Source organism: Knoellia sp. B-D-2 (assembly GCF_057714695.1).
The window spans coordinates 2,998,448-3,110,824 of sequence record NZ_CM173189.1 but is presented as its reverse complement, the minus strand read 5'-3'; the positions used below and the strand labels follow the sequence as shown (position 1 = coordinate 3,110,824).

109 protein-coding genes, 3 tRNA genes and 1 other RNA gene (2 of these 113 only partly in view) are annotated in these 112,377 nt (G+C 72.0%); 39 read left to right on the top strand and 74 right to left on the bottom strand.

Going from position 1 to position 112,377, the window contains the following annotated elements:
* The 5 genes from AC3EU2_RS14725 to AC3EU2_RS14705 all read right to left on the bottom strand — a co-directional run.
* Nucleotides 1–322, bottom strand: the 5' portion of a protein-coding gene (locus AC3EU2_RS14725) for a histidinol-phosphate transaminase (protein ID WP_488177036.1). The gene continues 809 nt to the left of window position 1, outside the view; the window shows 322 of its 1,131 coding nt (coding positions 1–322); the start codon lies at nt 320–322; its stop codon lies off the left edge, out of view.
* Nucleotides 319–1,626, bottom strand: a complete 1,308-nt coding sequence (hisD, locus tag AC3EU2_RS14720; protein WP_488177035.1) for a histidinol dehydrogenase — start codon at nt 1,624–1,626, stop codon at nt 319–321. Before hisD ends, AC3EU2_RS14725 begins: the two co-directional genes overlap by 4 nt.
* Before the next feature lie 50 nt (nt 1,627–1,676).
* Nucleotides 1,677–4,682, bottom strand: a complete 3,006-nt coding sequence (locus tag AC3EU2_RS14715) for a bifunctional [glutamine synthetase] adenylyltransferase/[glutamine synthetase]-adenylyl-L-tyrosine phosphorylase (RefSeq protein WP_488177034.1) — start codon at nt 4,680–4,682, stop codon at nt 1,677–1,679.
* A gap of 10 nt (nt 4,683–4,692) precedes the next feature.
* On the bottom strand, nt 4,693–6,030 hold the full coding sequence (gene glnA, locus AC3EU2_RS14710) for a type I glutamate--ammonia ligase (RefSeq protein WP_488177033.1): 1,338 nt from the start codon (nt 6,028–6,030) through the stop codon (nt 4,693–4,695).
* Between the two features lie 90 nt (nt 6,031–6,120).
* Nucleotides 6,121–8,355 (bottom strand): immune inhibitor A domain-containing protein, encoded by a 2,235-nt coding sequence (locus AC3EU2_RS14705; RefSeq protein ID WP_488177032.1) that lies wholly within the window; start codon nt 8,353–8,355, stop codon nt 6,121–6,123.
* 227 nt (nt 8,356–8,582) lie between these two features.
* Between AC3EU2_RS14705 and panB the strand changes: the two genes are divergently transcribed.
* Nucleotides 8,583–9,452 (top strand): 3-methyl-2-oxobutanoate hydroxymethyltransferase, encoded by an 870-nt coding sequence (gene panB / locus AC3EU2_RS14700; RefSeq protein ID WP_488177031.1) that lies wholly within the window; start codon nt 8,583–8,585, stop codon nt 9,450–9,452.
* A 10-nt stretch (nt 9,453–9,462) separates the two neighbouring features.
* Here the strand turns inward: panB and AC3EU2_RS14695 are convergent, their stop codons facing one another.
* A complete protein-coding gene (locus AC3EU2_RS14695; RefSeq protein WP_488177030.1) occupies nt 9,463–9,651 on the bottom strand; it encodes a methionine aminopeptidase in 189 nt (62 codons plus the stop codon).
* Between the two features lie 48 nt (nt 9,652–9,699).
* Here AC3EU2_RS14695 and map point away from each other — a divergent pair, with 48 nt between their 5' ends.
* Together map and ppgK are read left to right on the top strand one after the other, a co-directional pair.
* A complete protein-coding gene (map, locus tag AC3EU2_RS14690) occupies nt 9,700–10,563 on the top strand; it encodes a type I methionyl aminopeptidase (RefSeq protein ID WP_488177029.1) in 864 nt (287 codons plus the stop codon).
* A 41-nt stretch (nt 10,564–10,604) separates the two neighbouring features.
* Nucleotides 10,605–11,375 (top strand): polyphosphate--glucose phosphotransferase, encoded by a 771-nt coding sequence (ppgK, locus tag AC3EU2_RS14685; protein ID WP_488177028.1) that lies wholly within the window; start codon nt 10,605–10,607, stop codon nt 11,373–11,375.
* Nucleotides 11,376–11,480: 105 nt separating this feature from the next.
* Here the strand turns inward: ppgK and AC3EU2_RS14680 are convergent, their stop codons facing one another.
* From AC3EU2_RS14680 to AC3EU2_RS14670, 3 genes are all read right to left on the bottom strand, one after another.
* Nucleotides 11,481–12,134 carry an MBL fold metallo-hydrolase gene (locus AC3EU2_RS14680; RefSeq protein ID WP_488177027.1) on the bottom strand — a complete coding sequence of 218 codons (654 nt, stop codon included), beginning with the start codon at nt 12,132–12,134 and terminating at the stop codon, nt 11,481–11,483.
* Between the two features lie 34 nt (nt 12,135–12,168).
* Nucleotides 12,169–12,543: RNase P RNA component class A (gene rnpB / locus AC3EU2_RS14675), an RNA gene on the bottom strand.
* Nucleotides 12,544–12,576: 33 nt separating this feature from the next.
* Complete coding sequence (locus AC3EU2_RS14670; RefSeq protein WP_488177026.1) at nt 12,577–14,022, bottom strand: RNB domain-containing ribonuclease; 1,446 nt, start codon at nt 14,020–14,022, stop codon at nt 12,577–12,579.
* 36 nt (nt 14,023–14,058) lie between these two features.
* Here AC3EU2_RS14670 and AC3EU2_RS14665 point away from each other — a divergent pair, with 36 nt between their 5' ends.
* Nucleotides 14,059–14,811: a YaaA family protein gene (locus tag AC3EU2_RS14665; protein ID WP_488177025.1), complete on the top strand. Its 753-nt coding sequence runs from the start codon at nt 14,059–14,061 to the stop codon at nt 14,809–14,811.
* Here the strand turns inward: AC3EU2_RS14665 and AC3EU2_RS14660 are convergent.
* From AC3EU2_RS14660 to AC3EU2_RS14620, 9 genes are all read right to left on the bottom strand, one after another.
* Nucleotides 14,802–16,007, bottom strand: coding sequence for an O-succinylhomoserine sulfhydrylase (locus AC3EU2_RS14660; RefSeq protein WP_488177024.1), 1,206 nt, complete (start codon nt 16,005–16,007; stop codon nt 14,802–14,804). The two genes, AC3EU2_RS14665 and AC3EU2_RS14660, sit on opposite strands and share 10 nt — an antisense overlap.
* Entirely contained in the window at nt 16,004–16,414 is a 411-nt protein-coding gene (locus AC3EU2_RS14655; RefSeq protein ID WP_488177023.1) for a rhodanese-like domain-containing protein, read from the bottom strand. Before AC3EU2_RS14655 ends, AC3EU2_RS14660 begins: the two co-directional genes overlap by 4 nt.
* A gap of 42 nt (nt 16,415–16,456) precedes the next feature.
* Nucleotides 16,457–17,194 (bottom strand): zinc ribbon domain-containing protein, encoded by a 738-nt coding sequence (locus AC3EU2_RS14650; protein WP_488177022.1) that lies wholly within the window; start codon nt 17,192–17,194, stop codon nt 16,457–16,459.
* Nucleotides 17,191–18,018, bottom strand: coding sequence for a Nif3-like dinuclear metal center hexameric protein (locus AC3EU2_RS14645; RefSeq protein WP_488177021.1), 828 nt, complete (start codon nt 18,016–18,018; stop codon nt 17,191–17,193). Before AC3EU2_RS14645 ends, AC3EU2_RS14650 begins: the two co-directional genes overlap by 4 nt.
* A 1-nt stretch (nt 18,019) precedes the next feature.
* Nucleotides 18,020–18,092 (bottom strand) — tRNA-Val (locus tag AC3EU2_RS14640).
* Between the two features lie 47 nt (nt 18,093–18,139).
* Nucleotides 18,140–18,613 carry a peroxiredoxin gene (locus tag AC3EU2_RS14635; RefSeq protein ID WP_488177020.1) on the bottom strand — a complete coding sequence of 158 codons (474 nt, stop codon included), beginning with the start codon at nt 18,611–18,613 and terminating at the stop codon, nt 18,140–18,142.
* Between the two features lie 26 nt (nt 18,614–18,639).
* Complete coding sequence (locus AC3EU2_RS14630) at nt 18,640–19,080, bottom strand: DUF3052 domain-containing protein (RefSeq protein WP_488177019.1); 441 nt, start codon at nt 19,078–19,080, stop codon at nt 18,640–18,642.
* Between the two features lie 7 nt (nt 19,081–19,087).
* Nucleotides 19,088–20,707: a PH domain-containing protein gene (locus tag AC3EU2_RS14625; RefSeq protein ID WP_488177018.1), complete on the bottom strand. Its 1,620-nt coding sequence runs from the start codon at nt 20,705–20,707 to the stop codon at nt 19,088–19,090.
* Nucleotides 20,704–21,228: a PH domain-containing protein gene (locus tag AC3EU2_RS14620; RefSeq protein ID WP_488177017.1), complete on the bottom strand. Its 525-nt coding sequence runs from the start codon at nt 21,226–21,228 to the stop codon at nt 20,704–20,706. Before AC3EU2_RS14620 ends, AC3EU2_RS14625 begins: the two co-directional genes overlap by 4 nt.
* A 107-nt stretch (nt 21,229–21,335) precedes the next feature.
* Here AC3EU2_RS14620 and aceE point away from each other — a divergent pair, with 107 nt between their 5' ends.
* Complete coding sequence (aceE, locus tag AC3EU2_RS14615) at nt 21,336–24,101, top strand: pyruvate dehydrogenase (acetyl-transferring), homodimeric type (protein WP_488177016.1); 2,766 nt, start codon at nt 21,336–21,338, stop codon at nt 24,099–24,101.
* A 122-nt stretch (nt 24,102–24,223) separates the two neighbouring features.
* On the opposite strand, the gene AC3EU2_RS14610 is transcribed toward aceE, so the two are convergent.
* The 6 genes from AC3EU2_RS14610 to AC3EU2_RS14585 all read right to left on the bottom strand — a co-directional run bounded on the left by AC3EU2_RS14610 (nt 24,224) and on the right by AC3EU2_RS14585 (nt 29,455).
* Entirely contained in the window at nt 24,224–24,829 is a 606-nt protein-coding gene (locus tag AC3EU2_RS14610) for a response regulator (RefSeq protein ID WP_488177015.1), read from the bottom strand.
* Nucleotides 24,826–25,719 carry a sensor histidine kinase gene (locus AC3EU2_RS14605; protein WP_488177014.1) on the bottom strand — a complete coding sequence of 298 codons (894 nt, stop codon included), beginning with the start codon at nt 25,717–25,719 and terminating at the stop codon, nt 24,826–24,828. Before AC3EU2_RS14605 ends, AC3EU2_RS14610 begins: the two co-directional genes overlap by 4 nt.
* Before the next feature lie 205 nt (nt 25,720–25,924).
* A complete protein-coding gene (locus AC3EU2_RS14600) occupies nt 25,925–26,794 on the bottom strand; it encodes an ABC transporter permease (RefSeq protein WP_488177013.1) in 870 nt (289 codons plus the stop codon).
* Complete coding sequence (locus AC3EU2_RS14595) at nt 26,791–27,735, bottom strand: ABC transporter ATP-binding protein (protein WP_488177012.1); 945 nt, start codon at nt 27,733–27,735, stop codon at nt 26,791–26,793. Before AC3EU2_RS14595 ends, AC3EU2_RS14600 begins: the two co-directional genes overlap by 4 nt.
* A gap of 69 nt (nt 27,736–27,804) precedes the next feature.
* The gene (locus AC3EU2_RS14590) at nt 27,805–28,251 is read right to left on the bottom strand and encodes a hypothetical protein (RefSeq protein ID WP_488177011.1); all 447 of its coding nucleotides are present in this window, start codon (nt 28,249–28,251) and stop codon (nt 27,805–27,807) included.
* A gap of 76 nt (nt 28,252–28,327) precedes the next feature.
* The gene (locus AC3EU2_RS14585) at nt 28,328–29,455 is read right to left on the bottom strand and encodes a glycerophosphodiester phosphodiesterase family protein (protein WP_488177010.1); all 1,128 of its coding nucleotides are present in this window, start codon (nt 29,453–29,455) and stop codon (nt 28,328–28,330) included.
* 135 nt (nt 29,456–29,590) lie between these two features.
* On the opposite strand from AC3EU2_RS14585, the gene argG reads away from it, so the two are divergent.
* The 8 genes from argG to AC3EU2_RS14545 all read left to right on the top strand — a co-directional run bounded on the left by argG (nt 29,591) and on the right by AC3EU2_RS14545 (nt 38,111).
* Nucleotides 29,591–31,018 carry an argininosuccinate synthase gene (gene argG, locus AC3EU2_RS14580; RefSeq protein WP_488177009.1) on the top strand — a complete coding sequence of 476 codons (1,428 nt, stop codon included), beginning with the start codon at nt 29,591–29,593 and terminating at the stop codon, nt 31,016–31,018.
* Between the two features lie 170 nt (nt 31,019–31,188).
* The gene (locus AC3EU2_RS14575; RefSeq protein ID WP_488177008.1) at nt 31,189–31,458 is read left to right on the top strand and encodes a hypothetical protein; all 270 of its coding nucleotides are present in this window, start codon (nt 31,189–31,191) and stop codon (nt 31,456–31,458) included.
* 62 nt (nt 31,459–31,520) lie between these two features.
* The gene (locus tag AC3EU2_RS14570) at nt 31,521–32,726 is read left to right on the top strand and encodes a PucR family transcriptional regulator (RefSeq protein ID WP_488177007.1); all 1,206 of its coding nucleotides are present in this window, start codon (nt 31,521–31,523) and stop codon (nt 32,724–32,726) included.
* A 78-nt stretch (nt 32,727–32,804) separates the two neighbouring features.
* A complete protein-coding gene (locus AC3EU2_RS14565; RefSeq protein ID WP_488177006.1) occupies nt 32,805–33,983 on the top strand; it encodes an acyltransferase domain-containing protein in 1,179 nt (392 codons plus the stop codon).
* Between the two features lie 4 nt (nt 33,984–33,987).
* Nucleotides 33,988–34,989, top strand: a complete 1,002-nt coding sequence (locus AC3EU2_RS14560; RefSeq protein WP_488177005.1) for a beta-ketoacyl-ACP synthase III — start codon at nt 33,988–33,990, stop codon at nt 34,987–34,989.
* Nucleotides 34,990–35,086: 97 nt separating this feature from the next.
* The gene (locus AC3EU2_RS14555) at nt 35,087–35,335 is read left to right on the top strand and encodes an acyl carrier protein (protein ID WP_488177004.1); all 249 of its coding nucleotides are present in this window, start codon (nt 35,087–35,089) and stop codon (nt 35,333–35,335) included.
* Between the two features lie 83 nt (nt 35,336–35,418).
* The gene (fabF, locus tag AC3EU2_RS14550) at nt 35,419–36,663 is read left to right on the top strand and encodes a beta-ketoacyl-ACP synthase II (RefSeq protein ID WP_488177003.1); all 1,245 of its coding nucleotides are present in this window, start codon (nt 35,419–35,421) and stop codon (nt 36,661–36,663) included.
* On the top strand, nt 36,663–38,111 hold the full coding sequence (locus AC3EU2_RS14545; RefSeq protein WP_488177002.1) for an acyl-CoA carboxylase subunit beta: 1,449 nt from the start codon (nt 36,663–36,665) through the stop codon (nt 38,109–38,111). The genes fabF and AC3EU2_RS14545 overlap by 1 nt, the downstream gene beginning before the upstream one ends.
* Before the next feature lie 182 nt (nt 38,112–38,293).
* Here AC3EU2_RS14545 and AC3EU2_RS14540 read toward each other — a convergent pair whose 3' ends face one another.
* On the bottom strand, nt 38,294–38,809 hold the full coding sequence (locus AC3EU2_RS14540; protein ID WP_488177001.1) for a DUF3145 domain-containing protein: 516 nt from the start codon (nt 38,807–38,809) through the stop codon (nt 38,294–38,296).
* A 257-nt stretch (nt 38,810–39,066) separates the two neighbouring features.
* Nucleotides 39,067–39,143: transfer RNA gene (locus AC3EU2_RS14535), tRNA-Ile, on the bottom strand.
* Between the two features lie 123 nt (nt 39,144–39,266).
* Between AC3EU2_RS14535 and AC3EU2_RS14530 the strand changes: the two genes are divergently transcribed.
* The 4 genes from AC3EU2_RS14530 (at nt 39,267) to AC3EU2_RS14515 (ending at nt 42,575) form a co-directional block, all read left to right on the top strand.
* On the top strand, nt 39,267–40,007 hold the full coding sequence (locus AC3EU2_RS14530; protein ID WP_488177000.1) for an amino acid ABC transporter ATP-binding protein: 741 nt from the start codon (nt 39,267–39,269) through the stop codon (nt 40,005–40,007).
* A 67-nt stretch (nt 40,008–40,074) separates the two neighbouring features.
* A complete protein-coding gene (locus AC3EU2_RS14525; protein ID WP_488176999.1) occupies nt 40,075–40,929 on the top strand; it encodes a glutamate ABC transporter substrate-binding protein in 855 nt (284 codons plus the stop codon).
* A gap of 96 nt (nt 40,930–41,025) precedes the next feature.
* Nucleotides 41,026–41,703 (top strand): amino acid ABC transporter permease, encoded by a 678-nt coding sequence (locus AC3EU2_RS14520; RefSeq protein WP_488176998.1) that lies wholly within the window; start codon nt 41,026–41,028, stop codon nt 41,701–41,703.
* Nucleotides 41,700–42,575, top strand: a complete 876-nt coding sequence (locus AC3EU2_RS14515) for an amino acid ABC transporter permease (protein WP_488176997.1) — start codon at nt 41,700–41,702, stop codon at nt 42,573–42,575. Before AC3EU2_RS14520 ends, AC3EU2_RS14515 begins: the two co-directional genes overlap by 4 nt.
* Before the next feature lie 56 nt (nt 42,576–42,631).
* On the opposite strand, the gene AC3EU2_RS14510 is transcribed toward AC3EU2_RS14515, so the two are convergent.
* The 3 genes from AC3EU2_RS14510 to dnaG form a co-directional block, all read right to left on the bottom strand.
* Nucleotides 42,632–42,704 (bottom strand) — tRNA-Asn (locus AC3EU2_RS14510).
* Nucleotides 42,705–42,978: 274 nt separating this feature from the next.
* Nucleotides 42,979–43,515: a hypothetical protein gene (locus tag AC3EU2_RS14505; protein WP_488176996.1), complete on the bottom strand. Its 537-nt coding sequence runs from the start codon at nt 43,513–43,515 to the stop codon at nt 42,979–42,981.
* On the bottom strand, nt 43,512–45,461 hold the full coding sequence (gene dnaG, locus AC3EU2_RS14500; RefSeq protein WP_488176995.1) for a DNA primase: 1,950 nt from the start codon (nt 45,459–45,461) through the stop codon (nt 43,512–43,514). The genes AC3EU2_RS14505 and dnaG overlap by 4 nt, the downstream gene beginning before the upstream one ends.
* Nucleotides 45,462–45,563: 102 nt before the next feature.
* On the opposite strand from dnaG, the gene AC3EU2_RS14495 reads away from it, so the two are divergent.
* Nucleotides 45,564–45,695, top strand: a complete 132-nt coding sequence (locus AC3EU2_RS14495; protein ID WP_488176994.1) for a hypothetical protein — start codon at nt 45,564–45,566, stop codon at nt 45,693–45,695.
* Between the two features lie 76 nt (nt 45,696–45,771).
* Here the strand turns inward: AC3EU2_RS14495 and AC3EU2_RS14490 are convergent, their stop codons facing one another.
* Entirely contained in the window at nt 45,772–46,998 is a 1,227-nt protein-coding gene (locus AC3EU2_RS14490) for a deoxyguanosinetriphosphate triphosphohydrolase (RefSeq protein ID WP_488176993.1), read from the bottom strand.
* Nucleotides 46,999–47,097: 99 nt separating this feature from the next.
* On the opposite strand from AC3EU2_RS14490, the gene AC3EU2_RS14485 reads away from it, so the two are divergent.
* Nucleotides 47,098–47,898 (top strand): hypothetical protein, encoded by an 801-nt coding sequence (locus AC3EU2_RS14485; RefSeq protein WP_488176992.1) that lies wholly within the window; start codon nt 47,098–47,100, stop codon nt 47,896–47,898.
* Here the strand turns inward: AC3EU2_RS14485 and AC3EU2_RS14480 are convergent, their stop codons facing one another.
* Both AC3EU2_RS14480 and dusB read right to left on the bottom strand, forming a co-directional pair.
* The gene (locus tag AC3EU2_RS14480) at nt 47,899–48,591 is read right to left on the bottom strand and encodes a YdeI/OmpD-associated family protein (protein ID WP_488176991.1); all 693 of its coding nucleotides are present in this window, start codon (nt 48,589–48,591) and stop codon (nt 47,899–47,901) included.
* A gap of 12 nt (nt 48,592–48,603) precedes the next feature.
* Complete coding sequence (gene dusB, locus AC3EU2_RS14475) at nt 48,604–49,818, bottom strand: tRNA dihydrouridine synthase DusB (RefSeq protein WP_488176990.1); 1,215 nt, start codon at nt 49,816–49,818, stop codon at nt 48,604–48,606.
* Nucleotides 49,819–49,852: 34 nt separating this feature from the next.
* On the opposite strand from dusB, the gene AC3EU2_RS14470 reads away from it, so the two are divergent.
* A complete protein-coding gene (locus tag AC3EU2_RS14470; protein WP_488176989.1) occupies nt 49,853–50,689 on the top strand; it encodes a sulfurtransferase in 837 nt (278 codons plus the stop codon).
* On the opposite strand, the gene AC3EU2_RS14465 is transcribed toward AC3EU2_RS14470, so the two are convergent.
* From AC3EU2_RS14465 to AC3EU2_RS14440, 6 genes are all read right to left on the bottom strand, one after another.
* Nucleotides 50,669–52,438, bottom strand: coding sequence for a sigma factor-like helix-turn-helix DNA-binding protein (locus AC3EU2_RS14465; RefSeq protein ID WP_488176988.1), 1,770 nt, complete (start codon nt 52,436–52,438; stop codon nt 50,669–50,671). The genes AC3EU2_RS14470 and AC3EU2_RS14465 overlap by 21 nt on opposite strands.
* 129 nt (nt 52,439–52,567) lie before the next feature.
* On the bottom strand, nt 52,568–52,771 hold the full coding sequence (locus AC3EU2_RS14460; RefSeq protein ID WP_035934215.1) for a cold-shock protein: 204 nt from the start codon (nt 52,769–52,771) through the stop codon (nt 52,568–52,570).
* A gap of 218 nt (nt 52,772–52,989) precedes the next feature.
* Nucleotides 52,990–53,649 (bottom strand): FMN reductase, encoded by a 660-nt coding sequence (locus tag AC3EU2_RS14455; protein WP_488176987.1) that lies wholly within the window; start codon nt 53,647–53,649, stop codon nt 52,990–52,992.
* 1 nt (nt 53,650) lies between these two features.
* Nucleotides 53,651–54,742 carry a CE1758 family FMN-dependent luciferase-like monooxygenase gene (locus AC3EU2_RS14450; RefSeq protein WP_488176986.1) on the bottom strand — a complete coding sequence of 364 codons (1,092 nt, stop codon included), beginning with the start codon at nt 54,740–54,742 and terminating at the stop codon, nt 53,651–53,653.
* A gap of 139 nt (nt 54,743–54,881) precedes the next feature.
* Entirely contained in the window at nt 54,882–55,808 is a 927-nt protein-coding gene (locus AC3EU2_RS14445; protein ID WP_488176985.1) for a hypothetical protein, read from the bottom strand.
* A 140-nt stretch (nt 55,809–55,948) separates the two neighbouring features.
* Nucleotides 55,949–57,373: a glycine--tRNA ligase gene (locus tag AC3EU2_RS14440; protein ID WP_488176984.1), complete on the bottom strand. Its 1,425-nt coding sequence runs from the start codon at nt 57,371–57,373 to the stop codon at nt 55,949–55,951.
* A 66-nt stretch (nt 57,374–57,439) separates the two neighbouring features.
* Here AC3EU2_RS14440 and AC3EU2_RS14435 point away from each other — a divergent pair, with 66 nt between their 5' ends.
* Genes AC3EU2_RS14435 through AC3EU2_RS14410 form a run of 6 tightly spaced genes read left to right on the top strand, consistent with a single transcriptional unit; the run spans nt 57,440 to nt 61,455 of the window.
* Nucleotides 57,440–57,721 (top strand): DUF6703 family protein, encoded by a 282-nt coding sequence (locus tag AC3EU2_RS14435; protein WP_488176983.1) that lies wholly within the window; start codon nt 57,440–57,442, stop codon nt 57,719–57,721.
* A gap of 43 nt (nt 57,722–57,764) precedes the next feature.
* Nucleotides 57,765–58,700 carry a metal ABC transporter substrate-binding protein gene (locus tag AC3EU2_RS14430; RefSeq protein WP_488176982.1) on the top strand — a complete coding sequence of 312 codons (936 nt, stop codon included), beginning with the start codon at nt 57,765–57,767 and terminating at the stop codon, nt 58,698–58,700.
* Complete coding sequence (locus tag AC3EU2_RS14425; protein WP_488176981.1) at nt 58,697–59,518, top strand: metal ABC transporter ATP-binding protein; 822 nt, start codon at nt 58,697–58,699, stop codon at nt 59,516–59,518. Before AC3EU2_RS14430 ends, AC3EU2_RS14425 begins: the two co-directional genes overlap by 4 nt.
* Complete coding sequence (locus AC3EU2_RS14420; RefSeq protein WP_488176980.1) at nt 59,511–60,566, top strand: metal ABC transporter permease; 1,056 nt, start codon at nt 59,511–59,513, stop codon at nt 60,564–60,566. The genes AC3EU2_RS14425 and AC3EU2_RS14420 overlap by 8 nt, the downstream gene beginning before the upstream one ends.
* Nucleotides 60,563–61,006 (top strand): Fur family transcriptional regulator, encoded by a 444-nt coding sequence (locus tag AC3EU2_RS14415; RefSeq protein ID WP_488176979.1) that lies wholly within the window; start codon nt 60,563–60,565, stop codon nt 61,004–61,006. The genes AC3EU2_RS14420 and AC3EU2_RS14415 overlap by 4 nt, the downstream gene beginning before the upstream one ends.
* A 44-nt stretch (nt 61,007–61,050) precedes the next feature.
* Entirely contained in the window at nt 61,051–61,455 is a 405-nt protein-coding gene (locus AC3EU2_RS14410; protein ID WP_488176978.1) for a hypothetical protein, read from the top strand.
* On the opposite strand, the gene AC3EU2_RS14405 is transcribed toward AC3EU2_RS14410, so the two are convergent.
* Together AC3EU2_RS14405 and recO are read right to left on the bottom strand one after the other, a co-directional pair.
* Nucleotides 61,430–62,245: an isoprenyl transferase gene (locus tag AC3EU2_RS14405; protein WP_488176977.1), complete on the bottom strand. Its 816-nt coding sequence runs from the start codon at nt 62,243–62,245 to the stop codon at nt 61,430–61,432. The genes AC3EU2_RS14410 and AC3EU2_RS14405 overlap by 26 nt on opposite strands.
* Nucleotides 62,242–62,967, bottom strand: a complete 726-nt coding sequence (recO, locus tag AC3EU2_RS14400; protein ID WP_420184642.1) for a DNA repair protein RecO — start codon at nt 62,965–62,967, stop codon at nt 62,242–62,244. The genes AC3EU2_RS14405 and recO overlap by 4 nt, the downstream gene beginning before the upstream one ends.
* A gap of 112 nt (nt 62,968–63,079) precedes the next feature.
* On the opposite strand from recO, the gene AC3EU2_RS14395 reads away from it, so the two are divergent.
* Nucleotides 63,080–63,979 carry a GNAT family N-acetyltransferase gene (locus tag AC3EU2_RS14395; protein WP_488176976.1) on the top strand — a complete coding sequence of 300 codons (900 nt, stop codon included), beginning with the start codon at nt 63,080–63,082 and terminating at the stop codon, nt 63,977–63,979.
* A 145-nt stretch (nt 63,980–64,124) separates the two neighbouring features.
* Nucleotides 64,125–64,748, top strand: coding sequence for an alpha-ketoglutarate-dependent dioxygenase AlkB (locus AC3EU2_RS14390; protein ID WP_488176975.1), 624 nt, complete (start codon nt 64,125–64,127; stop codon nt 64,746–64,748).
* A 15-nt stretch (nt 64,749–64,763) separates the two neighbouring features.
* Here AC3EU2_RS14390 and AC3EU2_RS14385 read toward each other — a convergent pair whose 3' ends face one another.
* The 12 genes from AC3EU2_RS14385 to AC3EU2_RS14330 all read right to left on the bottom strand — a co-directional run bounded on the left by AC3EU2_RS14385 (nt 64,764) and on the right by AC3EU2_RS14330 (nt 78,286).
* Nucleotides 64,764–66,200, bottom strand: coding sequence for a WS/DGAT/MGAT family O-acyltransferase (locus AC3EU2_RS14385; protein WP_488176974.1), 1,437 nt, complete (start codon nt 66,198–66,200; stop codon nt 64,764–64,766).
* Nucleotide 66,201: 1 nt separating this feature from the next.
* The gene (locus AC3EU2_RS14380; protein WP_488176973.1) at nt 66,202–67,176 is read right to left on the bottom strand and encodes an alpha/beta fold hydrolase; all 975 of its coding nucleotides are present in this window, start codon (nt 67,174–67,176) and stop codon (nt 66,202–66,204) included.
* Entirely contained in the window at nt 67,173–67,982 is an 810-nt protein-coding gene (locus AC3EU2_RS14375) for an alpha/beta fold hydrolase (protein WP_488176972.1), read from the bottom strand. Before AC3EU2_RS14375 ends, AC3EU2_RS14380 begins: the two co-directional genes overlap by 4 nt.
* Before the next feature lie 154 nt (nt 67,983–68,136).
* On the bottom strand, nt 68,137–69,888 hold the full coding sequence (gene leuA, locus AC3EU2_RS14370) for a 2-isopropylmalate synthase (protein WP_488176971.1): 1,752 nt from the start codon (nt 69,886–69,888) through the stop codon (nt 68,137–68,139).
* 264 nt (nt 69,889–70,152) lie between these two features.
* Nucleotides 70,153–70,941: a dimethylargininase gene (gene ddaH, locus AC3EU2_RS14365; protein ID WP_488176970.1), complete on the bottom strand. Its 789-nt coding sequence runs from the start codon at nt 70,939–70,941 to the stop codon at nt 70,153–70,155.
* Nucleotides 70,934–71,971 (bottom strand): aspartate-semialdehyde dehydrogenase, encoded by a 1,038-nt coding sequence (locus AC3EU2_RS14360; protein ID WP_488176969.1) that lies wholly within the window; start codon nt 71,969–71,971, stop codon nt 70,934–70,936. Before AC3EU2_RS14360 ends, ddaH begins: the two co-directional genes overlap by 8 nt.
* A 42-nt stretch (nt 71,972–72,013) precedes the next feature.
* Entirely contained in the window at nt 72,014–73,849 is a 1,836-nt protein-coding gene (locus AC3EU2_RS14355) for a BCCT family transporter (RefSeq protein ID WP_488176968.1), read from the bottom strand.
* A gap of 176 nt (nt 73,850–74,025) precedes the next feature.
* Entirely contained in the window at nt 74,026–74,988 is a 963-nt protein-coding gene (gene era, locus AC3EU2_RS14350) for a GTPase Era (RefSeq protein WP_488176967.1), read from the bottom strand.
* A complete protein-coding gene (locus tag AC3EU2_RS14345; protein WP_488176966.1) occupies nt 74,981–76,282 on the bottom strand; it encodes a hemolysin family protein in 1,302 nt (433 codons plus the stop codon). The genes era and AC3EU2_RS14345 overlap by 8 nt, the downstream gene beginning before the upstream one ends.
* 51 nt (nt 76,283–76,333) lie before the next feature.
* Nucleotides 76,334–76,801: an rRNA maturation RNase YbeY gene (gene ybeY, locus AC3EU2_RS14340; protein ID WP_488176965.1), complete on the bottom strand. Its 468-nt coding sequence runs from the start codon at nt 76,799–76,801 to the stop codon at nt 76,334–76,336.
* Nucleotides 76,798–77,913, bottom strand: a complete 1,116-nt coding sequence (locus tag AC3EU2_RS14335) for a PhoH family protein (protein WP_488176964.1) — start codon at nt 77,911–77,913, stop codon at nt 76,798–76,800. The genes ybeY and AC3EU2_RS14335 overlap by 4 nt, the downstream gene beginning before the upstream one ends.
* Before the next feature lie 25 nt (nt 77,914–77,938).
* Complete coding sequence (locus AC3EU2_RS14330) at nt 77,939–78,286, bottom strand: HIT domain-containing protein (RefSeq protein ID WP_488176963.1); 348 nt, start codon at nt 78,284–78,286, stop codon at nt 77,939–77,941.
* 50 nt (nt 78,287–78,336) lie between these two features.
* Here AC3EU2_RS14330 and AC3EU2_RS14325 point away from each other — a divergent pair, with 50 nt between their 5' ends.
* A complete protein-coding gene (locus AC3EU2_RS14325; RefSeq protein ID WP_488179495.1) occupies nt 78,337–78,876 on the top strand; it encodes a SigE family RNA polymerase sigma factor in 540 nt (179 codons plus the stop codon).
* The gene (locus tag AC3EU2_RS14320; RefSeq protein ID WP_488176962.1) at nt 78,873–79,922 is read left to right on the top strand and encodes a Gmad2 immunoglobulin-like domain-containing protein; all 1,050 of its coding nucleotides are present in this window, start codon (nt 78,873–78,875) and stop codon (nt 79,920–79,922) included. The genes AC3EU2_RS14325 and AC3EU2_RS14320 overlap by 4 nt, the downstream gene beginning before the upstream one ends.
* Here the strand turns inward: AC3EU2_RS14320 and AC3EU2_RS14315 are convergent.
* The 3 genes from AC3EU2_RS14315 to hrcA all read right to left on the bottom strand — a co-directional run bounded on the left by AC3EU2_RS14315 (nt 79,919) and on the right by hrcA (nt 82,896).
* Entirely contained in the window at nt 79,919–80,662 is a 744-nt protein-coding gene (locus AC3EU2_RS14315; protein ID WP_488176961.1) for a 16S rRNA (uracil(1498)-N(3))-methyltransferase, read from the bottom strand. The genes AC3EU2_RS14320 and AC3EU2_RS14315 overlap by 4 nt on opposite strands.
* A 2-nt stretch (nt 80,663–80,664) precedes the next feature.
* A complete protein-coding gene (dnaJ, locus tag AC3EU2_RS14310; RefSeq protein WP_488176960.1) occupies nt 80,665–81,798 on the bottom strand; it encodes a molecular chaperone DnaJ in 1,134 nt (377 codons plus the stop codon).
* A gap of 66 nt (nt 81,799–81,864) precedes the next feature.
* Entirely contained in the window at nt 81,865–82,896 is a 1,032-nt protein-coding gene (gene hrcA, locus AC3EU2_RS14305; RefSeq protein WP_488176959.1) for a heat-inducible transcriptional repressor HrcA, read from the bottom strand.
* 69 nt (nt 82,897–82,965) lie between these two features.
* Here hrcA and AC3EU2_RS14300 point away from each other — a divergent pair, with 69 nt between their 5' ends.
* Both AC3EU2_RS14300 and AC3EU2_RS14295 read left to right on the top strand, forming a co-directional pair.
* Nucleotides 82,966–83,838 (top strand): DUF3097 domain-containing protein, encoded by an 873-nt coding sequence (locus tag AC3EU2_RS14300; protein ID WP_488176958.1) that lies wholly within the window; start codon nt 82,966–82,968, stop codon nt 83,836–83,838.
* A gap of 339 nt (nt 83,839–84,177) precedes the next feature.
* Nucleotides 84,178–84,693, top strand: coding sequence for a DUF4870 domain-containing protein (locus AC3EU2_RS14295; protein ID WP_488176957.1), 516 nt, complete (start codon nt 84,178–84,180; stop codon nt 84,691–84,693).
* A gap of 81 nt (nt 84,694–84,774) precedes the next feature.
* On the opposite strand, the gene AC3EU2_RS14290 is transcribed toward AC3EU2_RS14295, so the two are convergent.
* Nucleotides 84,775–85,542: an SDR family oxidoreductase gene (locus AC3EU2_RS14290; protein ID WP_488176956.1), complete on the bottom strand. Its 768-nt coding sequence runs from the start codon at nt 85,540–85,542 to the stop codon at nt 84,775–84,777.
* A 37-nt stretch (nt 85,543–85,579) separates the two neighbouring features.
* On the bottom strand, nt 85,580–86,806 hold the full coding sequence (hemW, locus tag AC3EU2_RS14285) for a radical SAM family heme chaperone HemW (protein WP_488176955.1): 1,227 nt from the start codon (nt 86,804–86,806) through the stop codon (nt 85,580–85,582).
* A 295-nt stretch (nt 86,807–87,101) separates the two neighbouring features.
* Between hemW and AC3EU2_RS14280 the strand changes: the two genes are divergently transcribed.
* The 3 genes from AC3EU2_RS14280 to AC3EU2_RS14270 are packed head-to-tail and all read left to right on the top strand — an operon-like array spanning nt 87,102 to nt 89,413.
* Nucleotides 87,102–88,037, top strand: a complete 936-nt coding sequence (locus AC3EU2_RS14280; protein WP_488176954.1) for an ornithine cyclodeaminase family protein — start codon at nt 87,102–87,104, stop codon at nt 88,035–88,037.
* A gap of 18 nt (nt 88,038–88,055) precedes the next feature.
* Nucleotides 88,056–88,856, top strand: coding sequence for a tyrosine-protein phosphatase (locus AC3EU2_RS14275; protein WP_488176953.1), 801 nt, complete (start codon nt 88,056–88,058; stop codon nt 88,854–88,856).
* The gene (locus AC3EU2_RS14270; protein ID WP_488176952.1) at nt 88,853–89,413 is read left to right on the top strand and encodes an NUDIX hydrolase; all 561 of its coding nucleotides are present in this window, start codon (nt 88,853–88,855) and stop codon (nt 89,411–89,413) included. Before AC3EU2_RS14275 ends, AC3EU2_RS14270 begins: the two co-directional genes overlap by 4 nt.
* Nucleotides 89,414–89,460: 47 nt before the next feature.
* On the opposite strand, the gene AC3EU2_RS14265 is transcribed toward AC3EU2_RS14270, so the two are convergent.
* The 3 genes from AC3EU2_RS14265 to lepA all read right to left on the bottom strand — a co-directional run bounded on the left by AC3EU2_RS14265 (nt 89,461) and on the right by lepA (nt 92,399).
* Nucleotides 89,461–89,910 carry a nitroreductase family deazaflavin-dependent oxidoreductase gene (locus AC3EU2_RS14265; RefSeq protein WP_488176951.1) on the bottom strand — a complete coding sequence of 150 codons (450 nt, stop codon included), beginning with the start codon at nt 89,908–89,910 and terminating at the stop codon, nt 89,461–89,463.
* Nucleotides 89,907–90,371, bottom strand: coding sequence for a hotdog fold domain-containing protein (locus AC3EU2_RS14260; protein ID WP_488176950.1), 465 nt, complete (start codon nt 90,369–90,371; stop codon nt 89,907–89,909). Before AC3EU2_RS14260 ends, AC3EU2_RS14265 begins: the two co-directional genes overlap by 4 nt.
* Nucleotides 90,372–90,530: 159 nt before the next feature.
* A complete protein-coding gene (gene lepA / locus AC3EU2_RS14255; RefSeq protein ID WP_488176949.1) occupies nt 90,531–92,399 on the bottom strand; it encodes a translation elongation factor 4 in 1,869 nt (622 codons plus the stop codon).
* 175 nt (nt 92,400–92,574) lie between these two features.
* On the opposite strand from lepA, the gene AC3EU2_RS14250 reads away from it, so the two are divergent.
* Nucleotides 92,575–93,003, top strand: coding sequence for a type II toxin-antitoxin system PemK/MazF family toxin (locus AC3EU2_RS14250; RefSeq protein WP_488176948.1), 429 nt, complete (start codon nt 92,575–92,577; stop codon nt 93,001–93,003).
* An 86-nt stretch (nt 93,004–93,089) separates the two neighbouring features.
* On the opposite strand, the gene rpsT is transcribed toward AC3EU2_RS14250, so the two are convergent.
* The 6 genes from rpsT to AC3EU2_RS14220 all read right to left on the bottom strand — a co-directional run bounded on the left by rpsT (nt 93,090) and on the right by AC3EU2_RS14220 (nt 100,794).
* On the bottom strand, nt 93,090–93,350 hold the full coding sequence (gene rpsT / locus AC3EU2_RS14245; protein WP_488176947.1) for a 30S ribosomal protein S20: 261 nt from the start codon (nt 93,348–93,350) through the stop codon (nt 93,090–93,092).
* Between the two features lie 225 nt (nt 93,351–93,575).
* The gene (gene holA / locus AC3EU2_RS14240; protein WP_488176946.1) at nt 93,576–94,571 is read right to left on the bottom strand and encodes a DNA polymerase III subunit delta; all 996 of its coding nucleotides are present in this window, start codon (nt 94,569–94,571) and stop codon (nt 93,576–93,578) included.
* Nucleotides 94,555–94,803, bottom strand: coding sequence for a hypothetical protein (locus AC3EU2_RS14235; protein WP_488176945.1), 249 nt, complete (start codon nt 94,801–94,803; stop codon nt 94,555–94,557). Before AC3EU2_RS14235 ends, holA begins: the two co-directional genes overlap by 17 nt.
* A 1-nt stretch (nt 94,804) precedes the next feature.
* A complete protein-coding gene (locus AC3EU2_RS14230; protein WP_488176944.1) occupies nt 94,805–97,081 on the bottom strand; it encodes an ATP-dependent DNA helicase in 2,277 nt (758 codons plus the stop codon).
* Between the two features lie 204 nt (nt 97,082–97,285).
* Nucleotides 97,286–98,077 (bottom strand): SDR family NAD(P)-dependent oxidoreductase, encoded by a 792-nt coding sequence (locus AC3EU2_RS14225; RefSeq protein WP_488176943.1) that lies wholly within the window; start codon nt 98,075–98,077, stop codon nt 97,286–97,288.
* Nucleotides 98,074–100,794, bottom strand: coding sequence for an MGH1-like glycoside hydrolase domain-containing protein (locus AC3EU2_RS14220; protein WP_488176942.1), 2,721 nt, complete (start codon nt 100,792–100,794; stop codon nt 98,074–98,076). Before AC3EU2_RS14220 ends, AC3EU2_RS14225 begins: the two co-directional genes overlap by 4 nt.
* Before the next feature lie 50 nt (nt 100,795–100,844).
* Between AC3EU2_RS14220 and AC3EU2_RS14215 the strand changes: the two genes are divergently transcribed.
* On the top strand, nt 100,845–103,439 hold the full coding sequence (locus AC3EU2_RS14215) for a DEAD/DEAH box helicase (protein ID WP_488176941.1): 2,595 nt from the start codon (nt 100,845–100,847) through the stop codon (nt 103,437–103,439).
* A gap of 201 nt (nt 103,440–103,640) precedes the next feature.
* On the opposite strand, the gene AC3EU2_RS14210 is transcribed toward AC3EU2_RS14215, so the two are convergent.
* Together AC3EU2_RS14210 and hflX are read right to left on the bottom strand one after the other, a co-directional pair.
* A complete protein-coding gene (locus AC3EU2_RS14210) occupies nt 103,641–104,702 on the bottom strand; it encodes a GNAT family N-acetyltransferase (RefSeq protein WP_488176940.1) in 1,062 nt (353 codons plus the stop codon).
* Between the two features lie 33 nt (nt 104,703–104,735).
* Nucleotides 104,736–106,217, bottom strand: a complete 1,482-nt coding sequence (gene hflX / locus AC3EU2_RS14205) for a GTPase HflX (RefSeq protein ID WP_488176939.1) — start codon at nt 106,215–106,217, stop codon at nt 104,736–104,738.
* 21 nt (nt 106,218–106,238) lie between these two features.
* Between hflX and AC3EU2_RS14200 the strand changes: the two genes are divergently transcribed.
* A complete protein-coding gene (locus AC3EU2_RS14200) occupies nt 106,239–106,868 on the top strand; it encodes a class I SAM-dependent methyltransferase (RefSeq protein WP_488176938.1) in 630 nt (209 codons plus the stop codon).
* Nucleotides 106,869–106,974: 106 nt separating this feature from the next.
* Here the strand turns inward: AC3EU2_RS14200 and dapF are convergent, their stop codons facing one another.
* From dapF to def, 3 genes are read right to left on the bottom strand one after another with little or no spacing between them, the layout of a single operon-like run.
* Nucleotides 106,975–107,856, bottom strand: a complete 882-nt coding sequence (dapF, locus tag AC3EU2_RS14195; RefSeq protein WP_488176937.1) for a diaminopimelate epimerase — start codon at nt 107,854–107,856, stop codon at nt 106,975–106,977.
* The gene (gene miaA / locus AC3EU2_RS14190; protein ID WP_488176936.1) at nt 107,849–108,778 is read right to left on the bottom strand and encodes a tRNA (adenosine(37)-N6)-dimethylallyltransferase MiaA; all 930 of its coding nucleotides are present in this window, start codon (nt 108,776–108,778) and stop codon (nt 107,849–107,851) included. Before miaA ends, dapF begins: the two co-directional genes overlap by 8 nt.
* Nucleotides 108,768–109,418 carry a peptide deformylase gene (gene def / locus AC3EU2_RS14185; protein ID WP_488176935.1) on the bottom strand — a complete coding sequence of 217 codons (651 nt, stop codon included), beginning with the start codon at nt 109,416–109,418 and terminating at the stop codon, nt 108,768–108,770. The genes miaA and def overlap by 11 nt, the downstream gene beginning before the upstream one ends.
* A 127-nt stretch (nt 109,419–109,545) precedes the next feature.
* Between def and AC3EU2_RS14180 the strand changes: the two genes are divergently transcribed.
* Nucleotides 109,546–109,761, top strand: coding sequence for an antitoxin (locus AC3EU2_RS14180; protein WP_488176934.1), 216 nt, complete (start codon nt 109,546–109,548; stop codon nt 109,759–109,761).
* Between the two features lie 118 nt (nt 109,762–109,879).
* Here the strand turns inward: AC3EU2_RS14180 and miaB are convergent, their stop codons facing one another.
* The 3 genes from miaB to AC3EU2_RS14165 form a co-directional block, all read right to left on the bottom strand.
* Nucleotides 109,880–111,397 carry a tRNA (N6-isopentenyl adenosine(37)-C2)-methylthiotransferase MiaB gene (gene miaB, locus AC3EU2_RS14175; protein WP_488176933.1) on the bottom strand — a complete coding sequence of 506 codons (1,518 nt, stop codon included), beginning with the start codon at nt 111,395–111,397 and terminating at the stop codon, nt 109,880–109,882.
* Nucleotides 111,398–111,419: 22 nt separating this feature from the next.
* Complete coding sequence (locus AC3EU2_RS14170) at nt 111,420–112,154, bottom strand: YoaK family protein (protein ID WP_488176932.1); 735 nt, start codon at nt 112,152–112,154, stop codon at nt 111,420–111,422.
* Between the two features lie 102 nt (nt 112,155–112,256).
* Nucleotides 112,257–112,377: the 3' end of a homocysteine S-methyltransferase family protein gene (locus tag AC3EU2_RS14165; protein WP_488176931.1), read on the bottom strand. It continues 863 nt past the right edge of the window; the window shows 121 of its 984 coding nt (coding positions 864–984); its start codon lies beyond the right edge, outside the window; the stop codon is at nt 112,257–112,259.

The following is a 112,377-nucleotide window of genomic DNA, read 5'->3' as shown; positions in this document are numbered from 1 at the left end:
CCTGCAGCAGGTGCAGGAGCACCTCGTTGGAGCCGTTGCCGGCCCAGACCTGCTCCGGGCCCACCGTCGTCCCGCTGCGCGAGAGGTATGCCGCGAGGTCACCTCGCAGGTCCGTGAACTCCCGGTCGGGGTACCGGTTCAGACCGGAGGCCACGGCCGCGACGGCGGCGACGATGTCGTCGACGACCGCCGGCGGGACGGCATACGAGTTCTCGTTGGTGTTGAGCGCCACGGGCACGTCGAGCTGGGGTGCGCCGTACGGCGTGCGGCCACGCAGGTCCTCGCGCAGCAGCTGCTGGATCTGGCTCGAGGGGGTGCTCATGCGAGCTCGGGGAGCCGCGCGATGACCGCCTCGCCGTGCGCGGGCAGGTCCTCGGCGCGCGCCAGGGTCACGACGTGGGCGCCGACCTCGCGCAGGGCGGCCTCGGAGTACTCGACGACGTGGATGCCCCGCAGGAAGCTCTGCACGGACAGGCCGCTGGAGTGCGAGGCGCAGCCGCCGGTGGGCAGGACGTGGTTGGACCCGGCGCAGTAGTCGCCCAGGCTCACCGGCGACCAGGTGCCGACGAAGACCGCTCCCCCGTTGCGCACCCGTGCGGCCACGGCGGCCGCGTCGGCGGTCTGGATCTCGAGGTGCTCGGCGGCGTAGGCGTTGACGACGTCGAGTCCCACGTCGACGTTGTCGACGAGGACGACGGCCGACTGGCGCCCGGTGAGAGCGGTCGCGACGCGCTCCGAGTGCTTGGTGGCCGCCACCCGCCGCTCGACCGCGGCGGCGACGGCGGCGGCGAGCTCGGGGCTGTCGGTGACGAGCACGGCGGCGGCGAGGGGGTCGTGCTCGGCCTGGCTGACAAGGTCGGCGGCGACGTGCTCAGGGTCGGCGGTGGCGTCGGCGAGGATCGCGATCTCGGTGGGACCGGCCTCGGCGTCGATACCGATGAGGCCCTTGAGCAGGCGCTTGGCCGCAGCGACGTAGACGTTGCCCGGACCGGTCACGAGGTTGACCGGGTCGAGGTCGTCGAGCCCGTGGGCGAACGCGGCGACCGCCTGGGCCCCACCCATCGCCCAGACCTCCTCGACGCCGAGCAGTGCGCACGCGGCGAGGATGGTCGGGTGCGGCCAGCCGCCGAAGTCCTTCTGCGGCGGGCTGGCCACGGCGATCGACCCGACCCCGGCGATGAGGGCGGGCACGACGTTCATGACGACGCTGCTGGGGTAGACCGCCACTCCGCCGGGGACGTAGAGACCGACCCGGTCGACCGGCACCCAGCGCTCGGTCACGGTGCCGCCCTCGGCGACCGTGGTCGTCGTCGTGCTCCGGCGCTGCTCCTCGTGGACGATGCGGGCCCGGCGGATGGACTCCTCGAGGGCGGCGCGCACGTCCGGGTCGAGGTCCGCGAGCGCGGCGGCGAGCACGTCGGCCGGGACGCGCAGCGAGGTCGGGCGCACGCCGTCGAAGCGCTCGGAGGCGTCGAGGACGGCATCGGCGCCGCGGGCGGCCACGTCGTCACAGATCGGGCGCACCGTCGCGACGGCCGCCTCGACGTCGAGCTCGGCTCGCGGGAGGGTCGCGCGGAGCTCGCGCACTCCGGGCGTGCGGCCACGCAGGTCGAGGACGGGGATCATGCGGGCAGTCTATTTCGCCGTGGTCCGCGGTTCGTGACCACGTCCGCGCCTCAGGTGTCGCCGTAGAACACGTGCTCGGCCGCGTGCCGCGCGCGCCGCGCGACGCGGCGGTAGCGGTTGGCGAGCTCCTGGCCGGACTTCGGCGGCAGTCCCATGATCCGGGCCATCCCGTCGGCGTCCCGGAGGTCCGAGGGCACCGAGTCCACCGGGCGGCCGCGGGCGAGGAGCCCGGCGTTGCGCATCGTCGAGGCGAGGCGCCACGCCTCGGCCAGTGCGGTGGCGTCCTCCCCGTCGACGAGGCCGGCCGCCTCGGCCGCCGAGAGGGCGCCGAGCGTCGACGTCGTGCGCAGCCCCTCGTGGTCGTGGGCGTGCTCGAGCTGGATGAGCTGGATGCACCACTCGACGTCGCTGAGGCCGCCGTGGCCGAGCTTGAAGTGGGTCTTGCGGTCCGCGCCGCGCGGCAGGCGCTCGGACTCCATCCGGGCCTTGAGGGTGCGGATCTCACGGACCTGACCGGCGTCGAGGCCGCCGTCGGGCCAGCGCACCGGGTCGATGAGCTCGACGAACGCCTCACCGAGCGTCGGGTCGCCGGCCACCGGTGCCGCGCGCAGCAGCGCCTGGGACTCCCAGACGAGCGACCACCGCTCGTAGTAGGCGCGGTAGGAGTCGAGCGAGCGGGTGAGCGAGCCGTTCTTGCCCTCGGGCCGCAGGCCCGCGTCGACCTCGAGCCGCGGGTCGGGGGCCGCGAGGGCGAGGAGCCGGATGAGCTCCTTGACGACCTCGAGCGCCTGCTCCTGGGCGGCCTGCGGGTCGGCGCCCTCGACGGGGTCGTGGACGAAGAGGACGTCGGCGTCGCTGCCGAACGCGGCCTCGCCGCCGCCGAGCCGGCCCATGCCGACGACGAGGTGACGGCTGAGCGGTGCGGCACCCGTCTGCTCCTCGACCCCGGCCAGGACGACGTCGAGGGTGACGTCGATGAGCGCGCCGCTGAGGTCGGCCAGCGCCGTGCCGAGCTCGTCGAGGGTGACCTGCCCGAGCAGCGACGCGACGGCGAGCCGGAAGAGCTCGGAACGCCGGACCGCTCGGGCGGCGAGGACCGCCGGCTCGGGGGCGTCCTTGCGGCGGGCGGCGGCCCGCATCCGGTTCTGCACCTCGTCGCGCGGGCGCGGCCGCAGCCCGCTCGGGTCGCCGAGGAACTGCACCGACTCCGGCCCCTGCTCGAGCAGCTCGGCCGCATAACGGCTGCGCCCGAGGGTGTGCGCGAGGCGCTCGGCCGCGCTGCCCTCGTCGCGCAGGAGCCGGAGGTACCACGGCGTCGTGCCGAGCTGCTCGCTGATCCGGCGGAAGGCGAGCAGGCCGGCGTCCGGGTCGGCCTCGTCGGCGAACCAGCCGAGCATCACCGGCAGCAGCTGCCGCTGGATCGCTGCGCGCCGGCTCACGCCGTCGATGAGGGCCTGCAGGTGGTTGAGTGCCCCCCGGGGATCGCGGAAGCCGAGGGCCGCGAGGCGCTCGCGTGCCGCCTCCGGCGTGAGGCGCACCTCGTCGGGCCCGAGGCGGGCCACGGCCGACAGCAGCGGACGGTAGAAGATCCGCTGGTGCAGCCGGCGCACCTCGCGCGCGGCGGTGCGCCACTGCGCGGTGACCGAGTCCTCCGGGTCGCGCGTGTGCCCCAGGGCACGTCCGAGCCAGCGGAGGTCCGCGGGCGCCGTCGGCATGAGGTGGGTGCGGCGGAGCCGGTGCAGCTGGATGCGGTGCTCGAGCGTGCGCAGGAGCCGGTATGCCGTGTCGAGGGTCTGGGCGTCGTCCCGCCCGACGTAGCCCCTCTGGGAGAGCGCCGCGAGCGCGGTGAGGGTCGTGCCGGAGCGGAGCGACCGGTCGGCGCGACCGTGGACGAGCTGGAGGAGCTGGACGCTGAACTCGATGTCGCGCAGGCCGCCCGGGCCGAGCTTGAGCTGGCGGTCCGCCTCGCCGTGCGGGACGTTGTCCTCGACCCGCCGGCGCATGGCCTGCACGTCCTCGACGAAGTGCTCGCGGGAGGCGGCCGACCACACGAAGGGTGCGACGGCCTCGACGTAGGCCCGCCCGAGCGCCCGGTCGCCGGCAATGGGGCGCGCCTTGAGCAGGGCCTGGAACTCCCACGTCTTGGCCCACCGCTCGTAGTACGAGAGGTGCGACTGCAGCGTGCGCACGAGCGGGCCGTTCTTGCCCTCGGGGCGCAGCGCCGGGTCGACCTGCCAGAGGGCGCCCGCGGCGGTGGCGCTGGAGCAGATCCGGATGAGCCGGGTGGCGAGCTCGGTGCCGGTCGAGAGCGCCTCGCCCTCGTCGGCGCCCTCCGCGGGCTCGGCCACGAAGATGACGTCGACGTCACTGATGTAGTTGAGCTCCCGTCCCCCGGTCTTGCCCATGCCGATGACGGCGAAGCGGCACTGGTCGGCGGCGGGGCCAACGCCGGCGCGGGCGATGACCAGGGCTGCCTCGAGGGCGGCCTCGGCGAGGTCGGCGAGGGCCGCGGCCGTCTCGGGGAGCCGGGCAGCGGGGTCCGGCCGCGAGACGTCGAGCGCCGCGATGCCGAGCAGCTGGCGCCGGTACTCGATGCGCAGGGCGTCCTCGGGGGTCGTGCCCTCCGGCGGGGCGGTGACGGCGGCGGTCAACAGCTCGACGCGCTCCTCGACCTCGAGCTGGACGGCGTCGACGACCGACGTCCAGTGCTCCGGCCTGGCGACGAGGTGGTCGCCGAGCGCCGTGGACGCGCCGATCACGGCGAAGAGCCGGTCGCGGGCCCTGCCCGGCTCGCGCAGGGCGGGGACGACAGCCTCCCGCAGGTCGGCGTGCCCCGTCGCTCCCAGGGCCTCCATGAGCCGCACGAGGGTCAGCAGCGCCTGGTCGGGGTCGGCCACCCGCGCGAGGGTGACCGCCAGCCCGTCGGTCTCGACCCGGGAGCGGTCCTTGACGAGCGGCTCCAGCACCGGGTCGGAGAGGAGGCCGATGGCCCGGCGGGGGTCGGCGAACCCCAGCCGGGTCAGGTCGCCGGGGACGGTGGGGATGCGGGCGCTCATCGTGCGCCGGTCACAGGCGCGGGAGGTACCGCTCGAGCTCGAACGCGGTCACCTGGCCGCGGTAGTCGGCCCACTCGGCGCGCTTGTTGCGCAGGAAGAAGTCGAAGGTGTGCTCGCCGAGGGTCTCGGCGACGAGCTCGCTCTCCTCCATGACCTCGATGGCCTCGTTGAGCGAGGCGGGCAGCGGCTTGATGCCCATGGCCTTGCGCTCGGCGTCGGTGAGGCCCCACACGTCGTCCTCCGTCTCCGGAGCGAGCTCGTAGCCCTCCTCGATCCCCTTGAGCCCGGCGGCGAGCAGCACCGCGAACGCGAGGTAGGGGTTGCAGGCGGAGTCGATGGACCGGACCTCGACGCGGCTGCTCTGCCCCTTGTTGGGCTTGTACATGGGGACCCGGACGAGGGCGGAGCGGTTGTTGTGCCCCCACGTGAGGTGGGCCGGGGCCTCTCCCCCGCCCCAGAGGCGCTTGTAGCTGTTGACCCACTGGTTCGTGACGGCGGTGATCTCCGCCCCGTGGTGGAGCAGCCCGGCGATGAACTGCCGCCCCGTCCTGGACAGCGAGTACGGCGCCCCCGCCTCGTAGAAGGCGTTGCTGTCACCGTCGAACAGCGACATGTGCGTGTGCATCCCCGAGCCCGGGTGCTCGGCGAGGGGCTTGGGCATGAAGGAGGCGTAGATGCCCTGCTCGAGCGCGACCTCCTTGATGACCGTGCGGAAGGTCATGATGTTGTCGGCCGTCGAGAGGGCGTCGGCGTACCGCAGGTCGATCTCGTTCTGGCCCGGTGCACCCTCGTGGTGGCTGAACTCGACGCTGATGCCCATCGACTCCAGCATGGTGATCGCCGCACGGCGGAAGTCCTGCGCGGACCCGTTCGGGACGTGGTCGAAGTATCCTGCCTGGTCGATCGGCGTCGGCTGCTCCCCCGGCTTGAAGCCCTTCTCGAAGAGGAAGAACTCGATCTCGGGGTGGGTGTAGAAGGTGAAGCCCTGGTCGGCGGCGCGGGCCAGGGTCCGCTGCAGGACGTGGCGCGGGTCGGCCATACTCGGCGCGCCGTCGGGGAGGGTGATGTCGCAGAACATGCGGGCCGTACCCGGGCTCTCCCCACGCCACGGGAGCACCTGGAACGTCGCCGGGTCGGGCTTGGCGAGCATGTCGGCCTCGTAGACCCGCGCGAAGCCCTCGATCACGGACCCGTCGAAGCCGATCCCCTCGGCGAAGGCTCCCTCCAGCTCGGCCGGGGCGACGGCCACGGACTTGAGCGCACCGAGCACGTCGGTGAACCAGAGGCGGACGAAGCGGATGTCCCGCTCCTCGATGGTGCGGAGCACGAACTCCTGCTGACGATCCATGTCGGCATCCTAGGGGGAGGCAGGGCGAAGGCCCCGGAGCACCGCTCCGGGGCCTTCCCCCTCCTTGGGGCTACTCAGCTCAGTACTGGGTCACTTGGAGCCGAGGTTGACCGTGAGCTGCATCGTGGTTCCGCCACCAGACGTGTTCGACACGGTGATCCTCGTGCCGAGGCCAGCGACCTTCACCGAGTTCCACGGGTTGTCCGCGGTCCAGTAGCGGTTCGGGTCGGTGTCGTCGAACGACGGGATCTCGCGCTGCGGGGCGATCGTCACCGGCACGCCGTTGCGGTGGAAGGTGACCCTGTCGGTCTTTTCCTGGCCGAACGTGGCGTCCCACGGCTGACGCCGGTTGCCGAGCAGCTGACCGCCGGGGAACTTCACGGGTGCCGGACGAGCGTCGACCGGCAGTGACATGCCGCCACCGGGGTGGGTGCTGGTGTTGTTGTCAGCGAACGAGGTGTCGACGTACCAGACGAGCATGCCGTTCTGGTACGGGAAGCGCTCGACCCAGTCGGGCTTGGTGCTGGCCCAGCCGAAGTTGTACGGCCCGGTCTTGAGCGTCGTGTCGTACCCCGAGTACACGCGGTTCTCGACGAGGTACATGCGCGGGTACATCTTGTCGGTCGTGCCGCTCATGATGGTGAAGCCGACGGCCGTCCAGCCGTTCGCGCCGTTCTCGACGGTGTCGTTGAGGACGGAAGCCCCGTCGGCCGTGATGGTGATGTCGTCGACGAACGCACCCTTGAGGGCGAGACCGCCATCGGTGACGTAGTTGAAGCGCACCTTGGCCGGCTTGCCGGCGAACGCGTCCAGGTTCCAGGTCTTCTGGACCCAGCCGTTGCTCGCACCGTCGATGGCGTCGACGTCGGTCCAGTTGGCGCCACCATCGCTGGAGGCCTGGACGTAGAGGTAGTCGTAGCCCTCCTCGATGTCGTGGTCGAGCCAGGCCGACATGCTGGCCGAGGTCTTGCCGGTGAGGTCCACGTCACGGGTGATCGAGTTCTTCAGGTCGTTGCCCGACCCGCTCCACCACTCCGCGTTACCGCTGTGCGGGGTGTTGTACTTCGTCACGACCTTCTTGTCGGGAAGCGGGACGGCGACGGCCTGCGGTGTCGTGGCACCGTCCAGATCTGCCTGACCGAGGGTGTAGCGCCCGCTCTTGTTCGCGACGGTGTAGTCGAGCCATCCGAGCTGGAGCTTCTCGAGCGGGCCCATGTAGCCCGGCTTGGAGCCGATGTCCTCGCCACCGTCGTTAAGCCAGGAACCGCCGGACATCAACGTCCAGAAACCGGTGCCGTTGTCACCACCGGCGGTGTCGTAGTAGTCGGGGATGCCGAGGTCGTGGGCGAACTCGTGCGCGAACACACCCAGGCCGCCGTTCTCGGGCTCGGTGGTGTAGTCACCGATCCAGATGCCGGAGTTGCCCAGGGGCACGCCACCGGCCTTGTTGATCGCGGGTCCGGTCCTGCCGGCGTCGTTGTAGTACGCGAACCAGCGGTGCGACCAGATGGCGTCTTCGCCCTGGGCCCCGCCGCCGGCCTCCTCGCCCTCACCGGCGTGGATGGCCTGGAAGTGGTCGATGTAGCCGTCGGCCTCGGCGAAGTTGCCGTCACCGTCGAAGTCGTAGCGGTCGACCTTGTCGAACTGCTGGAGGTAGGTCTTGATCTCGGCGTCGGTCTTGCCGGCGGCCTTCTGCGCGTCGAACCATGCCGTCGCCGAGTCCCTGATGAACGGCCACGCGCCGGCGGCGTCACTGATCTTGTTGCTGCCGTAGCGGGCTGCGTTGTAAGGGACCTTCACCCAGTCGGACACGTCGCCCTTGGCCAGGAAGCGGCCGTTGGACTGCTTGAGGTAGAAGTCCTTGAAGGACTCGCCCTCCCCGAACATGAGCTCCTGGTAGTGGGCGCGGTCGTAGTTCGCGGCCCACTCGGTGCTGTTGTTGTCGGTCGCGTCGCCGTTCCAGTTGCGGTCCGGCTGGGCGATCTCGTTGTGCACCGGGCCGGGCGCGCCGCCCGTGGTGGCATTGGTCTGGGTGCCGAACTCCCCGAGGATGGTGAAGATCGACTCCTCACGGTTCACCGGGTAGGACACGAACCGGTCCCTCGCGGCCCTCGTGCCCGCGGGCGCCTTGGCGTTGCCCTTGAGCTTGATGACCCGCTGGCCACCGCGGGTCTCGGTGGTCGCCTCGCCCTTGATGAGCTTGGTCACGGCCTCCTGGCGCAGGGCCCGCTGGGCCTCGCCGAGGGGGTTGGGCAGGTCGTCCTTCTTCGTCGTGGATGCCTTCGGCTCCACCGGGGGTGCTGCGTCCTTCGCCTGTGCTCCCATGGGCGCCAGGCTCACCACCAACGCAGCTCCGGCCAGTCCGGCCAGAGCGCGAGTGTGTCGTCGTGTCACGGTTCCTCCGAGTGTGATCGCCCGCCAGGGGTCAGGCGCGGCTACTGCAGAGAAACATGTGCATTCGATTTGCACAATGGTTTCTGGCAATTCCTTGACCTGCTTTTTACCTTCCACGCACGCGGGCCCGTCGTCGTGGCCTCTGACAGGATCCCCCCATGAGCCTGCAGCCCCCTCCCCCCGCCGAGACCACCAACCCCTACGGCACCGGTGCCCAGGCGGCTCCGCAGAAGCGCATCCGCGTGCCCCATCTGCAGAAGATGAAGCAGACGGGCGAGAAGTGGGCGATGCTCACGGCCTACGACATGTATGCCGCCGAGATCTTCGACGAGGCCGGCATCCCCTGCCTCCTCGTGGGCGACTCCGCCGGCAACAACGTCTACGGGTTCGAGACCACGGTCCCGGTCACCGTCGACCACCTCGTGCCGCTCTGCCGTGCGGTGACCTCGGCCGCCAAGCACGCGATGGTCGTCGCCGACCTCCCGTTCGGGTCCTACCAGGCGAGCCCGCAGCAGGCGCTCGCCACGGCGACACGGTTCATGAAGGAGGGCATGGCCCACGCAGTCAAGCTTGAGGGCGGCATGGCGATGGTGCCGGAGGTCGAGCTCCTCGTGCGCGCCGGCATCCCCGTCATGGGGCACATCGGCTTCACCCCGCAGAGCGAGCACGTGCTCGGCGGCTACCGGGTGCAGGGGCGCGGAGCCGGGGCCGATCGCCTCCTCGAGGACGCGATCGCGCTGCAGGAGGCCGGGTGCTTCGCGGTCGTCATGGAGATGGTGCCCGCCCCCGCCGCGAAGCGGGTCACCGAGGCGCTGCGCATCCCGACGATCGGAATCGGCGCCGGCCCGGACTGCGACGCCCAGGTGCTCGTGTGGCAGGACATGGCCGGGCTGCGCGGTGGGCGTGCGCCGCGCTTCGTCAAGAAGTACCTCGACATGCGGACCGACCTGGGCAACGCCGCGAGGGCGTATGCCGGCGAGGTCGCCTCAGGCGTCTTCCCCGCCGCCGAGCACAGCTTCGAGGAATGAGGGCCGGGGCTCAGTCCTCGTCGTCCTTGCCCTCCCACGCGCGGTCCTCGGCGTCCCACTGCTCGGTGTTCTCGCGGGCGCTGGCGAGGGCGCCGCGCGCCTCGTCCTCGGTGTCGTACGGTCCCATGACGTCGTCGTTGCGGCTGCGGTTGTCGTCGGTCTCGACCTGCTGGGTCGCGATGTTGTACCAGTACGCCACGCTGTCCTCCTCGTCAACCTGTGCGGCACTCTGCCTAGACTCCACCGTATGCCGATGACCTACGGAAGTGTCGCTCCGGGAGAGGTCTCTCCGAGACGCGTCGTGACCGCGACCATCGAGCGCCCGGAGTACGTCGACAGGCCCACGCCCGACAAGTTCCTCTCCCCGGAGGTCAAGGACGCCGAGACGATCGAGCTCATGCGGGTGGCGGGCCGGATCGCGGCCCGGGCCATGGCCGCCGCAGCCGCCGTCATCGCCCCCGGAGTCACCACCGACGAGGTCGACCGCGTCGGTCACGAGTTCCTCCTCGACCACGGCGCCTACCCCTCCACCCTCGGCTACCGTGGGTTCCCCAAGTCGCTGTGCACGTCGGTCAACGAGGTCGTGTGCCACGGCATACCGGACTCCCGCCGGCTCGAGGACGGCGACATCGTCAACATCGACATCACGGCCTACATCGGCGGCGTGCACGGTGACACGGACGCGACCTACCTCTGCGGCGACGTCGACGAGGAGTCGCGCCTGCTCGTCGAACGGACCCACGAGGCGATGATGCGCGGGATCAGGGCCGCCCTGCCCGGCCGTCGGGTCAACGTCATCGGCCGGGTCATCGAGAGCTACGCCCGCCGGTTCGGCTACGGCGTCGTGCGCGACTTCACCGGCCACGGCATCGGCCGTTCCTTCCACTCGGGGCTCGTCATCCCGCACTACGACGCGGCCCCGTCCTACGACACCGTCATCGAGCCGGGGATGACCTTCACCGTCGAGCCGATGCTCAACCTCGGCACGGAGGCGTGGGAGATGTGGGACGACGACTGGACCGTCGTCACCGCGGACCGCAGGCGCTCGGCACAGTTCGAGCACACCATCCTCATCACCGACAGCGGCAACGAGATCCTCACCCTCGCCTGACCCCGCACGACACCCGCACGACCCCGGACGAAGGAGTCCCCATGAGCAAGAAGACCGGTCTGCCGCTGGGCATCGACGTCGGCGGGAGCGGGATCAAGGGAGCGCCGGTCGACTTGGCCAGGGGTGAGTTCGCGGCCAAGCGCAAGCGCATCGGCACGCCGGCGGAGTCCACGCCCGAGGCCGTCGCTGACGTCATCGACCAGATCGTCGACCACTTCGACGACGTCCGGGGCGACTCCCCCATCGGCATCACCATCCCCGGTGTCGTCACGCGGGGCGTGGTGCGTTCCGCCGCGAACATCGACAAGTCCTGGCTCGACTTCGAGGCCGAGAAGCTCCTCGAGAAGAAGCTCGGCCACGACATCGTCCTCGTCAACGACGCCGACGCGGCCGGGGTCGCCGAGCTGCACTACGGCGCCGCCAAGGGGCAGAAGGGCCTCGTCATCCTCACGACGCTGGGCACCGGCATCGGCACCGCGCTCATCCACGACGGCGTCCTCGTCCCCAACTCCGAGCTGGGTCACCTCGAGCTCGACGGTTTCGACGCGGAGAAGCGCGCGGCCTCCTCGATCAAGGACATCGAGGGGCTGAGCTACCCCGAGTGGACGAAGCGGCTGCAGCGCTACTACAGCCACCTCGAGAACCTCCTCTGGCCCGACCTCATCGTCGTCGGCGGCGGCGTGTCCAAGGATGCGGAGCAGTTCCTGCCGCTGCTCGAGCTCCGCACCAAGATCGTCCCGGCGACGCTCGAGAACAAGGCCGGCATCATCGGGGCCGCGCACCTCGCGCAGGAGTACCACGACTCGCACTGACGGTACCGACCTGCCACGTCGTTCTCGCGTCGGCCTGCCGCCCGGGCGCCGTGCCCGGACGAGAACGACGTGCCGGCGCACGGACGGGAGCGACGGCCCCGGCGGTCAGCGGACCGTGAACCCCACCGCACCGCACGCGGCGAGGTCGCGGACCTCGGTGTCCGCTCCCCCGAGCGTGCGGGCCTGGCCGAGGTAGAGATCGCGCCCGGCCTGGTTGAGCAGCCCGTCGTGGATGGGCACCGCGACCGGCGGGTTGAGCCGGCGCAGGAAGCCGGCCATGTCACGGCTGCGCTGCCACGGGGCGTTGAGCGGGAAGGCGACGACGTCGACCTCGCCCGGCTCGCCGTCAAGGCTGTCGCCGGGGTGGTAGAGGCCGGGTTCGCCCTCGGCCCGCAGCATGACACCGACGTTGGGGATGCGCGCGATGTCGTCGTGGATGAGGGCATGGACCGCGCCGACGGGGGTGAGCGTCACCGAGCCCAGGGTGGTCGCGCCGTCGTGGGCCTGCGCGTCGACGCCGAGCCCCGACAGCACGTCGACGCTGCCGGGATCGGCGAGCACCCGGGCCTGCGGGTTCCGCTGCATGAGCACCGGGAGCCTCGCCCGGTCGAGGTGGTCGGGGTGCTGGTGGGTCACGACGACGGCGGTGAGGTCGCCCACCGCCTCGAAGCCGGGGGTGAACCCGCCGGGGTCGATGAGGACGCGCTGGTCGCCGATCTCGACGAGCAGGCAGGCGTGACCGAGGTGCGTGAGTCGCATGCCTCCACCGTAGGCCGCGTACCCGGCGTGGGTGCGGACGAGTCAGTCATAAGCCGGGTTCTGTCACGTGGCCGGTTGCCCGGGTCACGCTGACGGTCATCCATCTCGGACCGCTGTTGCCAGCGGCCTCCAGCGCCCTACCCGTGTGCTCGGGCGGGCCGCCCTCGAACGCACACTGTCTGAGCTTGCTCCGGGTGGGGTTTACCGAGCCGACTCCGTCACCGGAGCCGCTGGTGGTCTCTTACACCACCGTTTCACCCTCACCGCCCGGTCGAGACCGGGAGGCGGTCTGTTCTCTGTGGCACTGTCCCGCGGGTCACCCCGGGTGGCTGTTGGCCACCACCCTGCCCTGTGGAGCCCGGACTTTCCTCGACGTGGTTGCCCGCGCCGCGACCGTCGGACTGACTCGTCCGCCCCCCCAGCATAGGGGCGGACGGCCGGGTCAGGCGACGACGAACCGCACCTGGCCCGTGGCGACGTCCGCGGACTCCAGCCGGACGGACACCGACGCGCCGAGGTCGCCCTGCCCCTTGGCCCGGGCGAGCACCGGGATCGCGAGGAGCTGCACCTCGAGCCCGCGGTCGTCGCGGTCGACGACGACGGCGTCGAAGGTCTCGCCGACGTGCGCGTGGAGCACGGCCGCCTCGACGGCGTCGGCGCACATCCGGTCGGCCGCGCCGGCCCGGCGGTCGGACTCCTTCATCAGCTCGGGGATCGTCGGCAGGGCCTCGCGGACCCAGGGCGGGACCTCGCGGTCGGCACTGATGGCCTCGCACACGACGAGCCCGAACCGGTCGACGAGGCGGCGCAGGGGGGCGGTGACGTGGGCGTACGCCTCGGCCACCGCGGCGTGCCCGACCTGCTCGGGCACGTCCCCGTCGAACGGCGTGTAGCCGGCACCACGGAAGAGGGCGGTGGCCGCGTGGATGAGCGCGAGGTGCTTGGGGTCGTCGCGGTCGAGGGAGCGCAGGAAGTCGCCGTAGCCCTGCTCGGCCGGCCAGGGAGCGCCCAGGGCCCTGGCCTGGCGCCGGAACCGCGCGACCGCGTCGTGGTCGGCGTCGGGCATCGTGCGCAGGACGCCCACGCCGGCGTGCAGCATGAGGTCGGCGGCGGCCATGCCGGTGAGCAGGGAGATCTGGGCGTTCCAGTCCTCGCAGGTGCGAGGCGGCCGCAGCGCCAGCGTGAAGTTGCCGTCGTCGCCGAGGTGGACCTCCTGCTCGGGCATCGGCAGGCTGGCGCCGCCGCGGAGCTGCTCCTGGCGAATGCGCCGCTCGCCGATCTCGCGGAGCAGGACCCATCGCTCGTCGGTCGTGCCCGCGTCGACGAGCTCCTGCACCCCGGCGTAGTCGAAGCGCTCGACCGAGCGGACGAGCGCGCGGTAGACCTCCGCGCTCGTCCCCTCACCCTCGGCGTCGAGCCGCAGGTCCCAGACGAACGCCGGCCGCACCTCACCCGGGAGCAGGCTGGCCGCCCCCTCGCTGAGCACGGGCGGGTGCAGCGGGACCCGGAGGTCCGGGCAGTAGATCGTCTGGCCACGGCGTCGGGCCTCGGCGTCGATCGCCCCACCGGGCTCGACGAAGGCGGGCACGTCGGCGATGGCGTAGCGCACCCGGTAGCCGTCACCGTCGCGCTCGAGGCACATCGCCTGGTCGAGGTCCATCGACGTCGGCGGGTCGAGGGTGACGAAGGGGACGGCCGTCTCGTCGCGCTCGGGCAGCGCGGGCGGCGTCTGCGCCAGCCGGTCGGCCTCGGCCTGCACGTCCGGGGGGAACACCTCGCTCGCACCGACCTCGGCCCGGATCGCCGCGAACCGGGCGAGCAGCGTCTCCCGGACGGTGTCGGAGGTCGTGGGGTCGACGGGGGCGAGGCGGATCGCGCGATGTGGCATGCCCGCCAACCTACCCACCGCACGTAGGGTGGCCGCGTGCTCATCGTCCTCCCCCCGTCGGAGTCGAAGTCCAACCGTCGGCGCGGACGACCGGCCGACCCGGCCACGTGGTCCTTCCCGGAGCTGGCCACGACGCGCGAGCGGGTGGCCGCCCACCTCACGAGGGCAAGCGCATCGCCCACGGCCGCAACGGTGCTCGGCGTCTCACCGGCCCTTGCCGACGAGGTGGCCCGCAACCTCACGCTCGGCACCGCACCCGCCACCCCCGCGGCCGACGTCTACACCGGGGTCCTCTACGACGCGCTCGACCTCGCGTCCCTGGACCCCGCGGCGCGGCGCCGGGCCAACCGCTGGGTCGTCGTCGTCTCCGCGCTCCACGGTGCGGTCCGGCTCGGGGACCGGATCACGGCCTACCGCCTGTCGATGGACGTGAACCTGCCGGGTCTCGGACCAGTGGCGGCCGCGTGGCGGCCCGTCCTCGACGAGGTGCTGGCACCCGCTGCCGGGCGCGAGGTCGTCGTCGACTGCCGGAGCACGACGTATGCCGCAGCGTGGACTCCCGTCGGCGACGTCGCCGACCGCTGGGTGCAGGTGCGCGTGCCGGGCGCGAGCCACATGGCCAAGCACACCCGGGGGCTCGTGGCCCGCCACCTCTGCGTGGGCGGGCAGCGGGCCCGCACGCCCGAGAAGCTGGCCGCGATCGTCGCCGAGGGCTTCGACGTCAGCCTCACTCCCCCGGCACGCCGCGGGAAGCCGTGGGTCCTGGACGCCCTCCCGCGTCAGCCCTGAAGCGCGCTCACGAGGGCGGCCCCGACGTCCTCGACGAGGTCGTCGACCGACTCCAGCCCCACCGAGATCCGCACCGTCCCGTCGGTGATGCCGACGGCCGCGCGGGCCTCCTCGGTGAGCCGCCGGTGGGTCGTCGTGGCCGGGTGGGTCACGAGCGACTTGGCGTCGCCGAGGTTGTTCGAGATGTCGACGAGGCGCAGGGCGTTCATGAGGCGGAACGCGACGTCCTTGCCCCCGGCGACCTCGAACGTCACGACCGTGCCGCCGCCGCCCATCTGGCGCAGGGCCAGCTCGTGCTGCGGGTGGCTCTCGAGCATGGGGTAGACGACCCTGACGACGCCCTCGCGTCCGTCGAGGTGGCGGGCGAGAGCCAGCGCGTTGTCGGCCATCTGCCGGACCCGCAGCGACATCGTCTCGAGACCCTTGAGGAGCACCCACGCGTTGAACGGGGACATCGCCGGGCCGGTGTGCCGCATGAGGTTCTTGACCGGGCCGTCGATGAACTCGGCCGGCCCGAGGACCGCACCGCCGAGAACCCGCCCCTGCCCGTCGATGTGCTTCGTGGCGGAGTAGACGACGACGTCGGCGCCGTGGTCGAGCGGGCGCGAGAAGACCGGGGTCCCGAAGACGTTGTCGACGACGACGACGGCGCCCGCGGCGTGCGCGAGCCGAGACACCGCCTCGATGTCGACGAGCTCCTGCATCGGGTTGCTGGGCGTCTCGAAGAAGACCGCGGCGGTCGGCACCGAGAGCGCCTCCTCCCACTGCGCCAGGTCCGGGCCGTCGACGACGACGGTCTCGACGCCGAAGCGCGGGAGGATCTCGTCGACGATGACGAAGCACGACCCGAAGAGCGCCCGCGACGACACGACCCGGTCGCCCTGCCCGCACAGGGCGGCCAGGGCCACCCAGACGGCGGCCATGCCCGAGGCGGTCGCGAAGCAGGCCTCCGCGCCCTCGAGCAGGCGCAGCCGCTCCTCGAACATGCGCACGGTGGGGTTGCCGTAGCGGCTGTAGATGAACTTGTCGATCTCGTCCTTGAACGCCGCCTCGGCCTGCTCGGCGGACTCGTAGACGAAGCCCGACGTGAGGAACATCGCCTCGCTGGTCTCGTCGAACCCGGTGCGCGACAGGCCTCCTCGCACGGCCAGGGTCTCGGGCCGGAACGACCGGCCCGGCTCGTCCCCCGCGCTCACCCCTGCGTCCACGGGAGACCGGCAGCCTTCCAGCCGCCGACGGTCCGGTGGCCGTCGGCGCCGTGCGGGCCCTCGAAACCCTCGAGAACGTTGTATGCCGGCCCGAGACCGGCCGCGGTCGCGGCCTCCGCAGCCGCGACCGACCGCACCCCCGAGCGGCAGATGAAGTAGAGGGGCGTGCCCTCCGCGACGCCGGCCGCCCGCAGCTCGTCGACGAACGCGTCGTTGACGCTGCCGTCGGGCCAGCGCTGCCACTCGACGAGGAGCGGCGTCCGTCCGGTCTCCAGCTGCGGGACACCGACGTAGGTCCACTCGGCGCGCGTGCGCACGTCGACGAGGACGGGGTCGTCGGAGTCGGTCACCGCGGCATGCGCCTCGGCGGGAGTGACATCACCGGCATAGCTCATGCGGCCAGCGTAGGCGCGGGCGCCCGGGTCGTCAGGAGCCGTTCAGAGGCCGGACTCGGGCAGGCGCACGAGGATCCGGCGGCACTCCTCGCAGCGGATGACCTCGTCCTCCGGGGCCGCCTTGATCCGGGCCAGCTCGACCGGGTTGAGCTCGAGCTGGCAGCCGCCGCAGCGTCGCTGGCGCAGGGGTGCCGCACCCGTCCCGCTGGTGGCGCGGATCTTGTCGTAGAGGGCCACGAGGTCGTCGCCGACGAGCTCGACGGTCCGGGTCCGGGGCGCCACGATGTTGGCCGCGTCACCGTCGAGCTCGGCGAGCCGGTCGTCGCGCGCGGACTCGAGCGCACTGAGGCGCTCGGTCAGCTCGCCGCGGCCACGCTCGAGCTCGCGCACGTCGTTCTGGATGGCCTCGGCCCGCTCCATCACCTCGAGCTCCACGTCCTCGAGGGCGGACTGCCGCCGACCGAGGGACTCGAGCTCGTGCTGGATCGCGGTGAGGTCCTTGGCGGTGCCGACACCGGAGTCCAGCCGCTGCTGGTCACGGGTCACCCGGTCCCGGACCTGCTGGACGTCCGAGTCCGCCTTGGCGAGCTCGCGCTGCACGTCGCCGAGCTCGGTGCGCGAGCGCACGAGCTGGTCGTCGAGGAGCTGGGCCTTGCCCTCGAGGTCGGCGATCTCGGCGTGCTGCGGGAGGGTCTTGCGGGCGTGCTCGATCTGCGACAGCCGGGTGTCGATGGTCTGGAGGTCGAGCAGCTTGGACTGACGCGCTGGGTCCGCTTTCACGGCATACCTCCGAGGTTCTCCGCCCCGACCGTGAAGGTCCACGGGTCGGTGCGCACTGTGCTGATGTCGATGTCCACCCTAAGCGCACGGGTGAGGGCGTCCCGCACGGTCGGCAGCCACACCGACTCGCTCGACCAGTGGCCGGCGTCGACGAGGAACGGCGGGCCGCCGCGCGCCTCCTCACGGGCCTCGAGCGCGGGGTGGTGGCGCAGGTCCGCGGTGACGTAGACGTCGGCGCCCGAGGTGCGGACGGCCTCGAACTGGTCGCCGCCCGAGCCGCCGAGGACGGCAACGGTCTCGACGGTCGCCTCCGTCGGACCCGCGACGCGCAGGCCACCCGCGGCCCGGGGCAGGGCGGCGTGCAGGGCAGTCGCGAACTCGCCGAGCGTCGTCGGCGCGGCGAGCCGGCCCACGCGGCCGAGCGGCTGGTCCTCGACCAGGACCAACGGCCGGGTGTAGGTGAGGCCGGCAGCGGTGGCGAGTGCCTCGCAGACGCCCTCGGCCGCGACGTCTGCATTGGTGTGGGCGACGTAGAGCGCGATGTCGCCGACGACGAGTCCGGTCACGCTCGCCCCCTTGGCCGTCGTCGTCGCGACCGAGTGCACGCCACGCAGGAGCAGGGGGTGGTGCGTGAGGAGCAGGTCCGCGTGCAGCTCCCGGGCCTCCTCGATCACGGCCAGCGTCGGGTCGAGCGCGAGCAGCACCCGCTCGACCGGCTGCTCGGGGTCGCCCGTGACGAGTCCCACCCGGTCCCAGGACTGGGCGGTCGTCGGTGGGTAGAGGCGTTCGAGGACGTCGACGACGTCCCGCAGGAGAACAGTCATGTGGGCCCGGCCGGCCTCGAACCGACGACACCCGCGGTGTAAACGCGGTGCTCTACCAACTGAGCTACAGGCCCTGACGCGGCGGCGGGCCGCGACGGGGCGCCCATTCTGTCAGGGAGGGTCAGGCGCGGGCGAGGGCGTCGTGGTAGCCGCTGAAGTCGCGTCGCTCACCGATGCCGCTGACGAGGGACCACCGGATCACCCCGTCGGGGTCGATGAGGAACGTGCCGCGTCGGGCGACCCCCGCCTCCTCGTCGAAGACGCCGTAGGCGCGAGCGACCTCGCCGTGGGGCCAGAAGTCGGACAGGAGCGGGAAGAAGTAGCCGTCACGGTCGGCATACGCCCGCAGCGAGAACATCGCGTCGCACGACACCGTGACGACCTGGACGTCCTCCGTCACGAACCGGCCGAGGTCGTCGCGGATCTCGGTGAGCTCCCCGGTGCAGATCCCCGAGAAGGCCCACGGGTAGAAGACGAGCAGCACGTGACGCTGCCCGAGGTGGTCCGCCAGCGCGACCTCGGCACCGTTCTGGTCACGCAGGCTGAACGAGGGCGCGCGCGTCCCCACGTCAAGCCCACCCGAGGTGTCCGTCATGGCGTGCAGTCTGCCCCAACCCCCTGTCAGCGACGAGTCCTGGGGGCGACGAGCTTGGTCGCCCGCCAGCGCGGCGAGGCGTTGAAGGCACCGGCCGCGTGGAGCCCGGCGGTGGTCGACGCCTCGTCGATCTCGGCCGGGTCGACGGCGCCGTCGTCGCGACCCTTCGGGGTGAGCGCGAGGACGAAGCCGGCCTCCCCGAGCACGACGACGAGGTCGACGAGGGCGTCGGTGAGGTCACCGTCCTCGGCTCGCCACCACAGGAGGACGGCGTCGGTCTCGCCGGTGTAGTCCTCGTCCTCGAGGTCGGAGCCGATGACGTCCTCGACGGCGAAGCGGAAGTCGTCGTCGACGTCCTCGGCCCAGCCGAACTCCTGCACGATCTGCTCGGCGGCGAACCCGAGGCGTTCGACGCCGGCCGGGCCCTCCGCCCCCGGGTCGGCGGGCGGTGGTGCAGGGGTGTTCACGGTCGGGTTACCTCTCGTCGGTTCGGGCTGGGGGCACTAGTTGACTAGGAAGGTCGGGTTCGGTGCAAGCGCTTCGCGAGATTGCCCGTGCCGCACGGGCCCGGCTCGCCTCGTCGCGGAGGAGCCGGGCGGCCGTCGCGGACGCGAGGTGGTGGATGCTCACGTCGACCGGACCCGGGGTGGACACGAGGGACACGGTGACGAGGTCGAGCCGGCGTTCGAGCGGCCCCTGGGCCAGGCTGAGCGACTGGACCCGCGCGTGCGGCATGACGGAGACCCGCCGCCACAGCCGGCCGGTGCGGACCATGAGCGAGTGCTCCGACACGGCGAACCCGGAGCGATGCCAGCTCAGCGGGTCGAGCCGCCTGGCCCGCTCGGAGACGAGCGTCCACCCACCCTCGACGCCGTCGCCGAGCGCGGCGCTGCGCAGGTCGGCCTCGGACAGGGCCGGGTCGAGGAGGGTGAGCACCGCGAGCGCCTGCTCGAGCGTCCCCACCGGGAGCACCGTCGTCTCGTTGTCGGTGCTGCCCGAGGCGTCGTGGGCGATCCCCGCGACGTTGACCTTGACCCGCCACCAGCCGAACGGCCGCCACCACATCGGCTGGACCATCCCGACGGCCTGGATGCGGTGCAGCGGGATCGTCGTCGTGCGCTTGTCCGTGAGCCCGTGCTGGATCCGGGCCGCGGTGCCGGTGTCGGCCAGCCGGAAGTTGCCGTGCTTGAGCAGCTCGCCGACCCGGTTGACGGCGAGACCGAAGGCGAGGGGCCCCAGGGCCGGCAGGGCGATGACGACACCGGTGAGCACCTTGAGGGAGGACCCGTAGGTCGCGAGCGCGAGGGTGCCGACGAGGAGCGCGACGGCACCGAGGACGATCGTGCCGCCGTGGAGGATCGTCGCGACGAAGAGGCGCGAGTTCGGGACCCGGAGGACCTCGCGGCCACCGTCGACGTCGCCCCCCGGACCGGCCAGAGGGCCGACGGCCGCACCGTCCCCACCGGTGCCGTCGTGACCGGCGTCGGCGCCGCCGGCGCCGGCGCGCCCCGCCTCGTCCCGGCGTCCGGCGAGGACCAGCAGCTCACGTCGCACCTCGTCGGCGCGGGCGGCGCCGAGGAAGGCGAGCTTGAGGTGGGAGTCCCCGCCACCCGCCGACTGGACGATGACCTGCGACAGCCCGGTCAGCTGGGCGAGCAGCGGCCGGCTGATCTCGATCGCCTGGACGCGCTCGAGCGGGACCTGCCGGTGCTCCCGGAACAGCCAACCCTTGCGGAACTCGATCTGCCCGTCCGCGACGCGGAACTTCGAGAAGCGCCAGGTGAGCCAGCCGACGAGGCCGATGACGCCGAGCACGGACAGCACCACGGCACTTGCCACGAGCGAGTGGTCGAAGAGGAAGCCCAGGCCCTCACGGATGCCCTGGTCGGTGCCGTCGTCCGGGTCCCGCTCGCGCTCTCCCCCGCCGAGCCCGAGGAAGAGGTCGTCGACGAACTGGGACGCGGCATACCCGAGGACGGCCACGCCGACGAGACCGCCGCGCAGGACGGGTGAGAGCGGGTGCAGGTGCTGCCACTCGTGCAGCGCGAGGTCGCGTCGGGGCGCCGGCGCGGGTGTGGTGTCGGGCTCGGTCACAGGCCGGCTCGCTGGGCCTCGCCGCGAGCGGCCAGGCGGCCCCGCAGGGCCTCGGCCTCCTCGGTGGGCAGCCCGGGCAGGGTGCCACCGCTCTCCGGTGAGGCGGTGTGGAACTCGCAGGACGCGATCCCGCGCGAGCGCATCAACGGCCCGGACTCGACGTCGATGTACTGGAGGCGGCCGTAGGGGATGCTCACGAGCGAGCGGAAGAGGCGGCCCTTGCGGATGACGATCTCGTCGGGCAGCTCGATCCACGTGATCGCCGAGACCTGCCGGACGATGAGCCACGCGGCCCAGGCGACCAGCGCGGCGAGCACGCCGGCCCCGAGCCAGAACCACGGCGAGACGAGGACCGCGAGGACGACGAACGCGACGACGAACGGCGTGAGCCACGCGAAGAGGCTGATGAGCCGCACCGTGCGCAGGGCGGGACTGACGCTCCGCCACGGGAGCTCGTCCCCTCGCAGGGTCACGGCGTCGGGGTCCGCGCCCGTCGCGTCGGGGTCCACGTCCGTCGTCATGGCCCCCAGCCTGCCAGCCGACCCGCGTGTGACGACGGCCACTCCCCAGTGACAGGATGGAGCGAGTCGACCTCACCGGTCGTGGACGCAAGAGAAGGGACACCGTCGTGACGTTTCGCGAGGAAGCCGGCCCGATCCTCAATGGCCTCCCGAGCAGCCTCACCGACATCGACCCCGAGGAGACCTCGGAGTGGTTGGACTCGCTCGACCAGCTGATCGACGACGGTGGGCGCCAGCGTGCCCGCTACGTCATGCTGCGGCTGCTGGAGCGGGCCCGCGAGAACCAGATCGGTGTCCCGTCACTCACGGCGACGGACTACGTCAACAGCATCGACCAGGAGCAGGAACCCTGGTTCCCCGGTGACGAGGACGTCGAGCGCCAGTACCGCCGGTGGATCCGCTGGAACGCGGCCGTCATGGTGCACCGCGCGCAGCGACCCGGGGTCTCGGTCGGTGGGCACATCTCCACCTACGCCTCGGCGGCCACGCTGTACGAGGTGGGCATGAACCACTTCTTCCGCGGCCTGGACCACCCCGGCGGCGGCGACCAGATCTTCTACCAGGGCCACGCCTCCCCCGGCATGTACGCCCGGAGCTTCCTCGAGGGCCACCTCGGTGAGACCGACCTCGACGGCTTCCGCCAGGAGAAGAGCCACATCGTCGACGGCAAGATCCGCGCGCTGTCGTCCTACCCGCACCCGCGGATGATGCCGGACTACTGGCAGTTCCCGACGGTGTCGATGGGCATCGGCCCGATGAACGCGATCTACCAGGCGCAGTTCAACAAGTACCTCCACAACCGCGGGCTCAAGGACACCTCCGACCAGCGGGTGTGGGCCTTCCTCGGCGACGGCGAGATGGACGAGCCGGAGTCGCGCGGGCTGCTCCAGCTCGCGGCCAACGAGGAGCTCGACAACCTCACCTTCGTCGTCAACTGCAACCTCCAGCGCCTCGACGGCCCGGTGCGCGGCAACGGCAAGATCATCCAGGAGCTCGAGGCGTTCTTCCGCGGCGCCGGCTGGAACGTCGTCAAGGTCATCTGGGGACGCGGGTGGGACCCGCTGCTGGCCGCCGACCGCGACCACGCCCTCAAGCACATCATGAACACGACGACCGACGGTGACTACCAGACGTTCCGGGCCAACGACGGCGCCTACGTCCGCGAGCACTTCTTCGGACGCGACCCGCGCACGCGCAAGATGGTCGAGGGACTCACCGACGACCAGATCTGGCACGACCTCCAGCGCGGTGGGCACGACTACCGCAAGGTCTTCGCCGGCTACCAGGCGGCGGTCAACCACACCGGGCAGCCGACCGTGATCCTCGCGCACACCATCAAGGGCTACGCCCTCGGCAGCCACTTCGCCGGTCGCAACGCGACGCACCAGATGAAGAAGATGACCGTCGACGACCTCAAGACGTTCCGCGACGTCCTGCGCCTGCCCATCACGGACAAGCAGATCGACGACAACCCCTACCAGCCGCCGTACTTCCACCCGGGAGAGACCGACCCGACCCTCGAGTACATGCTCGAGCGGCGTCGCGCCCTCGGCGGCTCGATCCCCCAGCGCCGCAGCAAGTACACCCAGCTGTCGCTGCCCGGGGACGACGCCTACAAGCAGGTGCGCAAGGGCTCGGGCAAGCAGACCATCGCGACGACGATGGCGTTCGTCCGGCTGCTCAAGGACCTCATGCGCGACAAGGAGTTCGGCAAGCGCGTCGTGCCGATCATCCCCGACGAGGCCCGCACCTTCGGGATGGACTCGTTCTTCCCGACGCTCAAGATCTACAACCCGCACGGCCAGAACTACACGCCGGTGGACCACGACCTCATGCTCAGCTACCGCGAGTCGGTGTCGGGGCAGATCCTCCACGCGGGCATCAACGAGGCCGGGTCGGTGGCGGCCTTCACCGCCGCCGGGACGAGCTACTCGACGCACGGCGAGCCGATGATCCCGATCTACGTCTTCTACTCGATGTTCGGGTTCCAGCGCACCGGTGACGGGATCTGGGCGGCCGCCGACCAGCTGACCCGTGGCTTCCTCATCGGCGCCACGGCCGGCCGGACGACCCTCACCGGTGAGGGCACTCAGCACGCGGACGGGCACTCGCCGCTGCTGGCGTCGACCAACCCGGCGGTGCTCGCCTACGACCCGGCCTTCGGCTACGAGATCGGCCACATCATGCGCGAGGGCCTGCGGCGCATGTACGGCGACGACCCCGAGAACCTCATCTACTACATCACCGTCTACAACGAGCCCAACGTGCAGCCGGCCGAGCCCGAGGACGTGGACGGCGAGGGCATCCTGCGTGGCCTCTACCTCCTCAACAAGGCCGAGACGGAGGGCTGGACGCACCAGCCGCCCCGGGCGCAGCTGCTCGCCTCGGGTGTCGGCGTGCCGTGGGCCCTCGAGGCCCAGCGCCTGCTCGCCGACCACTGGGGCGTCGCGGCCGACGTCTGGTCCGTGACGTCGTGGGGCGAGCTGCGCCGCGACGGGCTCTCCTGCGACGAGGAGGCCTTCCTCCACCCGGAGAACGAGGTGCGCGTCCCCTATGTGACCCAGCGGCTCCGGGACGCCGACGGACCGGTCCTCGCGACGTCGGACTACATGCGGGCGGTGCCCGACCAGATCGCCCAGTACGTCCCCGGCGAGTTCCACTCGCTCGGCACCGACGGCTTCGGCTTCGCCGACACCCGGCCGGCGGCGCGACGCTTCTTCCACGTCGACGGACCGTCGCTCGCGGTGCGCACCCTCCAGGTGCTCGCGGCGCGCGGCGAGGTCGCCGCGGACGTGCCGACGAAGGCCGCCGAGAAGTACGAGCTGCTCGACGTCCGCGCCGGCACGAGCGGCAACGAGGGCGGGGACTCCTGACCCCGCTGGCGTGACCCGCCGGTCACGTCACCCCTGCGTCCGCAACCCTGGTCGGGATACCGACCAGGGTTGCGGACGCAAGCAGGCGTATGCCGGCCGGCTCGCGGCCGGGGCCCCTCCGGTCAGAGCCAGCCACGGTCGCGGGCGTGGTTGGCGGCCTCGGCCCGCGTCGCCGTCCCGGTCTTGGCCATCGCCGACGACAGGTGGTTGCGCACCGTCCCCTCGGACAGGTGCACCGTGGCTGCCACGACCGAGACCGGGGCGCCGGTGAGCGCCGCACGGAGCACGTCCCGCTCGCGCGGCGTGAGCGGGTTCGGCCCCTCGATGAGCGACTCGGCCGCCAGCGCCCCGTCGACGACCCGCTCCCCCGCGTGGACCCGGCGGACCGCGTCGGCGAGCTCCGAGGCGGGGGTGTCCTTGACGACGAAGCCGGCCGCGCCCGCCTCGAGCGCCCGCCGCACGAACCCGGGCCGACCGAACGTCGTGACGACGAGGGCGCGGGTGGCGAGCCCGGCGGCGGACATGGCCCGGCACACCTCGATGCCGTCGAGCCCGGGCATCTCGACGTCGATGAGGGCGACGTCCACCTCGTGCTCGGAGAGCAGCCCGAGCACCTCGTCACCGCGCCCGGCCTCGGCGACCACCTCCAGGTCCGGCTCCAGCCCGAGCAGGGTGACGATCGCACCGCGCACGAGGGCCTGGTCGTCGGCGACGAGCACCCGGATCACAGGGTCACCTCGAGGCGGGTTCCCGGCGCGGCGTCGACGACCCGCAGCGCTCCCCCGGCCGCGTCGACCCGCTCGCGCACCCCGCGCAGGCCGTTGCCCTCGCGCAGCCCGGACGGTCCGCGCCCGTCGTCCTCGACGGTGAGCGAGGACCGGCCCAGGACCACACGGCATACCGAGGCGTCGCTGTGGCGCACGACGTTGGTGACGGCCTCACGGAGCACCCACGCGAGCACCACGCGGTGGCGCGGGTCGACGACCGAGAGGTCCTGCGGCATGTCCGCGGCGATCCCGGCGGACGCGAGCACCCGCTCGGCGGAAGCGATCTCGTCGTCGAGCCGGGCCGAGCGGATGCCGCCGACCGCGGCGCGCACCTCGGCGAGCGCCTGGCGGCTCAGCACGCCGACCTCGGCGATCTCCCGACGCGCGCGCTCGGGATCCGTGTCGACGAGCCGCTCCGCGACGTCGGCCTTGAGGCTCATCGCCGTGAGGGTGTGACCGATGACGTCGTGGACGTCGCGCGCCAGCCGGTCCCGCTCGGCCGAGACCGTGAGCTCCGCGGCCAGCTCGTCGTGCAGCATGCCGCGTCGCTCGATCGTCCGGACGACGGCGGTGACGACGGCGACGAGCAGGACGACGCCCGACAGGTACCAGGTGTCCGCCAGCTCGCTGGACACCGCCGTGAGCCAGGTCGTGACGATCAGGACGACCACGGTCACGCCGACCGCGGCCCACATCGGCAGGACGAACATCGCGAGCGCGACGAGGTACGGACCACCGCCGACGGACGCCGACCCCACGAGCAGGTGGATGACGACGCAGATGAGGGTGAGCGCGACGAGGTGGGCGACGCCCCCGCGCACCACGTCGGCTCGGGAGGCGGCCCGCGCCATGGCGCGGAACCCCTGATGTAGACGCCGGCGAAGACGACGTAGAGGGCGACCCCGGCGATGATGCGTGGCCGGCTCTCACCACTGTCGACGACGCCGGCGATCGGGAACGCGAGGAAGACCAGCCACACCCCGCCCATGACCCAGCCCCACCGCTGCCAGGGGTGGACCTGCAGCGATGGGGAGGGCGGCGCCGAGGCGTGGGCGCTCACTGCCGGCCGCGGCTGCGACGCACGAGCCAGGTCGCGAGCACCGCGAAGATCACCGTCCACACCGCAACGTTAGTCACCGACATCCACAGCGCCTCATGGGTGAGGCCGCCCCGGCTGTCGACGACGTGCCCCTCGGTGAGCGGGTAGCGCGCCAGCGAGACGTATCCGTACAGCGGCGTGAACCGGGCGATGTCGAGCAGGATGCCGCTCAGCGGGAAGAAGATGTTGCCCAGGAAGCCAAGGACCACGAGCGAGCCCCCCGCCGCCGTGACGGCCGACTCGGACCGGAACGCCAGCCCGAAGATCAGTCCGTAGAGCGCGAACATCACGGCGCCCACGACGAGGATCGCCGCGCTCCCGAGCCAGGCCGTCGCCGTGCCCTCGGCGCCCGTGAGCATCCCGAGGACGTAGACGACGAGGATCGGCAGGGTGGCGACGACGAGGGCCACGACGGCCTTGGTCGCGACGTACGTCCCGTCCCTCAGCGGCGTGAGCCCGAGCTGGCGTCCCCAGCCCTGCATCCGCTCGACGGCCGCCGTCCCGCCGATGCCGACGGTCGCCGTGACGGCGCCGTAGGCCGCCATCGAGATCATCACGTAGAGGGCGACGTTGCCGTTGCCGGCGTTCTCCTGCGAGTAGCCGGCGCTGGCGCCGAAGAGGACGTACATGAACGCGGGCAGCCCCACGACGAAGAACATCGTGACGAGGTCGCGCACCGTCCGTCGCAGCTCGAGACGCACGTATGCCGTCCGCTCCCCTCGCGCCCTCGCCTCGCGTCGCGTGGCGCCGGGCTCCGGGGTGGCGCGGCCGGGGCCGGGTCGGCGGCCGGGTCGGCGGCCGGGTGAGGTCATGGTCGTGGCGGTCATGCTGCTGCTCCTTCGGAGGCGGTGTCGGTGGTGCCCGTCAGGGCGAGGAAGGCGGACTCGAGCGAGCCCGTGGTGACCTCGAGGTCGCGTGCCGCGAGGCCGTTGAGCAGGGAACGGGCCACGGCGTCGGAGTCCGACGTCGTCACGGTGAGGCGGTCGTGGTCGACCCGGACGTCGTGCACCGCCGCGAGGGAACGCAGGTGGCTGACGGCTGCGTCGACGAGGTCGAGGTCGAGGCGTGCCGACACGGTGCGACCCAGGGCCCGGCCGCGGATGACGTCCGTGGGGCCGTCGGCCACGACCCTCCCGCCCGCCACGAGGACGATGCGACCGGCGAAGGAGTCGGCCTCCTCGAGGTAGTGGGTCGCGAAGAGGATGGTGCGGCCGGCCGCCGCCTCGGCGTGCATCGAGTCCCAGAAGGTGTGCCGCGCAGAGACGTCCATGCCGGCCGTCGGCTCATCGAGGATGAGCAGCTCGGGGTCGGGCAGGAGGGCGAGGGCGTAACGCAGGCGCTGCTGCTCGCCACCGGAGCACTTCGAGACCTTGCGGCTCGTGACCGTGGTGAGGTTCGCTCGCCGCAGCACGTCGTCGACCGGTGCGTGCACGGCATACGTGCTCGCGATGAGCTCGACGGTCTCGCGCACCGTGAGGTCACGCAGAAGGCCGCCGGTCTGCAGGACCGCCGAGACCCGACCGGCCCGGACGGCGTCGCGTGGCGACTGCCCCAGGACGCGGACGCTGCCGGACGTCGGGGACGTGAGGCCGAGCACGAGGTCGAGGGTCGTCGTCTTGCCGGCGCCGTTGGGCCCGAGGAACGCGACGACCTCGCCTCGGTCGACCGTGAGGTCGATGCCGCGCACCGCCTGGACGGCTCCGGCGCGGCCGGGGAAGGACTTGGTGAGGGCCGTCAGCTCGACGGCGGGACTGTCGTGGTGGTTCATGCCTCAAGGTTCGGTCGCCGCGGGGGTGCGACGACAGTGCCGGGAAACACGACCTCACCATGACATCTGTCAGGGGGCGAGCACCTCCGCGCGCACCGCTCGGTCGCGGCTGCGCTGCAGGCCGAGCACGGCCATGGCGGCCGCCCCCGCGAGCTCCACGGCGAACACCGGTGTCGCCAACGCGTCACCGTGCCCTCGCCACAGCGGTGACTCCCGCTCGATGAGGTAGCCACCCATCATCATCAGGCCGAGGACGCCCAGGGCGCGGCGGGCTCGTGGGCTTCGATCGCGGGCGAGCAGCACGAGGGCCACCGTTTGGTTCGCCATCATGACGTTCGGCGCCGACTGGGCCGTCCCCAGGACGATCGCGTTGCGCACCAGGTGGTCGCGAGGGAGGTTCCAGCGGACCAGCACGGGGTCGGAGGCACGACCGCGCCGGACCGCGATGGCCTCACCCACGAGGTCTGCGGTCAGCTGGGCCGCGGAGGCGGCGACGAGGGCAGTGTCCCTGTCCACGCCTCCAGTGTGCCGTCGTCCGTCGCCGGACGGGACGGTGCGCGGAGCCCGCGCACCGCCCCGTCCGCGGCCGGCCTCAGGGCGCGAGGAACTCCGCACGGGCAGCGACGCAGATGTCGGGCTGGTCGCAGAACACGCCGTCGACGCCGGCCTCGAAGAAGCGGGTCACCTCGTCGGCCATCCGGCCGTGCGTCGCGGGGTTCGTGCCGACGCGGTAGTCGACCGGGAGGAACTGGTTCTCGGCGCGGAAGGTCCACGGCGTGACGTCGAGCCCGGCCTGGCGGGCGTGGGCGACGAGCGCGGTCGGCGTGCCGAGCGTGCCGTCCTTGAGGCGCGGGATGACCCGGCTCTTGTCGACCCCGAGCCCGTCGAGGTCCTTGCTCAGCGCCTTGAGGCTGGTCGGCGTGAGCAGGTCGGTGTAGGTCCGCGGGTCACCCTGCGCCTCGAGGTCGTACGGGGCGCCGCTCGCACTGACGAGGAAGACGAGGTTGGCCTTGTAGCCGAGCTCGTCGTCGAGCCGGACGAGCGGGGTGAGCTCGAAGCTCTGCACCCAGAGCGCCGCGTTCGGACGGTTGAGCCCGTGCGACTCGAGTGCGTCCATGAGGGCGACCTCGGGGTCGAGGCCCGCGTCGTGGAGGAACGTCGAGTGCTTGATCTCGGGGATGACGCCGATGGTGCGCCCGCTCTCCCTGCTCAGCTGCTCGCGCAGCGCGAGGACCTCGTCGAGGGTCGGCACCTCGAACTGGCCGTCGTAGCTCGCGCTCTCGGGCCGCAGCGCCGGAAGCCGCTCCTCGGCGCGCAGCGTCTTCAGCTCGGCGAGGGTGAAGTCCTCCACCCACCAGCCGGTCACGGCCGACCCGTCGAGCTGCTTGGTGACGCGGCGGTCCGCGAACTCCGCGCGCGTCGCGACGTCCGTCGTCCCGCCGATCTCGGGCTCGTGCCGGTCGACGAGCACGCCGTCCCTGGTCATGACGAGGTCGGGCTCGATGTAGTCGGCACCCTGCTCCACGGCCAGCCGGTAGGCGTCGAGGGTGTGCTCGGGCCGGTAGCCGGACGCGCCACGGTGCGCGTGGACCAGCGGCTCGGTGAACTTCGCGCGCCCGTGGGAGGACGGGGGTGCGTCCGCCTGGGCCGGGGCGAGCACGGCGACACCCGGTGCGATGAGACCGAGGGACAGGGACAGGGACAGAACGATGCGTCGCATGCCCGCCACGATGGTGCATCCCGGGGGGTTTCGCCCGGCGAGGCGGTGACGTGCGGGTGGCCGGTCGACGACTTCTGAATCCCCCGGCCGCCGCTGAATTTGTGGTTATGCGGCACTCTGTATAGTCTTGCACTCGTGTCCAAGGTACTCACTTCCCTGCCCGTCGGCGAGCGCGTCGGCATCGCCTTCTCCGGAGGTCTCGACACCTCCGTGGCCGTCGCCTGGATGCGGGAGCGAGGGGCCGTGCCCTGCACCTACACCGCCGACCTCGGCCAGTACGACGAGCCCGAGATCGACACCGTGCCCGACCGGGCCGGGGAGTACGGCGCAGAGATCGCGCGCCTCGTCGACTGCCGGAGCGCGCTCGTCGAGGAGGGCCTGTCGGCGCTGGCCTGCGGTGCGTTCCACATCCGCAGCGGCGGCCGGACCTACTTCAACACCACGCCGCTGGGCCGCGCCGTCACCGGCACCCTGCTCGTGCGGGCGATGCAGGCCGACGACGTGTCGATCTGGGGTGACGGCTCGACCTTCAAGGGCAACGACATCGAGCGCTTCTACCGTTACGGGTTGCTGGCCAACCCGGGGCTGCGCATCTACAAGCCCTGGCTCGACGCCGCGTTCGTCAGCGAGCTCGGTGGTCGTCACGAGATGAGCGAGTGGCTCACGACGCGCGACCTCCCCTACCGGTCGAGCGCCGAGAAGGCGTACTCGACCGACGCGAACATCTGGGGCGCCACCCACGAGGCCAAGACGCTGGAGCACCTCGACGAGTCCATGGAGGTCATCGAGCCGATCATGGGCGTCAAGCACTGGGACCCGTCGGTCGCCATCGAGCAGGAGGACGTGCGGATCCGCTTCGTCCAGGGCCGCCCGGTCGCCATCAACGGCGAGGACCTCGAGCCGGTGGCGCTCGTCGACCTCGCGAACACCATCGGCGGGCGGCACGGCCTCGGCATGTCGGACCAGATCGAGAACCGGATCATCGAGGCGAAGTCGCGCGGCATCTACGAGGCGCCCGGCATGGCCCTGCTCCACATCGCCTACGAGCGCCTCCTCAACGCCGTGCACAACGAGGACACGATCGCGAACTACCACGCCGAGGGGCGCCGGCTCGGCCGGCTGCTCTACGAGGGTCGGTGGCTGGACCCGCAGTCGCTCATGATGCGTGAGGCCATCCAGCGCTGGATCGCCTCGGTCGTCACCGGCGAGGTCACCCTGCGCCTGCGCCGCGGGGACGACTACTCGATCGTCAACACCCAGGGCGAGAACTTCAGCTACCACCCGGACAAGCTGTCGATGGAACGCGTCGAGAACGCGGCGTTCGGGCCCCTGGACCGGATCGGCCAGCTCACCATGCGCAACCTCGACATCGCCGACAGCCGGTCCAAGCTCGAGCTGTATGCGGGCCAGCCCGTCGACCAGGGACAGCTCCTCGTCGAGAACGGCACCTTGTTCGGCGAGCTGCCCTCCGGCGGGTACGACCGGATCACCGACAACCCGGTCGGACACGGCACCGATGACGACGCCCTCGACCGGGCCGCCATGGAGTTCGGTACGGACTGACGACGACAGGGCGAGGATCGCAGCGAGCGCCAGCGAGCGAGGACCGGAGCCCCGAGGAGTCAGTCCAGAAGGAACGGACTGACGCCCCACCCCGACGCCTCGTGTGCCTCAGCGCGAGGTATTCCTCGCGCTGAGGCACACGAGGCGGCTCGGGGGTGGATGCTGGGGCCGTGGACGGACGTCGGATCCTCGAGCGCGCGGCAGCGTCGGTCGGCGCCCTCGGGCTCGTCGCGGCGCTTCCCTTCTACGTCTCGTCGGGCCTCGCCGCCCCGCTGTGGGCGATCATCCTGCTGCTGCTGTTCTGGGCGCTCCTCGCCGTGTGCGCGGTCCGCTGGTTCACGCGGCGGCCCTGGGTCGTCCTCGTCCTGCCGGTCGTCGCGGTCGTCTTCTGGCTGCTCGCCCTGACGCTCGGGGAGCAGCTGCTCGGCTGGCAGGCCTGAGCCACCACGCGCCGCACGATGTCTGCCCTCGGTTGTGCACGGCATACAAATAGACTTCTGAGATGGCCACCTCCCGCAACCGCCCTTCGGCGGCGACCCGACGCCGGTTCGAGCGCGCCGCCGGCGACCTCGGCGCGGCGGCCGTCCAGCAGATGGAGACCCAGCACGAGTGGTACCGCGCGCTGCCCGCCGAGGAGCGCTCGTGGGTCGGGCTCGTGGCGCAGGCCGGCATCCGCTCGTTCATCGAGTGGTTCACCGGGAGCCAGGACCGCGCCCACGTCACGGCCGACGTCTTCGGCACGGCGCCGCGCGAGCTGACCCGCTCGATCAGCCTCGGCCAGACCCTCGACCTCGTCCGCACCGTCGTCGACGTCGTCGAGCGCGAGTCGAGCGGTCTCGCGGCCCGCGGCGACGAGGTCAAGGTGCGCGAGGCGGTGCTGCGCTACAGCCGCGAGATCGCGTTCTCCGCTGCCGAGGTGTACGCGCACGCCGCGGAGGCCCGCGGTGCGTGGGACGCCCGGCTCGAGGCCCTCGTCGTCGACGCCGTCATCCGTGGCGAGGCCGACGACTCGATGCAGTCGCGGGCGTCCGCCCTCGGCTGGGGCACGACGACCGACGTGTGCGTCATCGTCGGTTCCACGCCCGAACTGGGGCCCGCGCAGGTCGTGGACCGCCTGCACCGGGACGCCAAACGCCTCGGCGTCGAGGTGCTCATCGCCATCCACGGACGCCGGGTGGTCTGCATCACCGGTCAGGTCGCCGACCCGCTGGAGACGGCCTCGGCGCTCGGCGAGTGCTTCGGTGAGGGCCCGCTCGTCGTCGGCCCGGTCGTCCCCCACCTGTATGCCGCGGGGCGCAGTGCTCGTGCCGCGCTCTCCGGCCACGCCGCCGCGCCGGCCTGGCCCATGTCCCCCCGCCCGGTGCTCAGCGACGACCTCCTGGCCGAGCGCGCCCTGCTCGGGGACCTGCCGGCGCGGGCGATGCTCGTGGCGAGGGTGTACGCGCCGCTGGCCGCGAGCGGCGGGGGCAACCTGCTCGAGACCGCGGCCGCGTACCTCGACGGCGGGCTGGGGCTCGAGGGCACCGCCCGCGAGCTCTTCGTGCACACCAACACGGTCCGTTACCGGCTGGGCAAGATCGCCGACAGCATCGGCTACGACCTCACCGACCCGCACGACGCGCAGACGGTACGCCTCGCCCTCGCGTACGGGCGGGTAGCCCCCGAGCCGTCCTCCCGGGTCGCCCGGGTTCCGAGCCAGGCGTTGTAGGAACCCTCCAAATCTGCGCCGAGAGAATCGTCTGGCTCCGTCTCGCCGCAAGGGCCCTCGCGCGGCGACGCTGAAGGGGTGCTCGTCATCGTGTGCCCTGGACAGGGCTCCCAGACCCCCGGCTTCCTCACCCCTTGGCTCGCCATTCCCGGCGTCCGCGAACGGCTCGGCTGGCTCTCCGCCGTGGCCGGCATGGACCTCCTCCGGCACGGCACCGAGTCGGACGAGGCGACCATCAAGGACACGGCGGTGGCCCAGCCGCTGATCGTCGCCTCCGGTCTCGTCTCGCTGCTCGCCCTCTTCGAGCACCCGGCGGACGGCTTCCGTCTCGTCGGTGCCGGGGCCGGGCACTCGGTCGGTGAGATCACCGCCGCCGCGGCCGGTGGCGTCATCTCGGCGGAGCAGGCGATGGTCTTCGTCCGTGAGCGCGGACGCGCCATGGCCGAGGCCAGCGCGGTGCAGCCGACCGGGATGAGCGCCGTCATCGGTGGCGACCCCGACGAGGTGGCGGCCGCGATCGGCTCGCACGGCCTCACGCCGGCCAACATCAACGGCGCCGGGCAGGTCGTCGCAGCCGGCACCATGGACCAGCTCGCCGCGCTGGCCGCCGCGCCGCCGGCCAAGGCTCGCGTCATCCCGCTCAAGGTCGCCGGTGCGTTCCACACCGAGCACATGGCGCCGGCCGTCGACGTGCTGTCCGGCTACGCCAAGGCGATGTCGACCCACGACGCTCGGGTCCCCCTCGTCTCCAACCGCGACGGAGCGGTCGTGCACAGCGGCCGCGACGTGCTCGGCCGACTCGTCAGCCAGGTGAGCAACCCGGTGCGCTGGGACCTCACGATGGAGACCTTCGCGCAGCTCGGCGTCACCGGGATCATCGAGGTCCCGCCCGCGGGTACCCTCGCCGGTCTCGCCAAGCGCGTCCTCAAGGACGTCGAGATCCTCGCGCTCAAGTCCCCCGACGACCTCGAGCAGGCGCACCGGATGGTCAAGGAGCACGGCGTCTCCTCCGGCGTGGCCCAGGACCCGACGTGGCGCCTCGTCATCAGCCCCGCCAAGGGCATGGTCTCGTTCACCCACAGCGAGGTCGGCACGGCCGTCGAGACCGGCAGCGTCGTCGCCACCGTCGGCACCCTGCGCGACACCTACGAGGTCGTCGCGCCGCACGGCGGCCGCGTCGTCGAGTGGCTCGTCGAGGACGGCGACCCCGTCTCGCCCGGCCAGCCGATCCTCCGTCTGCACCCCCAGGAAGGCTGAGCCGGTGTCCGTCCTCATCACACCCCCCAGCGGCACCGCCCACGCCCGGATCGCCGGCATCGGCGCCTACCGCCCCCGACGCGTCGTCCCCAACTCCGAGCTCATCGAGGCGATCGACTCCTCCGACGAGTGGATCCAGGAGCGCTCCGGCATCAAGACCCGGCACTTCGCCGGTGAGGGCGAGAGCATCATCGACATGTCCGAGGCCGCCACCCGCGACGCCCTCGCGATGGCCGGGCTCGAGGCCGGCGACGTCGACGCCGTCATCCTCGCGACCGTGACCCACCCCTACCAGACCCCGGCCGCCGCCCCCCAGCTCGCGGACCGGATGGGCATGGACAAGCCGGTCGCCTTCGACATCTCGGCGGCGTGCGCCGGCTACTGCCACGGGATCGCCCTCGCCAGCGACATGGTCCGCGGCGGCAGCGCCCACAACGTCGCCGTCATCGGCGTCGAGCGGCTCTCGGACTTCACGAGCCGCACCGACCGCGGGACGGCCTTCATCTTCGGCGACGGCGCCGGGGCGGCCATCGTCACCGCCGCCGAGACGACGGGCATCGGCCCGACCGTCTGGGGCTCCGAGGGCGACAAGTGGGACGTCATCGCCCAGAACGAGAGCTGGATCGACGTCCACGAGCAGAAGCTCGACTGGCCGACCATCGGCATGCAGGGCCAGCGCGTCTTCCGCTGGGCGGTCTGGAGCATGGCCCCCGTCGCGCAGCGCGCCCTCGACGTCGCCGGCGTGAGCGTCGATCAGCTCGACGCCTTCATCCCCCACCAGGCCAACACCCGGATCATCGACGCCCTGTGCAAACAGCTCGGCGTGCCCGAGCACGTCGCCGTCGCGCGCGACATCGTCGACTCCGCCAACACCTCCGCCGCCTCGGTGCCACTGGCGACCGAACGGATGCTGCGCGAGGGCACGGCCCCCCGCGGTGGCCTCGCCCTGCAGATCGGCTTCGGCGCCGGCCTGTCGTATGCCGCGCAGGTCGTCACCCTCCCCTAGGGACTCCCGCGGTCCGCGGGTCACCAAGGGCCACCGCACCACGCACCACACACGAGAGGTCCGCACCCGGCGGGCCCGAACCACGAAGGAGCACAACATGGCTCAGAGCGAGCAGGAGATCCTCGCGGGTCTCGCAGAGATCGTCAACGAGGAGACCGGGCTCGACCCGGAGAGCGTCCAGAGCGACAAGGCGTTCACCGACGACCTCGACATCGACTCGCTGTCGATGATGACCATCGTCGTCAACGCCGAGGAGAAGTTCGGCGTGCGCATCCCCGACGACGAGGTCAAGAACCTCCGCACCGTCGGCGACGCCGTCTCGTTCATCCAGGCCGGCCAGAGCTGATCCGACGGCGCCGCCCCACCGACGTGGGGCGGCGCCGGGATCGCGCCACCACCCCACGTCCCTCTGCAAGGAGTCAACGAAACATGAGCACCGAACGTCGTGTCGTCGTCACCGGTCTCGGAGCCACCACCCCGCTCGGTGGGACGATCACCGAGACGTGGGACGCGATCCTCGCAGGCCGGTCCGGCGCCCGAACCCTCACCGCGGAGTGGGTCGAGAAGTACGAGCTCCCCGTCACCTTCGCCGCCTCGATCCACACCTCCCCCGAGGAGGTGCTGACCAAGGTCGAGTGCCGCCGGATGGACCCCAGCGCCCAGTACGCCATGGTCGCCTCGCGGGAGGCCTGGGCCGACGCCGGCTCGCCCGAGGTCGACCCCGAGCGCTTCATGGTCGCCATCGGCACCGGCATCGGCGGGGTCCACACGCTCCTCGCGCAGTGGGACAACCTGCGCGAGAAGGGCGTGCGGCGCGTCTTCCCGCTCGCCGTCCCGATGCTCATGCCCAACACGAGCAGCGGCAACGTCTCTCTCGCCCTCGGCGCCCGTGCCGGTGCGCACACGGCCGTGTCCGCCTGCGCCTCCGGTGCCGAGTCGATGGCTCTCGCCGTCGACCAGATCCGCCTGGGACGCGCCGACATCGTCGTCGCCGGCGGCACCGAGGCAGCCATCCATCCGCTGCCCTTCGCCGGCTTCACGCAGATGCAGGCCCTGTCGACCCGCAACGACGACCCGGAGCACGCCTCCCGCCCCTACGACACGGGCCGCGACGGCTTCGTCATGGGTGAGGGTGCCGCGGTCATCGTCCTCGAGTCCGAGGAGCACGCTCGGGCCCGGGGGGCGCGGATCTACGCCGAGCTGGCCGCCGCCGGGATGTCCTCCGACGCGCACCACATCACCGCGCCCGAGCCCGAGGGCGCGGGTGCCAGTCGCGCCATGCGCGAGGCGGTCGAGCGCGCCGGTCTCACCCCGGCCGACATCGTGCACATCAACGCCCACGCCACGTCGACGCCGGTCGGGGACGTGGCCGAGTCCAACGCGATCCGCCGCGCCTTCGGCGACGCCACCGACGGCATGTGCGTCAGCGGGACGAAGTCGATGACCGGCCACCTCCTCGGTGCCGCCGGCGCCCTCGAGGGGCTCTTCACGATCCTCTCGGTGCACCACCGGATCGCCCCGGCCACGATCAACATCGAGGACATGGACCCCGCGATCCACCTCGACGTCGTCCGCGGCGAGCACCGCAAGCTCCCCCAGGGCGACATCGCCGCGCTCAACAACTCCTTCGGGTTCGGCGGGCACAACGTCGCACTCACGGTGAAGAGCGTCTGATGGCCCACCAGCCCAACGAGGCCTCGGCCTCCGCGTCGGCCGCGACGAAGCCCAAGCCCGACAAGGCCAACGACCCCCGCAACCCCCGTCTGCGGCTCGCCGCGTTCTTCGACGAGGGCTCGGTCGAGCTCATCAGCCCAGAGGACGACAGCGGCATGCTCGCCGCGGTCGGTACCTGCCAGGGCACCCCCGTCGCCGCGTTCTGCTCGGATGCGACGATCATGGGCGGAGCGATGGGGGTGGCCGGCTGCAAGGTCGTGCTCACGGCGTACGAGCGGGCGCTCGCGGACGGCATACCCGTCGTCGGCATCTGGCACTCCGGAGGTGCGCGGCTCCCGGAAGGTGTGGTGAGCCTGCACGCCGTCGGCGAGGTGTTCGCGATCATGACCCGGGCCTCGGGGAAGATCCCGCAGATCTCGGTCGTCATCGGCGCCGCCGCCGGTGGTGCTGCTTACGGGCCCGCGCTCACCGACATCGTCATCCTCGCCCCCGACGGCCGGATCTTCGTGACCGGGCCCGACGTCGTCCGCTCCGTGACCGGCGAGGCCGTCGACGCGCTGCGCCTGGGTGGCCCCGAGCCGCACGGTCGTCGCAGCGGTGTCGTCCACGTCGTCACCGAGTCGACCGAGCAGGCCTACGAGCGGGGACGCCAGCTCGCCTCGCTGCTCGCCGACCAGGGCACGCTCGACCTCGACGGCGTCGAGGACTTCGACCTCGAGGAGACCTTCCCCGAGTCGGCCAAGCGCGCCTACGACGTGCACCCGCTCGTCGACGACGTCCTCGACAAGGACGCGGACTCCGTCGAGCTGCACCCCCGGTGGGCCCCCAACATCGTCATCCAGCTCGGCCGCTTCGGCGGGCGCACCGTCGGCGTCATCGCCAACAACCCGATGCGCCTCGGTGGCTGCCTCGACTCCCCGTCGGCGGAGAAGGCCGCACGCTTCGTGCGCATGTGCGACGCGTTCGGTGTGCCGCTCATCGTCCTCGTCGACGTCCCGGGCTACCTGCCCGGTGTCGGACAGGAGTGGGACGGCGTCGTCCGGCGCGGCGCCAAGCTCCTGCACGCCTTCGCCGAGGCGACGGTGCCGCGGGTGACGCTCGTGACCCGCAAGACGTACGGCGGCGCGTACATCGCGATGAACTCGCGCTCCCTCGGTGCCACCCGCGTCTTCGCGTGGCCCACCGCGCACGTCGCGGTCATGGGTTCGGTCGCCGCGATCCGCATCCTGCACCGCCGGCGTCTGGCCGAGGTCGACGACAGCGAGCGCGCGGCGGTCGAGCAGCAGCTCGCCGAGGAGCACGACCGTCTCTCCGGCGGCCTGGCGCGGGCGGTCGAGATCGGCGTCGTCGACGAGATCGTCGAGCCCAACGTCACCCGCTCGGCGCTGGCCCGTGCCATCGCCGACGCCCCGCAGCGTCGAGGGGACCACGGCAACATCCCCCTGTAGGCCACCCTCCAGGGCTGGTGCTGACGGGTCCGAAACGGTTCGCGAACCGTCCTGTGGCTCGTGATCCGGTTCGAACCGGACTGCGAGGCGCGCCGTGGTTCGCGAACCCCTTCGTGCACGCACGAGGCCCGCTCCCCCTGTACGGGAGCGGGCCTCGTGTCGTCGTTGGCGTCGGTGGTCGGTCAGCCGACCTGGTGCAGCCAGCGCACCGGCGCGCCGTCGCCGGCGTAGCGGAACGCCTCGAGCTCGTTGTCCCACTCCGTACCCAGAACCTCCTCGATCATCTCCTCGATGGCATCGGGCGATCCCTGCGCGAGCATGAGGATCTCCTTGAGGCGCTCCTCGCCCACGACCGCGTCCCCACTCGCCGAGGTCGACGTGTGGTGGATCCCCAGGCTCGGCGTGTGCGACCAGCGTGAGCCGTCGCTGCCGGCGCTGGGGTCCTCGGTCACCTCGTAGCGCATCCCCTGCCAGCCGCGCAGCGTGCTCGCGAGGCGGGCACCGGTCCCCTGCTCACCGATCCACGACCACTCGCCCCGCATGAGGCCGGGCGCAGCGGGCTGCGGGGTCCAGTCGATGGTGACGCGCGAGCCCGTCGCGGACTCGAGCGCCCAGGTGATGTGCGGGCACAGCGCTGCCGGGGCCGAGTGGATGAACACCACTCCCCGGGTCGACACACGTCGCGTAGCGACAGACATCCTGGCCTCCTTCACGTGCAAGGGACGTCTTCCCCAACGCCGTCGCACGTGTTCTCGGAGGGCACCGGTCCGGTATGCCGCTCAGCTCGCTGTGCAGGTGCCGTCAGCACCGTTGTCAATGACCTCACGAGCGGACTCGTGAACCATGGGGCTCATCATGCCCCATGAGCACCACTGACACCCTCCGGAACACGCCAAGAGCCGAGGGAGTCTGAGGAAGCAGAGGCATGAAGAAAGCAAGTCATGGGCCTGGGAACTGGTGGGGCGGCTGGGGCTTGAACCCAGGACCGACGGATTATGAGTCCGCTGCTCTGACCGACTGAGCTACCGCCCCTCGAGCGGGCCGAGCCTACCTGCGAGCGGTCGGCCGACGGCATACCCGTCGAGACGTTGCGAATCGGTGTCGCATCGGCGCAGTGCCGCGTGGCAGCGCACCCGGAGCGGTAGGTTTCCGCTCATGACTGAGCCCCTCGTCGTCCTCAAGGACGTCAACAAGCACTTCGGCGACCTCCACGTCCTCAAGGACATCGACATGGAGATCGGCAAGGGTGAGGTGGTCGTGGTCATCGGGCCGTCCGGCTCGGGCAAGTCCACGCTGTGCCGGGCCATCAACCGGCTCGAGACGATCGAGTCCGGCTCCATCACCATCGACGGCAAGACCCTCCCCGAGGAGGGCAAGGCGCTCGCCCAGCTGCGCGCCGACGTCGGGATGGTGTTCCAGTCCTTCAACCTCTTCGCGCACAAGACGATCCTCGACAACATCACGCTCGGGCCGATCAAGGTCCGCAAGCAGAAGAAGGACGAGGCCGAGAAGCGCGGCATGGAGCTGCTCGAGCGGGTGGGTGTCGCCCAGCAGGCCCAGAAGTACCCCGCGCAGCTGTCCGGCGGACAGCAGCAGCGCGTCGCCATCGCCCGCTCGCTCGCAATGAACCCGAAGGTCATGCTGTTCGACGAGCCCACGTCGGCGCTCGACCCCGAGATGATCAACGAGGTCCTCGACGTCATGGTCGGGCTCGCCCGCGACGGGATGACGATGATCGTCGTCACCCACGAGATGGGCTTCGCCCGCAAGGCCGCCAACCGCGTCGTGTTCATGGCCGACGGACAGATCGTCGAGCAGAACACCCCCGAGGAGTTCTTCACGCACCCGACCAGCGCCCGGGCCAAGGACTTCCTCGCCAAGATCCTCACCCACTGAGTACCCACCGACTCCACGTCTCCACATCCAGGCACGTTCGGTGCCGCCACCACAGGAGGAACACCAGATGAATGCACGACGGATCGGCGCCATCGGCGCAGCCGTGGCGCTCGCCCTCGGCCTGAGCGCCTGCGGGAGCTCCGACAACGGTGACGACGACGCCGCCGGCGGCGGGGGCGCGACCACCAGCGGCAAGAAGCTGAAGATCGGCATCAAGTTCGACCAGCCCGGCCTCGGCCTCAAGAAGGGCACCGACGTCACCGGCTTCGACGTCGACATGGCCAAGTACGTCGCCAAGGAGCTCGGCACCGCCGAGGCCGACATCGAGTGGGTCCAGGCCCCCTCCCCCCAGCGCGAGACGCTCATCTCGACCGGTCAGGTCGACATGATCTTCGCGACCTACTCCATCACCGACGCCCGCAAGGAGAAGGTCAGCTTCGCCGGCCCGTACTTCATCGCCGGCCAGGACCTCCTCGTGCGCTCCGACGACACGAGCATCACCGGCCCCGACTCCCTCACCGGCAAGAAACTCTGCTCGGTCAAGGGCTCGACCTCCGCGCAGAAGGTCAAGGACAAGTACCCGGGGGTCCAGCTCCAGGAGTTCGCCACGTACTCCGAGTGCCTCCCGGCGCTGACCGCCAAGGGCGTCGACGCCCTGACGACCGACGACACGATCCTCGCCGGCTACGCGGCCCAGGCCGAGTTCAAGGGCAAGTTCAAGGTCGTCGGCAAGCCCTTCTCCGAGGAGAAGTACGGCGTGGGCCTGAAGAAGGGTGACGTCGAGACCTGCAAGAAGGTCACCGACGCCATCAACAAGGCCATCAAGGACGGCGCCTGGCAGAAGGCGATCGACGACAACCTCGGCCCGGCAGGCTACAAGGCCGGCGCCAACAACCCGCCCACCCCGGACGCCTGCGCCTGACGCTGACCGTTCCGAACCATCGCGTATGCCGTCCGCTCACCTCGGGGTGGGCGGACGGCACCCGCCGCCCGCTCCAACCCACCTGAAGGGTGACCCATGGGTGAGATCCTGAGGAACTACGACGTCCTCGACGCCTTCTGGATGACGATCTACCTGGCCTTCTTCTCGGCCATCGGCGCCCTGGTCATCGGCACGGTCCTCGCGGTCATGCGCGTCTCGCCCGTCGGCGTGCTCCGCTGGGCCGGGACGACGTACGTCAACATCGTCCGCAACACCCCGCTGACGCTCATCCTCGTCTTCTGCTCGCTCGGCATCCTCTACATCCTCCAGGTCAGCCTCGCCGACGAGCAGTCGGCGACGTCGATCGTGGACAACAACATCCGCTGGGCGATCGTGGGCCTGGCCGTCTACCACGCGGCGTTCGTGTGCGAGGCCCTCCGCTCGGGGGTCAACACCGTGCCGCTGGGCCAGGCCGAGGCCGCGCGCTCGATCGGGTTGACCTTCGGGCAGAGCCTGACACAGGTGATCATGCCGCAGGCCTTCCGCGGCGCCATCGCACCGCTGGGCTCGGTCCTCATCGCCCTCATCAAGAACACGACGGTGGCCTCGATCATCGGAGTCGCCGAGGCCTCCGGGCTGATGAAGGAGATCATGGAGAACGAGACCGCCTCGCTCGGGGTGTTCCTCATCTTCGCCGTCGGGTTCGTCATCCTCACCCTGCCCACGGGCCTGCTCTTCACGTGGATGTCGCAGCGGCTGGCGGTGAAGCGATGAGCACCCAGAACATCCTCTTCGACGCACCGGGCCCGAAGGCCCGGGTCCGCCACCTCGTCCTGACCGTCATCGGCGGCGTGTTCGTCTTCGGGATCGCCTTCCTCGTGCTGCGCAAGCTCGAGCAGCAGGGCCAGCTCGAGGGCTCCCTGTGGAGCCCGCTGGCGACGGCCGACGTGTGGACCGAGTACCTCGTCCCGGGCCTCTGGTCGACGATCAAGGCCGCGGCCGTGTCCATCGTCGGTGCCGTGGCCTTCGGTCTCCTCTTCGGCACCGGCCGGCTCTCGCACCTCGCACCCGTCCGGTGGGTCTGCGGCGTCGTCGTCGAGTTCTTCCGCGCGGTGCCGGTCCTGCTGATGATGTACTTCGGCTTCTACTTCATCGCGGCCCGTGACCTCTTCGGAGCCGAGAACTACGCGTTCGCGGCCACCGTCATCGCCCTGACGCTCTACAACGGCTCGGTCATCGCCGAGCTCGTCCGATCCGGCGTCTTCGGGCTGCCGAAGGGGCAGCGCGAGGCCGGCCTGTCCGTCGGGCTCACCCGCTCGCAGTCGCTCCGCTCGATCGAGCTCCCCCAGGCGCTCACCGCGATGCTGCCGGCGCTGGTCAGCCAGCTCGTCGTCATCCTCAAGGACAGCGCGCTCGGCTCGGCGCTGCCCTACATCGAGCTGCTGTCCCAGGTGAAGAACGTCGGCACGGCGTACGGCAACGTCATCCCGGCCTACATCCTCGGTGCGATCCTCTTCATCCTGCTCAACTACGGGCTGACGCTCGTGGCGGGCCGGGTCGAGCGACGGATCAACAAGCGCGGCAAAACCGCCGGTGGAACGACCGCGCTCCCCCTGCCCGGTGCGATCGTCGACGACACGATCTGACGCGCAGGACACGACGAAGGGCCCGGATCGCGATGATCCGGGCCCTTCGGCCTCTGCTCCCCCGGTTGGACTCGAACCAACAACCTGCCGATTAACAGTCGGCTGCTCTGCCAATTGAGCTACAGGGGAATGCGATGCGTCAGTGCCGGCACCGCTTGGCGGCGTGCCGCGGGCGGCGCGCTGCGCAACGATAGCAAAGGGTGTGGGCCTCGGCGAAAACGGCCGCCCGGACTGGTCGTCGGGCGCCGCTGGCCGCGTCCCCGCGGGCACGATCAGGTTCGCGAACCCTGCTCGCGCTCGCGAACCTGATCGAACCGGTTCGCGAGCACCTCACGGGTTCGCGAACCTGTTCGTGCCGCCGAGCCCAGCGCCAGCCCAGCGCCACCAGCGGGGCGCGACCGGGTCAGTCGAGCCCGACCTGCTCGCGGAGCCGGTCGAGGGCGGCCCCGGTCTCCTCGCGCACGCCCGGGTCACTGGACCGGACACCCTTGCCGAGAATGGTCTGGCTCAGCAGGGCACCGGTGCCGAGCTCCTTGCGGACGACGACGCGGGCCCGTCGTTTGGCCCCGAGGTCGACCTCGTCGGCGAGCACGACGCTCGCCTGGACCCGTTCGCGCAACACCTGGGGGAAGGTCCCGAGCTGCTCGAGCTCCCACACCGTGGCCGGGGCCCGGTCGACCCACTGGACGGTGAGCAGCCGGGTCTCGTCGTTCCACGACCCCGTGTCGACCATGTGCCACGGCCGGTCGAGGACCACGGAACCCGCGGAGACGGCATACACGTGCGTCGTCGTCGCGACGAGCTCCGCGCCGGTGCGATGGTCGTGGGCGATCGAGAGGACGTCGTCCGCACGCCCACCCAGGGCGGAGCGGACCTCGTCCGGCACCTCCGGCCCGCGCCGACCGATCCCGCCGAGGCGCGCGAAGCGGCCGGGGCTCACGAGGTGAGCCGGTCGCGCAGTCGGGCCCGGTTCATCTCGAGCTCGATGAGCTTGCGGGAGCGCTCACGCAGGGCCTCCTGGTCGGGTACGGGTGAGTTCTGCAGGCGGCGGATGGCCGCGGTCTCGTCGGCGATCTGGCGGCTGAGGCCGGCGTCGTGGACGCCGATGACGAGCGAGTCGAGATATCGCTGGGGCGGCAGGCCGGTGGAGGTGTCGACCTTGGTCGGCAGCGGCGCGACCGACAGCTCGGCGAGCAGTCCGCGCACGGCGAGGGCGCCGGCCTCGGCCACCGCGGACGTCCAGCCCGCCGTGGACAGCTGCGAGGCCCGCGACGCCACCGCCCGAACCCCGTCGAAGATGGCTGCGTGCGCCGGCGCCGTGAACGCCACCGTCGGCAGCGCGTCGATCGTCTCGGTGTTGAACCGCGTGGGGTACTGGAGGAGGGCCTGGAGGAGCTGGCGCTCCGTCCGCACGATGGGGTCGCGCAGGTTGGGCTGGGGCAGCGCGGCCGCACCCTCCTGGTCGCTGGGCTCGGGCACGTCGTCGGTCGAGGCGGGCGTGCGGTCACCGGGACGTGTCGCGGCGCCCTCGGACACCTCACGGGCCTTGGCCCGGCCAGCCCGCTGGACCTCGCTGCGGACCTGCTCGACCTCGACGCCGAGCATGCCGGCGACGGTGCGGATGTACTCGGGGCGCAGCGACGAGTCGCGGATCGAGTTGATGATCGGGGCGACCGCCTGCATCGCCTGGACGCGCCCCTCGGCCGTCTCGAGGTCGAAGCGGGTGATCGTCGTCCGGACGGCGAACTCGAACATCGGGACCGCGTCCTCGACGAGGGCCCGGACGGCGTCGTCGCCCTTGGCGAGGCGCAGGTCGCAGGGGTCCATGCCGTCGGGCGCGACCGCGACGAATGACTGCGAGGCCCACCGCTGGTCCTCCCCGAACGCCTTCATCGCGGCCTTCTGCCCGGCCGCGTCGCCGTCGAAGGTGAAGATCACCTTGGCGGGGGCGCCGTCGGCCTCGTCCCGCATGATCCGTCGCAGGATCTTGATGTGGTCGATGCCGAAGGCGGTGCCACAGGTCGCCACCGCGCCCTCGACGCCGGCCAGGTGGGCGGCCATGACGTCGGTGTACCCCTCGACGATGACGGCGCGGCGCTCGGTGGCGATCGACTTCTTCGCGGCGTCGAGGCCATAGAGCACCGTCGACTTCTTGTAGATCGGCGTCTCGGAGGTGTTGAGGTACTTGGCCGCGATCCGGTCGTCGTCGAGCAGGCGTCGCGCCCCGAACCCGACCGTGTCGCCGGTGACGTCCCGGATCGGCCAGACGAGCCGGCCGCGGAAGCGGTCGTAGAGCCCGCGGCTGCCCCGACCGGACAGCCCGGCGGTGACCATCTCGTCCTCGCTGAAGCCCTTCTCACGCAGGTGGCGGGTCAGGTCCTCGCCACCGCGGGGCGCGAAGCCCATGCCGAACTGCTCGGCGACGGCGCGGTTGAACCCGCGCTCGCGCATGAAGTCGCGGGCGGGCCGGGCGTCGGGCCGGTCGACGAGCGCCGCGGCGTAGAACTCCTCGGCGACGCGGTGCGCCTCGATGAGCCTGGAGCGCCGGCCGATGCCACCGCCGTCCTCACGCCGACCACCCTCCTCGTAGCGCAGCTCCATGCCGATCTTGGCCGCGAGGCGCTCCACCGACTCGGCGAAGGTGAGGTGCTCGACCTTCTGGACGAACGAGATGACGTCGCCACCCTCACCGCACCCGAAGCAGTGGTACGCGCCCACCGTGGGTCGCACCGTGAAGGAGGGGGTCTTCTCGTCGTGGAAGGGGCACAGGCCCTTGAGCGAGCCGACCCCGCCAGGCCGGAGGGTGACGTGGTCGCGCACGACGTCCTCGATCGAGGAGCGCTCCTTGACGGCCTGGATGTCGTCGGCATTGATCCTGCCCGCCACGCGCGCTCCTCCTGTCCTCGTGTGCTCCCGTGTGCGTGTTCAGTATGCCGCGAGGAGATTTCCGTGCCGCTGTCGTATCCCCCGCGTCCCGTTCGTGGAACCGTGACAGCCCCCGAGCAGCAGGAGGCCGGCTGCCTGCTGCTCGGTCGGCAGAGCTACGACGAGTTCGCCCCCATCTGGCCGACGATGGGCGAGTTCGCGGACCGTCCTGGGCGGCCGATGCCGCGAAGGTGAGGTTCACGCTGGCGGAGCACGCGGCATACGCCAACGGGGTACAGCTCACCGTCTTCGACGTCGTGCGCTGACGCCGTCAGCACCAGGCGCGGTGGAGGTGACGCGCCCGGACGTCGGTGAGCGAGGCGACCTGGTCGACGACGACCCGCAGCGCCGCCTCGTCGTGGGGCGCGGCCTCGTGGTCGGCCAGCAGGTCGGCGTCCAGGCGCGAGGGGTCGTCCCGGTAGGCCGTGACGAGGTCGGCGACGATGTCGCGCTCCCCCGCCATGAGCTCGACCCGCTCGGCGACGTTCATGACGAAGTGCGCCGCGACCGCCTTGAGGACCGCGCACTCCGCCCGAGTGTCGTCGGGCACGACGAGGTCGGCCTCGAGGCGCACGAGGTCTCCCATGCCGTGCCGCTCGCGTGTGGCGATCTCCACGGCGTGGACGAAGCGGCCGATGAGCCTCGAGGTCATGTCCTTGAGGCGGGCGAGGTCGACCCGCGTCCCGGCGTATGCCGTCGGCACGGTGCCCGTGGCGATGATCCGTTCCAGCGCGGCGCCGAGGGCGTCGGTGGTGAGGTCGGTCGCGTAGGCGGCGGTCGCGACCTCGAGCACCCTGTCGACGTCGGTGCCGTCGAGCAGGAGCCGGGGGTCGAGCCGGCCGGAGGCGATGGCGTCCTCGACGTCGTGCACCGAGTAGGCGACGTCGTCGGACCAGTCCATGACCTCGGCCTCGAAGGCGCGCTGGGTGGCGGGGGCGCCGGCCCGGAACCAGTCGAAGACCGGGAGGTCGTCGGCGTACACGCCGAACTTGGCGGTCGGCGTCGGCGCCTCACCGCGGACCCACGGGTACTTCGTGGCCGCGTCGAGAGAGGCCCGGGTGAGGTTGAGTCCCGCCGGTCGGCCGTCCGCCTGGAAGCGCTTCGGCTCGAGCCGGGTGAGGATGCGCAGCGTCTGGGCGTTGCCCTCGAACCCACCGATGTCGGCGGCGATGGCGTTGAGCGCCGTCTCCCCGTTGTGGCCGAACGGCGGGTGACCGAGGTCGTGCGCGAGGCAGGCGGTGTCGACGACGTCGGCGTCGCAGCCGAGCGCGGCGCCGAACTCCCGCCCGATCTGCGCCACCTCGAGGCTGTGCGTGAGGCGGTTGCGGACGAAGTCGTCGCTGCCGGGCTGGAGCACCTGCGTCTTGGCGGACAGCCGGCGCAGCGACGCGGAGTGGACGAGCCGGGCCCGGTCGCGGGCGAAGTCGTCGCGGTCGGCGCGCTTGTGGGCCGGGTCCTCGGCGACCCATCGCTCCCGGTCACGGGCGGTGTACGTCACCCGACGACCCTAGAGGGTCGAGGGTCGCCGCATAGGGTGGCCCTGACTCCGAGTGTGGAAGAGGTGGCGGTGCGCGCAGTGGTGCTCCGGGTGGCTGGCGTGCTGGCTCCCGTCCTCGTCCTCGGGGCGTGCGCCAGCGGGGGCCGACCCGTCCCCCCACCGTCCCTCGGCGCCCCCGCGTCGTCGCCGTCGCCCTCCGCGCCGTCCCTCGACGCACCGGGGCCCGCGCCGTCGCCGACCCGGGACCCCGCCGACGTCGTCTCGGCCGCCCTGGACGCGACGCAGCGTGCCGGCTCGGTCGTCGTCACCCGGACCACGCAGGACGGGGACGAGTGGACTCACGAGGACATCGAGGTCGCCTTCACGACGCCGGCGTCCGCCCGCGTGCTCCACGTCGGCGACGCCATCTGGACCCTCAACGTCGTGGACGGGGTGGGTCACCTCAAGGACCAGAGCGAGCGGAAGTCGAGGAACCGGTGGAGCCGGCTCGGGGACACCGACACCGCAGCACACCTGCGTCGCCTCACGCCCGAGGGGCTGCTCGGGGTGCTCGACGCCGCCAGGTCGGTGGCCGCGCCGAGCGAGGAGACCGTGCGGGACGTGCCGGCCACCTGCCACGCGTTCGTCCTCGACCCGGTCGAGGCCCTCGCCCTGGCCGAGACCCAGACCGACATCGACGCCGGCGCCGAGCCCGACGACCCGCCCTCGCCCGGCCCCACGCCTACCGGCGCGGACGCGGGTGCGGCGGCCGCGCGCCTCTGCGCGGACGGCGAGGAGCGGCCCGTCGAGCTCGTCGTGACGATCGGCGACCGGGTCACGTCCTCGGTGTTCTCGCAGTGGGGCTTCGCCCTCGAGGCGCTGCCGCCGCCGGAGAACCTCGTGGACCGACCCGGCGGCTAGCTAGCCCTCGTCACCACCGCCGGTGCCATCGCCGGCGCCACCCGCCGCTGCGGCGGCCGCGGCCGCCTGCTCGACCCACTTCGGTGTGGCGCCGTAGCGCTGACCGGTGATGAGGCGGCCGTGCGCACAGTCGTCGACGAGCTGGGCCAGACGCTTCTCGCGGGTGTCCTCGCGCTTGGCCGTGACCACCCAGTTCTCGGCGATCCGCCGGTAGGTCGGCGTCGCCGCCTCCCAGAACGCCGCCGCCGCCGGGTGGGCCAGCAGCCGTGCCCGCTGGGACTCGTCGAGCTCGCGCCCGGCCTCGTAGGCGTAGATCCCGCTGCGCTCCGGGATGCGCCTCTCGAAGGCGGCGATCCCCGCCGGTCGCATGAGGCCCGCTGCCGTGAGCCGCTCGACGTGGGCGATGTTGACCGCGCTCCACGTGCTCGCGTTCTTGCGAGGCGTCCACCGCTGCCGCCGGCTGTCCTCGTCGATGCCCTGGGAGACGCTGTCGATCCAGCCGTAGCAGAGCGCGACGGGTACGGCCTCCTCCCAGGTGAGCCCCCGTTCGCTCACGTGCTTCCTGTGCAGCCCCATCCACAGCTCGGTCGCGCTCTCGTGGTTCTCCTCCAGCCACGCGCGGAACTCCGCCGCGTCGCGGAAGAACGTCGCCGGCCTCTCGGCCGACCCTCCCGGCACCCCGATCTGGCCCATGGGGCCATCCTGTCAGCCGCCGGAGACGGAGAGCTCGGCCTGCGCGATCTGGGCGCGCTGGGCATCATCGAGCTCCCGCGAGCGCAGCCAGTTCTCGGGCAGGGCCACGACCCGCGGCGACCCGGCACGGCCGCGCTGCCCCTCGGCGGGCTCACCCGGCCAGGGTGCGTCGAGGTCCATGCTGCCGATGAGGTCGTCGAGCGCCTGGAGGCTGTCGACGAGGGCGAGCTGGTTGCGGACGGTCGACCCGGCGGGGAAGCCCTTGAGGTACCAGGCGATGTGCTTGCGGATGTCGCGGCAGCCGCGTTGCTCGTCGCCGTCGTAGAAGTCGACGAGCAGACGCGCGTGCCGCGAGAGGGTGTCGGTCACCTCGCGCAGACCGGGCTGGACCCGTGCCGTCCTCCCGGCGAACGCGGCGGCGAGGTCGGTGAAGAGCCACGGTCGCCCGAGGCATCCGCGGCCCACGACGACGCCGTCGCAGCCGGTCTGGCGGACCATCTCGAGCGCGTCGTCCGCGGACCAGATGTCGCCGTTGCCGAGCACGGGCACGCTCGTCACGGCCTCCTTGAGACGCGCGATGGCGGACCAGTCGGCCTGGCCCGAGTAGGCCTGGGCCGCGGTCCGTCCGTGCAGCGCGACGGCGGCAACGCCCTCGCCCTCGGCGATCCGGCCCGCCTCGAGGTAGGTGACGTGATCGGCGTCGATGCCGATCCGCATCTTGACGGTCACCGGAACGTCGTGGCGCTGCGCCTCCCGGACGACGGCGCTGACGATGCCCCGAAACAGCTCGGTCTTCCACGGGAGGGCCGCTCCCCCGCCCTTGCGGGTCACCTTGGGCACGGGGCAGCCGAAGTTGAGGTCGATGTGGTCGGCGAGGTCCTCGGTGACGAGCATCCGCGCGGCGAGACCGGCGGTGACGGGGTCGACCGAGTACAGCTGGACCGAGCGCGGGTGCTCCTCCGGTCCGTGGCTGATGAGGCGCATCGTCTCGGGGGTCCGCTCGACGAGCGCGCGCGAGGTGACCATCTCGTTGACGTAGAGACTCGTCGCACCGCTCGCGCCACCGGTCCCGGAGCCGGCCGAGCCGTACTCGCGACAGATCCGGCGGAACGCCCGGTTGGTGATGCCCGCCATCGGGGCGAGCACGACGGGTGACCCGATCGTGTGCCGCCCGATCTGCAGCGGGGGCAGGACGGGCGTCGGCGTGGTGGTGGGTGCAGCAGTCATCGCTGCACGATTCTCCCACTGGTTGACTGGAGCAATGTCCACGCTCCTCACGCCCGCCGGGCTCGCCTCCCTCGTCGAGGCCGGCAGCGTGCGTGTCCTCGACGTCCAGTACACGCTGTCCGGCGACGGACCTGCCCTGTATGCCGCGGCGCACCTCCCGGGTGCCCCTCACCTCGACCTCGACGCCGTGCTCGCGGGTACACCCGGCCCGGGAGGTCGCCACCCGCTGCCGGAGCCGTCCGTGCTCGAGGCCGGACTGCGCGCCGTCGGGGTCCGCGACGGCGACTCCCTCGTCGTCTACGACCAGCAGACCTCGCTCGCCTCCGCCCGGGCCTGGTGGGTCCTGCGATGGGCGGGCCTCACCGACGTCCGCGTCCTCGACGGCGGGCTGGCCGCGTGGCGGGCCGCCGGGTTCGCCGTGACCGACAGGGCTCCCTCGCCGACACCCGGCGACGTGGTGGTGACCCCCGGCTCCCTCCCCGTCCTCGACGCGGAGGGCGCCGCGCGGACGGCGCGGGACGGCATACTCCTCGACTCCCGCACGGCGGGGCGGTTCCGGGGCGAGACCGAGCCGATCGACCCGGTCGCCGGCCACATCCCCGGCGCGCGCAACGCCCCCATGGCCGACCAGCTCGACGGCGACGGCCGCTTCCGCACACCCGATCAGCTGCGGGCCTACTTCAGCGGCCTCGGTGCGGACGGCTCGACGCAGGTCGGGACCACCTGCGGGTCGGGGGTGACCGCGGCGCACACCGCCCTGGCGCTGCACCTCGCTGGCGTCGAGGCGACGCCCTACGTCGGCTCGTGGAGCCACTGGGTCACCGACCCGGACCGGCCCGTCGCGACCGGCTCAGGGGGCGAGGGCGACTGACGACGCGGCGCTGTCGACGAGCGGGGGGTCCTGCTGGCGTCCGGGCAGGGTCGACACGCGCCGGAGGGCTCCGGTGCGCGCATTCCAGATGAGCAGGTCGGTGTCCCGCCAGCGCACGAGGACCTCGTCCTGGTAGGCCCACCCGAGGACCTCGCAGCACCCCGTGCGGACGCCCTCGCTCCCCGGCGCGACGAGAAGGCGGCCTGACGCCCCCGTCTCGGCGTCGAGCGTGAACACGCCCTGGAACAGCCGCATGGGGCGTTGCCGGTTCAGCTCGAGCGCTGCGGCCTCGCTCAGGAAGCCGCCCACGGCGAGCCGGCCGTCGTCGTTGGTGAACGTCGCTCCCCACACCCCGCTGAGCACGCCGGGCCCGGTGCGGCTCGAGGACCCGGTCCCGCGGGCGTCGAACCCCTGGATCCGGAGCCCGTCGGCGCCCACGACCTCGAGCTCGTGGCGCCCGGCGTAGGCCGCCTGTCCGAGGCGCGCTACCTCGCCGGTGTCGGGTGAGATCCGCCAGCGGTAGGTGCCGGACCACACGATGACCTCGGTGCCCACCCAGCCCCCCTCCTCGAGGTAGCGGTCGGGGACGGGGAACGAGCGGACCTCCGCCGTGAAGGCGTCGAGGACGAGCACCTTCCCGGGCTGGACGAACATCACGTGGCGGCGGTCGTCGGCGATGGCCTTGACCTCGAGCGGTTCGGAGGTGTTGCCGCCCTCGTCGAGGGTCGACACGAGCGGGACGCTGTCCACGAGCACGTAGGGGTTGGCCAGGGTCGGGCGGACGAGCACGGCGCGCAGACCCTGTGGGCTGTGCCGCAGCAGGACCGCCCGGACCGGCGCACCGCTGCCGCCGACCTCGCTGAGGGTGGGAATGCGGGTGTCGGGCCCGAAGGCCAGCACCTCCGGGAGCGCGAGCTGGCGCCTCGTGAGGTCGGTGATCGTCGGCAGCGATGCCAGCTGGCGGGCCGTCGGGCCCACCTGGGCGGCGAGCCCGAGCACGTCGACCTCGCTCGGGTCCCACTCGGCCGCCACGGACGGATCGGGGGACGTGCGCTCCACGGTCGGCGGGTCCGCGAGGTCGCGACCGCGCGGCACGACGGCCGCGCCCACGACGACGGCGGTGACGGCGGCGAGGCCCGCCGCCCCGATCCGGCGCCGTCGCCGACGGTGGGCCCGCGCCGCCTCGCGGGCGGCCTCGACGACGTCGCGCTCCTCGACCTGCGCGGACGCCTCGTCGAGGGCGCGCGCGAGGTCCGCCGCGTCGAGACCCCGGCCGGGGCCACCCCCGAGTCGGGGCAGGAGCTCGTCAAGGTGCTGGCGGGCCGCGCGCTCCTGCGCGGCCACCGCGTGCGCTGAGATGCCGAGCGCCTCCGCGCTGTCGTGCTCGGTGCGCTGCTCGAAGTGGCGCAGCACGATCACGGCGCGCTGTCGCGGGGACAGCGCGGCGAGGGCGACCAGGAGCCCATCCGGCGCCGGCCCCGACGGGGTCCCACGGGCGGAGGGACGCGCATGTCGCCTCGACCGCCGGGAGGTGGCGTCGCGGTACAGGACGCGACGGACGAAGGCGTCGAGGTCCTCGTCCCGGACGGTGCGCCAGCGCAGGGACAGCGTCGTGAACGCGCCGCGCACGAGGCGCTCGGCCTCCTGCTCGTCACCCCGGAGGAGGTAGGCCGCCCGGAGCAGCTGGTGCTGGCGCGCCCGGACGAAGTCGGCGAACTCGTCGTCGACCTCGAACAGCGGACCGGTCACCCTGACACTGTCTCCCACCCCGGCGGCATACGAGAAGGAACGCGCCCCGCGCCCCGGGCATGACGAAGGCCCCCCGACCTTGCGGTCGGGGGGCCTTCGCTGAGATCGGAGTCTCGAAGGTGCTAGAGGTCAGAGACCCTTGACCTTCTCAGCCTGCGGACCCTTAGGGCCCTGCGTGACGTCGAACTCGACCTTCTGGCCTTCCTGGAGCTCGCGGTAGCCGCCGCTCTCGATGGCCGAGTAGTGAACGAAGACGTCAGCGCCGCCGCCGTCCTGCTCGATGAAGCCGAAGCCCTTTTCGCTGTTGAACCACTTCACGGTGCCGGTTGCCACTGGTGTTGCCTATCTGTGTTGCGAGAACTCCCGTGTGGAGAACTCATGCCGCCGATTCTCCGACCCGGTCACACACGCGAAACTGGTGGCGCGGATGAGTTGGTCGTGTCGGCCACGTAGGACGTGGACTAGAAAGGCAACGAGGATGACGTTAGCAGCACTCGGGCACGGATTTGTCATCGAGGCCAACTCAGCCCCGGCGAGTCGCACCGCAGGGGTCAGGACGACGCCCGGTGGAGCAGCTCGCTGAAGTCGGTGACCTCGTCGAACCGGTCGGTGAAACCGGCCTCGCGCTGCTCCGCCTCAGCTGGCAGGAACCCGCCCCGGCGCGACGACTCGCTGCCCGGCGACACGAGCATCATCGTGACGAGTTCGGCTGCGGCACGGTCGATCCGGCGGTCGAGGCCCGTTGTCCCGAAGTCGTCCGTCGCCGCCATGACGGCCGTCGGGACGACCGCCGAGTGCAGGTAGGAGAAGAGGGGACGCATCGCGTGCTCGAGCATGAGCGAATGCCGCGCCGACCCTCCGGTCGCGCCGATGAGCACCGGCGTGCCGTCGAGCGCGCCGACGTCGAGATTGTCGAAGAACGACTTGAACAGCCCGCTGTAGGACCCCGAGAACACCGGTGAGACGGCGACGAGGGCGTCGGCGGCGAGGACCTTCTCGATCGCCGAGGTGAGCTCGCCGCTGGGAAACCGGGTGAGCATCTGGTCGGCGATGAGCCGGGCCAGGGGGCGGAGCTCGACGACCTCGACCGTGACGTCCTCACCGTGGGCGGTGACGTGGCGGTCGGCGGCCTCGAGGAGGCGGTCGGCGAGCAGGCGCGTCGAGCTCGGCTCGGACAGGCCGGCGGAGACGGCGACGATGCGACGGGTCACCTCAGACCTCCACGGTCTCGGGTCGGGCGATGCGCTCGGCGTGGCGCGGAGCGGTCGCGGGGACGTGGGCGGGTCGGCGGGCATCGGCGATCCGGCGCAGCTCGGGGACGACCTCGCCGCCGAGGATGTCGAGCTGGTCGAGGACCGTCTTGAGCGGCAGGCCCGCGTGGTCCATGAGGAACAGCTGGCGCTGGTAGTCGCCGACCTGGTCGGCCATCGCGCCGTAGCGCTCGATGACCTGCTGGGGCGAACCCACGGTGAGCGGCGTCTCCCGCGCGAAGTCCTCGAGTGAGGGGCCGTGGCCGTAGACGGGGGCGGTGTCGAAGTACGGGCGGAACTCCCGCACCGCGTCCTGGCTGTTGGCCCGCATGAAGACCTGGCCGCCGAGCCCGACGACGGCCTGGTCGTGCTTGCCGTGGCCGTGGTGCTGGTAGCGGCGTCGGTAGAGGTTGACCATCTGCCTGGTGTGCGACATCGGCCAGAAGATGTTGTTGTGGAAGAAGCCGTCACCGTAGAAGGCGGCCTGCTCCGCGATCTCAGGGCTGCGGATCGACCCGTGCCAGACGAAGGGCGGCACGCCGTCGAGCGGACGCGGCGTCGACGTGAAGCCCTGCAGCGGGCTGCGGAACCTGCCCTGCCACGTCACAGCCTCCTCGGTCCAGAGCCGGCGCAGGAGCGCGTAGTTCTCGATCGCAAGGTCGATGCCGTCACGGATGTCCTTGCCGAACCACGGGTAGACCGGCCCGGTGTTCCCGCGGCCCATGATGAGGTCCACGCGGCCGTCCGCGAGGTGCTGGAGGTAGGCGTAGTCCTCCGCGAGCCGGACCGGGTCGTTGGTCGTGATGAGCGTCGTCGAGGTGGACAGGACGATCCGCTCGGTCTGCGCGGCCACGTGGGCGAGCAGCACCGCGGGGTTGGCCGGGGCGGCGAACGGCGGGTTGTGGTGCTCCCCCGTCGCGAAGACGTCGAGGCCGACCTCCTCCACCTTCTTCGCGATGGCCACGGTGGCCTTGATGCGCTCGTTCTCCGTCGGCGCGCGGCCGGTGGTCGGGTCCGTCGTGATGTCCCCGACGGTGAAGATGCCGAACTCCATCTGCCTTCCTCCTGCTCAAGTAGTTGATGTTTCAATCTATTTAACCGAGGTCGGGCGCCGGACATTCCCCTCGGCCGGGCGTCCGGGCGGCCAGACGGGGCAGGTGTGACGAGTCGGGGTTCCAGGGAGACCCGACTGGTCACACGACCCCCGACACGTCGGCCCGGGCCGAGTCGAGGCGCTTCTGGGCGGCGAGGACCGCCCGGCGCGCCACCCTCGCGGCGTCCTCGGCGGCCCGCAGGCCGGCCTGGGCCTGCGACATCTCGGTCTGCGCGGCCTCGAGCTCGGCCTGCGCCAGGCGCCGCGCCTTTGCCGCCGCCTTGGCAGCCTTCGCCTCCGCGACGGCTGCGGCCAGCTCCTCCTCGGTGAGCTCGTCGTCGTCCTCGTCCTTGCCCTCGCCCGCGTCCCCGTCCGCGTCCGCGCGCGCGTCCGAGTCCTCGGACGCAGCACCCGCCCGCCCCGCCGTGGCGGGGGCCGCGGGCGCACCGGACGACCGTCCGCCACCCCGGAGCACCGACATGATCGAGCCCGAGCTCGTCACCCCCACCGCGCCGGAGAGGTCGACCTCGCCGAACCCGCTGTAGTGCAACGCCCTCGTGAGCTGGCCCGAGGCGAGCGCCTGCGCCGCGGTCTCGTCGGCGAGCGCCGCGATGGCGCTCGCGCGCACCTCCTCGCGGGCGGCCGGAGACAGGAGCGCCCCCTCCGCCTCCGCTGCCGCGACCACGGCCCCGACGTATCCCGTGAGGGCCGCGTCCCGCTCGCCGCGCACCGAGGTGAGCGTCGTGGTGTCGAGCGTCGACTGGGCCGCGCGCATGCGGGCGCCGAGCCCGAGCACGTCCGTGAGGGCCCCGGCGCCTCCGCGTGGCACGAGGTTCATCGCCCACGCCGTGAGGGTCGGCTTGCGCAGCGCGAGGACCGCCTTGCCGGCCGCGGGGCCCGCCGACGCCTTCGCCGTCGCGGCCAACGCCTTGCGGGTGGGGATGAACTCCGCCTGCGGGACGGCATACAGCACCGCCGCGGCAGCGGCGACGGCCTCCTCGACGGCGTCCTCGGCCTCGCCGCTCATCCCGTCATTCGACTCATTGCGCATTCCGGTCCCCGCCATCCGACTCATTGCGCATTCCGGTCCCCGCCATCCGACTCATTGCGCATTCCGTTCAGGTTCGCCGCCCTCGCACGACCGGAACGCGCCATCGGCCGAAAAGGTCAGCAGCCGACGAGGCGCTGGGCGAGGTAGCCCTCGACCTGGTCGAGGCCGACCCGCTCCTGCGCCATCGTGTCGCGCTCGCGGATGGTCACGGCCTGGTCCTCGAGGGTGTCGAAGTCCACCGTGATGCAGAACGGCGTGCCGATCTCGTCCTGGCGGCGGTAGCGCTTGCCGATGGCGCCGGCGTCGTCGAACTCGATGTTCCAGTTCCGGCGCAGCGTGGCCGCGAGGTCGCGGGCCTTGGGCGAGAGGTCGGCGTTGCGGCTCAGCGGCAGGACGGCGGCCTTGACCGGCGCGAGGCGGCGGTCGAGGCGGAGCACGACGCGCTTGTCGACGCCGCCCTTGGTGTTGGGCGCCTCGTCCTCGGCGTACGCGTCGACGAGGAAGGTCATGAGCGAGCGCGACAGCCCGGCCGCGGGCTCGATGACGTAGGGCGTGTACTTCTCGCCGGAGGTCTGGTCGAAGAACAGCAGGTCGGTGCCGCTGTGCTTGCTGTGCGTCGAGAGGTCGAAGTCGGTGCGGTTGGCGATGCCCTCGAGCTCGCCCCACTCGCTGCCGGTGAAGTTGAAGCGGTACTCGATGTCGACGGTGCGCGTCGAGTAGTGGCTCAGCTTGTCCTTCGGGTGCTCGAAGTGACGCAGGTTGTCCGGGTCGATGCCGAGGTCGACGTACCAGCGGGTCCGCTCGTCGATCCAGTACTGGTGCCACTGCTCGTCGTCGCCGGGCTTGACGAAGAACTCCATCTCCATCTGCTCGAACTCGCGGGTCCGGAAGATGAAGTTGCCCGGGGTGATCTCGTTGCGGAAGCTCTTGCCGGTTTGGGCGATGCCGAACGGGGGCTTCTTGCGCGAGGTCTGCATGACGTTGAGGAAGTTGACGAAGATGCCCTGGGCGGTCTCCGGACGCAGGTAGTGCAGGCCGCCCTCGTCCTCGATGACGCCGAGGTGGGTCTTGAGCATCATGTTGAACTCACGCGCCTCGGTCCACTGGCCGCGCGTCCCGCAGTTCGGGCAGGCGAGGTCGGTCAAGGAAATACTGTCGGGGTCGACAGGCTCATGGGATGCATCGGCGGCGGCCCGCTTGTTCTGCTTGTCGGCGACGGCCTCCTGCATGTGGTCCACGCGGAAGCGCTTGTGGCAGCTGAGGCACTCGGTGAGCGGGTCGGTGAAGGTGCCCACGTGGCCGGAGGCGACCCAGGTCTCGCGCGGCAGGATGATCGAGGAGTCGAGGCCGACGACGTCGTCGCGGGCGATGACCATCGACTTCCACCACTGGCGCCGGATGTTCTCCTTGAGCTCGACACCGAGGGGCCCGTAGTCCCACGCCGACCGGGTCCCGCCGTAGATCTCGCCGCTGGGGAAGACGAAGCCCCGGCGCTTGCAGAGGTTGACGACGGTATCGACGGTGGAGGTCTCCTTGGGCATGGGCGCAAGGTTACTGGCCACCCCGCACCGTGGCCGCACCGGTTTGCCCACGTAGGCTCCTCGATCGTGCCGTCCCTTCGCGAATCCCTCGAGAGCGCCAGCGCGCCCCTCCTGCGCACCATCGCCGCTCTCCCCCGCGCCGTCCCGTTCCTCGTCGTCCTCGCCCTCATGGTCACCGGGGCCCTCATCCCCGGGTGGGGCTGGGTGCTGCTCGCCCTCGTCACCCTCTTCCTCGCGTGGCTGCTCGTCCTCGGCTGGCCGCGGCTCGCGACCCAGGAGCGGCTCATGCGCGTCGCCGTCGTCGCTCTGGCCCTGGCGATCACCATCACGCAGGCCATCCCCCGCTGAGCCGAGTTGACATTCATTCTCACTTTATTTGAGAATGATTGTCATGAAGCGCACCCGTCTCGCCCTCCCCCTCGTCTGCGCGCTGGCCCTGGCCGGCTGCGGCGCCGGCTCGGCCGCGTCCGAGGGTGGGGAGGCGGCGACGGAGGCCGGCACGATCGCCGTGACGGCCGCCTTCTACCCCCTGGCGTATGCCGTCGAGCGCGTCGGAGGTGACCGCCTCACCGTCTCGAGCCTCACCAAGCCGGGCGCCGAGCCACACGACGTCGAGCTGACCCCCAAGGACGTCGCCACACTCTCCCGCTCCGCCGTCGTCGTCTACGAGAAGGGTTTCCAGCCCGCCGTCGACGAGGCGGTCGTGCAGGTCGACGCGGACGCCGCGCTCGACGTCTCGACGGTGGTCGACCTGTCGATCGAGGCGAACCACGACGGCCACGACCACGGCGGCGAGACCGGCGAGGGCGTCGACCCCCACTTCTGGCTCGACCCCACGCGCTACGCCACCGCCGTGACGGCGATCGCCGAGAAGCTCGCGCTGGCCGACCCGGGCGACGCGACGGCATACGCCGAGAACGCGGACGCGTTCGTCGCCGAGCTCACGGCACTCGACGCCGAGTTCTCGGCAGGACTGAAGACCTGCACGACGCGGGACCTCGTCACCGGGCACGCGGCGTTCGCCTACCTCGCCGACCGCTACGACCTGCACCAGGTCGGCATCGCCGGCGTCTCCCCCGACACGGAGCCGAACGCCGCGGCGATGAAGGAGATCGTCGAGCACGTGCGGGAGAACGACGTCACGACGGTCTACGCGGAGACCCTCGTGAGCAGGGACCTCACCGACACCATCGCGAAGGAGACCGGCGCGGCCGTGGCGGTCCTCGACCCGATCGAGGGGCTGACCGACGCCTCGGCCGGGAAGAACTACCTTGAGGTCATGCGCTCCAACCTCGCGACCCTCACGAAGGGGCAGGGCTGCCGGTGACCGACACTCCCCTCATCTCGCTGCGGTCGGCGTCCTTCGGGTACGCGGACCGTCGGGTCGTCGACGGGGTGAGCCTGTCGCAGGGCCGCGGCGAGGTCATCGCGCTGCTGGGGCCCAACGGCTCGGGCAAGACGACGCTCGTCAAGGGCCTGCTCGGCCTCTCGGACCACCTCGGCGGTGAGGTCCTGCTCTTCGGCACCCCGCTCGCCCGCTTCCGCGACCGGCCGCGCATCGGCTACGTCCCCCAGCGGCACTCGCTCTCGGCGTCGGTCCGGGCCACCGTCCGCGAGGTCGTCGAGGTCGGTCGCCTCACCCGGCGCCCGTGGTGGCGACCGGCCGGGCCCGCCGACGCCGTCGCCGTGGAAGAGGCCCTCGACGCCGTGGGCCTGCGCGACCGCGAGCGCGAGGACGTCAACGCGCTGAGCGGTGGCCAGCAGCGCCGCGTGCTCATCGCCCGCGCCCTGGCCGCCCGCCCGGATCTGCTCGTCATGGACGAGCCGACCGCCGGAGTCGACGCGGCCAACCAGCGGATCCTCGCCGACGTGCTGTCCGCGCTCGCCGCGCGGGGCACGTCGATGCTCATCGTCACCCACGAGCTCGCCGCGCTGCACGAGGTCGTCACCCGGATCGTCTGCATGGACGGCGGCCACGTCGACTACGACGGCACCCCCCACGACTACCTCGCGACCCACCGCGGCCACGAGGCCGGCGACGGCCACCACCACGACGACGCGCCGGACCGGCCGGGCGTGCGCACGCCCGGCATGGCCGCGATCGTGGCCGACCCCCTCCCCCCGCGCGAGGTCCACCATGCGTGACCTGCTGGCCCTCGACTTCATGAGGCAGGCGCTCGTCGCGGCGGTGCTCGTCGGGCTCGCGGCGCCGCTCGTCGGCGCCTTCCTCGTCCAGCGACGCCTCTCCCTCATCGGGGACGGCATCGGTCACGTGGCCCTCGCCGGTGTCGCGGTCGGGATCCTCACCGGCTCGATGCCCGTCCTCACCGCCCTCGTCGCCGCCGTCGCGGCCGCGGTGGCCGTCGAGCTCATCCGGGCCACCGGTCGCACCAGCGGTGACATGGCGCTGGCGGTGATGTTCTACGGCGGCATCGCGCTCGGCGTGGTGCTCATCTCGAAGTCCAGCGCGACCTCGCCCGCCAACCTCACGGGCTACCTCTTCGGCGCCATCCTCACGACGAGCCGCGCCGACATCGTCGTCTTCGCCGTGCTCGCCGTGGTCGTCGTCACCGTCACCTGGGTGCTGCGACGCCGCTTCTTCGCCGTGGCCAACGACGAGGAGTACGCCCGGGCCGCAGGGATGCCGGTCATGGGCTACAACATCGCCCTCTCGGTGCTCACCGCCGTGACCGTCGTCGTCTCCATGCGGGTCGTCGGGCTCCTGCTCATCACGGCGCTGATGATCATCCCCAACGCCTCGGCCCAGCTCGTCTCCCGGAGCTTTCGCAGCAGCCTGCTCTGGGCCTCGCTCATCGGCGTCCTGTCCAGCGTCAGCGGCGTCGTCGTGTCGTTCTACGCGGAGACGCCGTCGGGCGGGACGATCGTGCTCCTCGCCATCGCCACCTTCCTCGTCCTGGGCGCCGTCACCGCAGCGGTGAGCCGCGCCAGGCGCGCCGCCCACGAACGCGCCGAGCGCCACGAGCACGAGCACGGACCGGCGTGCGGCCACCCCGCGGTCGTCCACCACGACCACGTCGACTACCTGCACGACGGTCACCGGCACGCCCCGCACCGGGACCACTACGACGAGCACGACGAGCACGGCGGTCACGGCGACGACGACGGGACGGCCGCCGGGCGCGACGGCCGCCGGGCGCGACGGCGCGCCGGCACCGAGGGGGCCAGCCGATGAGCACCCACTCCGCCCACACGGGCACGTCCGGTCCGTCCGGCTCGGCCGGCTCCTCCGGTGCCGGCCGACGGCCCACCCGCCAGCGGGCCGCCCTCGCCGAGCTCATGGCGACGACGTCGGAGTTCCTCTCCGCGCAGGAGCTGCACTCCAAGCTGCAGGCGCGCGGCGCCTCGGTGGGGCTCGCGACGGTCTACCGCAACCTCCAGTCGATGGCCGCGGACGGCGACGTCGACGTGCTGCGCACCGACGACGGCGAAGCCGCCTACCGCTCGTGCTCGACCGACTCCCACCACCACCACCTCGTGTGCCGCGAGTGCGGCCGCACCGTCGAGGTCGAGGGCCCGGCGGTGGAGCGCTGGGCCACGGAGGTCGCCCGGCAGCACGGCTTCTCCGACGTCACGCACACCATCGAGCTGTTCGGCACCTGCACCTCCCACTGACGACACGACGACACCGGCGACACCGGCGACACCGAGGAGCCCGCATGACCCGCTTCGTCATCGACGCACCCACGCTCGTGCACCTCGTCGACCACGACCTCACGGTCGACCCGAGCCACCAGCTCGTCGCACCCGGCGGGATCCGGTCGCAGGCACTGGAGCTCGTGCTCGGTGAGGTGCTGCGGGGTGAGCGCGACGAGGCGACCGTGAGGTCGACGCACGAGCGGATGACCGAGCTGCGGATGCGCCTGCTCGGGGACCGCGTGTCCCGGATGACCGCGTGGCGGATCGCGCGTGAGCACGGGTGGGACACCCTGCGCGACGCCGAGTACCTCGCGGTGACCCGGCTCCAGGCCGACGCCCTCGTCAGCGTCGACCCCGCCCTGCTCGCCGCCGCGGAGGGTGTCGTCCCGGTCGCCCCGCTCAGCGCGCTGCTGGGTCCGGGCTGACCGTCGGCGCGGGTTCGCCGGACGCGGCGAGGTCGACCGCGCCGCCGTAGCGGCGGTCCCGGTCGGCGTAGATCTCGATGGCCCGCCACAGGTCGCGCCGGTCGAAGTCCGGCCAGAGGGTGTCGAGGAAGACCATCTCCGCGTAGGCGCTCTGCCAGAGCAGGAAGTTGCTCGTCCGCTGCTCCCCCGAGGAGCGCACGAAGAGGTCGACGTCGGGCATGTCCGGCTCGGGCAGGTAGCGGGCCAGCGTGCGGTCGTCGACGTTCCTCGGCTTGAGGCGCCCGCGCGCGACGTCCTCGGCCAGGGCGCGGGCGGCGTCGCCCAGCTCGGCCCGGCCGCCGTAGTTGACGCAGAAGTACAGGGTGAGGCCGGTGTTGTGCCGGGTCAGCTCCTGCGCGACCTCGAGCTCCTTGATGACCGAGGACCACAGCCGCGGGCGCCGCCCCACCCAACGCATCCGCACGCCCCACTCGTGGAGCTGGTCGCGCCGCCGACGGATGACGTCGCGGTTGAAGCCCATGAGGAAGCGCACCTCGTCTGGGCTGCGCTTCCAGTTCTCGGTCGAGAAGGCGTAGGCCGACAGGTGGGTCACCCCGGCCTCGATGGCCCCGGCGACGACGTCGAGCAGGGCGGCCTCGCCCGCCTCGTGCCCCTTGGTCCGCGGCAGCCCCCGCGCGTTGGCCCAGCGACCGTTGCCGTCCATGACGATCGCGACGTGACCGGGGACCTGGGCGGCGGGCACGGCCGGCGGCCGGGCGCCGCTCGGGTGGGCGAAGGGGCGGCTCGTCACCGCTCCACCATACGGAGCGAGCGCACCCCGCGTTCGAGGTGCCACTGCAGGAACGCGGTCGTCATCCCGCTCCCCTCGCGGCGGTGCCGGGGGTCGGACGCGTCCGCGACGAACCAGTCGCCGGCGAGCAGCGCCGCGAGGAGGCGGAGCGTCTCCGGCGCGGGCGCGGACGACCCGGGCGGACGGCATACGGAGCAGACGGCGCCACCGGACACGACGTGGAAGGCGCGGTGCGGACCCTCCGACCCGCACTTGGCGCAGTCGTGGAAGCTCGGCGCCCAGCCGGCGATCGCGAGCGCGCGCAGGAGGTAGGCGTCGAGGACGAGGTTGGGGTCGTGCTCCTTGCCCGCGAGCGAGCGCAGCGCGCCCGTGACGAGGAGGTACTGCTGGAGCGCCGGCTCGCGCTCCTCGGTGAGCCGGTCGCACGTCTCGAGGACGGCGTTGGCGGCCGTCCACGCGCCGTAGTCGCGCGAGACGACGTCACCCCACGACTCCAGCGTCTCGGCCTGGGTCACCGTGTCGAGGGTGCGGCCCTCGTAGCACTGGAGGTCGACGAGCATCCCCGGCTCGAGCCGGGCGCCGAAGCGGGACTTGGTCCGGCGCACCCCCTTGCCGACGGTGCGGACCTTGCCGAGGCTGCGGGTGAGCACCGTGATGATCCGGTCCGCCTCACCCAGCTTGTGGGTGCGCAGCACGATCCCCTGGTCACGGTAGAGCGGCACCCCACCAGTCTCCCCCGCGGTGCCGACAAAGCCGGTATGCCGTGCCGCTCCCCCCGGTGCCCGTCGCCGAAACCGGAGGCGCCGGCCCCGCGGGTGCGGCATCCTCGAGGTCATGAGCGAGCTGCCCGCCGGCCTCACCGCCCGACCCTGCCGACCGACGGACGCCGCGGACGTCTTCGGGGTCTTCGCGGCCGCCGAGGAGCACGACACCGGAGAGGTCGCGGTCGAGCTCGAGGACATCGAGGGTGACTGGCAGCGCCCCAGCTTCTCCCTCGAGCGCGACAGCATCGCCGTCCTGGACGGCGACGTCATGGTCGCGGCCGGAGAGGTCTACAAGGGGCGGCGCGCCGAGATCTCCGTCCACCCCGACCACCGGGGCCGCGGAATCGGGACCTGGCTCGTCGCGTGGGCCCGGGAGGCCGCGGCCCGCAACGGCGGCAGCGTCGTCGGCCAGAGCGTGCCGGCCGGAGGGGACGCCGAGCGGATGTTCCAGGACCTCGGCTACGAGCGCGGATGGACGTCGTGGGTGCTGGAGGTGCCCGAGGGGGCGGCGATCGAACGCCAGCCGTTGCCCGAGGGCTACGCCCTGCGGGACTTCGTGCCGGGCGAGGACGACGAGGTCACCTACCGCCTCGTCGAGGACGCCTTCAACGAGTGGCCCGAGCGCCAGGCCTCCTCCTTCGACGACTGGGCGGCCAACACGCTGCGCCGGCCCGGGTTCGAGCCCTGGCAGATCCGCCTCGTCACGGACCCAGCGGGTACCCCCGTCGGGACGGCGTTCCTCATCCAGGCCGGCGAGTTCGGCTACGTCGACCAGCTCGCCGTGCGCCGCGACCAGCGGGGCCGCGGCCTGGCCCGGGCGCTGCTCGTCGACGCCTTCGAACGCGCCCGCGCCCGCGGCGCAGTCCGCAGCGAGCTGTCGACCGACTCGCGCACCGGAGCGCTGGGGGTCTACGAGAAGGTGGGGATGGTCGTGACGAAGACCTACCACCACTGGCAGACCACCCTCTGAACAGCACGGGCCTGCCCGGCACACACCGCGGTGGGCGATCCCGCCACGCGAGGAAGCGGGCGGCCCGCGGACGTGGGCGACGCTGACGATCCGACTCGCGGCCATGGACTAGAACACGCGTTCGACTTGCGCTATCGTCGGCGTCATGGACGCGGTCCTCCAGCACTCGCTCTTCGACACCGGCGACGCCATCGAGCTCGGCCGGCTGGCGCCGACCCGTACCCTGCTCTCGCGCGGCGCCTGGGTCGACTACCAGCCCAGCTGGCTGACCGGCGCCGACCTGCTCTTCGACGCGCTCCACCACGAGGCGCCGTGGACGGCCGAGCGGCGGGAGATGTACGACCGGGTCGTCGACGTCCCGAGGCTGCTCGCGTTCTACGACGAGGGTGAGCCGCTCCCCCACCCGGCCTTGGCGCAGGCGCGAGACGAGCTCTCGCAGCGGTATGCCGCCGAGCTGGGTGAGCCGTTCGTTTCGGCCGGGCTGTGCCTCTACCGCGACGGGCGCGACTCGGTCGCCTGGCACGGCGACCGCATCGGTCGGGCGCGGGACGCCGACACGATGGTGGCGATCCTGTCGGTGGGGTCGGCCCGCTCCCTCATGCTCCGGCCGCGCGGCGGCGGCTCGTCGATCGGCTTCTCGCTGGGCCACGGTGACCTCGTCGTCATGGGCGGGTCCTGCCAGCGCACCTGGGACCACGCCATCCCGAAGACGGGCAGACCGGTGGGACCACGCATCTCGGTCCAGTTCCGCCCCCGCGGCATCCGCTGAGGGCCCGGCGCACCGTCAGGCGCGTGCGGCCTCGACGAGCAAGGCCAGCTCACGGCCCAGGTCCGCCATGACCTCGTCGACGTCGGGCATGACCTCCCGAGCCACCGTGATCCCGAAGTGGAGCTGGTCGAGGTAGCCGATGAGGGTGATGTTGAGGGCGACGCCATCGGTGACCACCGAGACCGGGTAGTGGGCCAGGAGCTGGGCCCCGGCGAGGTAGACGGGGATGTTGGGTCCGGGAACGTTGGAGATGACGACGTTGAACGCCGGCAGCCGGTGCAGGACCCTGCTCGCGAACGTCACCCGTGCCACCCGGGCCGTCAGGGCGGGCGGGGCGAAGTCGGTGACCTCGTCGACGAGGCCCTGGGGGATGAACGCCTGCTGCGACTTGGCCACGGCCGTGGCCCTGCGGGTCACGCTGAGGCGCTCGACCGGGTCCTCGACGTTCGTGGGCAGCGCGGCGAGCATGGCCGACACCTTGTTGCCGGGCTGGTCCGACGCATCCGAGCGGATCGACACGGGGACCATCGCCACGAGCGGACCGTCAGGAAGCGCGTCGTGCGCGATCAGCCAGGAGCGCAGGGCACCGGCGCAGATCGCCATGACGACGTCGTTGACCGAGACCCCGAACGTGTTCTTGACGAGCTTGACGTCGGCCAGTGACAGCGAGCCGAACGCGAACCTGCGGTGCGGGGAGATGGCGACGTTGAAGGGGGTCTGGGGCGCCACGAGCGGCGTCGGGGACGTGAGGACCTGTCCGTCCGCCTCCCCCGCGCGACCCGCACCGACCCAGGCAGCCACGACCGGTCCGACGATGGGTCCCATTGCGGGGATGGCCCGGACCGCCCGGGTCGCGATCCTCGTCACCTCGACCGGACGCCAGGCCAGCCTGACCAGACCTCGGGCGCCGAGCACGGAGCGTCGCGGCTCCGGCCGGGGTGAGAACGGGGCGGGTTCCGGGACGCCGTGGGCCTCGGGCGAGAGGTCGAAGAGGACCATGAGCAGCTCGGCGCCGCTCACCCCGTCGATCGCCGCGTGGTGGACCTTGGTGTAGAGCGCGGTCCGACCGCCCGTGAGACCGCTGATGTGGTACGCCTCCCACAACGGCCGAGCACGGTCGAGGGGTCGGGCGTGGATGCGGGCCACCTGTTCGGCGAGCTGCTCGTCCGACCCGGGCTCGGGCAGGGCGAGCTCCCTCAGGTGGTAGCCGATGTCGAAGTGGACGTCGTCGACCCAGACCGGCTGGTCGATGCCGAGCGGGACCGTCATGAGCCGTTGCCGGAGGACCGGCACCGCGCCGATGCGTGACTCGAGGAGGGCGGTGAGGTGCGCCAACGTCAGCGCGGGGGAACCCTCGCGGGCGTCGAGGATGCTGAGTCCCCCCACGTGCCCCGTCGAGGTGGGTGTCTCCAGCGCGAGGAAGGCGGCGTCCAGACCCGAGAGCCGTCGCATCTCAGGCCCTCGCCCCGATGACGTCGACGAGCCACCCGCGGACGAGGCGGACGATCTCCCCCGGCACCTCGAGCTGGGGCGTGTGACCGACACCCGCGAGCTCGACGTAGGTCCATCGCGGGTTGTCGCGGGCGACCCGGCGGGCCGCGTCGACGTGGACGAGGCGGTCCCGGTCACCCTGGATGAGCAGGACCGGTTCCTCGAGCCCGGCCAGGAGGCGCGCGTAGCGCCTTCGCTGCCCCAGCAGGAGGAGCAGCGAGCGGGCGGCGCCGGTGAAACCTCTCTCGAGGTCGCCCTGGCCCGGGTCGGCCGCGCGCGCCCTCGCCAGTGCCGCGAGCTCCCTGAGGACCGCGGCGTCGATCCGGGTCGGGTCGGCGAAGCAGAGGGAGACCAGCTGTCCGACGAGGGCCTCGGGCGTCAGCCGCGCCCGGTTGCGGCGCATGGCACCCTCCGCGACCCTCGGGATGGCGAACAGTCCGAACCGGGCGGCGACCCGCGGGTCCGGCCTGGCCGCCACGAGGGGCAGCGCCGGGTCGACGAGGACGGTGGCCCGGACCAGGTCCGGCCGGCTCGCGGCGACGAGCGCACTGACCATGCCGCCCATGGAGTTCCCGACGAGGACGACCGGTCGACCGACGACCTTCTCGATGAAGGCGATCACGAGGTCCCGGTTCGAGATGACGCTGGTCGGACGAGGGAAGCCCGGGGTCATCCCGAACCCCCGCAGGTCCATGGCGAACACCGACCGGTCCCTCGCCCAGTCCGGCGCCACGAGGCACCAGTTCAGGTGGCTGCCGCCGAGCCCGTGGACGAGCAGCAAGGGGTCGGTGTCGGTGCGGCCGGCGTCTCCCCACCGCACCCAGTGGACCGGACCCCCGTCGAGGTCGGAGACGAAGCCGGTCGCCCCGGTGTCACCGGTGAACGACCAGGGTGCGGGTCCGGTGCGCACGGCGGGCTCGACGTCGTGTGCCGTCACGTGATGCTCCCGTAGAAGGCGCGCAGGGCGCGCGGTGGGTCGAAGGGCTCGACCCGGCCCGGTGGCTGGGCGAGCCGGTCGGCGACGGCCCACAGGGTGGCGGGGTCCACCCCGAACCCGAGGTGCGCGCAGCGGACCTCGATGTTCTGGTGGGTGTCGCTCGGCTCGGCGAGGCACGACCGCCACCCGACGATGCCGTCGAGCCTGCTGTAGACGGAGATCGAGGGCACCGGCACGGGCCTGGCGAGCTGGGCGCGTGGCGGGAACTCGCCTCCGCGGGCGTGGATCACGGACAGGAGGTTGTAGGTCCGGTCCGCCCGGGTGCGGTGGCCGTGGGCCACGCCGATGGGACTCCCCAGCGTGATGACCTGTCGCACCTCGTCGGGGTGGCTCCGCGCCAGCTCACGGGCGAAGATCCCGCCCATGCTCCAGCCGATGACGGACACCGGCCCCCCGGTGGTCTCGGCCAGGTCCCGGAGCCCGCCGGGCAGTCCCTCGAGGATGGTCGAGGTGGGCCCGAGGTTCCGGCCCAGCCGCCACCCGCGGACGTAGTACCCGCGGCGCCGGATGTAGGCCCGCAGCGGTTTGGTGCTGCCGTCGTTCGCCATGAGGCCGGGCAGCACGAGCACCCCGTGGCCGTCGCCGTTCTTGGCCGCGGCGAGCCACGGCGTCGCCGCCACCAGCAGGCCCGCGTCGACGACGGCCCGGACCGGTTCGGTGAGCCAGAGGGCACGGCCGGGGATGCGTCCGACCGCTCGCAGGTACTCGGGCTCGGTCGCGTCGGGAAGCACCTCGCCGATGCCCACACGACCACCTGCCCGTCCTCGTCGCGGGTGGTTCGGTCATCACGAACGACGTCCCGTGATCGCATCATCCCACCGCGCACGGCTCCCCGGTCGCACATCGGCGGTTGCCGCGCTGGGGGCGGGCCCCCAGCGCGCTGCCCGCCGGGCGAGCCGGTCAGCCGTGGACGACGAGGAGCGCGTCGCGCTCGGCCCGGTTGACCGCGGACATCACTGCGCGCAGCGACGCCTTGACGATGGACTCGTGCAGGCCGACGCCCCAGAGGACACGCTCACCCACCGCACACTCGACGTAGGCCGCGGCCCGCGCGTCGCCACCGGCGGACAGCGCGTGCTCGGCGTAGTCGAGGACGCGGATGTCGACACCGACGGTGGACAGGGCCTCGATGAAGGCGGCGATCGGTCCGTTGCCACGGCCGAACAGCTCGACCTCCTCGCCGTGGTCGAGCACCGTGGCCTCGATGACGTCGACGCCGTCCTCGGCACCGCTGACCGTCGAGCGCACCGGGGTGAAACGGCCCCAGCGCTCCTCGGGCACCTCCGCGTGGAGGTACTCGTCGGAGAACATCTGCCAGATCTCGGACGCGGTCAGCTCGCCACCCTCGGCGTCGGTGCGCTTCTGCACCACTCCGCTGAACTCCACCTGGAGGCGGCGCGGCAGGTCCAGCCCGTGCTCGGCCTTGAGCAGGTAGGAGACCCCGCCCTTGCCGGACTGGCTGTTGACGCGGACGACGGCCTCGTAGGAGCGGCCGATGTCGTGCGGGTCGATCGGCAGGTAGGGCACGCCCCAGTCGAGCTCGTCGATGGTCTTGCCCGCGGCCCTGCCACGGCGCTCCATGTCGTCGAGGCCCTTCTTGATGGCGTCCTGGTGCGAGCCGGAGAAGGCGGTGTAGACGAGGTCGCCACCCCACGGGTGCCGCTCGTGGACCGGCAGCTGGTTGCAGTACTCGACGGTGCGCCGGATCTCGGCCATGTCGGAGAAGTCGACCTGCGGGTCGATCCCCTGGCTGTAGAGGTTCATGCCGAGGGTGACGAGGTCGACGTTGCCGGTGCGCTCCCCGTTCCCGAACAGGCAGCCCTCGATGCGGTCGGCGCCGGCGAGGTAGCCGAGCTCGGCGGCCGCCACGCCCTCGCCGCGGTCGTTGTGCGGGTGCAGGCTGACGACGACCGACTCGCGCCGGTCGAGGTGGCGCACCATCCACTCGATCGAGTCGGCGTAGACGTTGGGAGTGGCCATCTCGACCGTCGCCGGCAGGTTGATGATCATCTTGTGGTCCGGCGTCGGGTCGATGACGGCGATGACCTCGTTGCAGACGCGCACGGCGAACTCGAGCTCGGTCCCGGTGTAGGACTCCGGGGAGTACTCGTAGTACACGTCGGTCTCGGGGACGGTCTCCTCGAGCTTGCGGCACAGCCGCGCACCCTGCAGGGCGATGTCGATGATGCCCTCCTGCGGGAGGTCGAAGACGACCCGTCGCTGGAGCACCGACGTCGAGTTGTAGAAGTGGACGATCGCCTGCTTGCTGCCGCGGATCGCGTCGAAGGTCCGCTCGACGAGGTGGTCCCGGCACTGGGTGAGCACCTGGATGGTGACGTCGTCGGGGACGTGCCCGCCATCGATGAGCTCGCGGCAGAAGTCGAAGTCGGTCTGGCTCGCGCTCGGGAAACCGACCTCGATCTCCTTGTAGCCCATGCGGACGAGCAGCTTGAACATCCGCATCTTGCGCTCGGAGTCCATCGGGTCGATGAGCGCCTGGTTGCCGTCGCGCAGGTCGACGGCGCACCAGCGCGGTGCCTTGCTCATCACCTGGTCGGGCCAGGTGCGGTCCGGCAGGTGGACCTCGATCTGGTCCTGGAACGGCAGGTACTTCGTGGTCGGCATCCCGGAGGACTGCTGGGGGTGAATCATGGTGCGCCTCTACTCACTTCTCGTCGGTGTGCTCTGCGGGCTGCTCAGCCGGGGCACAGCGAGCCGCGACGAGGAGGGCCGATTCAGGCCTCGCCGCGGCAGAGAAGGAGGAGACGGTGCTGCACGACGTCGAGTATGCCGCGTGGGCGCGGATCCGTCGATGTCGCGCCTCGATCCGGTCACCATCCGGACAGGCGGCGCCGGCTCACGGTCCTCACGAACGCGTGGCAGGTCACGCGTTCGTGAGGACCGGGGCGGGGGTGGTCAGCCGCGGCAGCGCACCGACAGGCATGTGACGCAGCCCTCGAGCTTCTCGAACTCGCTGATGTCGACGGTGACGACGTCGTACCCGCGCCCCCGGAACAGCTCGGCCGTCCTCGGGGCGCTCGCCGCCATGAGCAGCAGCCTCTCGTCGAGGACGACGACGTGCGCGCCACCCTCCTCGGGCACACCCTCGTAGACGGGGAAGGCGTCGGGCCAGTCCACGACCGGGTCCCACCCGACGACGGTGCCGTCGGGAAGGGCCGTCACGGCCGACTTGAGGTGCAGCGCGAGGTCGACGGTCACGGCCTGGGTGCGCAGGCCGACGCCCCGCAGGTGCCCCTCGAGCTGGGCGATGCCGGCGCCGTTGGTGCGCCCACCCAACCCGACGTATGCCGTGTCCCCCACCTTGAGGACGTCTCCGCCGTCGAGCGTGCCCGGGTCGGCGATCGTCACGACCCGGTAGCCGAGGTCACGTACGACGCCCTCGACCCCGCCGACCTCCGGCTTCCGTTCTGCCGCACCGGGATTGGTGAGGACGGCGAGGTCGCCCGCGACCACGACCGCGTCCTCGACGAACACCGCGTCGGGGCAGTCGTCGGCCGGTGGGACCTCGAGGGTCTCCCAGCCCGCGGACCGCAGGCACACGGCATACGCGTCCCACTGCTGCAGCGCGAGGTCGAGGTCGACGCTCGACTTCTCGAGGTGCGTCACGAGGCCGTTGGCGAGCAACGGACCGGGACGGCGGATGAGAGCGAGGCGACCGGGAACCGTGGTGGAGGGCTCAGCCACGGCGGCGGGCGAGCTCTTCGGCCACCTGCACGGCGTTGAGCGCGGCGCCCTTGCGCAGGTTGTCACCCACGACGAACAGGGTCAGGCCCCGGCCCTGGGGTGCGGCCTGGTCGACGCGCACCCGGCCGACGAAGACCTCGTCGCGACCGGCCGCGTCGAGCGGGTTGGGGACGTCGGTGACGACGACGCCCGGCGCCTTGCCGAGCAGCTCGAGCGCCCGCTCGGGAGAGAGGTCGTCGGCGAACTCCGCGTGGATGGCGAGCGAGTGGCCGGTGAAGACCGGCACCCGCACGCAAGTGCCGGACACCCGGAGGTCGGGGACGTGCAGGATCTTTCGCGACTCGTGGCGGAGCTTCTGCTCCTCGTCGGTCTCCAGCGAGCCGTCGTCGACGATCGACCCGGCCAGCGGGATGACGTTGAAGCCGACCGGCACCGCGTAGACGTTCGGCGCGGGGAGCGGCACGGCACGGCCGTCGAGCGCGAGCCCGGTCGGGTCGCCCGCGGCATACGCCCCGCGGAGCTGGCCGTCGAGCTCCTGGACGCCCTTGCCGCCCGAGCCTGAGACGGCCTGGTAGGACGCGACACGCAGGGCGACGAGACCGGCGACGTCGTGCAGCGGCTTGAGCGCCGGCATGGCGGCCATCGTCGTGCAGTTGGGGTTGGCGACGATCCCCTTGGGGATCGAGTCGAGGTCGTCGGGGTTGACCTCGGCGACGACGAGCGGGACCTCCGGGTCACGCCGCCAGGCCGAGGAGTTGTCGACGACGACCGCTCCCGCGGCGGCGACCCGGGGCGCCCACTCCGTGGAGGTCGATCCGCCGTTGGAGAACAGGGCGAGGTCGAGCCCGGCGAAGTCCGCCGTCGAGGTGTCCTCGACGGTGACCTGCGTGTCCATCCACGGCAGCGTGGTCCCCGCCGACCGGGCGGACGCGAAGTAGCGCATCTCCTCGACCGGGAACCCGCGCTGCTCGAGGAGAGCTCTCATGACCTTGCCGACCTGACCGGTCGCTCCGAAGACACCGACTCGCATGGCCCCAGTCTAGGAGCCGTGCGAGCCGGTGTGACGTGCCGCTCAGGTCGTGGGCACGGACCGGAACCCGGGTTCGGGGGAAGCGTCGGCGGCACCGGCGCCCGACGGGGTGACCAGCTCACCGACTCCCTCGCCGGGGACGGCGCCCTCGTAGGTGAGCGTGAAGTGGTCACCGTGCTCGGTCACCCCGGCGACGATGGCCTGCTCGACCGCGGCGACGGCATACGCCCGTCGCACGATGAGCGGGTCGCTCGACAGGTCCTTGACGAGCGAGACGGCGAGACCCACCATGACGACGAGGAACGGCAGGGCCGCGACGATCGTGATGTTCTGCAGGCCCGACAGGGCGTCGGCGCCCCCGACGAGGAGCATGACGGCCGCGACGGCGCCGGTGGCGGCGCCCCAGAAGATGACCGTCGGACGGCTCGGGACGAGCGTGCCCCGCTCGGACAGCGTGCCCATGACGACCGAGGCGGCGTCGGCCCCGGAGACGAAGAAGATCGCGACGAGGAGCATGACGAGGATCGACGTCACCGTCGACAGGGGCATCGTCTCGAGCATGGTGAACAGGGTCGCCTCGGGGGTGTCGGCACCGGCGAGGTCGGTGCCGCCGCGCTGCGTCGCGATGCCGGCGCCGCCGAAGATCGCGAACCACACGAGCGAGACCAGGCTCGGGACGAGCAGGACGCCGGTGACGAACTGGCGGATGGTGCGGCCCCGCGAGATGCGGGCGATGAACATCCCGACGAACGGCGTCCACGAGACCCACCAGGCCCAGTAGAAGATCGTCCAGCCCGACAGCCACGTCTGCATGGCGTCGCCCCCGGCGGCGTCGGTGCGCGCCGACATCATCGCCAGGTCCTGGAAGTAGCTGCCGACGGCGGTCGGCACGAGGTTGAGGATGAACACGGTCGGGCCGACGACGAAGACGAAGAGCGCGAGGACCAGCGCGAGCACCATGTTGGTGTTCGACAGCCACTGGATGCCCTTGGAGACCCCGGAGACCGCCGACACGATAAAGCACAGCGTGAGGACGGTGATGATGGCCACGAGCACGCCGTTCCCGGTGCGGTCGAGACCGGTGACGATCTCGAGGCCGGAGCCGATCTGCAGGGCGCCCAGGCCGAGCGAGGCCGCCGACCCGAAGAGGGTCGCGAAGATCGCGAGGATGTCGATGACCCGGCCCGCCGGGCCGTTCGCGCGGCGCTCGCCGAGCAGCGGCGCGAAGGCCGAGCTGATGAGCAGCGAGCGTCCGCGGCGGAAGACGCCGTAGGCCACGGCGAGCCCCACGACGGCGTAGATCGCCCACGGGTGCAGCGTCCAGTGGAACAGCGTCGTCGCCATGGCGGTCTGCACGGCCTCGGGGTTGCCCGCGACACCGGTGCCGGGGGGCGGAGCGACGAGGTGTGCGACCGGCTCGGAGACGCCGTAGAACATCAGGCCGATGCCCATGCCCGCCGAGAACATCATCGCGATCCACGAGATGGTGCGGAACTCTGGCTGCTCGTCGTCACGGCCCAGGGTGATCCGGCCGAACTTGCTGGCGGCGAGCCAGATGACGAAGACGACGAAGCCGGAGGCCACGAGCGAGAACAGCCAGCCCATGTTGTGCACGACCCAGCCGAGACCGGACGAGGACGCCGAGCCGAGCGTCTCCGTGCTGACGAACCCCCACATGACGAAGCCGATGGCGATGGCGGCAGTGACGCCGAACACGACGGTGTCCAGCTTCTGCGGCTCCGCCGCCCGGTGCTCCTCGACCTGGTGGTCCAGTGCGGGGTGGGGGGTCTCGTCGGTCAGTGGTCCGTCGTGGACGTCGCGTCCGCCGGCGGCGTCTGCGGGCCCGGTCGGCCCGGTCTTCAAGAGTTCTGTGGTCACAGGTGTGTCGGCGCGGACGCCGCTCCTTCGGGTTCTCGTCAGTCACGTGTGCGGCTCGTATGCCGTGTGCTCAGCGTCGGTTGCAGCGCCCCACCCTGCCGAGCATCCCGGCACAACTCAACTCGAGAGCAGCCCGTGACGACGTGACCTCCCCCACGTGCCGTGGGGTCGAGGGGTCAGAACCCCAGTCGCTGCAGCTGTTTCGGGTCGCGCTGCCAGTCCTTCGCGACCTTGACGTGGAGGTCGAGGTGGATGCGCTGGCCGAGCAGCTTCTCGATGCCCTCGCGGGCGGTGGCGCCCACCTCGCGCAGCCGCGAGCCACCCCGGCCGATGACGATGGCCTTCTGCGACGACCGCTCGACGAAGACGTTGACGCGCACGTCCATGAGCGGCTTCCCGGCAGGGCGGTCCTCGCGCGGGATCATCTCGTCGACGACCACCGCCAGCGAGTGCGGCAGCTCGTCGCGCACGCCCTCGAGCGCCGCCTCGCGGACGAGCTCGGCGATCATGATCGTCAGCGGCTCGTCGGTGAGGACGTCGTCGGGGTAGAGGGGTCCCGGCGACGACGGCAGGTACTTCGCGAGCACCTGGCCGACGGTGTCGACCTGGTCTCCCCGGGTGGCCGAGCACGGGACGATCTCGGCCCACTCGCCCAGCTGGTCGATGGTGATGAGGTGCTCGGCGAGGCGCTGCCGGTCGACCTTGTCGGACTTGGTCGCCAGCGCGATGACCGGGGTGCGTCTGGCCTGGCGGAGCTCGACGAGCTCGCGCGCGATGTACTGGTCGCCGGGGCCGATGCGCTGGTCGGAGGGGAGGCAGAAGCCGACGACGTCGACGTTGAGGAGCGTCTCGCGCACGAGGTCGTTGAGGCGCTCACCGAGCAGGGTCCGGGGCTTGTGCAGGCCCGGGGTGTCGACGAGGATCAGCTGGCTCGCGGGGGCGTTGACAATGCCGCGGATCGTGTGCCGGGTCGTCTGCGGCTTGCTCGAGGTGATCGCGACCTTCTCGCCCACGAGGGCGTTGGTCAGCGTCGACTTGCCGGCGTTGGGACGGCCGATGAGGCAGGCGAACCCGGCCTTGTAGGGGGGTGCGTCCCCGCCGTCGACGGCGTCGGGGCGGGTGGTGGCGTCTTCACTCATGGGCACTCCCGGACTCGGCTGGTTCCATCATGGCGCGGTCGTGGGGGTCGATGCGCTCGATGATCACGGTGGCGATGCGGTGGCGGCGACCCGCCATCCGCTCGGCGGTGAGACGCAGCCCGGCGACCTCGCACGTGGAGCCCAGGATCGGCACCCGTCCGATCGTCTTGCCGATGAGCCCACCGACGGTGTCGACCTCGTCCTCCTCGATCGTCACGCCGAGGTGCTCGGCGAGGTCGTCGATGTCCATCGTCGCGTCGACCCGCCACCTGCCGTCGGCGAGCTCCTCGAGGTCGGGTGTCTCGCGGTCGTACTCGTCGGCGATCTCCCCGACGATCTCCTCGATGATGTCCTCGATCGTCACGAGGCCGGCGGTGCCGCCCCACTCGTCGATGACGAGGGCGAAGTGGATCTGGTCGCGCTGCATCTCGCGCAGCAACGCGTCGACCGGCTTCGACTCGGGGATGAACGGCATGGGCCGCATGAGCTCGGACACGCGCACCGACGCGACGGCCGGGTCCGCGGTGAGCCGGCGGACGACGTCCTTGAAGTACAGGAGCCCGAGCACGTCGTCGGAGTCCTCGCCGGTCACGGGGATGCGCGAGTAGCCGCTGCGGAGGAAGAGGTTCATGGCCTGGCGCGCGACGCGGTCACCGTCGATGGTCAGCATGTCGGTGCGCGGGACCATCACCTCACGCGCGAGGGTGTCACCGAGCTCGAAGACGGAGTGGATCATCCGTCGCTCGCCGGCCTCGATGAGCGAGGACTCCCCCGCGAGGTCGACGAGGTCACGCAGCTCGGACTCGCTGTCGAACGGCCCGTCGCGGAAGCCCCGACCCGGCGTGACCGCGTTGGCGAAGAGCACGAGCAGGCGGGAGAGCGGCCCCAGCACGCGCCGCAGCCAGAGCGCGACGGGCGCGGCGATGAGCGAGACGCTCGTGGCGTTCTGCCCGCCCAGCGTGCGCGGCGAGACCCCGACGAGGGCGAAGGAGACGACGGCCATGATCGCGATGGCGACGAGGAGCGGCTTCCACGTGCCGTCGACGGTGCGGAAGACGGCGGTCGTCACGAGGACGGCGGTCGTCATCTCCGCGATGACGCGCACGAAGGCGAGGACCGAGAGGTATGCCGCGCTGTCACCGACCACGGTGAGCAGTGCTTGCGAACCGGGACGGCCCTCGTCGTGCAGCTCCTGGGCGCGCACGCGCGACATCCGGTGCAGTGCCGCCTCGGCCGCGGACAGCCCGAAGGCGAGCACGAGACCGACGATGCTGAGGACGACGAGCCTGGTCATGGCGCCACCGTCCGGGGTCCCGACACCGTGGAGGCGCCGGGACCGGCTGGGTCAGGCACCGGTTCGGCCCCTCGTCGCGAGGAAGGTGAGGAGGAGCTGCCGCTGCAGCTCGAACATCTCCTTCTCCTCGTCGGGCTCCGCGTGGTCGTAGCCGAGGAGGTGGAGCAGTCCGTGCGTCGTGAGCAGGAGCAGCTCCTCCTCGGTGGCGTGGCCGGCCTCGGCGGCCTGCTTCGCGGCGACCCCGGGGCAGAGCACGATGTCGCCGAGCACGCCCTCCTCGGGCGGGTCGTCGTCGCGCCCGGGCCGCAGCTCGTCCATGGGGAAGCTCATGACGTCGGTGGGTCCGGGCAGGTCCATCCACTGGACGTGGAGCGTCTCCATGGCGTCCTCGTCGACGAGGCGCAGGCACAGGTCGGCCTGGGGGTGGACCTTCATCTCGGACATGACGTAGCGGGCGCAGGCCACGAGCTCCAGCTCGTCGAGCTCGAACTCGGTCTCGTTGAGGACGTCGATGCTCACGCGTCGCCCTCGGCGACGGGGGCGGCGGGGGCCGCGGCGTCGGCGCCCGACGGGCGCGGACGACGCAGCGTGCGGGTGCGGCTGCGGGTGCCGGAGCCCGCGTGCTCGCCCTGCAGGGCGTCCCAGCGGCCGTAGGCGTCGACGATCTCGCCGACGAGCCGGTGCCGCACGACGTCCTGGGCGGTGAGCTCGGCGAAGTGGACGTCCTCGAGGGAGTGGAGGATGTCGCGCACGATCCGCAACCCGCTCTGCGTGCCACCCGGGAGGTCGACCTGGGTGACGTCGCCCGTGACCACCATCCGGGAGCCGAACCCGAGCCGGGTGAGGAACATCTTCATCTGCTCGGGCGTGGTGTTCTGGGCCTCGTCGAGGATGACGAACGAGTCGTTGATCGACCGGCCACGCATGAACGCCAGGGGCGCCACCTCGATGGTCCCGGCGGCCATGAGGCGCGGGATCGAGTCGGGGTCGACCATGTCGTGCAGGGCGTCGTACAGCGGACGCAGGTACGGGTCGATCTTGTCGTTGAGCGTGCCGGGCAGGAAGCCGAGTCGCTCCCCGGCCTCGACGGCCGGGCGGGTGAGGATGATCCGGTTGACCTGCTTGGCCTGGAGCGCGGCGACCGCCTTGGCCATCGCGAGGTAGGTCTTTCCGGTGCCGGCCGGCCCGATGCCGAACGTGATGGTGTGCTCGTCGATCGCGTCGACGTAGCGCTTCTGCCCCAACGTCTTCGGACGGATCGTCCGGCCGCGCGAAGACACGATGTTCATCGTGAGGACGTCGGCGGGGCGCTCGAGCGTCTGCGCCCGCATCATGCCGATGGAGCGCTCGACCGAGTCCCGGTTGAGGGCCTGTCCACCGTCGATGACGGCCAGCAGCTCGTCGATGAGCCGCTCGACGAGCGAGACCTCGCCGCTCGGGCCGGAGATGTGGAACTCGTTGCCGCGCACGTGGATGACGGTCAGCGGGAACAGTCGCTCGATGGTGCGGAGCAGCTCGTCGCGCGGACCCAGCAGGGACACCATGGACACCTCCGCCGGGATGGTGACGGTGTGGACCGGGGTGCGCGTCGACGTGGCGTCGGGCGGGGGCGTATGAGGTGCGTCTGTCATGTCGCCGACCAGTCTACGGTTCGGCTCAGCCGGGTGGCCAACGCATCGGTCGCCCGCCCAGCAGGTGGAGATGGGCGTGGAAGACGCTCTGACCGGCACCCGCGCCGGTGTTGAACACGAGGCGGTAGTCACCGCCGAGCTCTTCGCGCTCCGCGATGGTGCGAGCGAGGAGGACGAGGTCGGCGAGCTCGTCGACGGACGCGGCGGCGAGGTCGGCGGCGTTGGCCACGTGGCGCCGTGGCACGACGAGCACGTGGGTCGGGGCCTGCGGGTCGATGTCGCGGAAGGCGAGGCTGTGCCGGGTCTCGCCCGCGATCTCCGGCTCGATCTCGCCGGAGACGAAGGAGCAGAAGAGGCAGTCGGTGGCGGACATGCCCCGACAGTAAACCGAACCACCCTGCTGGGCGTCTTCCAGACGTGACAATGGCACTCGTGGGCTCTCGACGTGACGCATCGGCGCGCGCGGCCGCGGACGACGGCGTGTCGAGCCTGTATGCCGTCCACTGGTTCCCCATGGTGCGGCTCGCCTGGCTCTTCGTCCACGACGACCTCCTCGCCGAGGAGATCGTCCAGGACGCCTTCGTCGCCCTCCACCGCAAGTGGCACGACGTGCGAGAGGGGCGCGAGACGGCATACCTCAGGCAGAGCGTCGTCAACGGTGCGCGGTCGGCGCTGCGGCACCACAAGGTCGAGCAGCGCTACCTCGACTCCACGACTCGCGGCGGCCACCTGCGGGTCGCGAGCGCGGAGGACTCGGCCCTGGCCTCCGTCGGGTCGGCGGACCTCTTCGCCCGGCTCCAGCGGCTTCCCGCCCGTCAACGAGAGGTGCTCGTGCTCCGCTACTACCTCGACCTCAGCGAGTCGCAGATCGCCGACGCCCTCGGCATCGCGCCCGGCTCGGTCAAGGCCCACGCGCACCGCGGCCTCGCCGCCCTGCGCACCCAGATGGAGGACGTGTCATGACCACGCTCGACGAGCTCGACTTCGCGGAGACCGAACGCGCCCTCCGTGAGGCCCTGGCCACCCGGGCGCGGCAGGTCCAGCCGTCCTCACGCCTTGACGCGATCCTGCGCGAGGCGTCCCAGCCGGAGCGGGTCGAAGGGGGTCACCGCGGCCTCGCCCTGGTCGCGGTCGCCGCGTCCGCGGTCGTCCTCGCCGGGGTCGTCTGGGCGGCCCGACCCGTCACCGACGACGCGACCCTGCCCGCCGGTCCTCCGACGGCCACGGCCAGTCCCGCCCCGCAACCGTCGGACTCGGCGTCGCCGTCCCCGTCCGGCCCTCGGCCGGCGCTCACCCTGGCGCTCGCCGTCTACTGGGTCGGCACGAACGGCGGGCAGGGGGACCGGCCCGGGCTGGTGCGCTCGTTCTGGGGCGCCGACCTCGACGCGACCGCGCCCGTCTCGGCGCAGGTCCGCGCCGCCGTCGCCGAGTCGATGCGCCGCTCGGAGCTCTGGGGCGGAACCGTCGTCGAGGACGTCCGGGTGACCCAGAGCCGCATCAGCATCCGGCTCTCCGACAGCGGCCAGGGCGCCCGCACCGCCGACGCCGCGAAGCTCGAGGTCGCGGCCCTGGCCTGGACGGCCCAGGCCGTCGTCGGTCGAGGTGACACACCGGTCCGGATCACGAGCGACGACGGGGGTCCGCTCCTGGGCCACGTGTCGATCGACACCTCCTTCACGCGCGCCGCGACGCCGCCGGAGTCGTTGGCCGACCTCTGGATCGACAACCCCGGTCCCGGAGCCGGCCTGCGCGGCGGCGAGCCGGTGACCGTGACGGGGCAGGCGGTGGCGTTCGAGGCCACCGTCGAGTGGGAGCTGCTGCGCGGGACGACGGTGCTGCGCGACGGGTTCACCACGGCCGACGCCGGCGCGCCACGGCGCGGGACCTTCACCGTCGACCTCGGACGCCTGGAGCAGGGCACCTGGACCTTCCGGGCCTTCACGACCTCCGCCGAGGACGGTCAGTCCGTCGTCGCCGAGCGGCTCGTCACCTTCACCGTGGGGTCCTAGCGCCAGCGGTCGGCGGCGCTCAGCACCGCGAGCGCGGCAGGCCCGGCGCTGGAGGACCGGAGCACCGTGTCGCCGAGGCGGACGACCACGGCGCCGGCTGCCCGGAAGGCGTCGAGCTCGTCCGGGGCGATGCCGCCTTCCGGGCCGACGACGACGAGGACCTCGCCCTCCTCCGGAAGGACCTGGCCGGCCAGCGGGACGCCGGCGTCCTCGTGCAGGACGTATGCCGTCGCGCCCGCCGCGATCCGCGCGGCCAGCTCGGCAGTGGTCGCCGTCTCACCGAGGGCCGGCCGGCGTGGACGCCGTGACTGCTTCGTCGCGGCGACGAGGACGGCGTCCCATTTCGCCCGCGCCCGGGCGCCCCGCTCGCCCCGCCACTGGACGATGCTGCGCGAGGCTTGCCACGGCACGACCTCGTCGACCCCGAGCTCGGTGGCGGCCTCGACGGCCTGGTCGTCCCGGTCGCCCTTGGCCAGGGCCTGGACGAGGACGAGCCGGGTGCGGGGTTCGGGCAGGTCCTCGACGAGGTCGGCCCGCAGGTCGAGCCGGTCCCGCTCGACCGTCTCGACCACCCCGGTGACGACCCGACCGGCGCCGTCGGCGACCCGGAGACGCTCGCCGGTCCGGGTCCGCCTCACCGTGGCCGCGTGGCGCCCCTCGGCCCCGTCGAGGACGACGACGTCGCCCGGTGCGGTCGCGGAGAGCGAACCGGGTGCGACGAGGTAGAGCGCGAGGCTCAAGGTCAGCGGGCCTTGAAGGCGTCGCGGAGCTTCCCGAACAGGGAGCCCTCGGTGGGGTTCGCCAAACGACCCGTGGGCTTCTCCTCGTCACGCAGGGTGGCCAGGGTGCGCAGGAGCTCCTCCTGCTCGTGGCTGAGCTTCGTCGGCGTCGCCACCATGGCGTGGATGACGATGTCGCCGCGCCCCGAGCCCCGCAGGTGCGTCACGCCCAGGCCCCGGAGGAGGAGCTGCTCCCCCGACTGGATGCCGCGACGGACCTCGAGGTCGCTGACGCCGTCGAAGGTCTCGAAGGGCACGGTCGCACCCAGCGCTGCGGCGGTCATCGGCAGCTCCAGCGTGGCGTGGAGGTCGTCGCCCTGGCGCTGGAAGCGCGGGTCGCGCCGCACGACGACCTCGACGTAGAGGTCACCGGCCGGGCCGGCTCCGGGGCCGACCTCGCCCTCGCCGGCGAGCTGGATGCGCGTGCCGGTGTCGACGCCGGCGGGGACGCGGATCGTCATCGTCCGGCGGGTCCGGACCCGGCCGTCGCCCGAGCACTCGTAGCAGGGGGCCTCGATGACCTGGCCGGTCGCCTGGCAGTTGACGCAGGGGCGGGTCGTCATGACCTGGCCGAGGAAGCTGCGCTGGACCTGCTGGACCTGACCCTGCCCACGGCACACGTCGCAGGTGCGCGTCCCGGTGCCCGGCTGGGTGCCGGCGCCGTGGCAGGTGCCGCAACCCACCGCGGTGTCGATGGTGAGCTCCTGCTCACCGCCGAAGACGGCGTCGGCGAGGTCGATGTCGAGGCGGACGAGGGCGTCCTGGCCCCGGGACTGCCGCGAGCGCGGCCCGCGGCCCTGCGCCTGGGCAGCGCCCTGCCCGAAGAAGGCATCCATGACGTCGCTGAACGAGAAGCCCTGGCCGAAGCCGGCACCCGCGGCACCGGCATACGGGTCCGCCCCCATGTCGAAGCTGCGCCGCTTCTCCTCGTCGGAGAGCACGTCGTAGGCCTGGGAGACCTTCTTGAACTGTTCCTCGGCCTCGGGCCCGCTGTTGACGTCGGGGTGGAGCCGTCGGGCAGCCTTGCGGTAGGCCTTCTTGATCTCGTCGGCGGTCGCGTCACGGGCCACGCCGAGGTCGGCGTAGTAGTCGTTCACTTCGGTGGACGTCCTTCACTGGTGGCTGGTGCGGTCAGGGGTCAGGCAGGGGCGGTCAGGCCGTGCTCATTCGGAGAGGATGCGGCTGACATAGGTGGCGACGGCGCGCACGGCGGCCATCGTCGTGGGGTAGTCCATGCGGGTCGGGCCCACCACCCCGAGGCCGGCGACGAGGTCGGACCCCAGGCCGTAGCCGGAGGTGACGAGCGAGGTGCTGCGCAGGCCGGCATACGGGTTCTCGGCCCCGATCCGCACCGCGACCGTCGAGCCCTGCTCGCTCACGCTGCCGAGCAGCTTGAGGAGCACGACGTGCTCCTCGAGCGCCTCGAGGACCGGGCCGATCGAGGACGGGAAGTCCTCGCCGGCCCGCACGAGGTTGGAGGTGCCGGCCATGACGACCCGCTCCTCGCGCTGCTCGACGAGCACCTCGGTGAGCTCGGCGGCGATGGCGGCGAGGAGGCCGCGGGCCGCGGGGTCCACCTGCGTCGGGAGCTCGCCGAGCCCGCCTGCGGCGTCCGCCAGCGTCCGGCCGACGGTGGCGCTGTTGACGTCGGAGCGCAGCGAGGCGAGCATCCGCTCGGCGGTCGGCTCGACGAGGTCGAGACCGGTCTCGAGCACCCGCTGCTCGACCCGGCCCGACGTCGTGATGAGCACGACGAGCAGGCGGGAGGCGCCGAGCGGCACCAGCTCGATGTGCCGGACGGAGGAACGGGTGAGGGACGGGTACTGGACGACGGCCACCTGCCGCGTCAGCGAGGCGAGGAGGCGCACCGTCCGGTCGACGACGTCGTCGAGGTCGATCGCCCCGTCGAGCAGGGTGCTGATTGCCCGGCGCTCGGCCCCGCTGAGCGGCTTGAGCGTGCTCAGGCGGTCGACGAACACCCGGTAGCCGGCATCCGTGGGGATGCGCCCGGCACTCGTGTGCGGCGCGACGATGAGGCCCTCCTCCTCGAGGACGGCCATGTCGTTGCGGACCGTGGCGGCCGAGACACCGAGCTGGTGGCGCTCGAGCAGCGCCTTGGAGCCGACCGGCTCCGAGGTCTCGACGTAGTCCTGGACGATCGCCCGCAGCACGGCGAGCCGTCGGTCCTCACTCATGCGCGACACCTCCTCGATCGTTGGCACTCCTGCTTGGTGAGTGCCAATTCTACGTCTACCCTCGCGCAGGTGACTGATCGCTACGGCCGCGACGTGCTCTCCGGCGACTGGATGGCCCCGCCCAAGGGCCGGTCGACGCCTCTCGCCGCGGAGCGCGGGGTCGTCGTCGAGGACGTCGAGACCGGGTGGGTCGGCGCCGTCGTCCGGGTAGAGAAGGCCGGCGGCATCCTCGTCGTCCACCTCGAGGACCGCCGCGGCCGGACCAAGGCGTTCCCGCTGGGGCCGGGGTTCCACGTCGACGGCCGGCCCGTCACCCTCACCCGGCCGAACGCCGCCGCCGACGCCCGGCTCTCGGCCGCCCGCGCCGCCGCCTCCCGGACCGCCAGTGGCTCGCGGGCCGTGGCCGACGCCCCCGCCCGGGTCGCGAGCGCGTCGCGCATCTTCGTCGAGGGACGCCACGACGCCGAGCTCGTCGAGAAGGTCTGGGGCCACGACCTGCGCATCGAGGGCGTGGTCGTCGGGATGCTCGACGGTGTCGACGACCTCGAGGCCGCGATCCGCGACTTCGCCCCCGGTCCCGGCCGCCGGATGGGCGTCCTCGTCGACCACCTCGTGGCGGGGACCAAGGAGACGCGGGTCGTCGACGCCGCCTCGCGGCTCCAGCCCTTCGCCCCGCACGTGCTCATCGTCGGCCACCCCTACGTCGACGTGTGGCAGTCGGTCCGTCCGGAGCGCCTCGGCATGGACCGGTGGCCGGTCATCCCGCGGGGCACGTCGTGGAAGCACGGGATCTGCGCGCACCTCGGGTGGGCGCACGCCGAGCAGGCCGACGTCGCCCGCGCCTGGAAGCAGATCCTCGGCACCGTCCGGACGTACGCCGACCTCGAACCGTCGCTGCTCGGCCGCGTCGAGGAGCTCATCGACTTCGTCACCGCCCCCTGACCCCGCCGCCCCCAAGGGCTTGCGTCCGCAAAGGTGGTCGAGTTCCCGACCAGGGTTGCGGACGCTGCCGGGGCGCCGAGCGCTTGCGTCCGCAAAGGTGGTCGACTTCCCGACCAGGCTTGCGGACGCTGCCGGGGCGCCGAGCGCTTGCGTCCGCAAAGGTGGTCGCCTTTCCGACCAGGGTTGCGGACGCTGAAAGCGGGGGGGTATGCCGTCCCGCTCGCCGGGGCGGCAGGGTCAGCCCTGAGCACACCCTGAACGCACCCCGAAGCGGGGATCAAACGGGGCCCGCATGGGTTTCACTGGAGACAAGCACCCCGTCCCCCGAAGGAGGACCCCATGACCACTCCGTACCCGGAGAACCCGCAGGGCCAGAACCCCCCGCCCCCGCCCGGGGCCCCGCAGCCCGAGTCGCCGCAGCAGCCGCAGGTCGCGCAGCAGCCCTACGCTCCCCCGGCGCCGCAGCCGCAGCAAGGATACCCCGCGCCCTACCAGCAGGCCGCCGTCCTCGACCCGGCGCAGCAGCGGCAGTGGGGCATGTTCGCCCACCTCGTGCCGCTCATCGCCATGGTCCTCAGCGCCGGCCTGCTGGGCTTCGTCGGCTCGCTCATCATCTACGTGATGTACAAGGAGCGCGGTGACTTCGTGCGCCAACACGCCGCCAACTCGCTCAACATCCAGATCATCACCGGCATCTTCCTGCTCATCTCGTTCCCGCTGATGCTCGTGCTCGTCGGCTTCGTGACGTACTTCATCGCGCTGGCCTTCGCGTTCGTCCTGCACATCATCGGCGCCATGCGCGCCAACGAGGGCCAGCTGTGGACCCCGCCATTCACGCCGCGCTTCGTCTCATGACCGGCTGAGCCAGACCCCGTCCCTCCGCACGTCAGCCCCGCCCGGACCCGGGCGGGGCTGACGTCGTCGTGGAGCGGGTGCTCAGACGCCGCCCTTGAGCAGCAGGCCGCCGTCGACGACGATGCACTGGCCGGTGACCCACGCCGCGTCGTCGGACAGCAGGAAGGCGACGACCCCGGCGACGTCCTCGGGCACGCCCAGCCGTCCCAGCGGATAGCCCGCCGCGACCTGCTCCTCGCGCCCCTCGTAGAGCGCCTCCGCGAACCGGGTCTTGACGACCGCGGGCGCGACGGCGTTGACCCGCACCGTCGGGCCGAGCTCGACGGCGAGCTCCTCGGTGAGGTGCGTCAGCATCGCCTTGCTCGCGCCGTAGAACCCGATGCCGGGGGCGGGGCGCACGCCGGCCACCGACGAGACGTTGACGATCGCCCCGCCGCGGGACTCGAGGCCATGGGCGACGGCCTTCTGCACCCACGACAGCGCCGCGATGCAGTTGACCTCGACGATCTTGCGCGCGACGTCGAGGTCGAGGTCGACGAGTCGCCCGTATGCCGGGTTGATGCCGGTGTTGTTGACGAGCAGGTCGACGTCGCCGAACCGCTCCCCCACCGCGGCGAAGACGGCCTCCTGGTGCTCGAGGTCGTCGGCACGACCGGCGACCGCCATGGCGACCCCCGGACCTCCGAGGGACTCGACCGCGGCGTCGAGGGCGTCCTGCTTGCGCGCGGTGAGGCAGACCCGGGCGCCCTCGGCGACGAGTCGCTCGGCGATGCCCAGACCGATGCCCCGGCTGGACCCGGTGACGATGGCGGTGCGGCCTTCGAGCCGACGGGTGTGCGTGGCAGTCATGCGCGCCACCCTAGGGCCGACGCAGACGTGGCTCGGGTCAGGAGCCGACGCCGAGGAGGCGGCGAACCACGGTGTCGGCCAGCAGTCGCCCGCGCAGCGTCAGCACGACCCGGCGGTCGCGCACCGCGGCGACGCCGTCGACCAGCCCGTCGGCGACCAGCCCCGCGACCGCTCGCCGGCCCTCGTCATCGAGGGCATCGACGGCCAAGCCGTCCCGCACCCGCACGGTGAGCAGCACCAGCTCGTCGCGCAGCTGCTCGTCGGTCAGCGTCTCGCGCCCCGCGGCGGGCGAGACGCGCTCGGCGAGCCGACCGGCATACGCCCTGGGGTGCTTGACGTTCCACCAGCGCACCCCGCCCACGTGGCTGTGCGCACCCGGCCCGACGCCCCACCAGTCGCCGCCGGTCCAGTAGCCGTCGTTGTGGCGGCAGCGTCCCGCGGGGCTGCGCGTCCAGTTGCTCACCTCGTACCAGGCGAATCCCGCTGCGGCGAAGGTCTCCTCGGCGATCTCGTACTTCGTCGCCTCGTCGTCGTCGTCGGGTCGGGGCACCTCGCCGCGTCGGACCTGGGCGGCGAGCTTGGTGCCCTCCTCGACGACGAGGGCGTAGGCGGAGACGTGGTCGGGCTCGAGGGAGATGGCCTGGTCGAGGCTGCGGCGCCAGTCCTCGATGCTCTCGCCGGGCGTGCCGTAGATGAGGTCGACGCTCGTGACGAGGCCCGCGTCGCGCGCGGCACGCACCGCCAGGCCGACCCCCTCCGGGTCGTGCGTGCGATCAAGAGTGGCGAGCACGTGCGGGACGGCCGACTGCATGCCGAGCGAGATCCGGGTGAACCCGCCGTCGGCGAGCTCGCCCAGCGACTGCGGGGTGACCGAGTCCGGGTTGGCCTCCGTGGTCACCTCGACGTCGTCGGCGAGGCCGAACCGTTCCCGTATGCCGTCCACGGCCCGGACGAGGTCGCTCGCCGGGAGCATGGTCGGCGTCCCGCCGCCGACGAAGACGGTGTCGACGGGCGGCGCCGACCCGCCGAGCACGTCCCGGGCGAGGTCGAGCTCGGCCAGCGCCGTGTCGACGACGCTCGACGTGCCGGCGCCCGGCCCGAGCTCGGTGAGCGTGTAGGTGTTGAAGTCGCAGTAGCCGCAGCGCACCCGGCAGAACGGGACGTGGAGGTAGATCCCGAAGGCCCGCTCCCCCAGCCCCGTGAGGGCCTGCGGCGGCAGCTCCCCCGACGGCGGCGCGGGGTCTCCGTCGGGAAGTCGGGGCATGCCGAGAATCCTCCCACCCCGCCCTGCGACCTCCCTCCCGGGCCCGCGTGGGGCGGTCCGCCCGCCGCGCGGTCCTCTCGGCGGCGTGTCCGGCGCGACACGCCGCGCTCCGGAAAATGCTGGCTCGACTTCCGCCCAAAACCTTGCGGGACACCGGGGGGCTCGACTAGAAATGTGCCTACGCACTCACCTCGGTGAGAGCGTCAGATCAAGAACTTCGGTTCATGATCTGCGAGGGCCTCGGAAACTCATACTTTCCGAGGCCCTCACCTCTGTGCCCGATAGGTTGGCGCCCGTGCGCATCCTCACCGACGCCGACGTCCGGGCCTCGCTCCCTCCCCTCGTGGAGGTGGTCGACCTCGTCGCGGACGCCCTCAGCGCGCTGGCCGAGGGCCGGGCGGACGTCCCACCGAAGCCCACCGTGCGCACCTCCCCCGGCATGTTCGCCAACGCGATGCCCGCGGCCTACCCCGAGCGAAACCTGTTGGGCTGCAAGTGGATCAGCATCGTCCCGGACAACCCGGTGCGAGGACTCCCGACGGCCAGCGGCGTCATGGTGGTCAACGACGGCACGACCGGCGAGCCACGCGCGCTCCTCCCCGCGGGCGAGCTCACGGCCGTGCGCACCGCGGCGGTGACCGGCGCCTGCATCCGGGCCCTGGCCGGGGACGGTCCCGTCGCGTTCCTCGGCGCCGGGACCCAGGCCCGCTCCCACCTCCGGGTGCTCGAGGCGCTCGGCCACACCGAGGTCCACGTCTGGGCACGGCGCGGCCAGGCGGTCGAGGACCTGGTGCGCGAGACGGCAACGGTGGCACCCGGCATACGCGTCGTCCGGTCGGCGTCGCGCGAGGCCGCGGTCCGCGACAAGGCGGTCGTCGTCACCGGCCTGTCGATCGGGCTGGCCGACATGGTGATCCCCGTGACGTGGCCGCGCGACGACGCCCTGCTCCTCCCCATCGACTACGCGAGCTCGGTCGGAGCCGACCTCGCGGACTCCGCGGTCCTCGCTGCCGACGACCCGCACCAGTTCGCCTCCGTGCGGGCCGTGCGCGGCAAGCTCGACGGCTACCCGACGCCGGCGACGTGGACCGGCCACCTGCTGCACGCGCCCCGGCCGCCGGGCCGGCTCGTCGTCCAGAACCTCGGCACCGGGATCACCGACCTCGTCGTCGCCGCCGCGGTCGCCGAGCGTGCCGAGGCATCGGGCGCTGGCCAGGTCGTGGACATCTGAGCCGCCTACGATGGCCCGGTGAGCGCGCACCGCAGTCCTGACGAGCCCGTGGCGGACCGCTGGGTGGAGCTGGAGGGGGTCGTCAACATGCGCGACGCGGGCGGCCTGCCGACCCGCGACGGTGCCACCATCCAGCCGCGACGGCTGCTCCGCTCCGACAACCTCCAGGACCTCAGCCCGAAGGACGTCCGCACGGTCGTCGAGGTCCTCGGCGTGAGCGACATCGTCGACCTGCGCAGCGACACCGAGGTCAGCACCGAGGGACCCGGTCCGCTCTGGCACGTCGAGTCCCTGACCCACCACCACCACTCGCTCTTCGGCGACGGGCGCTCGGTCACCGCGGAGCAGGCCCTGGCGATGCCGGAGCACTCGACCCGGACGGTGCGTGACGCGCAGTTCTGGTCCGAGCACTACCTCGGCTACCTCTCCACGCGCCCCGACTCGATCTCCGCCGCGCTCGACGTCGTCTCCCGCAGCCACGGCGCGACGGTCGTCCACTGCGCCGCAGGGAAGGACCGCACCGGCACCGTCGTCGCGCTCGCCCTCGACGCCGCCGGGGTCCCGCACGACCTCATCGTCGAGGACTACGCCCTCACCGCCGAGCGGATCGAGCAGATCATCGCTCGGCTCATGCCGCGAGCCCTCTACGGCAACGCGCTGCGCCACCAGAGCGTCGCCGACCAGCGCCCTCGACCGGAGACGATGCAGACCATCCTCGACGCGGTGCAGAGCGAGTTCGGCGGCGCCGCGGGGTGGCTGCGCGAGCAGGGGTGGCAGGACTCCGACGTCGACCGGCTGCGGCAGCGTCTGACCTCATGAGCCTCGGAGCGGTGCTTCCCGCCCCCGTGCCGGACGACCGGCCCCGCAACCGGCGCCGCGCCATGCGCGTCCTCCTCGTCGACGGCGACGACCGGCTCCTCCTGTTCCGGGACAGCGACCCCGGCCTCGAGCCGGTGCCGGTCTTCTGGATCACCCCCGGCGGAGGCGTCGACCCCGGCGAGAGCGACGCCGGCGCCGCGATCCGGGAGATCGCCGAGGAGACCGGGCTCGCGATCGGCGTGGACGACCTCGTCGGGCCCCTCGCGCAGCGCGTCGTCGTGCACGGCTACAGCGACGTCGTGACGACCCAGGACGAGCTCTTCTGGTTCGTCCGGTGCGAGGCCTTCGAGGTGTCGACGGCCGGGCACACCGAGGTCGAGCTGGCGACGATGACGGCACACCGCTGGTGGAGTCGCCACGAGATCGCACACGCCCCGGAGGACATCTGGCCGCGCGACCTCCTGCGGATCTGGGACCACGTGCCGGCGGCAGGAGTTCGCCCTGACGAGCCCCTGAACCTCGGCGACGTCGACGAGTCGACGGTCGCGCCCGGCTGAGTCGGGCCGCGCCCGACCCGCACTGAGCCCAGCCGGTCGACCCGGGCTCAGCCCTTGTCTCCCGCGTCGACCGGCTCGAGCGCGAAGACCGGGATGAGCCGGTCGGTGTTGCGCTGGTACTCCGCGTAGTTCGGGAACGCCTCGACGCACCGCGGCCACCACGCCTCGCGCTCGTCGCCCTCCAGCTCACGGGCCTTCGCCACCCACGTACGCGTCCCGTCCTGGAGCTCGATGACCGGGTGCTTGCGCAGGTTCGCGTACCACTTCGGGTGCTCGGGCGCGCCCCCCTTGCTCGCCACCGCCGCGTACACCCCGTCGTGCTCCACCCGCATGAGCGGGACCTTGCGCACGCTTCCCGTCACGCCGTTCATCGTGAGCAGGACCACGGGGCGGCCCTGGATGTCGACGGACTCGGTGGTCCCGGTCGCCTCGATGGTCTCGACCTGCTTGCGCACCCACGTGCTCGGGCTCGGGACGTACGGGCCGGTGATCGTCATGACGTCTTCCTATCACTCACGTAGATCGTGATGACGCCCTGGACCACGACGGTGCCGTCCTCGCGGATCGCCCTGACCCGCACCGGCACGTCGCCGGGCTGCTCCCAGTCCGCCGGGTCGGTGTCGGCCGTGCACAGCAGGTCGGTCGTCGACTTGGCCGTGTAGGCGACCTCCATGCCCTTGGGGATCCAGCGGCGTCCGGGGGGCGTCGTCGCCTCGGCGAGCAGCCCCATCGCGGCCTCGAGGCCGTTGCACACGGCGATCGCGTGGACGGTGCCGATGTGGTTCTGCACGGCGCGACGCTTGCGGATCGAGAGCTCGGCGTGGTGCGGGCGCACCTCCCGCACCCGGGGCCGCACGGTCCAGAAGTACGGCGCCTTCTGCGCGAAGAGGAACGAGAACGCCGCCTTGCCCAGGGGCAGGGAGGTGAGCGTGCGGTACAGGCTGAAGGTGTCCGGCATACGCCGATGTTACTGCTCGGTATGCCGGGCCGCGCACAGCGTGGGACCCGCGCTCACCGCGCGTGGCCACCCTCACCCGCTGCTCTGGGTTGCGTCAGCGCCAACGGCGGCTAGAACAACCGCTCGCGCTGACGCCAGCGGCGGGGCAGGGCGTGGTGCCTACTTCTTCTTGGTCTCGCCGTTGTCGTCGGACGACAGGGCGGCGATGAAGGCCTCCGGCGGGACCTCGACGGTGCCGATGTTCTTCATCCGCTTCTTGCCGGCCTTCTGCTTCTCGAGCAGCTTGCGCTTGCGGCTGATGTCACCGCCGTAGCACTTGGCGAGGACGTCCTTGCGGATCGCGCGGATGTTCTCGCGGGCGATGACCCGGGCGCCGATGGCGGCCTGGATCGGCACCTCGAACTGCTGTCGCGGGATGAGCTCCTTGAGCTTGCCGGCCATCATGTTGCCGTAGGCGTACGCCTTGTCCTTGTGGACGACCGAGCTGAACGCGTCGACGTTCTCGCCCTGCAGGAGGATGTCGACCTTGACGAGGTCGGCGACCTGGTCCCCGGCCTCCTGGTAGTCGAGCGAGGCGTAGCCGCGGGTGCGCGACTTGAGCTGGTCGAAGAAGTCGAAGACGACCTCGGCCAGAGGCAGCGTGTAGCGCAGCTCGACCCGGTCCTCGGAGAGGTAGTCCATGCCGAGGAGCTGGCCGCGCTTGCCCTGGCAGAGCTCCATGATGGCGCCGATGAACTCGCTCGGCGCGAGGATCGTCGACTTGACGACCGGCTCGCGCACCTCGGCGACCTTGCCGTAGGGAAACTCGCTCGGGTTGGTCACGACGATGACCGAGCCGTCGTCCATCGTCACGTCGTAGACGACGTTGGGCTGGGTCGATATGAGGTCGAGGTCGAACTCGCGCTCGAGCCGCTCCCGGACGATCTCGAGGTGGAGCAGACCGAGGAAGCCGCAGCGGAACCCGAACCCCAGGGCGACCGACGTCTCGGGCTCGTAGACGAGCGCCGCGTCGTTGAGCTTGAGCTTGTCGAGGGCGTCCCGCAGGATCGGGTAGTCGGAGCCGTCGATGGGGAAGAGCCCGGAGAAGACCATGGGCTTGGGGTCGCGGTAGCCGCCGAGGTCCGTGGCGGCCGGCTTGCGCTCGTTGGTGACGGTGTCGCCGACCCTCGACTGCCGGACGTCCTTGACGCCGGTGATGAGGTAGCCGACCTCACCGACCCCGAGGCCCTTGCCGGGCACCGGCTCGGGGCTGATGACGCCGATCTCGAGCAGCTCGTGCGTCGCCCGGGTCGACATCATGATGATCTTCTCGCGCGGGTTGAGGTTGCCGTCGACCACCCGGACGTAGGTGACGACGCCGCGGTAGGTGTCGTAGACGGAGTCGAAGATCATGGCGCGCGCCGGGGCGTCCGGGTCGCCGACGGGGTGCGGGATCTGCCGGACGATCTCGTCGAGCAGCGGCTCGACGCCGACACCGGTCTTGCCCGACACCCTGAGACAGTCCTCGGGCTCGCAGCCGATGAGCTTGGCGAGCTCCTCGGCGTACTTCTCCGGCTGGGCCGCCGGCAGGTCGATCTTGTTGAGGACCGGGATGATCGTGAGGTCGTTCTCCATCGCCAGGTAGAGGTTGGCGAGGGTCTGCGCCTCGATCCCCTGGGCCGCGTCGACGAGGAGCACCGCGCCCTCGGACGCGGCGAGCGAGCGCGACACCTCGTAGGTGAAGTCGACGTGCCCCGGGGTGTCGATCATGTTGAGGATGTAGTCACCGCTCGTGCCGTCGGCACCGACGCTCTCCCACGGCATCCGCACCGCCTGGCTCTTGATCGTGATGCCGCGCTCACGCTCGATGTCCATGCGGTCGAGGTACTGCGCCCGCGCCTGGCGGTCGTCCACGACACCGGTGATGCCGAGCATGCGGTCGGCGAGGGTCGACTTGCCGTGGTCGATGTGGGCGATGATGCAGAAGTTGCGGATCGCCTCCGGCGGCGTGGCGTGCGGCTGCAGCGCGGTGCGGGCACGGGGAGACACAGTGGTTTGAGTCCTCGGGAAGGCGGAAACGGGATCCCGGACAGTCTCCCACGCCGCGGCGGCGGGTCCGTACCCACGCGGGCCCGCGTGGGCCCGCGTCGGCCCGCGAGACGGCCGCGAGACGGGCACGGCCCGCGCGGCCGGGCGACGCCGGGCCCGACGTAGCGTGGACGCCATGGCCAGCCCTCCCGGTGACTTCCTCGGACCCCTCGACCCGGCATACGCCCCCGACCCCGACGGCGAGCCGGACCCGGGCGAGGTCGTGTGGGCTGAGGTGCCCTACGAGGACGACCCGCGCCAGGGCAAGGACAGACCGGTGCTCGTCGTCGGCGACGACGGGCCGTGGCTGCTCGGGATGTACCTCACGAGCAAGGACCACGACCGCGACCACGAGCAGGAGCGGCGTGCGGGGCGCCTCTGGGTCGACGTCGGGCCGGGCGGCTGGGACAGCAAGGGCCGCCCGTCGGAGGTGCGGGTCAACCGGGTCGTGCGGGTCGACCCGGCCACGGTGCGGCGCGAGGGGGCCGTGCTCGCCCGGGAGCGCTGGGACGAGGTCATGGCCGCCTGGGCTCCGGTGTCGGCGGATCGAGCCGCCGGGGGCTGAGGGCGCGCCCACCCCGGACACGACGAAGCGCGCCACGGTTCGGGAACCGGTGGCGCGCTACGGACGTGGTGCGGGTCGCGGACGACTCAGAGGCTGGAGGCCTTCTTGGCCATCGCCGACTTCTTGTTGGCCGCGCTGTTCTTGTGCAGGACGCCCTTGCTGACGGCCTTGTCGAGCTTGGTGGAGGCCGCCTTGAGGGCATCCTTCGCCTCGTCGGCCTTGCCGGCGTCGGCGAGCGAGCGGAACTTGCGGACCGCGGTGCGCACGTCGGACTTGACGGCCTTGTTGCGCTCGGTCGCGCTCTTGTTGGTCTTGATGCGCTTGAGCTGGGACTTGATGTTTGCCACGAAGTGAGACTTTCTGAGAGGTCGGTGGTTGCCGTAGAGGGCGGCAGTCGCAGCTCGGGACCGGGAGTGGGGACGCCCTTGCGTGAACCGCGACTGGGTGCTGCAACGTGCGCGCACGACCTGAGCGCGCACGCAAGGAGCAAAACTACCAGCGGTGCCGTCCCCCACGCAAAACGCCCGTATGCCGGCCCACGCAGAGCGTGGGACCCGCGCTCTGCGTGACGCTCAGCCGTCGCCGGCGGCCTTCTCGCGGGTGATCGTCAGGACCGCGCGCTCCACGGCGTAGACGGGGTCGCGGCCACCGCCCTTGACCTCGAAGTCGGCAGCGGCGACGGCGCGCAGGGAGCGGGCCAGGGCCTCGGCGGTCCAGCCCTGGAGCGAGCGGCGGGCCTTGTCGACCTGCCACGGGGCCATGCCGAGGTCGCGGGCGAGGTCGGCGGAGCGTCCGCGACCGGCCGAGCCGACCCTGATGAGCTGGCGGATCTGCTGGGCCAGCACGGCGACGATCGGGACGGGGTCGACGCCGACGGCGATCGCGTGGCGGAGCAGGCGCAGGGCCTCCCCCGCGTCACCGGCCACCGCGGCGTCGGCGACCTTGAAGCCGGTGGCCTCGACCTTGCCCCCGTGGTAGGTGAGGACGACCTGCTCGTCGATCGTCCCGGTCGTGTCGGCGACGAGCTGGTGGCAGGCGGACGCGAGCTCGCGCAGGTCCTTGCCGATGGCGTCGACGAGCGCCTGGACCGCCTCGCCGGTCGCGCGGCGCTTGGCCCGGCGGAACTCGTTCATCGCGAAGTCGGCCTTGTCGCGGTCGGACTTGATCGCCGGGGCGTCGATGACGCGGGCGCGCGCCTTCTTGAGGGTGTCGAGGACCTTCTTGCCGCGGTTGCCACCCTTGTGGACGACGACGAGCGTGACGTCCTCGGGCGGAGACGCCAGGTAGTCGAGCAGGTCCTGCTGGAGCTCGTCGGTGGCCTCGTCGAGGTCGTGGACGACGACGGCCTTGTCCCCGCCGAACAGCGACGGGCTCGCGTGGACCATGAGCTCACCCGGCTGGTAGGCGGCGGCGTAGAGGCGGATGACCTCGACGTCGGGGGTGCGCTCACGGACGGCCTCGAGCACCTCGGCCAGCCCGCGCTCGGCGAGGACCTGCTCGGGGCCGGTGATGAGCACCAGCGGCGGCACCCGGCGCTGCACCTCGACGAGATCACTCACGGCGCTCACTCTGCCACGCAGATACGACGGGTCCACTCGTCGTGTCCGGCGCACCCGTCGTCATGCTGCCGTCACCACCCTTGGGAAACCACGGGCCCGCCGCCGACGAGATCCCGACGAGAACCGCCACGAGCAGCGCGACGACGGCCACGACCACGGCGACGGCCAGCAGCGCGCTCCGCATCACCAGTCGGGGTCGCCGAGCCTGGGTGGACTGTCGAGGACCGTCATTGGTCGCCATGTCAGTCGAGGCCCAGGGTGGCGCCGGAGCCGGGCTCGAGGCCGAGGCCCTCGAGGCGGGCGGCGATGACCTCGGCCGAGAGCTCGAGCGACTCGCTCAGCTCCTCGAGGTCGAGCCCGAGCTCCACCCCGTCGCGCAGCTCCTCGTCCTCCTCCGCCGTCCAGGCGTGCCCCTGCGTCACGGCGGTCCGGGCGGCGGGAGCAGGCGGCGGCGCGGTGGCCACCGGGCGGGTGTCGGTCGCGTCGACCGCACCGGTCGCCTCGGCGTCGCCCATGGCGGTGCCCTTGACCGCGCCGGTGAGTCCGCGCAGCGCCGGCTCGGCGACGTCCTCGGGAGGAGGCGCCGTCTCGTCGAGCCGCTTGAGCGCGTTGAGCACGAGCGCCCGGTCGGAGGTCGGCCAGAAGGGGGGCAGCGAGCGCTGGAGGAACCCGGCATACCGGGCGCTCATCATCCGGGAGTCGAGGAAGGCGACGACGCCGCGGTCGTCGCCACGGCGGATGAGGCGCCCGGCGCCCTGCGCGAGCCGCAGCGCGGCGTGCGTCGCCGAGACGGCCATGAAGCCGTTGCCGCCCATGCGCGCGATCGCCTGCGAGCGCGCCGACGCGAGCGGGTCGTCGGGGCGCGGGAACGGGATGCGGTCGATGATGACGAGCTGGCAGGACGACCCGGGGACGTCGACGCCCTGCCACAGGCTGAGGGTGCCGAACAGGCAGGTGCGCGGGTCGCGGGCGAACTGCCGGACGAGGGTCGAGATCTGGTCCTCGCCCTGGCAGAGCACCGCGACCTCGCCGTCGAGGTCCCCCAGTCGCTCGCGCATCTCGTCGGTGGCCGCGCGGGCTGCGCGCATGGACGAGAACAACCCCAGGGTGCGCCCGCCGGCCGCCCGGACCAGGGCTTCGATCTCGTCGAACATCTCCGGTGAGGCACCGTCACGGCCGGGAGGCGGGAGGTGCTTGGCGACGTAGGCGATGCCCTGCTGCGGGTAGTCGAACGGGCTGCCGACGTCGAGGCCGGTCCACGTCGGCGAGCCCTCGCCGCGCAGCCCGATCGTGCCGGCCACGGCGTCGAACGTCCCGCCGAGCTCGAGGGTGGCGGAGGTGAGGATGACCGTGCGGTCCTCGAAGACCTTGTCGCGCACCAGCATCGCGACACTCATCGGCGCGACCCGGAGGACGCTCCCGCGCCGCGGGTCCTTGCTCACCCAGACGACGTCGAGCTCGCGCTGCTCGAGCACCCGCGAGGCGTTCTCGTGGAGCTCCTCGACCGCGGCCCGGGCGACCTGTCGCGCACCGTCGACCTCCTGGCCGGGAGGTGGCTTGAGCTCGGTGGTGACCTGCCGCGTGGTGTCGCGCAGGCGGGCGAGGGCGAGCCCGAGGTTGTCGGGGATGCCGGTCAGCCGACCCTCGGGGAGCTCGTCGAGCACGGACTCGAGGAACGTGCCGGCGTCGTCGACGCTGTCGCTGGACTCGGCCTGACGACCGGCCCGCTTCGCGGCGGCGCGGGCCATGCCGGGGGTGACCTCGTCGGTGATCGTCGCGGTGACCCGGTCGACGAGCTCGTGCGCCTCGTCGACGACGAGGACGTCGTGCTCGGGGAGCATCTGGCGCCCCTCGAAGGCGTCGATGGCCATGAACGAGTGGTTGGTGACGATGACGTCGACGCTCTTGGCCGCCTCGCGGGAGCGCTCCACGAAGCACTCGGCCACCATCGGGCACTTGCCGCCGAGGCACTCGTGGGCGCTGACCGACACCTGTCGCCACGCACGCTCGGAGACGCCGGGCACGAGCTCGTCGCGGTCGCCCGACTCGGTCTCGTCGGCCCACTCGCGCAGGCGCACGACCTCCTTGCCGAGCCAGCCGGCCTGCTGGTCGACGTCGCCGACCCCGAAAAGGCCCTCCTCGTCGTCGGGGAAGCCGCCCTCGAGCTTGTGCGCGCAGAGGTAGTTGCGCCGCCCCTTGACGATCGCGTAGGTCGGTCGCCGTCCGAGCAGCGGTGCCAGCGAGTCGGCGACCCGGGGCATGTCGCGGTCGACGATCTGGGCCTGCAGGGCGAGCGTGGCCGTCGCGACGACCGCGGGCTTGCCGACCTCCATGGCGTGCTGGACCGCCGGGACGAGGTAGGCGAGGGACTTGCCGGTGCCCGTGCCGGCCTGCACGAGGAGGTGCTCACCGGAGTCGACGGCGTGCGCCACGGCCTTGGCCATGCTCACCTGGCCGGGGCGCTCGCTGCCCTTGACACCGCTGACCGCGGCCGCGAGGAGGTCGTCGAGGGTCGGCACCGACACAGGGTATGCCGTCCCGCCGACTCCCCAGGAGCCCCCTCCACAGGTGCCCCGACCGGCGCGGTGCGGGCACCCGGCACGGCGCCACCCGGCATACCGGCATCCCGGCGTGTCCCGCGCCCAGCTCGCCAATTCCCCCGTTGGGTCCGCGACACGCCGCACCCGGCCCGGTCCGCACCACGACCGGGGCCGGCGCCGGGGTCAGACGGCGCCCGGCTGCTGCATCAGCCCGCCGTCGGCCATGACCGTCGTCGCGGTCACGTACGACGCCGCGTCGCTGGCGACGAAGCACACGAGCGAGCCCATCTCCTCCGGCGTGCCGATCCGGCCGAGCGGAATCGCCGCCTCGAGGGCCCGGGTCTGCGCCGGCGTGTCCTCGGCGTTGATCGGGGTGCGGATCGCGCCCGGACCGACGGCGACGACGCGGATGCCGTCCGGCCCCAGCTCGACACCGGCGGTGCGGGTGAGCATGCGCATCCCGCCCTTGGAGATGCAGTAGGCGAGGTCGCTCGGCATCGGCCAGTCCTCGTGTGTCGAGGTGATGTTGACGACGACCCCGCCACCACCCTGCGCCCGCATCTGCTCGGCCGCCAGCTTGGTCCCGAACACCGCGCCCTTGAGGTTGATCCCCATGAGGAGGTCGTACTTCTCCTCGGTGAGCGTGGCCAGCGTCTCCTCGAACTCGACCCCGGCGTTGTTGACCATGACGTCGAGCCGACCGAAGGTCGCGACGGCCGTGTCGACGAGCCGCCGCAGGTCGGCGACGCTGCTGACGTCGGCCTCGCACCCGACGGCCTCGCCGCCGGCGGCCTCGATGTCCCTGACGATCGCGTCGGTGTCCTCGGGTCGCGAGACGTAGTCGATGACGACCTTGGCGCCCTGGGCGGCGGCCGCCCGGACGATCCCCTCGCCGATCCCGCTGTTGCCCCCGGTGACGACGACGACCCTGCCCTCGAGGGGGCGGGCGGGGTGGGTCTGCGGGGACGTCGTCATGAGTCGATCTCCTTGCGTAGGGCCTCGGGACTGGTGCAGATGAGGTGGGCGACGAGTGCGGTCCAGCCGCACTGGTGCGAGGCGCCCAGCCCGGTCCCGTCGTCGCCGTTGAAGTGCTCGCTGAACGTCGGGTGGACGTCCCACAGCGGGCCGGCCGGGTGCTCGCGCGGCGTGCCGGGACGGCGGCCGTCCGCCCGCGGCAGGAAGAGCGAGATCAGCCGTCCGCGGACGCCGATCGCGGCCTCCTCCAGCGAGATCCGGTGGCCCGATCCGGTGGGGAACTCGACCACGAGGTCGCCGTCGGCGCCCTCGGCGATGACGAGGAGCGCGTCGAGGACGAGCACGTTCGTCGGGAACCACACCGGACCGCGCCAGTTCGAGTTGCCGCCGAACATGCCGCTCGAGGACTCGCCCGGGTCGTACTGGATGCGGACCGAGGTGTCACCGACGGCGATCTCGGCGCCCCCGCGGTAGGACGCCGAGAGCGAGCGGATGCCGTGTGGCGACAGGAACTCCTCCTCGTCGAAGAGGCGTCGCAGGATCGCCTCGAGCCGCGGGCGGACCACCGGCGTGAGGCTGTTGTGGACGACGTCGCCGTCCTGGCTGTGCAGCAGCGAGTCGGTGAGGTCGGGTCGCCGGTCCTGGAGCCAGCGCAGCCGGGAGGTGAAGTCGGTGAGCTCCTCGAACGCCCACGCCGGCACGTTCGCCACCGCGATGAGCGGCAGCAGCCCGACGAGCGAGCGGACCCGGACGGGCGCGCCGTGGCCGTCCCCGTCGACGAGGACGTCGTAGAAGAACTCGTCGGTGTCGTCCCACAGGGACACCCCCTCGGTGCCGAACGTCTCCATCGCCTCGGCGATCGAGAAGAAGTGCTCGAGGAAGGTCGTCGCGAGCCCGTCCCAGTCGCGGTCGCCGCGGCTGAGCTCGAGGGCGATCCGCAGCATCTGCAGGCACGTGAACGCCATCCAGCTCGTCGCGTCGGACTGCTCGAGCCGCCACCCGTCCGGCACCTCGCGCGAGCGGTCGAAGACGCTGATGTTGTCCATCCCGAGGAAGCCGCCCTCGAAGAGGTTCGAGCCGTCGGAGTCCTTGCGGTTGAGCCACCACGAGAAGTTGAAGAGCAGCTTGGTGAACACCCGGATGAGGAAGCCGCGGTCCCGCGCGCCGTCGAGGACGTAGACGTGCCACGCGGCCCACGCGTGGACGGGCGGGTTGACGTCCCCGAACGACCACTCGTATGCCGGCAGCTGGCCGTTGGGGTTCTGGCTCCACTCCCGGCACATGAGGAGGAGCTGGTTCTTGGCGAACTCCGGGTCCATGTGGGCGATGGCGACGGTGTGGAAGGCGAGGTCCCACGCGGCGAACCACGGGTACTCCCACTCGTCGGGCATCGAGATGACGTCGGCGAGCGCGAGGTGGGACCACGACGTGTTGCGCCCGAGGGGCTCCCGGGCGAGCCGGGAGTCCGGGGGCGGCGGGCCGGCCGGGTCGCCCTCGAGCCACTCGCGCACGTCGTAGCGGTAGAGCTGCTTGCACCAGTTGAGCCCCGCGAACGCGCGCCGGGCGACGTGGCGCTCCTCGTCGTCGACGTGGTCCGGGATGACGGCGGCGTAGAAGCGGTCGGCCTCCGCGCGACGGGTGGCGAGCACGTCGTCGAAGCCGGCGCCGAAGGGATCGCCCAGCGGGTCGTCCCCGTCCACGCCGTCGGCCCAGGCGTCGTCGTGCAGGCGCAGCCGGATCCGCACGGTCGCGCCCGGGGCGACCTGCTCGAAGCGGTAGCGCAGTGCCACCTTGGTCCCGCGGCCGTCGGTGGCGAGCAGGCCGGGGTCGGCGTGGACGACGGCCCGGTCGACCGCGTCCTTGGGGTGCTCGCTGAGGCTCGTGCCCTCGCCGAAGACGGCCTCGACGTGGGTCTCGTTGTCGCAGACGAGCACCTCGGGTGACCCCTCGGCGACGAGGTGGACCACGCCGAGGTGGTCGTGGGTCGCCCGCAGCGCGACCGTCCCGGGGACGGTGGACTCCACGACCTCGATGACCGGTGTGCGGTCGTCACGCCCCCACGCCCAGGTGTTGCGGAACCACAGCTGCGGCACGAGGTCGAGCGGCGCGGCCTCCGGCCCGTGGTTCGTCGCCTCGAGCACGACGCAGAGGTCTCCGGGAGCCGCCTTCGCGTGGGTCGTCACGACGTCGAAGAAGCGGTCCTCGTCGAGTACGCCGGTGTCGACGAGCTGGAACTCGGGCACGTCGTGGCCGCGCGCCGCGCTCTCCTCGCGCAGTGCGGCATACGGGAACGCCGCCTGCGGGTAGCGGTAGAGGTACTGGGCCCAGCTGTGCGTGGGTGTGGCGTCGAGGTGCCACCAGTACTCCTTGGCGTCCTCGCCGTGGTTGCCCTCCCCGTTGGTGAGCCCGAACAGCCGCTCCTTGAGCCGGTCGTCCTGCCCGTTCCACATCGCGACCGCGAGGTTGAGGAAGCCGTAGCGGTCGCACACCCCCGCGATGCCGTCCTCGCCCCACCGGTAGGCCCGGGCGTGCGCGTGGTCGAACGGGAAGAACGCCCACGCGTCGCCGTCGGCGGAGTAGTCCTCACGCACGGTCCCCCACTGGCGGCCCGAGACGAAGGGCCCCCAGGCGCGCCAGACGTCACCGTCGTGGGGCGAGTCGCGCAGGCGCTGGTGCTCCTCGGTCAGGGGCTGCCCCTCGGGCTCGACCGACGTCATGGGGCCACCTTCGCACGGCCGCACCGCTCGGCAGTGGGAGGATGCAGGCGATGACTTCGCACCCGTTGGCCGACCGCGCACTGGGTTCCGTGACCACCGACGCCGACGAGCTGTATGCCGTCTTCGCCGGTTGGGCGCAGGACTCCGGCATCGCGCTGTACCCACACCAGGACGAGGCCGTGATCGAGGTCGTCACGGGCCGTCACGTCGTGCTCGCCACCCCCACCGGCTCGGGCAAGTCCCTCGTCGGTGTCGCGGCCCACTTCGCCGCCCTCGCCGGTGACCGGGTGAGCTTCTACACGGCGCCGATCAAGGCCCTCGTCAACGAGAAGTTCTTCTCGCTCTGCGAGGTCTTCGGCGCCGAGAACGTCGGCCTGCTCACCGGCGACGCCGCGGTCAACGCCGACGCCGCGATCATCTGTTGCACCGCCGAGGTGCTCGCCAACATCGCTCTGCGAGAAGGCTCCTCGGCTGATGTGGGCATGGTCGTCATGGACGAGTTCCACTACTACGCCGACGGACAGCGGGGGTGGGCGTGGCAGGTGCCGTTGCTGGAGCTGCCGCAGGCGCAGTTCCTGCTCATGTCGGCGACGCTCGGCGACATGGCGCGCATCACCGAGGACCTCGTCCGGCGCACCGGGCGGGAGGTGTCGGTCGTGACGACGGCCGAGCGGCCGGTGCCGCTGTCGTTCGCGTGGTCGCTGACACCCCTCGCCGAGACGGTCGAGGAGATCGTCACGACGCACCAGGCGCCGGTCTACGTCGTCCACCCCACGCAGCAGCTCGCCGCGGAGCACGCGGCGTCGCTGACGAACCTCAGGCTGCTCACGGCCGACGAGAAGGCGCAGATCGCGGACCGCCTCGCGACCGTGCGCTTCGCCGCCGGGTTCGGACGGACGCTGTCCGGACTGCTGCGCCGGGGCATCGGCGTCCACCACGCCGGCCTGCTCCCCCGCTACCGCCGGATCGTCGAGCAGCTCGCCCAGGCGGGGCTGCTCAAGGTCATCGCGGGCACCGACACCCTCGGCGTCGGCATCAACGTCCCGATCCGCACCGTCCTGTTCACCGGACTGGCGAAGTTCGACGGCCAGCGGGACCGGATCTTCCGCTCGCGTGAGTTCCACCAGATCGCCGGGCGGGCCGGGCGGGCCGGGTTCGACACGAGCGGCTCGGTCGTCGTGCAGGCACCACCGCACGTCATCGAGAACGAGCGCAACATCGCCAAGGCCGGGGACGACCCCAAGAAGCTCCGCAAGGTGCAGCGGCGCAAGGCCCCCGAGGGGTCGATCGTCTGGACCGAGCAGACCTTCGACAAGCTCGTCGCCAGCGAGCCCGAGGCACTGACGCCCCGGATGCGCATGGACAACTCGATGCTCCTCGCCCTTATGGCCCGACCGGGCGACCCGGTGGCCGCCGTCAGCCGGCTCACCCGCGACAACCACGAGAGCCTTGCCGGGCAGGCGCGGCTCGCCCGCCGGGCGATCCACCTCGGGCGGTCGCTGCTCGACTCGGGCGTCATCGTCCGCCTCCCCGAGCCCGGTCCGGACGGCCGCACCGTCGACCTCACCGTCGACCTGCCGGCGGACTTCGCGCTCAACCAGCCGCTGGCGCACTTCGCCCTGGCGGCGTTCGACCTGCTCGACCCGGACTCCCCCACCCGAGCCCTCGACACCGTGTCCATCGTCGAGTCGGTCCTCGACTCGCCCCGCCCGGTCCTGCGCGCCCAGCAGTGGTCCGCCCGCGGCGAGCGGATCGCCGAGCTCAAGGCGGAGGGCGTCGAGTACGACGAGCGCACGGCCATCGTCGAGGAGATCACCTGGCCGCGCCCGCTCCTCGACCTGCTGGAGCCGGCGTACGAGACCTACCGGCAGACCCACCCGTGGCTCCGGGACGACGCCCTGGACCCCAAGAGCATCGTCCGCGAGATGTGGGAGCAGGCGATGAGCTTCGGCGACCTCATCCGCCGCTACGGCCTCACCCGCTCGGAGGGCGTGGTGCTGCGCTACCTCTCCGACGCCTATCGCACGTTGCGCCAGACCGTCCCCGACTCCCACCGGGGCGAGGAGCTCGACACCCTCATCGACTGGCTCGGGGAGACCATCCGCCAGACCGACTCCTCGCTCATCGACGAGTGGGCGGCGCTCACCGACCCCGAGTCGGTGCGCAACGCGGTCGCCGCCCACGGCGAGGCGCCGCCGCCCCCGCGACCGGTCACGTCCAACGAGCGGGCGTTCCGGGCGATGGTGCGGCAGGCGATGTGGCGTCGGGCCGAGCTCGCGTCGCTCGACGACATCGAGGCGCTCGCCCGGCTCGAGGTGTCGTCGGTGGCCGTGCCCGAGGACGGCCGGTCTGTCGTCATGGACCTTGACGCCTGGGACACCGCGCTCGGTGCCTACTGGGACGAGCACGGCTCGATCGGCGTCGATGCGGACGCGCGCGGACCCTTGCTGCTCCAGGTCGAGCCGGCCAAGGACCATGTCCCCGGCCTCGACGACGACGAGGAGCACCGCATCTGGCGGGTCCGGCAAGTGCTCGCCGACCCCGCCGACGACCGCGACTGGGTCATCGAGGCGGTCGTCGACCTCGACGCGAGCGACGCCGCCGGCGAGCTCGTCCTCGTGGCCACCGCCCTCCGCCGCCTGTAGCCCTCGTCTTGCCGAGCTCACCGCACTGGCGGCCCGGCGACGGCCGCCGCTGAGGCGCGGGCGGGGGGACCCAGGGAACGCAGCACTGCCGATTCGCCGCTGGCTGGGCCTGGCGGGAGACGCGAAGCGCGCTCAGCGCGCGAGCGTCGGATGGGACTGCGGCGAATCGGCAGTGCTGCGTGACCCGCGCGCCCAGGCGAGTCAGCTGCGGGGGTCGGGGGCGAGGGTGCGGTCGTCGAGGCGGCGGGTCATGGTGATGTCGTCGCGCTCGTCACCGGGGTCCACGCGGATGGCGCCGAGGACGCGTCCGGACTCGGCGTAGCCGCACGACTCGTAGAAGCGCGAGAGGCCCGTGCCGCTGCGCACCGAGAGGGTGAGGATCTCGACCCCGGCGTCGCGGGCGACGCGGTGGGTCGCGGCCATGAGCAGGCGGCCGAGGTTGCGCCCGCGCGCCGACGGGTCGGTCATGACGCGGTAGACGCTGCGGGTGTGGTCGAGCAGGCGGTTGCTGCCCCGGACGAGGAAGGACACCCCGAGCACGCGGTCGTCGGCGGCGGAGCGCAGAAGCACTGCCACCGTGTGGCCCGAGGCCATCGAGTCCTCGTGGCGGCGCAGGGCCAGGTCCACGCGCGAGCGCTCCGCGCCGGGGAGGAAGCCGACGGCTCCGCCGGCGTCGTTGGTGCGCAGCCACAGGTCGAGGACCTGGTCGCGGGAGGCGGCGTCGAAGGCCGTCACCGACTCGACCCGGGGCGCGGCGAAGACCGTCGACGGCGGCTCGTCGGGCAGGTCGTCGTGCAGGACCTTGGTGCCGACGCGCTCGAGGCCCGAGCCCAGGGCGGTGCGCACCGACGGGGTGTTGACCTCCTTGACCAGCGCGCGGACGGGCAGTGCCGGCAGGAACTCGAACGCGTGCGCCGCTGACGCCCGTGACATCTCTCGCCCCATGCCGCGGCCGAGGTGGTCGAACGTCAACCGGTAGTAGAGGTTGAGGAAGGCTCCCTCGATGTCCTTGAGACCGCACACGCCGACGACGCCCCGAGTGGCCCGGTCCTCGGCGACCCAGAAGCCGAATCCACGCTCGTCCCAGTGCTCCCGAGTCCGCCGGAAGAAATCGACCGCATCGTCGTCGGTCTGCGACATCGCGTGCGGGGCGTGCCGGTAGGTGCGCGGGTCGCGGTGCAGCCGCACCCACTCGTCACGATCGGCGTCGGTCGGCGGCCGGAGGGTCAGGCGGGCGGTCTCGACGACGTTCGGGAACGGCATACGCCGATCTTATTGCAAATGGTTTGCAACAACTCACGCGCGGTAGCCCGACAGCTCGGCCGCGAGGTCGGCGTTGACGCGGGCGGTGACCCGGGTGCCCTCGCCGACGTGCTCGCTGGCGAGGATCTCGCCCTCCTCGTGGAGGCGGCTCACGAGGTCGCCGCGGTCGTACGGGAGGAGGACCTCGACGTCGATGTCCGGCTGCGGCAGCTCGTCGCCGATGAGCGCGCGCAGGGCGTCGAACCCCGCGCCGGTGCGGGCGGAGACGGCGATCGCGTGCTTCTCCTGGCGCAGGATCCGGTCGACGACCTCGGGGTCGGCGATGTCGGCCTTGTTGACGACGATGACCTCCTTGACGTCGGTGGCGTCGACGTCGGCGAGCACCGCGCGCACGGCCGAGATCTGGCCCTCCGGGTCCGGGTGCGACCCGTCGACCACGTGGAGCAGCAGGTCGGACTCGGCGACCTCCTCCAGGGTGGAGCGGAACGCCTCGACGAGCTGGTGCGGGAGCTGGCGGACGAACCCGACCGTGTCGGTGAAGGTGAACTCGCGGCCGTCCGGGGTCTCGCTGCGCCGGACCGTCGGGTCGAGCGTCGCGAACAGCTGGTTCTGGACGAGGACACCTGCCCCGGTGAGCCGGTTGAGGATCGAGGACTTGCCCGCGTTGGTGTAGCCGGCGATGGCGACGCTGGGGATGCCGTTGGCCCGTCGGCTCCCGCGCTTGGTGTCGCGGTGGGTCTTCATCCCGGCGATGTCGCGCTTGAGCTTGGCGACGCGGGTGTTGATCCGTCGACGGTCGAGCTCGATCTTGGTCTCACCCGGTCCGCGCGAGCCCATGCCCTGACCGCCGGCGGCCTGTCCACCGGCCTGCCGCGACATCGACTCGCCCCAGCCGCGCAGGCGCGGGAGGAGGTACTGGAGCTGGGCGAGCTCGACCTGCGCCTTGCCCTCCCGGCTCTTGGCGTGCTGGGCGAAGATGTCGAGGATCAGCGCGGTCCGGTCGATGACCTTGACCTTGACGACGTCCTCGAGCGCGCGCCGCTGGCTGGGGGCGAGCTCGGTGTCGCAGATGACGGTGTCGGCTCCCTCGGAGACGACGAGGTCGTGCAGCTCCTCGGCCTTGCCCTTGCCGAGGTAGGTCGCGGTGTCCGGCTTCTGGCGGCGCTGCATGACGCCCTCGAGGACCTCGGCCCCCGCGGTCTCGGCGAGCGCCGCGAGCTCACGCATGGAGTTCTCGGCGTCGACGAGGGTGCCGTCGCACCAGACGCTCGCGAGGACGACGCGCTCGAGCCGCAGCTGGCGGTACTCGACCTCGGTGACGTCCTCGAGCTCGGTGGACAGGCCCGCGACGCGGCGCAGCGCCGCGCGCTCCTCACGCTCGAGCTGGTCGCCGTCGTAGAGGGCGAGAGGGGCCTCGTCGTCGCCGTCACCGTCGACCAGGAACCCGTCGGAGTCGACGTCGGGGTCGGAGAGGGCGTCGGCCTGGCCGGAAAGGATGTGGTGTCGCTCAGTCATGTTCCGTCTAGGGTCTCATCTATGACTGGCTCGGGGCGAACGGATTCGGTGGAGCACTACTTCACCGCGTCCCCGGCCAGCCCGGACGAGCGCCGACCGCTCGACGTCACCCTGGCGGGCCGCGCGGTCACGGTCGAGGTCGCACCGGGCATCTTCAGCCCCGGGGGCGTCGACAAGGGGACGGCCGTGCTCTTCGAGGAGGTCCCCGACCCCCCACCCTCCGGCCGCTTCCTCGACCTCGGCTGCGGGTGGGGCCCCATCGCCCTGACCCTGGGCCTGCTGTCCGAGCACGCCGACGTCCTCGGGGTCGACGTCAACGAGCGCAGCGTCGACCTCCTCGCCCGCAACGCGCAGGCCCTCGGCCTCGACCACGTGCGGGCGGTGACCCCCGACGCGGTGCCGAGCGACGCGGCATACGACCTCATCTGGTCCAACCCGCCGATCCGCATCGGCAAGGCGGCCCTGCACGACCTGCTGCGCCAGTGGCTGCCCCGGCTCGCCCCCGGCGGATCGGCCTACCTCGTCGTCCAGCGCAACCTCGGATCGGACAGCCTCCAGCGCTGGATCGAGGCCGAGCTGCGTATGCCGTGTGCTCGCCTGGCGTCCGCCAAGGGCTTCCGCGTCCTCCGGGTGGACGCGGAAGCCCCGTAGGGCGCGCACCCCGACTTCTTGCGCGTTCCGGTCGGGCGAGCGCCAGCGAGCCCGACCGGAACGCGCAAGAAGTCGCGTGCGGGGCCTCGGTCTGGTGGGCCGGACCTCAGAGGGCGGAGAGGTCCACGGTGCCGTCGGCGACGAGGGCAGCCGGGCCGGCGAGCTCGACCTCGTGCCCGGGGAGCGCCCGCACCCGCAGCCGACCGCCGGGCACGTCGACCGTCCAGTCGCGCCTGGGTTCGGCGTCCCCGGCCCAGTAGCTGGTCGCAAGCGCAGCCGCGCAGACGCCCGTGCCGCACGAACGGGTCTCCCCCACACCACGCTCGTGCACCCGCATGGCGATGTGCGCGTCGCCGACGACGCGGACGAGCTCGACGTTGGTGCCGTTCGGCGGCTCGGGCTTGACGTGTGGCGCACGGGTCAGGTCGACCTCGGCGAGCACGACCGCCTCGGGCAGGGCCACGACGGTGTGCGGGTTGCCCATGTCGACCGACAGCGCCGACCAGGGCCCGTCGCCGCGGTCGACGTGGACGAGGGAGTCGAAGCCGTCCGCCGCCGCGCGGTCCGGGTCGAGGAGGCGCCAACGGCCCATGTTGGTCGCGATCACCTCTCCCTCGATGCGGATGCCCTTGATGCCCCCGCGGGTGGCGATCTCGAACTCGTCGGCGCCCTCGAGGCCCTCACGCCGCAGGTAGGCCGCGAAGACCCTGGTGCCGTTGCCGCACATCTCGGCGACCGACCCGTCCGCGTTGCGGTAGTCCATGAACCACGGGGCGCGCTCGGCCATGGCGCGCACGGCCTCGTCACTGGCCGATGCCGTGGGGACGACGCGGATGACTCCGTCCGCACCGATCCCGGCGCGGCGGTCGGCGAGCCGGCGGGCCATCTCGGCGTCGACGTCGAGGCGCCCGTCGAGGTCGGGCACGAGGACGAAGTCGTTCTCGGTGCCGTGCCCCTTGGTGAAGCGCCACGTCGTCATGTCAGCCATTGTCCGCGACCGCCTTCTCGACCCACGCCACGGCGTCGTCGAGCGCGCCGGCGCCGCCGGGGTCGACCCAGTGGATCCGCGGGTCCGGACGGAACCACGACTCCTGGCGACGGGCGTAGCGCCGGGTCGCCTGCGCCGTCTCGGCGATCGCCCGGTCCTGCGTCATGGTGCCGTCGAGCTGCGCCAGCGCCTGCGCGTAGCCGAGGGCGCGGGAGGCCGTGCGCCCACGCCGGATGCCGTGGGGGACGAGCGAGCGCACCTCGTCGACGAGGCCCTCCCGCCACATCTGCTCGACGCGGCTGTCGATACGGACGTCGAGCAGCTCACGCGGGGGACGCAGTCCGAGCACGACGGTGGGCAGCAGGTGGCGGCGTTCGGGCATCGTCGCGCTGAACGGTCGCCCGGTGATCTCGACGACCTCGAGCGCCCGGATCACGCGCCGCACGTTGCGTGGCCCGATGCGTTGTGCCGCAACGGGATCGCGCTGCGTCAGGAGCTCGAAGAGCGACGCAGGGCCGTGCGACTCCGCCTCGGCCTCGAGTCGCGCCCGCACACCCGGGTCGGTCGGCGGGATCTCGAGGTGGTCGAGGGCGGCTCGGACATAGAGCCCGGACCCGCCCGCCACCACGGGGTGGAGGCCACGACCGCGGACGTCGGCGACCGACCCGCGTGCGGCCACCTGGTAGGCGGCGATCGTCGCCTCGTCGGTGACGTCGAGGACGTCGATCTGGTGGTGCGGGATCCCGCGCCGCTGCGCGGGAGGGAGCTTCGCGGTCCCGATGTCCATGCCGCGGTAGAGCTGCATGGCGTCGGCGCTGACCACCTCGCCGCCGACCGTCTCGGCCAGCCGGAGGGCGAGGTCGGACTTGCCACTGGCCGTCGGCCCGACGACGGCGATGACGAGCGGGCCGTCAGCGGGCAAGTTCGTCCTCGGAGTGGGCGTGCCCACCCTCGGCGATCACCTCGTCGTCGTCGTACTCGTCCTCGTCGTCGTGGCCGAACGGGTCACGGTCGACTCCGGGCATCCAGGTGAGGCCCGGCGTGCCCCACGAGTTCGCCTTGACCGCCTTCTTCGCCTTGCGGGCCCACTTGCCCTGGAGCCGGTCGACGTAGAGGAAGCCGTTGAGGTGGTCGTACTCGTGCTGGAACATCCGCGCGAACCAGCCGGTCGCGGCATACGAGACCTCGTTGCCGTCGAGGTCGAGCCCGGTGAGCGTGGCGGACTCGCCCCGGCGCAGGGGGAACGACTCGCCGGGCACGGAGAGGCAGCCCTCGGACTCGTCCTGCGGGCTGGGGTCCCCGACGACGGGCTTCGCCGCCGACACGAACGGGTTGATGACGACCCCACGAGCGGGGATGCCGTCGTGGTTGTCCATCTGCCAGGTGAAGATGCGCAGGCCCACGCCCACCTGCGGGGCGGCCAGCCCGACGCCGCGAGCGGCGTCCATCGTCTCGAACATGTCGGCCACCAGCTCACGGATGCCGTCGTCGATGACCTCGACCGGCTCGGCACGGCGGTGCAGCACCGGCTCGCCGGTGATGGTGATGGGGCGGATCGTCATGGGTCCAGTGTCGCAAATCCGCGGGCCGTCCCACGACCTCCCCCTTGCGCCGGCAGGTGAACAGGTCCATGGTGGGTGGACCGCTCCCCCGGGAGCGGGCCCCTGTTGCCCAGAGAGAGGAGCCACCTTGAGTTTCTTTGACAGTGCCAAGGAGAAGGCGGAGAGTCTGGCCGCGGACCACCCTGACAAGCTCGAGGAATTCAGCGACCAAGGTCTGGAGCGCGGTGGCGACCTCGCCGACGGCGCCTCGGGCGGTCGGTTCTCCGAGCACATCGATCAGGGACAGGCTGCGGCGGACGAGCGCATCGGCTCCGGCGAGGGTGAGAACCCCCCGACCGAGTAGCACCGTCGATCTTCTCGACACACGCGAGGCCCCGGACCATGCGGTCCGGGGCCTCGTGCTGTCAGCGGTGCGTATGCCGTCCGGTGCCGGGATGCTCGCGGGCCCGGGTCGGGTCGGGTCAGGTCCCGCAGGCCGGGGCCGCGGGGGGTGCGGCCACCGGCCGGCCCATCAAGGGCATCCCCAGGCTGACCGCGGGCTTGCCCGGGACGGGGGCGTCCTGCAGGCCCGCCCAGGCGTCGCCGCCCGGGGTGCGGCGCACGGCGTAGGTCCCGCCGTGGAGCGCGCCGTCGGCGACGAGGTGGTGGGGCGCCCCGTAGGTCACGTCGACCCTGACCACGTCGCCGGGGCGGGCGACCTCGCCGCCCTCGGGGACGGCGAAGTGCACGAGCCGGTTGTCGCGGGCGCGTCCGCTCATCCGGGCGGTCTCGCGGTCCTTGCGGCCCTCGGAGGGGGCGACGAGCACCTCGACGGTGCTGCCCTCGATGGCGCGGTTCTCGGCCCACGAGACCTCGTCCTGGAGCGCGACGAGCCGCTCGAACCGCTCCTGGACGACGGCCTTGGGCACCTGGTCGGCCATCGTCGCCGCGGGGGTGCCGGCTCGGATGGAGTACTGGAACGTGAACGCGCTGGCGAAGCGCGACTGCTCGACGACGCGCAGCGTCTGCGCGAAGTCCTCCTCGGTCTCCCCAGGAAAGCCGACGATGATGTCGGTCGTGATCGCGGCGTCCGGGATCTGGTCGCGGACGCGGTCGATGATCCCGAGGAACCGGTCGCTGCGGTAGGAGCGGCGCATCGCCCGCAGGACGCGGTCCGACCCCGACTGCAGGGGCATGTGCAGGCTCGGGGCCACGTTGTGGGTCTGGGCCATGGCCGTGATGACGTCGTCGGTGAAGGCCGCCGGGTGCGGGCTGGTGAACCGGACGCGCTCGAGCCCGTCGATCTCGCCGCAGGCCCGCAGCAGCTTGCCGAAGGCCAGACGGTCGCCGAACTCGACGCCGTAGGTGTTGACGTTCTGGCCGAGCAGGGTGACCTCGACGACGCCCTGGTCGACGAGCGCCCGGATCTCGGCGAGGACGTCGCCCGGGCGGCGGTCGGTCTCCTTGCCGCGCAGGCTGGGGACGATGCAGAACGTGCAGGTGTTGTTGCAGCCGACGGAGATCGAGACCCACGCGGCGTACGCGGAGTCCCGGCGCGTCGGGAGGGTCGAGGGGAAGGTCTCGAGCGACTCGAGGATCTCGACCTCGGCGCGCTTGTTGTGGCGGGCGCGGTCCAGCAGAGCCGGCAGGCTGCCGATGTTGTGGGTGCCGAAGACGACGTCGACCCACGGCGCCTTCGTGACGATGGTCGCGCGGTCCTTCTGGGCCAGGCAGCCGCCGACCGCGATCTGCATGTCGGGGTTGCTCGTCTTGGCGGGGCGCAGCTGCCCGAGGTTGCCGTAGAGCTTGTTGTCGGCGTTCTCGCGCACCGCGCAGGTGTTGAAGACGACGACGTCCGCCGTCTCGGGGCGCTCGGGCACGGGGACACTGGCCAGGTCGACGTAGCCCGCGGTCTCGAGCAGGCCGGCGAGGCGCTCGGAGTCGTGGACGTTCATCTGGCAGCCGTGCGTGCGCACGTCGTAGGTCTTGAGGTCAGTCATCGCCCTCACAGGGTACGGGGCCTCACCGACGGCGCAGGTCGGTGAGCACCGGAGGGACGGCCACGGCGAACAGCACGAGAGCCGGGACGACGAGGACCGGGAAGCCGACGGTGAGGTAGCCCGAGGCACCGAGCACGCCTCCGAGGAGGAAGAGGGACACGAGCCCGGACAGCATCGCGAGCTTGCGCAGGTCGGCACGCACGGGTGGCTCCCCGGGCATGCGGCTGCGGTAGAGGTGCTTGCCGAGCTCGATCCCGATGTCGGTGACCATCCCGGTGACGTGGGTGGTCCGGATCTGGGCGTCGGAGACCTTGGTGATCGTCGCGTTCTGCAGACCCATGGTGAAGCAGAGGACGACGACGAAGACGTGCTCCCGGTGCTCCCAGACGAGCTGGTCGGCGAGCCCTCCGAACGCGAGCACGAGCACGGCCTCGAGTAGCAGGACGTTCGCGAACTTGCCCCGGAGCCCCCGCCGTCGACCCCAGTTGAAGACCAGCGCGCAGGTCATCGCCCCCAGGACGAAGGCGGCGAGGGCCTCGACCCCGATGACCGCGAGCCCGAGAGAACCCCGCACGAGCTGGTCGGCGATCGAGGCGGTGATGCCGGTCATGTGCGAGGTGTAGACCGAGACGGCGACGAAGCCCACGGAGTTGAGCGTTCCCGCGACCAGGGCGAGGACGGCGGCCAGCCACGCGTTGCGGCGGGCCGTGCGGTCCGCGCCGGCGAGCCGAGCCACCCGCGCCGCGCGGGACCTCATCCGGAGGTGGACCGGGGCAGGGGCTCGTGCGTCACGAGGACCGACGCTGCGCGGCCGGGCCCGCGTCGGCACCCGGCGCCTCGCGGGGCCGACGTCGGTCGATCACGTGGTGACCCCCCACAGGGCCGCGAGGTGGCGGACGTCGGTGCCGCAGCACCCGCCCACGATCTCCAGCCGGGGAAGCCGGTCCTCCAGCCGCCGGTGTTCCGCCACGAGGTCGGGA

Bases quoted from the DNA above. Each gene is read 5' to 3' on its own strand.
- fabF (WP_488177003.1), top strand. From the start codon at position 35,419: ATGAGCACCGAACGTCGTGTCGTCGTCACCGGTCTCGGAGCCACCACC.
- AC3EU2_RS14330 (WP_488176963.1), bottom strand. From the start codon at position 78,286: ATGTCCGCCACCGACTGCCTCTTCTGCTCCTTCGTCTCCGGCGAGATC.
- AC3EU2_RS14395 (WP_488176976.1), top strand. From the start codon at position 63,080: ATGAGCGAGCTGCCCGCCGGCCTCACCGCCCGACCCTGCCGACCGACG.
- AC3EU2_RS14620 (WP_488177017.1), bottom strand. From the start codon at position 21,228: ATGACGACGGACGTGGACCCCGACGCGACGGGCGCGGACCCCGACGCC.
- AC3EU2_RS14345 (WP_488176966.1), bottom strand. From the start codon at position 76,282: ATGACCAGGCTCGTCGTCCTCAGCATCGTCGGTCTCGTGCTCGCCTTC.
- AC3EU2_RS14655 (WP_488177023.1), bottom strand. From the start codon at position 16,414: ATGAGCTATGCCGGTGATGTCACTCCCGCCGAGGCGCATGCCGCGGTG.
- AC3EU2_RS14680 (WP_488177027.1), bottom strand. From the start codon at position 12,134: ATGCGACTCACGCACCTCGGTCACGCCTGCCTGCTCGTCGAGATCGGC.
- AC3EU2_RS14595 (WP_488177012.1), bottom strand. From the start codon at position 27,735: ATGAACCACCACGACAGTCCCGCCGTCGAGCTGACGGCCCTCACCAAG.
- AC3EU2_RS14385 (WP_488176974.1), bottom strand. From the start codon at position 66,200: ATGCGACGGCTCTCGGGTCTGGACGCCGCCTTCCTCGCGCTGGAGACA.
- map (WP_488177029.1), top strand. From the start codon at position 9,700: ATGCCGATGACCTACGGAAGTGTCGCTCCGGGAGAGGTCTCTCCGAGA.
- AC3EU2_RS14200 (WP_488176938.1), top strand. From the start codon at position 106,239: ATGACTGGCTCGGGGCGAACGGATTCGGTGGAGCACTACTTCACCGCG.
- AC3EU2_RS14210 (WP_488176940.1), bottom strand. From the start codon at position 104,702: ATGCCGTTCCCGAACGTCGTCGAGACCGCCCGCCTGACCCTCCGGCCG.
- AC3EU2_RS14600 (WP_488177013.1), bottom strand. From the start codon at position 26,794: ATGACCGCCACGACCATGACCTCACCCGGCCGCCGACCCGGCCGCCGA.
- AC3EU2_RS14325 (WP_488179495.1), top strand. From the start codon at position 78,337: ATGGCACTCGTGGGCTCTCGACGTGACGCATCGGCGCGCGCGGCCGCG.
- AC3EU2_RS14540 (WP_488177001.1), bottom strand. From the start codon at position 38,809: ATGTCTGTCGCTACGCGACGTGTGTCGACCCGGGGAGTGGTGTTCATC.
- panB (WP_488177031.1), top strand. From the start codon at position 8,583: ATGAGCCTGCAGCCCCCTCCCCCCGCCGAGACCACCAACCCCTACGGC.
- AC3EU2_RS14605 (WP_488177014.1), bottom strand. From the start codon at position 25,719: ATGGCGCGGGCCGCCTCCCGAGCCGACGTGGTGCGCGGGGGCGTCGCC.
- AC3EU2_RS14515 (WP_488176997.1), top strand. From the start codon at position 41,700: ATGAGCACCCAGAACATCCTCTTCGACGCACCGGGCCCGAAGGCCCGG.
- hrcA (WP_488176959.1), bottom strand. From the start codon at position 82,896: ATGAGTGAGGACCGACGGCTCGCCGTGCTGCGGGCGATCGTCCAGGAC.
- AC3EU2_RS14520 (WP_488176998.1), top strand. From the start codon at position 41,026: ATGGGTGAGATCCTGAGGAACTACGACGTCCTCGACGCCTTCTGGATG.
- dusB (WP_488176990.1), bottom strand. From the start codon at position 49,818: ATGACTGCTGCACCCACCACCACGCCGACGCCCGTCCTGCCCCCGCTG.
- dapF (WP_488176937.1), bottom strand. From the start codon at position 107,856: ATGGCTGACATGACGACGTGGCGCTTCACCAAGGGGCACGGCACCGAG.
- AC3EU2_RS14320 (WP_488176962.1), top strand. From the start codon at position 78,873: ATGACCACGCTCGACGAGCTCGACTTCGCGGAGACCGAACGCGCCCTC.
- AC3EU2_RS14360 (WP_488176969.1), bottom strand. From the start codon at position 71,971: ATGCGAGTCGGTGTCTTCGGAGCGACCGGTCAGGTCGGCAAGGTCATG.
- era (WP_488176967.1), bottom strand. From the start codon at position 74,988: ATGAGTGAAGACGCCACCACCCGCCCCGACGCCGTCGACGGCGGGGAC.
- AC3EU2_RS14570 (WP_488177007.1), top strand. From the start codon at position 31,521: ATGGCCACCTCCCGCAACCGCCCTTCGGCGGCGACCCGACGCCGGTTC.
- AC3EU2_RS14525 (WP_488176999.1), top strand. From the start codon at position 40,075: ATGAATGCACGACGGATCGGCGCCATCGGCGCAGCCGTGGCGCTCGCC.
- AC3EU2_RS14670 (WP_488177026.1), bottom strand. From the start codon at position 14,022: ATGCCACATCGCGCGATCCGCCTCGCCCCCGTCGACCCCACGACCTCC.
- AC3EU2_RS14265 (WP_488176951.1), bottom strand. From the start codon at position 89,910: ATGACGATCACCGGCCCGTACGTCCCGAGCCCGAGCACGTGGGTGCGC.
- AC3EU2_RS14545 (WP_488177002.1), top strand. From the start codon at position 36,663: ATGGCCCACCAGCCCAACGAGGCCTCGGCCTCCGCGTCGGCCGCGACG.
- glnA (WP_488177033.1), bottom strand. From the start codon at position 6,030: ATGGATCGTCAGCAGGAGTTCGTGCTCCGCACCATCGAGGAGCGGGAC.
- miaB (WP_488176933.1), bottom strand. From the start codon at position 111,397: ATGACTGACCTCAAGACCTACGACGTGCGCACGCACGGCTGCCAGATG.
- AC3EU2_RS14410 (WP_488176978.1), top strand. From the start codon at position 61,051: ATGACCCGCTTCGTCATCGACGCACCCACGCTCGTGCACCTCGTCGAC.
- AC3EU2_RS14430 (WP_488176982.1), top strand. From the start codon at position 57,765: ATGAAGCGCACCCGTCTCGCCCTCCCCCTCGTCTGCGCGCTGGCCCTG.
- hemW (WP_488176955.1), bottom strand. From the start codon at position 86,806: ATGCCCCGACTTCCCGACGGAGACCCCGCGCCGCCGTCGGGGGAGCTG.
- def (WP_488176935.1), bottom strand. From the start codon at position 109,418: ATGACGATCCGCCCCATCACCATCACCGGCGAGCCGGTGCTGCACCGC.
- AC3EU2_RS14440 (WP_488176984.1), bottom strand. From the start codon at position 57,373: ATGCCCAAGGAGACCTCCACCGTCGATACCGTCGTCAACCTCTGCAAG.
- AC3EU2_RS14715 (WP_488177034.1), bottom strand. From the start codon at position 4,682: ATGAGCGCCCGCATCCCCACCGTCCCCGGCGACCTGACCCGGCTGGGG.
- AC3EU2_RS14250 (WP_488176948.1), top strand. From the start codon at position 92,575: ATGGCCAGCCCTCCCGGTGACTTCCTCGGACCCCTCGACCCGGCATAC.
- AC3EU2_RS14220 (WP_488176942.1), bottom strand. From the start codon at position 100,794: ATGACGTCGGTCGAGCCCGAGGGGCAGCCCCTGACCGAGGAGCACCAG.
- AC3EU2_RS14235 (WP_488176945.1), bottom strand. From the start codon at position 94,803: ATGGCGACCAATGACGGTCCTCGACAGTCCACCCAGGCTCGGCGACCC.
- AC3EU2_RS14260 (WP_488176950.1), bottom strand. From the start codon at position 90,371: ATGCCGGACACCTTCAGCCTGTACCGCACGCTCACCTCCCTGCCCCTG.
- hflX (WP_488176939.1), bottom strand. From the start codon at position 106,217: ATGACTGAGCGACACCACATCCTTTCCGGCCAGGCCGACGCCCTCTCC.
- AC3EU2_RS14390 (WP_488176975.1), top strand. From the start codon at position 64,125: ATGGACGCGGTCCTCCAGCACTCGCTCTTCGACACCGGCGACGCCATC.
- AC3EU2_RS14705 (WP_488177032.1), bottom strand. From the start codon at position 8,355: ATGGGAGCACAGGCGAAGGACGCAGCACCCCCGGTGGAGCCGAAGGCA.
- AC3EU2_RS14270 (WP_488176952.1), top strand. From the start codon at position 88,853: ATGAGCCTCGGAGCGGTGCTTCCCGCCCCCGTGCCGGACGACCGGCCC.
- AC3EU2_RS14470 (WP_488176989.1), top strand. From the start codon at position 49,853: ATGTCCACGCTCCTCACGCCCGCCGGGCTCGCCTCCCTCGTCGAGGCC.
- AC3EU2_RS14645 (WP_488177021.1), bottom strand. From the start codon at position 18,018: ATGACTGTTCTCCTGCGGGACGTCGTCGACGTCCTCGAACGCCTCTAC.
- hisD (WP_488177035.1), bottom strand. From the start codon at position 1,626: ATGATCCCCGTCCTCGACCTGCGTGGCCGCACGCCCGGAGTGCGCGAG.
- AC3EU2_RS14215 (WP_488176941.1), top strand. From the start codon at position 100,845: ATGACTTCGCACCCGTTGGCCGACCGCGCACTGGGTTCCGTGACCACC.
- AC3EU2_RS14585 (WP_488177010.1), bottom strand. From the start codon at position 29,455: ATGCGACGCATCGTTCTGTCCCTGTCCCTGTCCCTCGGTCTCATCGCA.
- AC3EU2_RS14530 (WP_488177000.1), top strand. From the start codon at position 39,267: ATGACTGAGCCCCTCGTCGTCCTCAAGGACGTCAACAAGCACTTCGGC.
- AC3EU2_RS14555 (WP_488177004.1), top strand. From the start codon at position 35,087: ATGGCTCAGAGCGAGCAGGAGATCCTCGCGGGTCTCGCAGAGATCGTC.
- AC3EU2_RS14170 (WP_488176932.1), bottom strand. From the start codon at position 112,154: ATGAGGTCCCGCGCGGCGCGGGTGGCTCGGCTCGCCGGCGCGGACCGC.
- AC3EU2_RS14335 (WP_488176964.1), bottom strand. From the start codon at position 77,913: ATGACAGACGCACCTCATACGCCCCCGCCCGACGCCACGTCGACGCGC.
- AC3EU2_RS14480 (WP_488176991.1), bottom strand. From the start codon at position 48,591: ATGGGCCAGATCGGGGTGCCGGGAGGGTCGGCCGAGAGGCCGGCGACG.
- AC3EU2_RS14295 (WP_488176957.1), top strand. From the start codon at position 84,178: ATGACCACTCCGTACCCGGAGAACCCGCAGGGCCAGAACCCCCCGCCC.
- AC3EU2_RS14635 (WP_488177020.1), bottom strand. From the start codon at position 18,613: ATGACGGACACCTCGGGTGGGCTTGACGTGGGGACGCGCGCGCCCTCG.
- AC3EU2_RS14415 (WP_488176979.1), top strand. From the start codon at position 60,563: ATGAGCACCCACTCCGCCCACACGGGCACGTCCGGTCCGTCCGGCTCG.
- AC3EU2_RS14450 (WP_488176986.1), bottom strand. From the start codon at position 54,742: ATGGAGTTCGGCATCTTCACCGTCGGGGACATCACGACGGACCCGACC.
- AC3EU2_RS14290 (WP_488176956.1), bottom strand. From the start codon at position 85,542: ATGACTGCCACGCACACCCGTCGGCTCGAAGGCCGCACCGCCATCGTC.
- AC3EU2_RS14420 (WP_488176980.1), top strand. From the start codon at position 59,511: ATGCGTGACCTGCTGGCCCTCGACTTCATGAGGCAGGCGCTCGTCGCG.
- leuA (WP_488176971.1), bottom strand. From the start codon at position 69,888: ATGATTCACCCCCAGCAGTCCTCCGGGATGCCGACCACGAAGTACCTG.
- AC3EU2_RS14445 (WP_488176985.1), bottom strand. From the start codon at position 55,808: ATGAGCGGCGAGGCCGAGGACGCCGTCGAGGAGGCCGTCGCCGCTGCC.
- AC3EU2_RS14225 (WP_488176943.1), bottom strand. From the start codon at position 98,077: ATGACGACGTCCCCGCAGACCCACCCCGCCCGCCCCCTCGAGGGCAGG.
- ppgK (WP_488177028.1), top strand. From the start codon at position 10,605: ATGAGCAAGAAGACCGGTCTGCCGCTGGGCATCGACGTCGGCGGGAGC.